The sequence below is a fragment of the Odoribacter sp. genome (genome assembly GCF_985060555.1).
Genome location: NZ_CFKYFN010000090.1, coordinates 1 through 115,343 on the forward strand (window position 1 = coordinate 1; position 115,343 = coordinate 115,343).

Annotated in this window: 93 protein-coding genes and 1 pseudogene (1 of these 94 running past the window's edge); 49 read left to right on the forward strand and 45 right to left on the reverse strand. The window is 42.8% G+C overall.

From position 1 onward, the window contains the following. Positions 1-273: 273 nt before the first annotated feature. Together lipB and lipA are read right to left on the reverse strand one after the other, a co-directional pair. Positions 274-960, reverse strand: a complete 687-nt coding sequence (lipB, locus tag AC5RDS_RS11585; protein WP_013611155.1) for a lipoyl(octanoyl) transferase LipB — start codon at positions 958-960, stop codon at positions 274-276. Between the two features lie 14 nt (positions 961-974). Then, positions 975-1,826, reverse strand: a complete 852-nt coding sequence (gene lipA / locus AC5RDS_RS11590) for a lipoyl synthase (RefSeq protein ID WP_087382616.1) — start codon at positions 1,824-1,826, stop codon at positions 975-977. A 167-nt stretch (positions 1,827-1,993) separates the two neighbouring features. Between lipA and AC5RDS_RS11595 the strand changes: the two genes are divergently transcribed. Beyond that, positions 1,994-2,281: a hypothetical protein gene (locus AC5RDS_RS11595; RefSeq protein WP_095074647.1), complete on the forward strand. Its 288-nt coding sequence runs from the start codon at positions 1,994-1,996 to the stop codon at positions 2,279-2,281. Positions 2,282-2,358: 77 nt separating this feature from the next. After that, the gene (locus tag AC5RDS_RS11600) at positions 2,359-2,697 is read left to right on the forward strand and encodes a hypothetical protein (protein ID WP_022159953.1); all 339 of its coding nucleotides are present in this window, start codon (positions 2,359-2,361) and stop codon (positions 2,695-2,697) included. Positions 2,698-2,718: 21 nt separating this feature from the next. Here AC5RDS_RS11600 and AC5RDS_RS11605 read toward each other — a convergent pair whose 3' ends face one another. Both AC5RDS_RS11605 and AC5RDS_RS11610 read right to left on the reverse strand, forming a co-directional pair. After that, positions 2,719-3,432: a phosphatase PAP2 family protein gene (locus AC5RDS_RS11605; protein WP_022159954.1), complete on the reverse strand. Its 714-nt coding sequence runs from the start codon at positions 3,430-3,432 to the stop codon at positions 2,719-2,721. Between the two features lie 379 nt (positions 3,433-3,811). After that, positions 3,812-6,649, reverse strand: coding sequence for an ATP-binding protein (locus AC5RDS_RS11610; protein WP_013611152.1), 2,838 nt, complete (start codon positions 6,647-6,649; stop codon positions 3,812-3,814). Between the two features lie 683 nt (positions 6,650-7,332). Between AC5RDS_RS11610 and uvrA the strand changes: the two genes are divergently transcribed. Continuing rightward, a complete protein-coding gene (gene uvrA, locus AC5RDS_RS11615; protein WP_494222352.1) occupies positions 7,333-10,179 on the forward strand; it encodes an excinuclease ABC subunit UvrA in 2,847 nt (948 codons plus the stop codon). A 128-nt stretch (positions 10,180-10,307) separates the two neighbouring features. Here the strand turns inward: uvrA and AC5RDS_RS11620 are convergent, their stop codons facing one another. The 8 genes from AC5RDS_RS11620 to nadB all read right to left on the reverse strand — a co-directional run bounded on the left by AC5RDS_RS11620 (position 10,308) and on the right by nadB (position 22,136). Continuing rightward, positions 10,308-11,660, reverse strand: a complete 1,353-nt coding sequence (locus AC5RDS_RS11620) for a sodium-dependent transporter (protein ID WP_118103107.1) — start codon at positions 11,658-11,660, stop codon at positions 10,308-10,310. A 328-nt stretch (positions 11,661-11,988) separates the two neighbouring features. Next, on the reverse strand, positions 11,989-13,743 hold the full coding sequence (locus tag AC5RDS_RS11625) for a DUF3857 domain-containing protein (RefSeq protein WP_118108164.1): 1,755 nt from the start codon (positions 13,741-13,743) through the stop codon (positions 11,989-11,991). A gap of 17 nt (positions 13,744-13,760) precedes the next feature. Beyond that, positions 13,761-15,710: a DUF3857 domain-containing protein gene (locus AC5RDS_RS11630; protein ID WP_494222353.1), complete on the reverse strand. Its 1,950-nt coding sequence runs from the start codon at positions 15,708-15,710 to the stop codon at positions 13,761-13,763. Positions 15,711-15,899: 189 nt separating this feature from the next. Then, positions 15,900-18,347, reverse strand: coding sequence for a phenylalanine--tRNA ligase subunit beta (pheT, locus tag AC5RDS_RS11635; RefSeq protein WP_217778178.1), 2,448 nt, complete (start codon positions 18,345-18,347; stop codon positions 15,900-15,902). 51 nt (positions 18,348-18,398) lie between these two features. Further along, positions 18,399-19,325 carry a quinolinate synthase NadA gene (gene nadA, locus AC5RDS_RS11640; RefSeq protein WP_118112869.1) on the reverse strand — a complete coding sequence of 309 codons (927 nt, stop codon included), beginning with the start codon at positions 19,323-19,325 and terminating at the stop codon, positions 18,399-18,401. A 52-nt stretch (positions 19,326-19,377) separates the two neighbouring features. Then, positions 19,378-19,698, reverse strand: a complete 321-nt coding sequence (locus AC5RDS_RS11645; RefSeq protein ID WP_013611140.1) for a DUF6565 domain-containing protein — start codon at positions 19,696-19,698, stop codon at positions 19,378-19,380. Between the two features lie 4 nt (positions 19,699-19,702). After that, positions 19,703-20,545, reverse strand: coding sequence for a carboxylating nicotinate-nucleotide diphosphorylase (nadC, locus tag AC5RDS_RS11650; RefSeq protein WP_118103103.1), 843 nt, complete (start codon positions 20,543-20,545; stop codon positions 19,703-19,705). A gap of 13 nt (positions 20,546-20,558) precedes the next feature. Continuing rightward, positions 20,559-22,136, reverse strand: a complete 1,578-nt coding sequence (gene nadB / locus AC5RDS_RS11655; RefSeq protein ID WP_118103101.1) for an L-aspartate oxidase — start codon at positions 22,134-22,136, stop codon at positions 20,559-20,561. A gap of 107 nt (positions 22,137-22,243) precedes the next feature. On the opposite strand from nadB, the gene AC5RDS_RS11660 reads away from it, so the two are divergent. The 18 genes and pseudogenes from AC5RDS_RS11660 to AC5RDS_RS11745 all read left to right on the forward strand — a co-directional run bounded on the left by AC5RDS_RS11660 (position 22,244) and on the right by AC5RDS_RS11745 (position 41,361). Continuing rightward, positions 22,244-22,795, forward strand: coding sequence for an FKBP-type peptidyl-prolyl cis-trans isomerase (locus AC5RDS_RS11660; protein ID WP_022159899.1), 552 nt, complete (start codon positions 22,244-22,246; stop codon positions 22,793-22,795). Between the two features lie 27 nt (positions 22,796-22,822). After that, the gene (aroC, locus tag AC5RDS_RS11665; protein WP_013611136.1) at positions 22,823-23,905 is read left to right on the forward strand and encodes a chorismate synthase; all 1,083 of its coding nucleotides are present in this window, start codon (positions 22,823-22,825) and stop codon (positions 23,903-23,905) included. Between the two features lie 272 nt (positions 23,906-24,177). After that, a complete protein-coding gene (trpB, locus tag AC5RDS_RS11670) occupies positions 24,178-25,371 on the forward strand; it encodes a tryptophan synthase subunit beta (RefSeq protein ID WP_046402469.1) in 1,194 nt (397 codons plus the stop codon). Then, positions 25,368-26,771 (forward strand): anthranilate synthase component I family protein, encoded by a 1,404-nt coding sequence (locus AC5RDS_RS11675; RefSeq protein ID WP_118108162.1) that lies wholly within the window; start codon positions 25,368-25,370, stop codon positions 26,769-26,771. Before trpB ends, AC5RDS_RS11675 begins: the two co-directional genes overlap by 4 nt. 4 nt (positions 26,772-26,775) lie before the next feature. Then, on the forward strand, positions 26,776-27,342 hold the full coding sequence (locus AC5RDS_RS11680) for an anthranilate synthase component II (protein WP_118103097.1): 567 nt from the start codon (positions 26,776-26,778) through the stop codon (positions 27,340-27,342). Positions 27,343-27,375: 33 nt separating this feature from the next. After that, on the forward strand, positions 27,376-28,374 hold the full coding sequence (gene trpD / locus AC5RDS_RS11685) for an anthranilate phosphoribosyltransferase (RefSeq protein WP_118121878.1): 999 nt from the start codon (positions 27,376-27,378) through the stop codon (positions 28,372-28,374). 1 nt (position 28,375) lies between these two features. Next, positions 28,376-29,155 (forward strand): indole-3-glycerol phosphate synthase TrpC, encoded by a 780-nt coding sequence (trpC, locus tag AC5RDS_RS11690; RefSeq protein ID WP_022159893.1) that lies wholly within the window; start codon positions 28,376-28,378, stop codon positions 29,153-29,155. 10 nt (positions 29,156-29,165) lie between these two features. Further along, positions 29,166-29,761 (forward strand): annotated as a pseudogene (locus tag AC5RDS_RS11695) (phosphoribosylanthranilate isomerase). An 11-nt stretch (positions 29,762-29,772) separates the two neighbouring features. Continuing rightward, the gene (gene trpA / locus AC5RDS_RS11700) at positions 29,773-30,555 is read left to right on the forward strand and encodes a tryptophan synthase subunit alpha (protein WP_217778184.1); all 783 of its coding nucleotides are present in this window, start codon (positions 29,773-29,775) and stop codon (positions 30,553-30,555) included. A 107-nt stretch (positions 30,556-30,662) separates the two neighbouring features. Then, positions 30,663-30,944, forward strand: coding sequence for a hypothetical protein (locus AC5RDS_RS11705; RefSeq protein WP_013611106.1), 282 nt, complete (start codon positions 30,663-30,665; stop codon positions 30,942-30,944). Positions 30,945-31,031: 87 nt separating this feature from the next. After that, a complete protein-coding gene (locus tag AC5RDS_RS11710) occupies positions 31,032-31,739 on the forward strand; it encodes a M48 family metallopeptidase (RefSeq protein ID WP_013611105.1) in 708 nt (235 codons plus the stop codon). Positions 31,740-31,824: 85 nt separating this feature from the next. Then, entirely contained in the window at positions 31,825-32,907 is a 1,083-nt protein-coding gene (locus tag AC5RDS_RS11715) for an Mrp/NBP35 family ATP-binding protein (protein WP_370751995.1), read from the forward strand. A 44-nt stretch (positions 32,908-32,951) separates the two neighbouring features. Further along, positions 32,952-36,416 (forward strand): type IX secretion system periplasmic lipoprotein PorW/SprE, encoded by a 3,465-nt coding sequence (gene porW, locus AC5RDS_RS11720; protein WP_237982961.1) that lies wholly within the window; start codon positions 32,952-32,954, stop codon positions 36,414-36,416. 15 nt (positions 36,417-36,431) lie between these two features. After that, the gene (gene tsaE, locus AC5RDS_RS11725) at positions 36,432-36,848 is read left to right on the forward strand and encodes a tRNA (adenosine(37)-N6)-threonylcarbamoyltransferase complex ATPase subunit type 1 TsaE (RefSeq protein WP_013611102.1); all 417 of its coding nucleotides are present in this window, start codon (positions 36,432-36,434) and stop codon (positions 36,846-36,848) included. 11 nt (positions 36,849-36,859) lie between these two features. Next, entirely contained in the window at positions 36,860-38,077 is a 1,218-nt protein-coding gene (locus AC5RDS_RS11730; protein ID WP_013611101.1) for an alanine dehydrogenase, read from the forward strand. A 34-nt stretch (positions 38,078-38,111) separates the two neighbouring features. After that, positions 38,112-38,456, forward strand: coding sequence for a tetratricopeptide repeat protein (locus tag AC5RDS_RS11735; RefSeq protein WP_118103083.1), 345 nt, complete (start codon positions 38,112-38,114; stop codon positions 38,454-38,456). Continuing rightward, entirely contained in the window at positions 38,416-40,461 is a 2,046-nt protein-coding gene (locus tag AC5RDS_RS11740; protein WP_368323555.1) for an OmpA family protein, read from the forward strand. Before AC5RDS_RS11735 ends, AC5RDS_RS11740 begins: the two co-directional genes overlap by 41 nt. 732 nt (positions 40,462-41,193) lie before the next feature. After that, positions 41,194-41,361: a hypothetical protein gene (locus AC5RDS_RS11745; protein WP_157741825.1), complete on the forward strand. Its 168-nt coding sequence runs from the start codon at positions 41,194-41,196 to the stop codon at positions 41,359-41,361. Here AC5RDS_RS11745 and AC5RDS_RS11750 read toward each other — a convergent pair. Beyond that, a complete protein-coding gene (locus tag AC5RDS_RS11750; protein WP_013611099.1) occupies positions 41,351-41,926 on the reverse strand; it encodes a Fic/DOC family protein in 576 nt (191 codons plus the stop codon). The genes AC5RDS_RS11745 and AC5RDS_RS11750 overlap by 11 nt on opposite strands. Before the next feature lie 244 nt (positions 41,927-42,170). Here AC5RDS_RS11750 and AC5RDS_RS11755 point away from each other — a divergent pair, with 244 nt between their 5' ends. After that, entirely contained in the window at positions 42,171-42,467 is a 297-nt protein-coding gene (locus AC5RDS_RS11755) for a RyR domain-containing protein (protein WP_493592500.1), read from the forward strand. Here AC5RDS_RS11755 and AC5RDS_RS11760 read toward each other — a convergent pair. The 3 genes from AC5RDS_RS11760 to AC5RDS_RS11770 all read right to left on the reverse strand — a co-directional run bounded on the left by AC5RDS_RS11760 (position 42,464) and on the right by AC5RDS_RS11770 (position 46,641). Then, positions 42,464-43,918 carry a TlpA family protein disulfide reductase gene (locus AC5RDS_RS11760; RefSeq protein ID WP_175315389.1) on the reverse strand — a complete coding sequence of 485 codons (1,455 nt, stop codon included), beginning with the start codon at positions 43,916-43,918 and terminating at the stop codon, positions 42,464-42,466. The two genes, AC5RDS_RS11755 and AC5RDS_RS11760, sit on opposite strands and share 4 nt — an antisense overlap. A 45-nt stretch (positions 43,919-43,963) precedes the next feature. Then, positions 43,964-44,710 (reverse strand): tetratricopeptide repeat protein, encoded by a 747-nt coding sequence (locus AC5RDS_RS11765; protein ID WP_013611096.1) that lies wholly within the window; start codon positions 44,708-44,710, stop codon positions 43,964-43,966. Positions 44,711-44,799: 89 nt separating this feature from the next. Continuing rightward, entirely contained in the window at positions 44,800-46,641 is a 1,842-nt protein-coding gene (locus AC5RDS_RS11770; protein WP_013611095.1) for a YgiQ family radical SAM protein, read from the reverse strand. 113 nt (positions 46,642-46,754) lie between these two features. On the opposite strand from AC5RDS_RS11770, the gene rimO reads away from it, so the two are divergent. The 4 genes from rimO (at position 46,755) to AC5RDS_RS11790 (ending at position 52,304) form a co-directional block, all read left to right on the forward strand. Beyond that, positions 46,755-48,053, forward strand: coding sequence for a 30S ribosomal protein S12 methylthiotransferase RimO (rimO, locus tag AC5RDS_RS11775; RefSeq protein ID WP_041557175.1), 1,299 nt, complete (start codon positions 46,755-46,757; stop codon positions 48,051-48,053). Between the two features lie 36 nt (positions 48,054-48,089). Further along, positions 48,090-48,860: an META domain-containing protein gene (locus AC5RDS_RS11780; RefSeq protein ID WP_087382646.1), complete on the forward strand. Its 771-nt coding sequence runs from the start codon at positions 48,090-48,092 to the stop codon at positions 48,858-48,860. A gap of 707 nt (positions 48,861-49,567) precedes the next feature. Continuing rightward, positions 49,568-50,023, forward strand: coding sequence for a ferritin-like domain-containing protein (locus AC5RDS_RS11785; protein ID WP_228026183.1), 456 nt, complete (start codon positions 49,568-49,570; stop codon positions 50,021-50,023). A 97-nt stretch (positions 50,024-50,120) separates the two neighbouring features. Further along, positions 50,121-52,304, forward strand: a complete 2,184-nt coding sequence (locus AC5RDS_RS11790; RefSeq protein WP_013611092.1) for a sodium-translocating pyrophosphatase — start codon at positions 50,121-50,123, stop codon at positions 52,302-52,304. Positions 52,305-52,987: 683 nt separating this feature from the next. On the opposite strand, the gene AC5RDS_RS11795 is transcribed toward AC5RDS_RS11790, so the two are convergent. Continuing rightward, positions 52,988-54,574 (reverse strand): O-antigen ligase family protein, encoded by a 1,587-nt coding sequence (locus tag AC5RDS_RS11795; RefSeq protein ID WP_175315391.1) that lies wholly within the window; start codon positions 54,572-54,574, stop codon positions 52,988-52,990. A gap of 236 nt (positions 54,575-54,810) precedes the next feature. After that, positions 54,811-56,727 carry a B12-binding domain-containing radical SAM protein gene (locus tag AC5RDS_RS11800; protein WP_147347665.1) on the reverse strand — a complete coding sequence of 639 codons (1,917 nt, stop codon included), beginning with the start codon at positions 56,725-56,727 and terminating at the stop codon, positions 54,811-54,813. A 511-nt stretch (positions 56,728-57,238) separates the two neighbouring features. Here AC5RDS_RS11800 and AC5RDS_RS11805 point away from each other — a divergent pair. From AC5RDS_RS11805 to AC5RDS_RS11825, 5 genes are all read left to right on the forward strand, one after another. Beyond that, positions 57,239-58,276, forward strand: a complete 1,038-nt coding sequence (locus AC5RDS_RS11805; RefSeq protein WP_118103069.1) for a radical SAM protein — start codon at positions 57,239-57,241, stop codon at positions 58,274-58,276. Positions 58,277-58,288: 12 nt separating this feature from the next. Continuing rightward, positions 58,289-59,227, forward strand: a complete 939-nt coding sequence (locus AC5RDS_RS11810) for a hypothetical protein (protein ID WP_118103067.1) — start codon at positions 58,289-58,291, stop codon at positions 59,225-59,227. Next, positions 59,211-59,729, forward strand: coding sequence for a PH domain-containing protein (locus AC5RDS_RS11815; RefSeq protein ID WP_118103065.1), 519 nt, complete (start codon positions 59,211-59,213; stop codon positions 59,727-59,729). The genes AC5RDS_RS11810 and AC5RDS_RS11815 overlap by 17 nt, the downstream gene beginning before the upstream one ends. A gap of 109 nt (positions 59,730-59,838) precedes the next feature. Further along, on the forward strand, positions 59,839-61,803 hold the full coding sequence (gene gyrB, locus AC5RDS_RS11820) for a DNA topoisomerase (ATP-hydrolyzing) subunit B (RefSeq protein WP_118112862.1): 1,965 nt from the start codon (positions 59,839-59,841) through the stop codon (positions 61,801-61,803). 134 nt (positions 61,804-61,937) lie between these two features. Continuing rightward, complete coding sequence (locus AC5RDS_RS11825; RefSeq protein WP_046402383.1) at positions 61,938-62,501, forward strand: LOG family protein; 564 nt, start codon at positions 61,938-61,940, stop codon at positions 62,499-62,501. Between the two features lie 163 nt (positions 62,502-62,664). On the opposite strand, the gene AC5RDS_RS11830 is transcribed toward AC5RDS_RS11825, so the two are convergent. Beyond that, the gene (locus tag AC5RDS_RS11830) at positions 62,665-63,627 is read right to left on the reverse strand and encodes a transcription antitermination protein NusB (protein WP_013611088.1); all 963 of its coding nucleotides are present in this window, start codon (positions 63,625-63,627) and stop codon (positions 62,665-62,667) included. A gap of 139 nt (positions 63,628-63,766) precedes the next feature. Between AC5RDS_RS11830 and porD the strand changes: the two genes are divergently transcribed. The 7 genes from porD (at position 63,767) to AC5RDS_RS11865 (ending at position 72,668) form a co-directional block, all read left to right on the forward strand. Continuing rightward, positions 63,767-64,678, forward strand: a complete 912-nt coding sequence (gene porD / locus AC5RDS_RS11835; protein WP_013611087.1) for a type IX secretion system protein PorD — start codon at positions 63,767-63,769, stop codon at positions 64,676-64,678. 16 nt (positions 64,679-64,694) lie between these two features. Then, positions 64,695-66,362, forward strand: a complete 1,668-nt coding sequence (recN, locus tag AC5RDS_RS11840; protein WP_013611086.1) for a DNA repair protein RecN — start codon at positions 64,695-64,697, stop codon at positions 66,360-66,362. A 116-nt stretch (positions 66,363-66,478) separates the two neighbouring features. After that, positions 66,479-67,315 carry an enoyl-ACP reductase FabI gene (locus AC5RDS_RS11845; RefSeq protein WP_013611085.1) on the forward strand — a complete coding sequence of 279 codons (837 nt, stop codon included), beginning with the start codon at positions 66,479-66,481 and terminating at the stop codon, positions 67,313-67,315. A gap of 65 nt (positions 67,316-67,380) precedes the next feature. Next, the gene (locus AC5RDS_RS11850; protein WP_013611084.1) at positions 67,381-67,953 is read left to right on the forward strand and encodes a 3'-5' exonuclease; all 573 of its coding nucleotides are present in this window, start codon (positions 67,381-67,383) and stop codon (positions 67,951-67,953) included. Positions 67,954-68,011: 58 nt separating this feature from the next. Beyond that, a complete protein-coding gene (gene dnaB / locus AC5RDS_RS11855; protein WP_013611083.1) occupies positions 68,012-69,541 on the forward strand; it encodes a replicative DNA helicase in 1,530 nt (509 codons plus the stop codon). A gap of 8 nt (positions 69,542-69,549) precedes the next feature. Further along, positions 69,550-70,806, forward strand: coding sequence for a hypothetical protein (locus AC5RDS_RS11860; RefSeq protein WP_013611082.1), 1,257 nt, complete (start codon positions 69,550-69,552; stop codon positions 70,804-70,806). 29 nt (positions 70,807-70,835) lie between these two features. Continuing rightward, positions 70,836-72,668: an LTA synthase family protein gene (locus tag AC5RDS_RS11865; RefSeq protein ID WP_013611081.1), complete on the forward strand. Its 1,833-nt coding sequence runs from the start codon at positions 70,836-70,838 to the stop codon at positions 72,666-72,668. 1 nt (position 72,669) lies between these two features. Here the strand turns inward: AC5RDS_RS11865 and AC5RDS_RS11870 are convergent, their stop codons facing one another. From AC5RDS_RS11870 to AC5RDS_RS11885, 4 genes are all read right to left on the reverse strand, one after another. Then, on the reverse strand, positions 72,670-74,562 hold the full coding sequence (locus AC5RDS_RS11870) for a SpoIIE family protein phosphatase (protein WP_172721165.1): 1,893 nt from the start codon (positions 74,560-74,562) through the stop codon (positions 72,670-72,672). Between the two features lie 32 nt (positions 74,563-74,594). Beyond that, on the reverse strand, positions 74,595-75,785 hold the full coding sequence (locus tag AC5RDS_RS11875) for a metallophosphoesterase (RefSeq protein WP_118103059.1): 1,191 nt from the start codon (positions 75,783-75,785) through the stop codon (positions 74,595-74,597). A 115-nt stretch (positions 75,786-75,900) separates the two neighbouring features. Continuing rightward, positions 75,901-77,568, reverse strand: coding sequence for a formate--tetrahydrofolate ligase (locus tag AC5RDS_RS11880; RefSeq protein WP_013611077.1), 1,668 nt, complete (start codon positions 77,566-77,568; stop codon positions 75,901-75,903). 37 nt (positions 77,569-77,605) lie between these two features. Beyond that, positions 77,606-78,493: a coiled-coil domain-containing protein gene (locus AC5RDS_RS11885; protein ID WP_013611076.1), complete on the reverse strand. Its 888-nt coding sequence runs from the start codon at positions 78,491-78,493 to the stop codon at positions 77,606-77,608. Positions 78,494-78,665: 172 nt separating this feature from the next. Here AC5RDS_RS11885 and AC5RDS_RS11890 point away from each other — a divergent pair, with 172 nt between their 5' ends. After that, entirely contained in the window at positions 78,666-79,934 is a 1,269-nt protein-coding gene (locus AC5RDS_RS11890; RefSeq protein ID WP_013611075.1) for a DUF2851 family protein, read from the forward strand. Positions 79,935-79,946: 12 nt separating this feature from the next. On the opposite strand, the gene AC5RDS_RS11895 is transcribed toward AC5RDS_RS11890, so the two are convergent. Both AC5RDS_RS11895 and AC5RDS_RS11900 read right to left on the reverse strand, forming a co-directional pair. Beyond that, positions 79,947-80,321 (reverse strand): hypothetical protein, encoded by a 375-nt coding sequence (locus AC5RDS_RS11895; protein WP_013611074.1) that lies wholly within the window; start codon positions 80,319-80,321, stop codon positions 79,947-79,949. Between the two features lie 12 nt (positions 80,322-80,333). Further along, positions 80,334-80,984: a hypothetical protein gene (locus tag AC5RDS_RS11900; protein ID WP_013611073.1), complete on the reverse strand. Its 651-nt coding sequence runs from the start codon at positions 80,982-80,984 to the stop codon at positions 80,334-80,336. Positions 80,985-81,117: 133 nt separating this feature from the next. On the opposite strand from AC5RDS_RS11900, the gene AC5RDS_RS11905 reads away from it, so the two are divergent. Beyond that, on the forward strand, positions 81,118-82,293 hold the full coding sequence (locus AC5RDS_RS11905) for a carboxypeptidase-like regulatory domain-containing protein (protein ID WP_041557173.1): 1,176 nt from the start codon (positions 81,118-81,120) through the stop codon (positions 82,291-82,293). 280 nt (positions 82,294-82,573) lie between these two features. Here the strand turns inward: AC5RDS_RS11905 and AC5RDS_RS11910 are convergent, their stop codons facing one another. The 4 genes from AC5RDS_RS11910 to AC5RDS_RS11925 form a co-directional block, all read right to left on the reverse strand. Next, positions 82,574-84,067 (reverse strand): OstA-like protein, encoded by a 1,494-nt coding sequence (locus tag AC5RDS_RS11910; protein WP_013611071.1) that lies wholly within the window; start codon positions 84,065-84,067, stop codon positions 82,574-82,576. 14 nt (positions 84,068-84,081) lie between these two features. After that, the gene (locus AC5RDS_RS11915; RefSeq protein WP_118107919.1) at positions 84,082-85,041 is read right to left on the reverse strand and encodes an AAA family ATPase; all 960 of its coding nucleotides are present in this window, start codon (positions 85,039-85,041) and stop codon (positions 84,082-84,084) included. 41 nt (positions 85,042-85,082) lie between these two features. Then, the gene (locus AC5RDS_RS11920) at positions 85,083-86,420 is read right to left on the reverse strand and encodes a peptidylprolyl isomerase (protein WP_022160918.1); all 1,338 of its coding nucleotides are present in this window, start codon (positions 86,418-86,420) and stop codon (positions 85,083-85,085) included. Positions 86,421-86,505: 85 nt separating this feature from the next. After that, entirely contained in the window at positions 86,506-87,342 is an 837-nt protein-coding gene (locus tag AC5RDS_RS11925; protein WP_013611068.1) for a peptidylprolyl isomerase, read from the reverse strand. 80 nt (positions 87,343-87,422) lie between these two features. Between AC5RDS_RS11925 and AC5RDS_RS11930 the strand changes: the two genes are divergently transcribed. Continuing rightward, a complete protein-coding gene (locus AC5RDS_RS11930; RefSeq protein WP_215658199.1) occupies positions 87,423-89,324 on the forward strand; it encodes a RecQ family ATP-dependent DNA helicase in 1,902 nt (633 codons plus the stop codon). Here AC5RDS_RS11930 and AC5RDS_RS11935 read toward each other — a convergent pair whose 3' ends face one another. Genes AC5RDS_RS11935 through queC form a run of 3 tightly spaced genes read right to left on the reverse strand, consistent with a single transcriptional unit; the run spans position 89,325 to position 91,338 of the window. Further along, a complete protein-coding gene (locus AC5RDS_RS11935) occupies positions 89,325-90,128 on the reverse strand; it encodes a 7-carboxy-7-deazaguanine synthase QueE (RefSeq protein WP_013611066.1) in 804 nt (267 codons plus the stop codon). 2 nt (positions 90,129-90,130) lie between these two features. Beyond that, positions 90,131-90,673, reverse strand: coding sequence for a 6-carboxytetrahydropterin synthase QueD (locus AC5RDS_RS11940; RefSeq protein ID WP_013611065.1), 543 nt, complete (start codon positions 90,671-90,673; stop codon positions 90,131-90,133). Further along, complete coding sequence (gene queC, locus AC5RDS_RS11945) at positions 90,667-91,338, reverse strand: 7-cyano-7-deazaguanine synthase QueC (protein WP_013611064.1); 672 nt, start codon at positions 91,336-91,338, stop codon at positions 90,667-90,669. Before queC ends, AC5RDS_RS11940 begins: the two co-directional genes overlap by 7 nt. A gap of 92 nt (positions 91,339-91,430) precedes the next feature. Here queC and AC5RDS_RS11950 point away from each other — a divergent pair, with 92 nt between their 5' ends. Genes AC5RDS_RS11950 through bioC form a run of 6 tightly spaced genes read left to right on the forward strand, consistent with a single transcriptional unit; the run spans position 91,431 to position 96,616 of the window. After that, the gene (locus tag AC5RDS_RS11950; protein ID WP_147348225.1) at positions 91,431-91,721 is read left to right on the forward strand and encodes a hypothetical protein; all 291 of its coding nucleotides are present in this window, start codon (positions 91,431-91,433) and stop codon (positions 91,719-91,721) included. A 54-nt stretch (positions 91,722-91,775) separates the two neighbouring features. Further along, on the forward strand, positions 91,776-92,756 hold the full coding sequence (bioB, locus tag AC5RDS_RS11955; protein ID WP_013611062.1) for a biotin synthase BioB: 981 nt from the start codon (positions 91,776-91,778) through the stop codon (positions 92,754-92,756). Further along, positions 92,753-94,030 carry an adenosylmethionine--8-amino-7-oxononanoate transaminase gene (bioA, locus tag AC5RDS_RS11960; protein WP_494222354.1) on the forward strand — a complete coding sequence of 426 codons (1,278 nt, stop codon included), beginning with the start codon at positions 92,753-92,755 and terminating at the stop codon, positions 94,028-94,030. The genes bioB and bioA overlap by 4 nt, the downstream gene beginning before the upstream one ends. A 19-nt stretch (positions 94,031-94,049) precedes the next feature. Continuing rightward, positions 94,050-95,213, forward strand: a complete 1,164-nt coding sequence (locus AC5RDS_RS11965; RefSeq protein ID WP_493711193.1) for an aminotransferase class I/II-fold pyridoxal phosphate-dependent enzyme — start codon at positions 94,050-94,052, stop codon at positions 95,211-95,213. Continuing rightward, positions 95,204-95,857: a DUF452 family protein gene (locus tag AC5RDS_RS11970; protein ID WP_118103053.1), complete on the forward strand. Its 654-nt coding sequence runs from the start codon at positions 95,204-95,206 to the stop codon at positions 95,855-95,857. The genes AC5RDS_RS11965 and AC5RDS_RS11970 overlap by 10 nt, the downstream gene beginning before the upstream one ends. A gap of 6 nt (positions 95,858-95,863) precedes the next feature. Next, positions 95,864-96,616 carry a malonyl-ACP O-methyltransferase BioC gene (bioC, locus tag AC5RDS_RS11975; protein ID WP_013611058.1) on the forward strand — a complete coding sequence of 251 codons (753 nt, stop codon included), beginning with the start codon at positions 95,864-95,866 and terminating at the stop codon, positions 96,614-96,616. 50 nt (positions 96,617-96,666) lie between these two features. Here the strand turns inward: bioC and AC5RDS_RS11980 are convergent, their stop codons facing one another. Then, the gene (locus AC5RDS_RS11980; RefSeq protein ID WP_013611057.1) at positions 96,667-97,308 is read right to left on the reverse strand and encodes an NUDIX hydrolase; all 642 of its coding nucleotides are present in this window, start codon (positions 97,306-97,308) and stop codon (positions 96,667-96,669) included. A gap of 474 nt (positions 97,309-97,782) precedes the next feature. Between AC5RDS_RS11980 and AC5RDS_RS11985 the strand changes: the two genes are divergently transcribed. Continuing rightward, a complete protein-coding gene (locus AC5RDS_RS11985; protein WP_013611056.1) occupies positions 97,783-98,673 on the forward strand; it encodes a hypothetical protein in 891 nt (296 codons plus the stop codon). 184 nt (positions 98,674-98,857) lie between these two features. Here AC5RDS_RS11985 and AC5RDS_RS11990 read toward each other — a convergent pair whose 3' ends face one another. From AC5RDS_RS11990 to AC5RDS_RS12035, 10 genes are all read right to left on the reverse strand, one after another. After that, positions 98,858-101,503, reverse strand: coding sequence for a calcium-translocating P-type ATPase, PMCA-type (locus AC5RDS_RS11990; RefSeq protein WP_013611055.1), 2,646 nt, complete (start codon positions 101,501-101,503; stop codon positions 98,858-98,860). Between the two features lie 625 nt (positions 101,504-102,128). Further along, positions 102,129-103,829 (reverse strand): glutamate formimidoyltransferase, encoded by a 1,701-nt coding sequence (gene ftcD / locus AC5RDS_RS11995; RefSeq protein ID WP_013611054.1) that lies wholly within the window; start codon positions 103,827-103,829, stop codon positions 102,129-102,131. 43 nt (positions 103,830-103,872) lie between these two features. Next, entirely contained in the window at positions 103,873-105,126 is a 1,254-nt protein-coding gene (gene hutI, locus AC5RDS_RS12000) for an imidazolonepropionase (RefSeq protein WP_118103047.1), read from the reverse strand. 121 nt (positions 105,127-105,247) lie between these two features. Further along, on the reverse strand, positions 105,248-106,669 hold the full coding sequence (gene rodA / locus AC5RDS_RS12005; RefSeq protein WP_013611052.1) for a rod shape-determining protein RodA: 1,422 nt from the start codon (positions 106,667-106,669) through the stop codon (positions 105,248-105,250). A gap of 10 nt (positions 106,670-106,679) precedes the next feature. Further along, on the reverse strand, positions 106,680-108,551 hold the full coding sequence (mrdA, locus tag AC5RDS_RS12010) for a penicillin-binding protein 2 (protein ID WP_013611051.1): 1,872 nt from the start codon (positions 108,549-108,551) through the stop codon (positions 106,680-106,682). A gap of 47 nt (positions 108,552-108,598) precedes the next feature. Then, on the reverse strand, positions 108,599-109,108 hold the full coding sequence (locus AC5RDS_RS12015; protein ID WP_013611050.1) for a hypothetical protein: 510 nt from the start codon (positions 109,106-109,108) through the stop codon (positions 108,599-108,601). Beyond that, entirely contained in the window at positions 109,101-109,934 is an 834-nt protein-coding gene (gene mreC / locus AC5RDS_RS12020; RefSeq protein ID WP_494222355.1) for a rod shape-determining protein MreC, read from the reverse strand. The genes AC5RDS_RS12015 and mreC overlap by 8 nt, the downstream gene beginning before the upstream one ends. Before the next feature lie 12 nt (positions 109,935-109,946). Then, positions 109,947-110,969 (reverse strand): rod shape-determining protein, encoded by a 1,023-nt coding sequence (locus tag AC5RDS_RS12025; RefSeq protein ID WP_013611048.1) that lies wholly within the window; start codon positions 110,967-110,969, stop codon positions 109,947-109,949. Positions 110,970-111,016: 47 nt separating this feature from the next. Further along, positions 111,017-112,552 (reverse strand): bifunctional phosphoribosylaminoimidazolecarboxamide formyltransferase/IMP cyclohydrolase, encoded by a 1,536-nt coding sequence (gene purH / locus AC5RDS_RS12030; protein WP_022160904.1) that lies wholly within the window; start codon positions 112,550-112,552, stop codon positions 111,017-111,019. Positions 112,553-112,707: 155 nt separating this feature from the next. Then, complete coding sequence (locus AC5RDS_RS12035) at positions 112,708-113,187, reverse strand: Rieske (2Fe-2S) protein (RefSeq protein ID WP_013611046.1); 480 nt, start codon at positions 113,185-113,187, stop codon at positions 112,708-112,710. A 33-nt stretch (positions 113,188-113,220) separates the two neighbouring features. Between AC5RDS_RS12035 and AC5RDS_RS12040 the strand changes: the two genes are divergently transcribed. Continuing rightward, positions 113,221-113,592 (forward strand): hypothetical protein, encoded by a 372-nt coding sequence (locus AC5RDS_RS12040; protein WP_013611045.1) that lies wholly within the window; start codon positions 113,221-113,223, stop codon positions 113,590-113,592. On the opposite strand, the gene AC5RDS_RS12045 is transcribed toward AC5RDS_RS12040, so the two are convergent. Together AC5RDS_RS12045 and AC5RDS_RS12050 are read right to left on the reverse strand one after the other, a co-directional pair. Then, positions 113,589-114,890 (reverse strand): outer membrane beta-barrel protein, encoded by a 1,302-nt coding sequence (locus tag AC5RDS_RS12045; protein WP_172720443.1) that lies wholly within the window; start codon positions 114,888-114,890, stop codon positions 113,589-113,591. The genes AC5RDS_RS12040 and AC5RDS_RS12045 overlap by 4 nt on opposite strands. Then, positions 114,880-115,343: the 3' portion of an RNA polymerase sigma factor gene (locus AC5RDS_RS12050; protein WP_022160901.1), read on the reverse strand. 73 nt of this gene lie beyond the right edge of the window; the window shows 464 of its 537 coding nt (coding positions 74-537); the start codon falls outside the window, past its right edge — the gene reads right to left on this strand; the stop codon is at positions 114,880-114,882. The genes AC5RDS_RS12045 and AC5RDS_RS12050 overlap by 11 nt, the downstream gene beginning before the upstream one ends.

A 115,343-nucleotide genomic window follows, 5' to 3' on the forward strand; every position in this document is an offset into this window, starting at 1 on the left:
CATTGGAGCGGGACGGGGGGTCGGGTTGGGGTTTCCGAACGCCCGACGGGTGGTGTCTGACGACCGCGGTGAGGAGTTCCGCCGGTCAGTGAAGGAAAGCCTTACCGGACCGGTCCTGGCGAACCGGTCTGACGGCACAAAACCCGGAATCGGAATAGAAAGAAAAAATTATACCTAGAATTATTCTGGTACTTGTTTGTCTCCCGTGACCCGGTCGCTTCCGCCGGTCAGTGAAGGAATCTTTACGGTAAATGCTCCCTTTCAGCAAAAGATTTACTCGATGATATGCATTCCCGTCAGTTCGGAAAAATGACGCAAGAGGATAACTTTTATTTCAGATAAATCGACCGGATGTCCTAATTCCTTTTCCATGGAAGTCACTCCTTTGTCGACAAATCCGCAAGGATGGATATAATTGAAATAATTCAGATCGGTATTCACATTTAAGGCAAAACCGTGCATCGTGACATATCTGGAACATTTCACACCGATGGCACAAATTTTACGGGCCCGGGGGGTATCCGGTTCGAGCCATACTCCGGTTGCTCCCGCCAAACGGAAGCCCTGAATACCGAAAGAGGCGATCGTGCGGATCACAACCTCTTCCAGCCGGTCTACATAATCTTTTACCCCTAACCCGAAACTCTCCAGATCGATCACCGGATAAACCACCAGTTGCCCAGGACCGTGAAAAGTAATATCTCCTCCCCGGTCGACTTTTATAAATTCGGCATGCTTAGCCCGAAGCTGTATCGCGCTGATCAGCATATTCGCTTCATTACCGCTTTTTCCCAAAGTATAAACAGGGTCGTGTTCTACAAAAAGCAAGTGGTTTTCGGGAATTTTATTCCCTGCCTTCTCCGCTTTCACTTTCTCCAGCAGCCGTTCCTGCAATTCCCAGACTTCCCGGTATCCTTTTTGTCCCAAATCTGCAAATACCGTCTTTTTCTTCTCTTCCATACCCTTGCCGGTTTTCACTTTTTGATATGTCTTTCCGCATGATAACTGGATCTGACCAACGGGCCGCTTTCTACAAAGGTAAATCCTTTCCTGAGCCCGATCTCTTTATACTCTTCAAACACTTCGGGCCGGATGTATTCTTTAACTTCGGTATTTTTAGCCGTAGGTTGCAGATATTGTCCGATCGTCATGACCTGACATCCAACATTTCTCAAATCATCCATGGTCTCGAGAATCTCTTCCCTGGTTTCACCTAACCCCAGCATAATTCCCGATTTAGCCACACACTGACTAGCAGCGATTTGTCCGATCACTTTCAAAGAAACTTCATAAGTTGCCCTACTCCGGACACTATCGGACAAACGTCTCACCGTCTCCAGATTATGCGATATCACTTCAGGTCCGGCATCGATAACCTGCTGTACCAAATCCGTCCGTCCCTGGAAATCAGGAATCAATACCTCCATCGTCGTATCCGGATTTTCTTTCCGGATAGCCCGGATCACCTTTACCCAATGCGAAGCACCCAAATCCTCCACATCGTCCCGATCGACCGAAGTGATCACTGCGTGCTTCAAACCGAGTAACCGAATCGACCGGGCTACATGTTCAGGTTCCTGAGGATCCAAAGGAGCAGGATGCCCTGTCGTCACATTACAAAACTTACAGGCCCGGGTACATATATTCCCCCCGATCATAAAAGTAGCCGTTCCGCACCCCCAGCACTCTCCCTGGTTAGGACACCTCCCGCTTGTACAAATCGTATTCAGATGATGCCCCCGGATCGTGTTCTGTACATCGACAGAAAGCTGTCCCATCGGCAATTTGATCTTCAACCATTCCGGTTTTCTTCTGGTATTTTCCATTTCTAAAGTAAATCGTATTCGATTGCAAAAATAAAAAAGAAAAACGTAAAAGCCGGGAGATACATAAAAAAAGAGCGCATATCCTTATGCGCTCTTCGCTAACTAACCCTTAAAACTGTGAATTAAAAATGTGGTTATTCCCGTTTAATACCACTTAGTTGTTGTCCATGATGGAATATTTTGTTGTTGTTTTCATTTATAAGATGCAACAACTAGAGATTGGTTGCGTCGGAAATATTATTTTTTTTCAAAAATATTATCGACAGCTAAAAAAGAAAGGCAGTTATATACATATTTACCGGGACGTGACTTCCTGTTATACCCGGGTGAAAGATGTCCCGGTGACACCCCTCAAACCGGTATCCGTTACCTATGGGTATTTGAGTGTATTCAATAACTTGAAATGGGAACCTGTCGCTTATGCCGGACCTCGGGAAGGACGGTTCCTTTTTTAAGATGTCGGGTATAGAGTGTTTATTACGTAACGATGGCAATAGTGTATATCCTGGCCATCGGTATGAATTGAATTATCATGACGGCTCGGGATGGTGTTGCCACCGATCTGGCTCCCTTACGCTTTACAGATCGGGTAGCGATGAAATCCTCTGCCTTGCCTGCAGTTGAATTGATTCCTGAGTGGGATAAGGCGATAGAGTCGGGGCATAGCGGTGTCCGTTTAATTGAAATGCCTCTTCAGGCGAATATTTTCAGTTTGTATGTAGAGAGCGTAATTAAGTCGGGTAAATTGCTTTATCAGAAGCGAGCCTTTATGCGCCGTCGTCTGATAGTAGCCTGTCGTTGCTGTGGAGAGACTGATGTGTTTGTGAAACATTACCCCCGTCCCTTTGTTTCCTACTACCAGGCATTATGACGATGGGACGGTTGTATCATTTTATGGGTGCAGGGTGATCAGAGGGGAGATTGTCGCTATGATTCCTGTGGTAATCAATCCGATATAGATCGTGAGGCGGGTATGGGCGATCTCTTTCGGGTGTTCGATCAGATAACGGTTGTGTTCGTCGTATTTCAATAATCCGGCGATTTTCTTTTGGCGAAGGGTATAGCGTAGTAAATAATAGAAGATCAGCGCACCACTCAGCCCGACGAACATACCTGCCAATAAGTCGCCCGGGTAATGTACACCTAAATAGATGCGGGTATAACAATTCAGGACGGCCCAACATAGAATGAAAATACTTAACCAACGTTGTCTGAAGAAAAAAAGCAGGAAGAAGGCTAACCCGAAGGAATTGGAGGCATGACAGGAAGGGAACCCATAACTGCCTCCCCGTTTCCCGTTTACGATATGAACAAATTCGGATAAAGGATTGTTGAGATTCGAAGGACGCAAACGCTCGACTGCGGGACGTATCCAGGTGGCACATAGCTGATCGGCATAGGTGATGGTTAAAGCAATGGCGACGGCCGTGAGTAAAGTCACATATACATTAAAATTTTTGCAGAGTATATAGAGAATCGTAGCGTACATCGGGATCCAGATAAATCTTCCGGTAAAAAGCCACATAAAACTATCCCAATAGGGAGAATGTAAGCCGTTCAGTGTTAACAACAGCTGTTGGTCTAATTGCTGTAAAGTTTCAAGCATAAGATTTGTTTTTTCATGTAAACGTACCCCGGAATATATAGTTCACTGAAAAAAGGAACGTTTAAATTGGTTGAAAGAATAGCTATCTCCGGCGTAAAGGTATTATTTTTCCCGAAATTTAAAGTAATAATTTTCAAAAGATTACGACTTTGACCTGCTCTCCTTATAGAAGTCGTTGAAAACCAAGTAAAAATGTTCGTTTTTGAGTTTATCAAAGTGTGTAAACTTTATGTGTTCGGTGCAGAAGATTTCATAAATAACTTACAAACTGAAAGCTTCTAAACGAAGAGTACCGTTCAACGGTTACAAAAGTTGTTGTAATTCAAGGAGATCAGAAATTGGGGTTGACTGTTTTAACTGGGAACAGTGGTTTTCCGGCCTAATCCCTGGGAATCGTGAACCAGAAAGTCGATCCTTTCTCCGGTTCCGATTCTACTCCGATTTTTCCGTTGAATTTGTCGATGATAGTAGAACAGATCGATAGGCCTAATCCTGTTCCCTGGATGAAATTGTTTAATTTGACAAAGCGACGGAAGACACTGGCTTGTTGATCTTTCGGAATACCGATTCCGGTATCTTCTACATAAAAGTAAATATCTTTTTCCCGGAGTCGGTAGCCGAAAAAAATGTGGCCTTGTCGGGTGAATTTCAACGCATTGTTCAGGAAATTAGAAATCACCTGATTGAGGCGTATACGGTCGATTTTGATTGCATACTCTTCAGCCTGTTCTGGTATGAATTTAATTTCGATACCGGTTTTGGCTTTTAGTTGAAAGACGGATTCGATTTCCTGAAAAAATTGATTCAGTTCCACTGTGTTTTCCGTAAAATCCATCACACCGGCTTCAATCTTGGAGATGTCCAAAATGTCGTTGATCAGTTGCAGCAAAAGGTCGTTGTTGACAGAGATAATCCGGGTATACTCGGCCTTATCTTCTTCGCTGAAGTCCATTTCGCTGGCCAGTAGATTTGAAAAACCGACAATGGCATTGAGCGGAGTTCTGATTTCGTGACTCATATTGGCAATAAAAGCGGATTTCAACCGATCCGATTCTTCTGCTTTGGCTTTTGCCTGAATCAAATTCGCTTCGATCTTTTTCAGATTATCGATATCTGCACTCAGAAAGACCAGTTCGACTTGTTCGCCGGAAGCATGAGGATCACGAAGAGAGGCATGATATTTATACCAATGCCATTCGTTGTTCTGGCGGATGCGGACATGTCTGCCGAAAGTATGGGCTTGCCCCTGAGCAGCTTCGTCAATAAATTGTAATAATGCTGTCCGGTCTTCCGGATGCATATATCGGTAAGTATCGATCACTTGTGTGATATCCCGGGTGGTTTCTCCTAAATTGATAAACCACTGATCGGTAGCAAATCCCTGGCGAGTAGATACGTTCCATTGAGCTACTCCGATATGGGCCTGGATCGAAGCAAAACTGAAAAGTGATTCGAGTTCCGCTACCCGTCGTTTGGATTGGGTATTTCGTTTTTCACTGCGGAAATGTTCGATGCCTATACATAAAATTTGGGCCAGGGTTTGCAAATAGATTTTATCTTGCTGGCTGCAAGGGCGGACTTGCCGGACGTAGTCGACCCCGACATATCCCCACAATTGGTTGTTCACATGAAGGGGGGCGACGAACATAGAGATAATTCCTTGCTCCAGCAGGAGGTGGCGCTCTTTTTCAAATTTGATTTTTTGTGTCACGCGCAGGTCTTCGGTGATCAATAGCTTATCTTCCTGCATCTGACTATACAACCACGGAATATCCTCGTTGGGAATATGCTGAAGATATTCGATTTGAGGGGGGACCGTATCGGCACAAATTTCATATGTATTCTTGCTGGTATTGTGTTGCATATCGAACTCGAAAATATAAGCCCGGTCTGCTTCCAGTTCTTTCAACATCCTTTGCAGAATTTTTTCCACGGACTCCTTTTCATTTTTAGCTTCCAGGAAAACCCGTAAGGCTGCGGATAAATGTTCCTGGTTATTCATGGAAGTATCGATTTCACTTTGTGTTTTGTCCAATTTTTTCCGATAAAAAACAAATCGTAATGAAGTGAAAATGACCAGATAAATGAGAATACCACCCCCCAGGCTACCACCGCACAACAACAGGAGTGTCCGGTGTTTAGTCCAAAAGGTCGGAGGCCGATTATAGAAATAGAGCCGGGAGGTGTTACAATTGCCGATGTTTAAATGATTGGCTTCCAATAGAGTTTCATTGATATGTACACCGAGGGATTGAGTATTGCTCTGGAGGGGAATAGCTTTAGCCGGTACTCCGCCGAGAACCCGGAGGGCCAGCTCCGACAATAAAACCCCGTAATCGAAACTTTCAGCATAATATCCTCCGATATAATCGATATTGTTATTCCCCCAATCCGTGACAGAGAATACGGGAGTCGGAGCCAATTGGCAAATATTATGGTGTACTTTTTCATGATCGTATAAGTACCCCTCTGCATCCTGCATCCAGCCAGTCAGTAATATACCGGTATTCGGCGAAAGATGCTGCAAACGTTCATATAGCGTGTTGGTCGAAAGGAAACGGCCGTCCAGAAAAGTGAATTTCAGATCGGAAGGATATTCCTGAAGGTATTTTTTTACCAGAAGGGTAGAATAAATCCCGAAAAACTGGCAATCTCCGATAACGGCGATTTCTTGTAAATCAGGACGTAAAGCCTGCATGAGCTGTATGTTTTGCGGGATGTATATATCTTCGGTAATTCCGGTGGCATTATAAGATCGGCATAAATCTTGGGTAAGCTGAAAGTTATGGGCAGACAATCGGGTAGGGTGAAGGTATTCACTCAGGTCTAAACTATATTTTTTTACTCCGACTAGTAGAACATCTACATTTTTCCAGGAGTCCTGACGTGTATACCGATAGGCCATCCAGGCGGCATCCGCGATGAGGATAACCATTTTGGGGGGATGTAACCGATGATTGTTCAAAATGAAACGGGTACTTTGAATCCAGATTTCCGGTGAAGCAAACAAATCGGTATTTAAATATTCGCTATATACCGGGTAGGGGCAATCGTTTTTTTTTAATTCTTGACGGAATGAGGCCTCGAGCGTTTTTGCCCAGCTTGAATTACTATTGTATGAACTGATTAATAAAATATAATCTTCCCTTTCTCCTTTTACTTGAGTAGGTAAAATTATACCTGTAATTACAATCAGAATAACCAATAGGCTTTGCATGCCGTTCGTGTGTTTTTCCTCACAAAGATAGGTTTTTATTTCGAGTCTGATTATGATTTCCCGGAACTTTACATTATAAATCAACTAAGAAATCGATACCTTATAGAAAACTGTTCCGACCGGGTAACCCAGGTATCCGTCTGCCGATAGGATGACTTGTTCTGATGACACAAAAACCGAACTCGGAATAGAAAGAAAAAAATATACCTGCCTTTTACTGGAACAATAGAGAGAAAAATAAGTGGTTGATTATTCGTATGATATGATAATGGTGAATATTTTATTTCAAAAATAATCGAAAAATGGTAACCTCGGGTTGGTTTTGCCCGTAGAAGAGGGTGTAAATGATGATTGAATTTATGATTTTATTTTAGCTGTTATTTAGATTAAGATTATTTAGCACACACCACGAGGGAGAGGAAGCTTATCAACAAGCTGATTTTCGGAAAAGTTCTTTATATTTTGGAAAGTGATCTACGGGAATAATACACCACGCACATATACACCACACAGACGCACGCACATATAATAACATCTTTTCATTAATCCCACTATTTTCCGATATAAAGAATCTACGAAAATGTCTCCCTTTTTTTATTTTATTTACCTTTTACTTAAAACCTTTTATTTCCTGTTTGTTGTTTTTTCCTTAACTTTGCAAGTTATTTGTAAGGATTGAAAAAATGAAAGAATTTCAGGAAGAAGAGGGACAGATTGTCATTTACGGTGCACGTGAGCATAATCTGAAAAATATAGATTTGACTATTCCGCGGAATAGTCTGACTGTCATTACCGGATTGAGCGGGAGTGGGAAATCGTCTCTGGCTTTCGATACGATATATGCAGAAGGACAGCGTAGGTATATGGAGACTTTTTCGGCCTATGCCCGTCAGTTTCTGGGAGGGATGGAACGTCCGGACGTCGATAAAATTACAGGATTGAGTCCGGTTATTTCTATCGAACAAAAAACGACTAATAAGAATCCCCGTTCGACAGTAGGTACGACGACCGAAGTTTATGACTTTTTGCGTTTGCTTTTCGCACGTGCCGGCGAGGCTTATTCTTATGTTACAGAGAGCCGGATGGTGAAATATACGGATGAGAAGATCATCGAATTGATTCAGAAAGATTTCGCTGGAAAAAAGATTCTGCTTTTAGCACCGGTAGTGAAAGGACGGAAAGGAAATTACAAAGAGCTTTTCGAAAATTTACGGAAGAAAGGATTCATTTCGGCACGGGTAGACGGGGAGATCCGTGAAATCGGACTCGGTATGAGTGTGGATCGGTATAAAATCCATGATATCGAGATTGTGATCGATAAGATGATTGTCGACCATATCGATTTGAAACGCCTGAAAAGCTCGGTGGCTACTGCCATGAAAAACGGTAAAGGGGTGATGATGGTTAAACCGTTGGATCGTGGGGATATTAAATACTATAGCCGGCATCTGATGTGTCCGGATACCGGGATTTCTTACCGGGATCCTGCTCCTCATTCTTTCTCTTTTAATTCCCCTCACGGAGCTTGTCCCAAATGTAAAGGGTTGGGGTATGTGAATGCGGCCGATATCGATAAGATCATTCCTAATAATGCGCTTTCGATTTATGAAGGAGGGATCGAACCGCTGGGAAAATATAAAAATAGCATTCTTTTTTGGCAAATAGAGACGGTGTTGAAAAAACATGGCTATGAATTGCATACTCCGATCCGGGAGCTTTCGGAAGAGGCTTTGACGGATATCCTGTATGGTTATCCCGGACAAATCCGGTTAGAGAATACAGCTTTGGGTGTCTCTTCCAATTCGCTTTATAATTTCGAAGGTATTATCAAGTATGTCACTATGCAGGAGGAGAATAGCACTTCGAAAAAAGCGAATAAATGGGCCGAACAGTTTATTTCGGTTGTAAAATGTGACGTATGTAACGGGCAGCGCCTGAATCAGGAAGCTTTGAATTTCCGGATTGCCGGTAAAAATATTGCTGAACTGGCTTCTATGGAACTGAGCGATTTGTATGAATGGGTATGTACCACCGAAGCACAGCTCGAAGACAAACAACGGCAGATTGCCGGAGAGATATTTAAAGAAATCCGTACCCGGTTGAAGTTCCTTTTGGATGTGGGCTTGGAATACTTGTCTTTGAATCGTCAATCTATGACTTTGTCCGGCGGGGAATCGCAGCGGATACGTTTGGCTACTCAAATCGGTTCACAGTTGGTAAATGTGTTGTATATTCTGGATGAACCGAGTATCGGCTTGCACCAAAAAGACAACCGGCGGCTGATCCATTCCCTGCAACAATTGAGGGATAATGGAAATTCGGTGATCGTAGTGGAACATGACCGGGAGATGATGGAAAGTGCGGATTATATTGTCGATATGGGCCCAAAAGCCGGTAGGAAAGGGGGAGAAGTTACCGCTATCGGTACGATCGACGATATTAAAAAGAGCGATAGTCTGACAGCTCAATATCTGAATGGTACCAAAAAAATACAGATACCCGAAAAAAGAAGGGAAGGAAACGGAAAATTCCTGACCTTGAAAGGATGTACGGGGAATAACCTGAAAAAAGTAGATGTAAGCATTCCTTTAGGGATGTTGGTATGTGTGACGGGAGTCAGTGGAAGTGGCAAGTCGTCGTTGATCAACGGGACTTTGCATCCGATCCTGACCGAAAAGTTCTATCGCGCGATTACCTCGCCTCTTCCTTATAAAGCTATCGGGGGAATCGAACATATCGATAAAGTAGTGGTGGTGGATCAAAGTCCTTTGGGCCGTACCCCCCGTTCGAATCCGGCGACCTATACCGGTATCTTTACCGATATACGTAAGATTTTCGAGAAGTTGCCGGAAGCTCAGATTCGCGGATATGGAGCCGGACGTTTTTCATTCAATATTCCCGGCGGACGTTGTGAAGAGTGTAAGGGAGCCGGAGTGAAGACGATAGAGATGAATTTCCTGCCGGATGTGTATGTGCATTGTGAAGCTTGCGATGGAAAGAGATATAATAAAGAGACCCTGGAAGTGAGGTATCGCGGAAAATCGATCGGCGATGTGCTGAATATGACGATCAATCAGGCAGTCGAGTTTTTCGAAAATGTCTCTTTCTTGCAACAAAAGCTGAAGGTGCTTCAGGATGTGGGATTAGGCTATGTGAAACTGGGCCAGCAATGTACGACTTTGAGCGGTGGAGAATCACAACGAATCAAGTTGGCGGCTGAACTGGCAAAGAAAGATACCGGAAAGACACTTTATATTCTCGACGAACCGACTACGGGATTGCATTTCGAGGATATCAATATACTGTTGGAGGTTATACAGAAACTGGTGAATAAAGGAAATTCTGTCATCGTTATCGAGCATAACCTCGATGTTATTAAAGTGGCCGATTATCTGATCGACATGGGACCTGGAGGGGGGAAAGAAGGAGGAAAGATCGTGGCTACAGGTACACCCGAAGAGGTAGCTGAATGCAAAAAATCGGAGACCGGTAAATTTCTGCGGGAAGAGTTGAAAAAGGTAAAAGGCTAAAGGCTATAAGCTAAAGGCTAAAAGCTAAAGGCTATAAGCATATATTTCGAACTGCCTATAGCTTTTAGCTTATAGCCTTTAGCTTTTAGCTTATAGCCTATAGCTTTTAGCTTATAGCCTTTTACTTTTTAAATGATTCCCAGTACGTTCAGGAGGATCAGGAATATACAGATAGGGGCTATATATTTGAGAATAAAAGTATAGAGCCGGAAGAAGCGGGTTTTCAAACTGCCGTTGTTGCTGATTTCACTGTAGAGGAGGCTTTTATCCAGGTACCATCCGGCGAAGATACAAATCAGAATACCTCCCAAAGGAAGTAATATATTCGAACACAGATAATCACAGGCATCGAAAAGGCTCATTCCGAAAATTTGTACATGGCGGAGGGGTCCGAATGAGAGAGTATTGAAACTACCGATACAAGTGATGACCAGCGTGGCGATTACCGTAGCCCAGGGGCGTTTCAGTTTCTTTTCTTCAACAAGATAGGCTACCGGCACTTCCAGTAAAGATATGGCGGAAGTCAGGGCGGCGAAAGTGAGCAGGATGAAAAAAAGGATCGCCCAAATTTCACCTGCAGGCAGTCCCTGAAATACTTTAGGGAGAGTCAGGAAAACCAATCCCGGACCGGCTTGTGGATCGATATGAAAAGAAAATACGGCCGGCAGAATAGCGATACCCGCTAAAATGGCAACCAGGGTATCGGTGATAATTACTTTCAGGGAGATACCGGTCAGATTGTCGTTTTTAGGAATATAAGAAGCATAAGTCAGCAGAATACCCATCCCCACAGAAAGTGAGAAAAAAGCCTGACCTAAAGCGGATAAAATACTATCGGCGGTGAGCTCGGACAGTTTGGGAAAGAATAAGAATCTCAAGCCTTCTGCCGAACCGCTTAAAGTCATAGAATTAATACTCAACGCAATAATGATGATAAACAGTAGGGGCATCATCAGTTTGGAATACCTTTCTATCCCTTTTTGCACCCCTCCCATGATAATCGCTCCGGTAAGGAACATAAAACCGATATGCCAAAGAAGTGCTTTGTAAGGATGGGAAATGAAATTGGTGAAAATGGAATTTATATCTTCTGCACTTTGCCCGTGAAAGGAGTTACTTATCGACAACCACACATATTCGAGCGTCCAGCCGGAAACCGTTCCATAAAACGAAAGGATCAGAGTGGCTGCAATAATCGAGAGGAGACCGAACAAAAACCACTTCGTGCCCGGTGCCAATACGCGGAAAGTACCGAGTGCATTTTGTTGGGAACGACGTCCTAAAGAAAATTCGGCCAACATCACCGGTAAGCCTATGGCTATGGTAAAGAATATATAGACGAGTAAAAAAGCTCCTCCGCCGTTTGTACCTGCCACATAGGGAAATTTCCAGATATTTCCTAAACCGACTGCCGAACCTGCTAAAGCTGCTATAGCCCCGAATTTGGATTTAAAACCGATTCTATGGTTTGAATGGTGCATATCAGATCTATTTTTGACTGTAAAAATAAAACAATTCTTGTTCCCAGTTAACTTTGCAATAAAGTTTAACAGATTGAATAATAATGTTTTTGAATTCAATTTGATTTACTTTCAATTTGAAATTGAATTTTCTTATCATGTAACGATTCTGAAGTAGAAAAGTTGATGCGAGCTACTTTTCCGGTTAATAGTTGCAATGGTTGCAAAAGTTTCAGAAATTAAGCCTAACCGTTGTAACCTTGGTCGTTCTTTCAACTTTTGTAAAAACGCAAAGGCCTGAGTTCAGTGTCATTTAGAACTCAGGCCTCGGCTTTGGGGCGTTTCGTATTTATTGTACCGTTTTGAAAAGTATCGGTTTACGGGTCCGGTCGGTCCATTCCGTTATCAAAGAACGGAAAGCCGGATATTCGGCCGGCGTTATGAGTTGCTTTTTGATTTGAAGGGCTAGCTCGATGTGGAGACTAGAACCTTCGGAAGTCAGCGTTATTTTGAAACTACCGATAGGGTTATCGATTTTCTTTTCTTGAATCGGTGTACAAAGAGTCAGATTTTCAGGAAGCTGGATATCATAAGAATAATTTTCGTCTACCGAAGCCGGTAAATATAAATTCTTTGACCGGGAAGTGTTGTAATAGGCATAGGATTTTCCCGTTATTCCTTTATAACAGACAGGAAGATAAAAAAAGTAATAATTTTCTTCCTGCTTCAATCCCGCTTTTCCTTTACCGGAAATAGTCGTCGTTTTTTCACCCGGAGTGACAGTATATTCCCGAATACCGGGTAGTAAGGTACCGGCGTAGTTGGAAGTATAGGGAATCAATAGATTATTGAGGGTAGCTTTGATGTCTATATCGGCTTCTTGTTGGGGAGTGATGACGATCGAAGCCTGATAACCGATCGAAGCGATAGGGGGATCAGGAAGCAATTTCTTCCCTTCGGCTAAATCGACAAGGAAAGTGCAGTCTGTTGCAGCCGGATCGGCATTTTGGACGCTCAACCGATAAGGTCGTCCGTCAGCCTCGGCTAATATGACAAATTCCCGGATTGCATTCAGACCGCAGTTGTCTGTTTCCGAAGGGATGGAATAAGCGGCTGCAGGTACTGCCTTTATTCCGGCAACCCGTAATAAGTTGGTCATCAAATTAACCTTTTCTATACCAGTTCCATAAGCTGTCCGGATCACTTCGGCCGAAGGACGGAATCGGAAACCGGTTTCAGAGAGGGAGAGCGGACAATCGCTCAGCTCCGTTTGAATATATTGTTGGATACGGGTTATTTTTTCTGAATTCGACTGACATCCCTCGGTTATGAGTTGTACTAACTCCTGTATCTGTGGGGTGGGAGCCGGATCGAATTGCCGGTAAAGGTTTTGTAAAGCCTGTGCAGCTGTGGGATAAGTGGTAAACAGAATTCCGGCCAGATCACCGTTCTGTAAACCGGTACCCTGTTCTCTCGATCGGGCCGGTAGATTGCGGAATGTCCATTTCAGTTGCTGCCTGTCTTGTCGTTGCGATTTTTGGGGTTGCGCTTTTAGCTGAAGAAGGGCATAATGCGGAATAACGGAGGCCGGTAAATTGAAGGTCAGGCTGTATTCCTTTATCGGTGAACTTTCTTCTAATGGTTTGCATACATCGATTGCCGGGAGATACCCTGCCTTGGAAATAACCGAATAATCCAGATAGATCGTAGCTCCTAATTCAAGTCCTGTATGTACGATGACCATTTCTTTCAACCGATTATAGGCCGGAGCATCCGCTGCACCGGCAGGCAATACTTCGACAAAGGCATTGTCCGGAGTTTGGATCGTCGTTCCATCCTTTTGTTTTACGTAGGCACTATGTATCTTTAATTCCTGAAAATCGGGATTATAAGTGATAAAAGTCTGGCCATAAGTAGAGTTCATCGCTGTATGGGTAAAGAGGGTCAGCTCTTTGTAATAACGATATTCCTGGCTACCGTCCTGATGTAAAGTCCAGGTTTCTGCTAATTTCCGGAATTCCGCTTCGGAAGGGATGGCTGACAAAGAACCGGAGAAAAGGAGGAATATCCAGAAAAACAGGTTTTTTATAGTATTTGTTTTCATATCGGATCTGATCGGATTTATTTATTAATAATCAGGTGATTGCCAAAAGCTTTGTGAGCATTTACGGCAGTACGGAAACCGTTCCAATCCCCGGCTTCATATACTCTTTTTTTCAAGGCCAGTTTTTGGTGTATATCGATTTTATTGTTTTCTTGCCGGATATAGCCTTCAAAATCGGCTGCCGGGCTCTTCCGGTTATCTTCGACGGATTGCACCAGACGATATCCCTGAGGTAACTGAATCGTCTCGTCCAGTTCCACCAAACGGGAACAGCCGTCTTTAAATCCATACTGACGTTCCGGAATATCTGTGTCGATCCGGAGGTATGAGCGAACCTGGTCGTAAAGTCCGTGCATAGTCAAAGGAACCAGCGCCATTTCGTCGTTGCCGATGATTGCATAATCGGGAATTTCATACCAGAATGTGATTTTGATCGGGGCTGCCTGATAGTCTTTGGGATTTTTACTCCAGTCTACTTTCAATAGTTTGGCTTTGGGAGAAATACTCAGCAATTGGCTTTCCATCGAATTTTTCCAGTCGCTTTGCCAGCCGGTAGTGAATATCCGGCGTATATTCAGGTCGGATTGGCCTTCGGCTGTGAGGGTGAATTGTCCGGTTAGTTTACCGTTTTTGTCCAGTTTATTATTGGCTTTGATGCGAAAATAATGGTTTTCGGGAGCGGAAACAGGCGTAATACAAAGATCCGAACCTTCCGGTACACCGGGGAGGTAGTTTTGCTGTTGTTCGGCACTGCTCCAAAGTTCCCGGCAGAAGGGCACCCAGGTCGGGTCTAAAGGCATATAGGTACCGTTGCTTAATTTTACCACTGCAACACAATGGTTGAAATGGTCGGCGGGTATACTTTCCACCCGACTTCCGGCCATAGTCATGGCCGGATAGGCTTCGAAACCTGCCATTCGCAGAAATGAAATCAGACTGCCGGCAATGTCTTTACATACACCGCAACGGTCTGTATAATTCATTTTCGTATTGTGCAGGGTAAACCCTTCTCCTTTTCCCATCGTGATTCCGGCATAGCGGATATTATCGGCAACCCAGTGGGTTAATACGGCGATTTTTTCCATTTCGGTTTTCTTGCCCCGGATGAGCTCATTCACTTTTTGCCGGGCTTCGGGGAGAGGGGCGAAGCTGCCGTAATCTTCGTTGGTTTTATGAAACCAAAGGGATTTATCTTTCCAATGTGGCGTGGAGGACATCATTAATTTGGGAGCGGCATCGTACAGATCGACCATATTGGGTTCACGACGTACGGGCATCATATTATTTTTGGCAAAAGTATAAACTTTACGATCGTTTTCATAACGCATAGAAGAAGCACATTCGCCTTGGTAGAATTGGAATTGCATCTCTTTCTCCCGGGGGAGAGTAACGGAATATACCTTGCGCATGGTCGGGTCGTCACACCAGAAAGGAACAATATCATAAAACTGCCCCCGCATAGGAGGAACGAACCGTTCTTCGTCCGGTTGATCGATCAGCAGGGCATAGGTGAACCCTTTTTTATGTATTTCGTATTCGATGATATCTCCTGGGTCAAGCCGGCCCAGTTCCAGCATGATTTGCCGGGCTCCCCAATAGATCATCCGTGCCGGAGCCGTATAATCCAGTGTTTTACCGACATCTACCGGACGAACTTCTCCGTTTGCTTTGTAAATATTCACCCGATGAAATTCGGCAAAAGCAGTCAGGGGATCGTAATCGTATTTCAGTACCCGGTTAGCCAAAGCTCCCGACCGGTTCTGCACCAGAATAACCTTGTTGATCGTAAAGGTACCTGTCCCGCTGGGAGCTACAGAAACGGCGGTACTGTCCAATAGGATGATTTGTCTGGCAGAAGCCAGCTCCCCTCGCTTTTGGGCTTGTTGTTGCAAAGCCCGCCAACTTTGTCCATGAACCGGAAACAAAGCCGGCAGGAGCAGGAGTACACTTAAAAATATTTTGTTCATAAGCTGGAAATTTGGTTAACACATTTTTCCAAAAATAGTAATCTTTTTTTGGTTTTTGAAAAAATAGTTCCGAAAGTACGATTGAAATTTGAGTTAATGCCTGCTTCTGTTTGCGATAGGGGTATAAAAAATTACCGGATGAAAAGTAATCGTTCTTTTCATCCGGTAAAATCAGGGCAGACCGGTCGTTTATCTGATCTCAGCGCTTAACTGATGTTTGTAGGTTCCCATCAGTTTATTCATGATCTTATCGATCTGTTTGTCGGTAAGTGTTTTTTCATCGTCCTGCAATGTGAAGCTGATCGCATAAGATTTTTTACCGGCTCCCAGCTTTTCACCTTCGTAAACGTCGAATAAGGTCACTGATTTCAACAGGCTTTTTTCTGTCCGGAAAGCAATGTCACGCACCTCTTTAAAACTGATTTTTTTGTCGAGTAGTAAGGCCAGGTCGCGTTTAACCGCCGGGAACTTAGGCATAGGAGTAAAGGTGATCGTATGGTTTTTAATCACTTTCAGTATATTTTCCCAGGAAAACTCGGCATAATAAACCTCCTGTTCGATATCGTTCGGTTTCAAAACTTTATGACTCAGCATGCCGATTGTGACGATGTGCTTACCGTTTTGTGTATAGCTTATCCCTTCGCGGTAAATATCGGCACTACATTCTTCTAAAGTCAGCATTTCGGTTTTGAATCCCAAACGGATCAGGATCATCTCGGCATAACTCTTGAGATTGAAGAAATCGGTCTTTTGTTCTTTACTGTTCCAGGAAGCCTGGATTTTATCACCCGTAATGAAAAGGGCCAGTTTATCTTCTTCTTTGTATTGTTTCAGGTGATTTTCGCCTTCTTTTTTGTGGAAGGTATAAGCTTTTCCGAATTCGAAGAGACGTAAATTGCTGTTTTTGCGGTTAATATTATAGGCGATCGTCTCCAGCCCTCCGAATAGCAGGCTTTGCCGCATAGCGCTCAGGTCTGAGCTGAGCGGATTGAACAACATAACCGTTTCTTCGGGACGATAAGTCTCCAGATGCTCGTAATAAGAAGCTTTGGTCAATGAGTTGTTCATGATTTCATTAAAACCGTTAGCGGCCAATAAATCTGCAATTTTATTTTTCAATTGGAAATCATCCGGTTTTTCGCTGTAACTCAGAGTAGAGTTTACTTTAGCCGGAACTTCGATATTGTTGAAGCCGTATATTCTTAAAATATCCTCGATCACGTCTGCTTCGCGGCGAACATCCACCCGATAAGGGGGGATCTGCAACGAAAGCCCTTCGGTATCTTCTTTTACAATCTTTATTTCCAGAGCATTCAGGATTTTTTTGATCGTATCTTGTCCGATTTTTTTGCCGATCAGACGATCGATGTGGGCATACTTTACTTCGACTTCGAAATCGGCTACCGGATTCGGGTAGATGTCGATGATTTCGGACGTAATCTTTCCGCCGCCCAGTTCTTTGATCAATAAGGCAGCCCGTTTGAGGGCATAAATAACGATGTTCGGATCGGTGCCTCTTTCAAAACGGAAAGAAGCGTCGGTATTCAGCCCATGACGACGTGCTGTCTTCCGTACGAATACCGGATCGAAACAGGCACTTTCGAGGAATACATTGGTCGTAGCTTCGGTGATACCGCTTTCCAATCCACCGAATACTCCGGCAATACACATCGGTTCTTCGGTATTACATACCATCAGGTCGTTCTCGTTCAGTTCACGTTCGACACCGTCGAGTGTTGTGAATCTGGTACCTGTCGGAAAGCTACGGACGATCACTTTATTTCCTTTGATTTTATCTTTATCGAAAGAGTGCAGGGGTTGTCCCAGCTCGAAAAGAATGAAATTCGTAATATCTACCACATTGTTGATCGGGTGTAAACCGATGGCTTTCAAACGCGTTTGCAACCACTCGGGAGATTCCTGAACTTTAACTCCTTCGATACATACTCCGGCATATCGGGGACAAGCTTCCGGACGCTGCACTTCGATCGAGATTCCGGCAGTATTGCTGTCGGCTGCAAAGTGAGCTACGGAAGGAAGGGTATAATGAATCTCCTGGGTTTGCTGTAAATAGGCAGCTAAATCGCGGGCTACTCCAAGGTGAGAAGCGCCGTCTACCCGGTTGGGAGTAATATCGATCTCGATGGTGTAATCGGTTGTAATGTGATAATATTCGGCAGCTGGCATACCTACCCGGGCATCCGACGGAAGTACGATAATTCCCGCATGATCATGACCGATACCGATTTCATCTTCGGCACAAATCATTCCTTCGGATTCCTGTCCTCTGATTTTTGATTTTTTGATGGTAAATTCTTTGTCTCCATCGTAAAGCACCGTCCCGATGGTGGCCACTACCACTTTTTGTCCGGCAGCTACATTAGGAGCTCCGCAAACAATGGGGGTAAGGCGGCCGTCTCCTAAATCTACCGTTGTCAGGTGTAAATGATCGGAATCCGGATGGGCTTCACAGGTTTTTACTTCACCGATCACCAGACCTCTCAAACCACCCCGGATAGATTCGAATTTTTCATATCCGCCCACTTCGAGCCCGATACTGGTCAATATTTCGCAGACTTTTTCAACACTCAAATCTATTTTCAGGTATTCTTTCAGCCAATTTAAAGATATATTCATAGTTTTTGATTTTCTGATAGTTTATACTCCTGTTTTGGGAATACAGCTGTTTTATTTGATTTGTAACATTTTCTCGATAGGGGCCCAGGCTCTCTGACGGATATCTTCAGCCACTTCAACTACATATTGCTCTTTCTCCAAAGCTTCCAGAACCGATTCCAGCGTTACTTTTTTCATTTGTCCACAAATGGTTTTAGGATGAACCGGAATAAATTCTTTGTCCGGATTATCGTTTTTCAGTTTATGGATGGTTTCTATTTCTGTGGCAATGATAAATTGCTTTTTGTCCGACCGGCTTGCATGCCTGATCATTCCTGCCGTCGAGTACATATAAGCTTGAGGAAGATTTAAAATGGCCTCGTCGTGCGAACAGTGGCTCTCGGGGTGAATGAGGATATCTGCCTGAGGATAGTCCCGGCTTTTTTCCAGGATCATGTCGGTGGTGATGCGTTCGTGTACACAACAATCTCCATGCCAGAGTTCCATTTCCCGTCCGGTAACTTTCCTGATCCAGGCTCCCAGGTTTTTGTCCGGTACAAACAAGATCTTACGATCTGGAGGAATGCTTTGTACGACTTTCAGGGCATTGGCCGAAGTGCAGCAAATATCCGTCCAGGCCTTCACTTCGGCTGTCGTGTTGACGTAACTTACAATAATCCCGTCAGGATTGGCTTTTTTCCATTCCCGCAATTCATAACCGGTAATGCTTTCAGCCAGTGAACATCCGGCTCCTGAAGCCGGAATCAGGATCTTTTTGTCCGGAGAAATGATCGCTGCGGTCTCCGCCATAAAATGCACACCGCAAAAAACGATAATCCGGGCATCCGTTTTCCCGGCTTCCTGGGATAATCCCAGTGAATCCCCCAGATAGTCTGCTATATCCTGAACCTCCGGACGAGTATAGTAATGTGCCAGAATAACGGCATTTTTTTCTTTTTTTAGTTGCCGGATTCTGTCAATAATCTCTGTATTCGTCATAATATATTAATTTTCTGCTTCAAAGATAACAAAGAAAGATAAAAAGGTGAAATTATTTAATCTTCATTTCTTCCTGAATTTTTTTACTCTCCCGTTTTAGAATGAGCGTGGAAAATTTAGATTTTAAAATACTGATGGATATTTTTTCGTTTACACTCAATTCCTCTTTAAACTGTTCGTAATATTTTTCTGTATAATCGTTGAACCGGGCCTGTATTTTTTCCCATTCAGGATCGGACAGGGTGGTACAGTTTTTTTCTGTTTGGGTGATAAACTTTTCGAAGTCTTTTAAATAGCTGTCTTTGTTCATACTACATCGACAGAAAATCAATACAAGACATCCGATGATAAATAATTTGAGTGCTGATTTCATGAAATTAGTTTTTTTGAATATTCATACTGATGTCCAAAGCCGTTACGGAGTGAGTTAAGGCACCGACGCTGATAAAGTCGACTCCGGTGGCTGCTACTTCTTTTAAACGGGGAATACTCATATTTCCGGAAGCTTCGGTTTTGGCCTGTCCGTGAATGATTTTCACCGCTTCGGCCATCTCGGCGTTACTCATATTGTCCAGCATGATAATATCGGCATGCGTAGCGAGGGCTTCGCGCACTTCGGCCAGATTGGTCGTTTCTACTTCGATTTTGATACCGGCCGGAATATGGGCTCTGACCGCATTGACCGCATTGGTAATTCCTCCGGCCACCTTAATGTGGTTGTCTTTGATCATGGCCATATCGTATAATCCCATCCGGTGGTTGGTCGCTCCTCCGTCTTTAACGGCCATTTTGTCCAATACCCGTAGGCCCGGAGCTGTTTTCCGGGTGTCCAGTAATTGGGTGTGAGTACCGGCTAATTCTTCGACGTATCTGGCCGTTTCCGTAGCGATGCCCGACATGCGTTGCAAGATGTTCAGCGAAAGCCTTTCTCCTAATAAGAGGCAACGGTAGCTGGCTTCGATACGCAGGATAATATCGCCTTTTTTTACCCGATCCCCGTCTTTTACTTTGGCGTCCCAAAGGATGTCTTTCTCGAATTTTTCATACACCCGTTTGGCTATCGCCAGTCCGGAAATTACACCGTCGGCTTTCATTTTCATTTCTGCAACGGCCCGGGAATGAGCCGGGATGATGGAGTTGGTCGTTACATCTCCGGTAGCGATGTCTTCCTCTATGGCGAGGTCGATCAGGCGGTCGATTAATTGGTCGTATTGTGTCATTTTATAGTGATTTTCAGTTTAAAGACTTTTTAGTATTGACAGGTAGGGTACGGAGGTCTTTTTCTTTCTGTTGTACGATATGGAAAAGATAGGAAGCATCGCTACAAGGATAATCTTCCCGGAAATGTCCTCCACGGCTTTCCTGACGGTAAAGGGCAGAACAGATAATCAACCTGGCAACTGTGATCAGGTTACGGCAAATCAGGGTATTATATTCGTTTATTTCCCGGGGCAGATTGTCTTCCAGACTTTCCAATTCGTTCAATCCCTGTTTCAGTTTTTCTGCATTCCGGATGATGCCGGCATAATCGGTCATTATCCGCGAAATCTCTTTTTTCAGATGGACATAAAGCGCAGCATAATTGTCATTGCAATGATAGATCGGTTTGAATACCTGGGTAGGAGAGGTTTTCAGATTTTTCCGTGAAGCCTCGATGGCCCGTTTCCCGAATACCAGACATTCGATCAACGAGTTGGAGGCGAGCCGATTGGCTCCCATGATTCCCGAAGAGGCCAGTTCGCCGCAGATAAACAGACGTTTGATGTTGGTCTGTCCATGGGTGTCCGTCCTCACTCCCCCTACCATATAATGTGCTGCCGGTGCTACGGGGATCCGGTCGCACATATCGATACCCAATTCCTGGCATTTTTCATAAATATTCGGAAAGCGGTGTTTCACCACCTGAGGATCGAGGTGTTTGAGGGACAACCAGACGTACTCCTGATCGTATTTCAGCATCTGGCGGTAAATAGATTGAGCGACGATATCCCGGGGGGCCAGTTCGGCCAATTCGTGAATCGCCGGCATAAAGCGTTCTCCGTTTTGATCGATCAGATAAGCCCCTTCGCCCCGGACTGCCTCACTGATTAGAAATGCCTCTTCCGATTCGGTATAGATGGCCGAAGGATGAAATTGAATGAATTCCATATCGGCGATTTCACAACCTGCATTAAAAGCCAGAGCAAGTCCGTCTCCGATCGTGGTATGCGGATTGGTGGTCCGTTTGTAAATAGCCGAAGTGCCTCCTAAAGTGAGGAAGGTGTTGTCGGCATAAAACAGTTCTTCGCTTTCTGTCACTAAATTCCAGGCCCGTACGCCGTAACATTCCTGATTTTCCTGAAGGATACCGATCACGGAATGATTTTCGAAAATATCTATCTTCGGATTATTGATGACTTTGCTGATCATAAAACTGGTCACCATACGTCCTGTCGCGTCACCGCCGGCATGAAGAATTCTTTTCCGGTGATGTCCGCCTTCCAACCCCAAGGCGAGGCTGCCGTCTTCCATATCGAAATGCATACCTGCCTCTATGAGTTCATGTATCCGTTGCGGACCTTCGTTCACTAAAATATCGACAGCTGGGTAATCGCAAAGCCCGCGTCCGGCAATAATTGTGTCCTCGAAGTGAAGTGCAGGAGCATCGTCTTCGTCTGTAACGGCGGCGATTCCACCCTGTGCAAAATAAGAGTTGCTCTCTGTAATACCGGATTTTGTCAGCAAAGCAACTTTTCCATAAGCGGCAGCGTGATAGGCCGTGTAAAGCCCTGCCAATCCACTCCCTGCTATAATATAATCGTAATGGCGCATCTTCAAAAAATGTAAATTAGTGCGAAAGTACCATTTTTTTGGAAATAGGGGAGAAATTTTTCAATTATTTTATCGTACTTTTGTGCAAAACCAAATCAATAAAAAGAATGATTACGAAAAATAAGATGGTATCCGTAAGTTACGAATTAAGAACGGAACAAAACGGAGAGTTACTCGAAGCAGCAGGTGCAGACCGGCCCTTGGATTTTATCTGTGGACAAGGGCAGACTTTAGAATATTTTGAAATGAACCTTCTGGATAAAAATGAAGGGGATAAATTCGATTTCAGCATTCCGGCAGCCCATGCTTATGGACTGGTGAACGAAGATATGATTGTGGATTTACCCCAGGAAATATTTAAAGATGTAGAAGCTGAAGAGATGGTGGTCGGCCATGTTTTACCGATGATGGATAGTGTCGGAAGACGTTTGCAGGGCAAGATCCTGTCTATCGGTGACGAGGAAGTACGTATCGATTTTAATCATCCCCTGGCCGGTAAAGATTTGTTTTTCAAGGGTGAGATATTAGGTGTCCGTGATGCAACGGATGAAGAACTGGAAGCTTTACATTCGCATAAATGCGGGGGGTGTAGTGGCTGTGGTTCTGAAGGAGGTTGCGGATCCCACGACGAGGGCTGCGGATGCGGAGGATGTCACTAAATATATAAGGAATACTTTCTACTTTTTATGTCCGGTAATTCTATAGGAAAATTTTTTCGGCTGATGTCGTTCGGAGAGTCACACGGTAGTGCTGTTGGAGGGGTTATCGACGGTTGTCCGGCAGGAATCGCCTTGTCTGCTGATTTTATTCAAGGTGAGTTGAACCGGCGGCGGCCCGGTCAGTCGGAGGTTTCTACCCCCCGGAAGGAAGAAGACACCGTAGAGATTCTTTCCGGAATATTTGAAGGAAAATCTACCGGCATGCCGATCGGATTTCTGGTGAGAAATCAGAATCAGAATAGTAAGGATTATAATCATCTGAAAGATTTATACCGTCCTTCTCATGCCGATTATACCTGGGAAAAGAAATACGGTATCCGGGATTATCGGGGAGGCGGACGTTCGTCGGCCCGGGAACACATTGCCCGAGTCGTTGCCGGGGCTGTTGCCAAACAGGTGTTGGCCGGTTACGGGATAAGCATTCGGGCATATACTTCACAAGTCGGACCGATTGCTGTTACCCGGCCTTATCAGGAGTTGCCCTTGGAGCGGGCAGAAGATAACATCGTACGTTGTCCTGACGCCGGGATTGCTGAAGAAATGATTGCATTGATCCGGCAGCTGCGGGATGAAGGGGATAGTGTCGGTGGAATAGTCAGTTGTGTGATTCAGGGGGTACCTGCCGGGTTAGGCGAACCGGTGTTTGACCGTTTTCAGGCAAGACTGGCGCATGCAATGATGAGTATCAACGCAACCAAAGGTTTTGAATACGGAAGCGGATTTGCAGCAGCCTCTATGCAGGGAAGCGGGCATAACGATTCTTTTGTCATGAAAGGAAGTGAAGTACACACGGCGACGAATCGCTCGGGAGGTATACAGGGGGGCGTGACGAACGGAGAAGATATCTATTTCCGGGTAGCTTTCAAGCCGGTCGCCACTATTATGAAACGTCAGGAAACGGTGACACGTGATGGGAAAGAAGTTACTCTGGAAGCACACGGACGCCATGATCCTTGTGTTATTCCCCGCGCTGTGCCTGTAGTCGAAGCTATGGCGGCTATCGTTGTTTTGGATATGCTGCTCGAGGCCCGGACCGATTGGGGCCGTTGATTTATTTTTGAAGAAAAATCTTTCCGATTGTTTGATTTTAGAAAAAAGTTTTTCATCTTTGCTCCGTTGAAAAGAACAAAATATGAATTTATTACTGACAAATAAAGCATGGTGGTGGCGCCTTTCGGGAATAAACCGGTGGGACGCACGCTTTATGATGTCTGGTCAGTAATATCAGTGAAGGAACTGTATTATCAGCATATGGAGGCTATCGGAACACCGGTAGCCTTTTTTGTTTTTTGTCCTTAATGAAAATTCCAAAAGTAAATCATATGAAAAATTTTAATGTAAACGACCAGGGGTTTTACGGTAGGTTTGGTGGTGCTTATGTTCCTGAAATTTTACATGCGAATGTAGAAAAATTACGTGAATGTTATTTGCGGGAAATGGAAGATGAGTCTTTTCAGCAGGAGTTCAGGCTATTGTTAAGGGATTATGTCGGTCGTCCCAGTCCGCTTTATTATGCCCGTCGGCTGAGTGAAAAGTACGGTACCCGGATTTATCTCAAGCGCGAGGATCTGAATCATACCGGAGCCCACAAGATCAACAATACGATCGGTCAGATTCTATTGGCCCGGCGTATGGGAAAGAAGAGGATCATTGCCGAAACCGGAGCCGGGCAGCACGGAGTAGCGACGGCTACTGTATGTGCCCTGATGAATATGGAATGTATCGTTTATATGGGAGCGACCGATGTGGTCCGGCAACAACCTAATGTTGAAAAAATGGAGATGTTGGGAGCGAAGGTGGTAGCTGTTGAAAGTGGCAATAAAACGCTGAAAGATGCCACCAACGAAGCGATCCGCGACTGGTGTTGTAACCCCGCGGATACTTATTATATCATCGGGTCGACAGTGGGACCTCACCCTTATCCGGATATGGTGGCTCGTTTTCAGTCGGTGATCAGCGAAGAGATCAGAAAGCAATTGTTGGAAAAAGAAGGAAGGGAAGAACCCGATTATGTAATAGCCTGCGTGGGAGGAGGAAGTAATGCTGCCGGGGCTTTCTACCATTTTCTGCATTCTCCCGAAGTTGGGTTGATTGCTGCCGAGGCTGCCGGAAAAGGTTTGGGAAGCGGAGAGTCGGCAGCTACGATCCATTTGGGAAAAGAAGGTATTATCCATGGAAGCCGTACGTTGGTGATGCAAACGGACGACGGACAGATTGTCGAACCCTATTCTGTTTCTGCCGGACTGGATTATCCGGGAATCGGCCCTTTACATGCATTTCTGGCAGAAGAAAAACGCGCTGAAGTATTGGCTGTTACGGACGAAGAAGCGTTGAATGCCGCTTTTTGCCTGACAGAAATGGAAGGTATCATCCCGGCTTTGGAATCGGCCCATGCCCTGGCAGTTCTGGAACAAAAAACATTCCGGCCGGAAGAGATCGTTGTCATTAATTTGTCCGGTCGGGGTGATAAAGATATGCAGACCTACAAAAGGATGAATAAATTTTTACACTTATGAAATATAGAATTAAAACAATCACCCGTATTCTTCCGGCCGACTTGCAGACTCCTGTGGGAATTTACCTGAAGGTACGCGACTTATTTCCACAATCGGCTTTGCTGGAAAGTTCGGATTATCATACGACTCAAAATAGTTTTTCTTTTATCGGCGTGGAACCGATGGCCGATTTTTCGGTAACGAAGGAACAGATCGTACGTCGTTTTCCCGATGGCCGGCAACTGACGGATGCTCTTACAGAAGGCGTGGATGTTATCGAAATCCTGAAAGATTATATCGCTTCGTTCGAGACCGAAACAAACCTGACCGGGATCAACGGTTTTTTCGGATATACGGCCTATGATGCCGTGCGTTATTTTGAAGCTGTCCGTATCCGGAAGAAAGAAGAGAAGTTTGCTGAAATACCTGATATGATATATATATTATACCGGTATATTATTGTAGTCGATCATTTTAAAAATCAGATGACGATCGTTGAAAATTTACCGGAAGGGCAGCATTCCCATATGCCGGAACTTATCGATGTCATTCAAAACAATAATATGGCTCGGTATGGTTTCGAGGCGTTGGACGATACCGGTTCTCCGATTAGCGACGAGCAGTATATGGAAATGGTGAAAAGGGGTATTCGGCATACCCAAAGGGGAGACGTATTTCAGATTGTACTCTCGCGTCGTTTCAGCCGTGGATTTCGGGGAGATGATTTTAATGTATACCGGGCCTTGCGGTGTATAAATCCTTCTCCATATCTGTATTATTTTGATTTCGGCCATTTTCGCATTTTCGGTTCCTCTCCCGAGACTCATCTGCGTGTTGCCGGAGGTAAAGCTTATATCGATCCGATAGCCGGTACTTTCCGCCGCACAGGAGACGATATCCGGGATTCGGAATTGGCCCGTAAATTATTGGAAGATGAGAAAGAAAATGCCGAACATATCATGTTGGTCGACCTGGCACGTAATGATCTGAGCCGCGGGGCTGGTCAGGTAAAGATCGAGTTCTTGCGTCAGATCCAATATTATTCGCATGTGATTCATATGGTGTCGAGAGTGAGTGCTTGCGTTTCCGAAAATACCGATGTTTTGCGGCTCTTTGCGGATACTTTTCCTGCCGGTACGCTCAGCGGTGCTCCCAAAGTCAGGGCGATGCAACTGATCGATGACATAGAACCTCATAGTCGCGGGATTTATGGGGGCTGTATCGGCTATATCGGTTTTCAGGGAGAATTGAACCAGGCCATTACGATCCGGAGCTTTCTGAGTTACGGTAACCGGCTTTATGCTCAGGCCGGAGCGGGGATTGTAGCGCACTCTTCGCCTGAAAGTGAATTGCAGGAATTGAATAATAAATTGGGGGCTTTGATGAAAGCGGTGGAAATGAGTGAAAAGGTTAAAAATTGAACTTATGGAAAAAATATTGATACTCGACAACTACGATTCGTTTACTTATAATATTGTTCATCTCTTACATGAATTGGGAACCGAAGTGGATATAGCCAGAAATGACCGGATTTCGGTGGAGGAAGCCGGCCGATACAACCGGATTATTTTGTCTCCGGGACCGGGAATTCCAAGTGAAGCCGGAATATTACCCGAAGTTGTGAAGCGTTATGCGGCTGAAAAATCAATCCTGGGGATTTGTCTGGGTGAACAGGCCATCGGGGAGTGTTTCGGCGCTGAATTGGAGAATCTGCCGGAAGTTTTTCACGGTATTTGTACACCGGTGCGGGTGATTGCCGAAGAAAAGATGTTCTCCGGTCTGGGTGAAAGTTTTGATGTAGGCAGGTATCATTCCTGGGTGGTAAGTCGGAAAAATCTGCCTCAATGTCTTACAGTTACCGCTGAGGATGCTGCAGGCAGAATTATGGCCCTGTCTCATAAAAGCTATGATGTTCGCGGACTTCAGTTTCATCCGGAATCGATTTTGACTCCTATGGGGAAAATGATGATGGCGAATTGGTTGCATGCTTGAAGTAAAGGGAATGTATATGATATATTGATTACTATGAAAGAACTGTTATATAAAATGTTCGGGCACAAAAGCCTCTCTAAAGAAGAAGCTAAACAAGTCTTGTTGAACATTTCCGACGGCCGGTATAACGACAGCCAGTTGTCGGCTTTTATGACCGTTTTTCTGATGCGTAGTATTACGACGGAAGAATTGGCCGGGTTTAGGGAAGCCATTCTCGAACGGAGGGTGGTCGTGGATTTGGATTGTCATGATGCGATCGATATTGTCGGTACGGGAGGGGATGGAAAAAATACGTTCAATATTTCTACGGCGGCTTGTTTTGTGGTGGCCGGAGCAGGCTACCGGGTTGTAAAACACGGAAATTACGGTGCCAGTTCGGTGAGTGGGGCTTCGAATGTACTGGAACAACATGGGGTGAAATTTACAGGACACTCCGGTCGGTTACAGCAATCGCTGGAAGAAAGCGGGGTCGCTTATTTGCATGCACCGTTTTTTAGCCCTGCCTTGAAAAGTGTAGGACCGGTACGACGTGCTTTAGGAGTACGTACCTTTTTCAATATGTTGGGGCCTTTGGTCAATCCGGTACTCCCACGCTACCAGTTATTGGGAGTATATAACCTGAAACTGGCCCGTTTGTATAACTATATGTATCAGCAGAGCGGAGTGAATTACACGATAGTACATTCGCTGGACGGGTATGATGAAGTTTCGCTGACCTCTCCTTTTAAAGCGCTGAATAATCGGGGTGAGGGCATTTATTTGCCGGAAGAGATCGGATTCGGTCGGGTGGCGGAAGAGGAATTGTCGGGAGGAAATACGGTGACCGAAGCTGCGGCGATTTTTGACCGGGTTTTAGCTAACGAGGCTACCCGGGGACAAGAAGACTGTGTGATTGCCAATGCTGCTTTTGCAATCCGTACCCTGAGGCCCGGAATAGCTTTGCCGGATGCTATTGCAGAAGCGAGTGAGGCGCTGGAGAGCGGGAGGGCACTGAGGGCGTTCCGTAAATTTGTAGAACTTAATGAAAAATGATATGTCAGTTTTAAACCGGATATTGAAAACAAAACAGGAAGAAGTGACTGAGCGGAAAAACAGGATTTCCGAAAGGGATCTGATGAGTACGCTTTTAGCTGGGAGACAACGGTTATCGATGCGAAAGGCCTTGGAGGAATCGGCAACAGGGATCATTGCAGAATTTAAACGGAAGTCTCCTTCCGGAGGATTTATTCATGAGGCAGCCGGAGTGCAGGAGGTGGTCGGCGGATATGTACGGAATGGTGCTGCGGCTTGTTCGGTGTTGACGGATACGGATTATTTCGGAGGATCGTTATTGGATCTCGCTATGGCCAGGAGGGTTTCGGATATTCCCTTATTGCGTAAGGATTTTATCGTCGATTTCTATCAACTGGCCGAAGCGGTGGCTTATGGAGCCGATGCCGTTTTGTTGATTGCTGCAGCTTTGTCGCCGGCACAGTGCCGGGAATTGGCCGATGCCGCTCATGGACTGGGATTGGAAATACTATTGGAAATACATCGGGAAGAAGAGTTGGAATATGTCTCCCCGGAAATGGATATGGTGGGGATCAACAATCGGAATCTGACTACTTTCGAGACGGATATTTATACTTCTTTCCGGTTAGCTTCCCAAGTCCCGGTTGCTTGTCTGAAAGTGGCCGAGAGTGGAATTCGTGCCATGGAGACAGTCGTCGCGTTACGCAGATTGGGATTCAGAGGATTTCTGATCGGTGAACATTTTATGCGGGAAGCACAACCGGCTCAGGCTTTAAAAAATTTTGTCGGATATGCTGATTAAAATTTGTGGCATGAAGGAACCCGGGAATGTGAAGGAAGTCGCTGCTTTACATCCCGATATGTTGGGTTTTATTTTTTATAAAGCCTCACCGCGTTATGCCGGTGATTTGTCTCCCCGGGCTTTGGAACGTTTACCTGCAGCTATCGGGAAAGTAGGAGTTTTTGTGAATGCAGAAACCGGGTTTATCGAAAATATAGTACGAAGGTATAAGATGGATACGATTCAACTGCATGGGGATGAACCCCCTGAAATGGGTCACTATTTTGTACGGAAAGGCTACCGGGTAATAAAAGCTTTCGGTATAGAAGAGGCCGGTGATTTTCAACGGACTTTGCCTTATGAATCGGCTTGTCAGTTGTTTTTGTTCGATACCCGGAGCAGACAGTTTGGAGGGACCGGGAAATCGTTCGACTGGAATTTATTGAACCGGTACGAGGGGAGGTACCTTTTTTCTTAAGTGGAGGAATTGCCTGGGAAAATAGAGAAGAGATCGGAAAAATCAAACATCCGAAGCTTGCCGGACTCGATTTGAACAGTCGGTTCGAAACGGCTCCCGGAATGAAAAATATCCATTTATTGTCTCGTTTTTTAGCTGAACTACCTTAATTTTTTTAGTTATGAATCGGATTACAGAGTTGTTTCAAAGAAAAGATAGAAATCTTTTGTCCGTGTATTTTACTGCCGGTTATCCGGTTTTGGAAGATACGGTCGAAATCATACAGATGTTAGAAAACCGGGGAGTCGATCTGGTGGAAATCGGGATTCCTTTTTCCGATCCTATGGCCGATGGGGTAGTCATCCAGCAAAGTAGTACACAGGCACTGAAAAATGGCATGACGTTGCCTGTATTACTCGGGCAGTTGACTAGTATACGAAGTCGGGTTGAATTGCCTTTGCTATTGATGGGATATTTGAATCCGATGTTGCGGTACGGTATGGAAAACCTTTTTCGAAAAGGGATGGAAATCGGGATCGATGGAATGATTATTCCGGATTTGCCGTTTCAGGAATACCTGGAGTCGGTTAAACCGCTTTGTGAAAAATATGATATTCCGGTGATTATGTTGATTACCCCCGAAACTTCGGATGAAAGGATCCGTCTGATAGACGAATATTGTGGCGGTTTTATCTATATGGTCTCTTCGGCTTCGACGACCGGAGTGAAAGATCGGTTTACAGCCGGACAGATTGAATATTTCCAAAGAATAGACCGTTTGAATTTGAAAAATAAACGTTTGATCGGTTTCGGCATATCTAATGGCGAGAGCTTGTCGACCGTTTGCCGTTATAGTAGCGGAGCTATTATCGGAAGCTTATTTGTAAAATTACTGGGAACGGAGCCTACGGTGGAGGAAGCTGTCGATCACTTGTTAAAAATAGCTCACGGGGACGGGCTATAGCCTGCTGCCCGCGTCCCCGTGAGCTAAGAGCTAAAAAAAAGTTGAAGAAAGGGGAGAAATCTCTGGGATTTTTCTTATTTTTGAAAAAATTTAAATTCTTGAAAATTATGGCAAGTATTAGAAGATTAAAGAAAGACATCGATTGTTTGACTTTTGCTGTTGTTGACGATAGCTTAAATTGTCTGGCTGTAGGTAAAAGTATGGATGATATCAGCGAAATAGTACAGCATATTATAGATTCCAGAAATGATTTAAGACAACGTGTAAATGCTGGAAAACAAGTGGCGAAAGCAGATAGAAAAGGATATTACAGGACTATCGGAAAGGATTTGATTGCTTCTGTAGACGGTGCATTTACAAAATTAAGCGATTTGGTAAAGCAGGCTTAAGCTGTTCGTAGAGAAAAGAATAAAAGGAGAATGCGATGAAGGCATCCTCCTTTTATTGTTCTTTAATGAAAAATAGTTTTTCAGATCATGGAGGTATTGGAACTTGCGGGTATTGGTGAAATAAAGGTCCGGCGGAGTGCGAATATCAAGTATTTGCGTATTCGGATGGCTCCGGGGCGTGGGGTTTGGGTGAGTGTTCCTTTCGGCGTGAGCCGGAAACAGGTGGAGAAATTTCTGGAAGAGAATCGGGAGTGGATTCTCAAAAACCGGAAAGATATGAAAGTTTATGAGGAAGACACCGGAGTCGGTTTGGGAATAGGGGCGGAAATTAAGACGAAGTTGCATGTGCTGAGGATTGTGGAGACCGAGGAACCGAAGCCTTCTTATCGGCTTGAACAGGAAAAAATAACCCTGTTTATTCCTAAAAAAGTCGATTTCAGTAAAGTAGAGAAAATCGTTCAGCAGTTTTTGCTGGAAATCTATACGATGGAATGCCGTCGATATTTGCCGCAGCGGATCAGAAACTATGCCGAAAAATTCGGATTTCGTTACGGACGGGTTACGTTCAGGAACAATATTTCCAATTGGGGTAGTTGTTCTTTTGACAATAATATCAGTCTCAATATCAAGTTGATGAAGCTACCGGATGAAATTATCGATTATGTGATCTTGCATGAGTTATGCCATACGGTAGAGAAGAATCATTCGGCTGCATTTTGGAAGTTGGTCGGCAAAGTATGTCCGGCTTATCCGACTTTAAGGGCCAGGCTGAGGAAATATAATACCCGGATTTAATCTGGACGGAGAGTCGTTTTGGCGAATCGGCTATTTTTACTATTTTCGTTACCCCTAAAGGGATATTAAATTTTTAAATGTTATGATGCAGGAAAAACTTAAAGAAATCAGGGATCTTCTCACAGAAGTGAAGTATCCCGGTACTTCTAAAAATATTGTGGAACTGGATATGGTGCAAAATATCCGGATCGAGGGAGAGAAAGTGTTGTTTCGGCTGGTGTTTCAGAAAGCCGGCGATCCGTTTGTCGGGTCGGTGAAGAAAAAAGCGGAAGCCCTGATAAAAGAAAAAACTTCTTATACGGAGGTAGAGATCGAAAACCTGTTTGTTCAGGATTTGGAGAGACCGTTGTCCCTGGAAAAGGTAAAAAATATAATCGCTGTTTCCTCGGGTAAAGGAGGAGTAGGAAAATCTACCGTGGCGGCCAATTTAGCGGTTGCTTTGGCTGCTGAAGGATATAAAGTGGGTTTGGTGGATGCGGATATTTTCGGTCCTTCTATTCCGAAAATGTTCGGTTGCGAAGAGGCTCAGCCCTATATGGAGCAGATCGACGGAAAGGATTTCATTGTGCCGGTAGAGAAATATGGCGTAAAATTGTTATCTATCGGTTTCTTTGTCGATCCGGCTTCTGCCACTGTCTGGCGGGGGCCGATGGCTTCCAATGCATTGAAACAGATGGTGGAGCAAGGTTTTTGGGACGAATTGGATTATATGCTGATCGACCTTCCGCCGGGAACCAGCGATATTCATTTGACTTTGGTACAAACTGTCGCCCTGACAGGAGCTATTGTAGTCAGTACACCTCAGCAGGTGGCTTTGGCCGATGCAATCAAAGGAATCAATATGTTCGAGTCGCCGGGTATACAGGTGCCCGTGCTAGGCCTGGTGGAAAATATGGCCTGGTTTACTCCGGCTGAATTGCCCGATCATAAATATTATATTTTCGGACGGGAAGGGGCGAAACAACTGGCCGAACAAAGAGGTCTCCGGTTGTTGGGCGAAATACCTGTTGTACAGAGTATTTGCGATGGAGGCGATGCAGGTAAACCTGTAGCTTTGAATGCCGATTCGATTACGGGAACAGCGTTCAGGCAGTTGGCGGATGAAGTTGTGAAAGCCGTAGAGGAAAATCACGACCCGGCAAAAAGAGTGAGAGTCACCAGACAATAGGACAGCATGTCTAAATGAAATATTCTTCTTATATATTAACGGGGATGATGGTGGTGCTGTGCGGTTGTTCGGTGAAGAGAAACAATTTCTTTTCACGTAACTATCACCAGTTGACTACCCGTTATAACGTATATTTTAACGGTGACCAGGCTTTGAAGTCCGGGATAAAGCATATGGAAAACAGGCATAAGGAGGATTATACCCACCTTTTGCCTGTTTTCGTATCTAATGACGAACAGACGCGTAGTATTTGCAGCTCCGATATGGACTACGCGATCGAAAAGGCGGCTAAAGCGATCGATAAACATTCGATCACGGCTAAACCCAGGCGGAGAAAGAATAAAGATTCCAAAAATTATCAGACCTTCCGAAAGAAAAAAGAATTTAATAACCAGTTGGATAAATGCTATCTGTTATTGGGGAAAGCTTATTTCTATAAGAAGAAATACACGATGGCCAATAACACTTTTCGTTTTATACAAAGGCAATATGCCGAAGACGAGGCCTTGATGACCGAGGTGTCGATCTGGTTATTCCGGAGCCTGACGGAAATGGGACGCTACGAAGAGGCTGCCCGGATCATGGACCGGCTCGACGGGAGCACATTAAAGCGGAAACAACGGGAGATGGTTGCTGCGGCGAGAACCGATTTCTATGTGCGTCAAGGTATGTACGAACAAGCGATTCCTGAGGCAGAAAGATTGGTCAGGACTTGTAAAAGCATAAAACGTAAACCGCGCTACAATTTTTTGTTGTCTCAATTATATGTAAAAGAAAATCAGGATGGGGCTGCTAAACTGGCATTGAAAAAAGCTACCCGGTTCAATTTCAATTATGAAATGGTCTTCAATGCCCGGATCGGTATGGCTTCAGCCTATCAGGAAGGAGATGCGGCCGTAGAAAAGAAATTGAAGAAAATGTTGCGGGATTCCCGGAACGAGGAATTTCAGGATCGGATTTATTATGCTTTGGCCAATATCGAAAATAAACGTGGAAATGAGGAAGGAGCGGCCGGTTTGTATTGGAAATCCGTGCATGCCTCTGTAGATAACGATAATCAGCAGGCTTTGTCTTTTGTAAAATTAGGGGATTATTATTTCAAAAACAAGGCCTATGTGCAGGCACAGAGTTGTTACGATTCTTGTTTGCTTGTCATGGATTCGCGTTATGAAGATTATGAAAAACTAAAATCTTTACTGACCGATCTGACCGAATTGGTTACGAATCTGAGAATTATACAAACGCAGGATAGTTTGCAGCGGATAGCGGTGTTACCGGAAGAAGAGAGAAACCGCTTGATCGACGATAAAATCACTGCGATTAAAGAGCAGGAAAATACTCGCAAAGAACAGGAACGAAGGGAGCAGGCCGAGCGTAATTTTTATCGCCGTAACGATATGCTTAGCCGGGGAGATGCTTTTTCACAGGGTAACCGCGGAGGGGATTGGTATTTTTATAATCCCGTGACGATTGCTCTGGGGAAAAATGATTTTAAGCGGAAATGGGGACGGCGTAAGCTGGAAGACAATTGGCGCAGACGAAACAAAGCAAGTATCGGTTTGGCAGACGAAACCGGCGAAGAATTAGCAGAGATGACGGGAGGAGAAAGGGAAGTGAAAGATGTAAAGAGCAGGGAGTATTATTTGCAGGATCTCCCCCTGACACCGGAAATGCTGCAGGCATCTGAAAAACAGATCGAAGAAGCTTATTATAAAGCCGGCGAAATTTATTTGTACCGTTTGAATGATCCGGAAAAGGCTTTAGAGTGTTTCGATGCTTATATTCAGCGTTTTAAAAATACCGCTAATCTGCCGATGGTCTATTATCTGGCTTCCACGACCGCTCTCAAGGCAGGTAAGGCGGCAGAGGCTGAAAGATATAAAACAGAGCTGACCGCTCTTTTCCCTGAAAGTGATTTCGCCCGGGGACTACAAGACCCGAACTATTTCCGTCAGGTCGAAGATGTGCTGAAAGTGGTAGAGAAAAAGTATCAGGAAGCTTACCGATATTACCAAAAAGTTTATTACCACGAAGCAGCACAAATTTGTGACAGAATCCTGAAAGCGTACCCGGATAATAAATTGAAAGCAAATGTGCTGTTTCTGAAAGCGATGTGTGTTGTAAATACCGGTTCTCCCCAGGAGGCGAAGAACGCTTTGGAAGAGGTAATTGCAGCCCGTCCCGGAAAAGAGATTCTGCAGGTGACTAGCGACATCCTGGCTTCTTTAGCGGTAGGAGAAAAACCTGTTCGGTATTCCGAAGCGGAAATGGCTCAGGCCCGTTCTTTACAGGCGAACCGCAATTGGCAATTCGATGAAGAAGTACTGGCTGGTCGTAGCCGGAAAGAAGAAACAACTTATAAAATCGAGAAAGAAAAAGAACAATGGGTGGTATTGTTTTTGCCACAGGAATTTACAACCGTTCAGGAAACCAGATTTAAAGCGCGTTTGAAGTTTATTCATGCTGCCGAAATGGCCGAAGGGAAAAGTTATGAAATGAAAAAAGAAGAGCTCGGGTACAAAAAAGAGGTGCTGGTTGTTCGTCGGTTCGGACAGTATTCGGAAGCTTCCGAATATTTGCATAAAATAGCTACGGATAAGTTTTTGTTGAAGATTCTGGGAAACGAAAGTTACCGGATGTTCGCTATATCGCCGGACAACTTCTCTATCCTGAAGCGATTGAATAATATCGATCAGTATGTCGATTTCTTTACCGAGAATTATTTTGAGGATCGTTACCAAGGTGAGAAAATTGTAGGGAAATGGGGGACTGCTGCCCATGTCTTTAACAATGAAGAACAAGAGAATCATCATTTTGTTTTGGCTGTTCCTTTCCGGGAAGTCAATACGAAACGCATTGTAGAAGCTTTGCAGGAAGTGGATCCTGCATTTACATTCGAAAAAGGGGATTATAACCGGGATCTGGAATTGATAGTGGTCAAGCATATCGGTAATAAGAAACAGGCGTTGGACTATATGTCGGCAGTCCTGAAAAATAAGAAATTGTTCGATTTGCTGGCCGGGGTAGATTATGAAGTATTCCTGATCACTCCCCATAATCTCAAAGCTATGCAGGAAAATGAATACCTGGAAGAATACCTGAAATTTTTCGATGATCATTATCTGAAAAGTGCGGGAGCTATCGGGGTTGAAGATGGGGATTATATTTACAATAAGAGCGTAGCACACAAGTTCGTTTTGTTCTATCCCAATACGATCGATCCCTACCGGCTGAAAACAATTTTCGAAGAATTCAATTTTGCAGGACTGACTTTGAACAATTTGAAGTTCGATGAAGAACACGATTGTATGGTGGTGTCCGGTTTCAATAACAAAGAAGAAGCGATGCGTTATTTCACGACAGTCATCGGTAACCGGAAATTATTCAAATCGCTGAGAAATGTCGATTATACGAATTTCATTATTACTGAAGTGAATTTGCAGACATTGACCGGCAAAAAGAATATAGAGGTTTATCTTGAATTTTTTAAGAAATATTATTTGAACTAATGGATTTAGAAGCCTATGAAATGGACAATCAATCATCTCGAAGATCTGAATAAAGTGGCGGCAGAATTTTTGGATTATGTCGGAGACAAAACTATTTTTGCTTTGTACGGACCGATGGGAGTAGGGAAGACTACTTTTGTAAAGGCCGTCGCAGCCTGTCTGGGGGTAACCGACGATGTGAGTTCCCCGACTTTTGCCCTGGTCAACGAGTATCAGACAAAAAATGGGAAATCCCTATATCATTTTGATTTTTATCGCGTAAACCATATAGCTGAAGCGCTTGATTTCGGTTATGAAGAGTATTTTTTCAGTGGAGACCGTTGTTTTATCGAATGGCCTGAAAAAATAGACGAGCTGCTTCCAGAAGGTATCGTCGATTGTTATTTTACTGAAAATCCGGATGGAAGTCGTGAATTGAAGGTGGAAATTTAACTTTTAAGACTATGGACAACACAGGCAGAATGTCGGGAACGATTAATAAGCAATGGTTTCTTTATCAGGAAAAAGAAGTTTTTCAGGATAAAAGGCAGAAGAAATTGATTCTGGGGATACCGAACGAGCTGGAGAAAGGGGAGAACCGGATTTGTCTCACTCCCGAATCTGTTCATATCCTGGTTTCTATGGGACATGAAGTGTTGATCCAGCGTGGGGCCGGTAATAATGCCTATTACGGTGACACGGAATATGCCGATGCCGGTGCTATGATCGTAGAGACTTTAGGTGAAGTGTATACTGCCGACGTTGTGCTTAAGGCGACTTCTGTTTCTGCCGGGGATACGGTTTATATGCACGACCGGCAAGTGATTCTTTCCCCTCTGAAACTCTGTGACATGCGGAAGGATGCCATTACCGAAATGATGCAGAAAAAAGTGACGGCAGTCGGTTTCGATATTTTGAAAGACGGAGAGGGGTATTATCCGGTGGTCCGGATTATGAGTGAGATTGCCGGTAATTCGGCCATCATGATAGCCAGTGAATATCTTAATAATTCGCGGGGAGGTAAAGGGATTGTTTTGGGAGGTATCAGTGGGATTACGCCGGCGGAAATCGTTATTCTGGGAGCAGGCACCTTGGGTGAATTCGCTGCCCGTGCAGCCTTAGGCCTGGGAGCGACCGTGAAAATCTTCGATCATTCGGTCGAGCGTCTCCGGAAGCTGAACGAGGTTTTGGGACAGCGGGTATTTACCTCTGTTTTTCATAAACCGGTATTGGATAAAGCGTTGGCTTCGGCCGATGTGCTTATCGGAGCTATGCGTTGTTTCGATAACGGAGAGAATACCGTTGTTTCGGAAGCCCAGGTGAGGTTGATGAAAAGAGGAGCGGTGATCGTGGATATGTCTATCGATCATGGCGGATGTATTGAGACAGCGGGTCCGACGACTCACGAAAAACCGGTGTATACTTATGAAGGAGTAATCCATTACTGTGTTCCGAACGTATTGTCGCGGGTAGCCCGGACTGCTTCGATCGCTTATAGTAATGTTTTCTTACCTATGCTTCAGCATATTGCCAGGCAAGGAGGATTTACCAATGCCATCCGGATGGATGCAGGGTTAAGGGAAGGGGTTTATCTTTATAACGGAATTTTGACTAAGAATGTGATTGCGGATAAGTTGGGCTTGATAGCCAGAGATATAAATTTATTGATCGCTGCTTTGTAAAATCGGGGCAGATGCCGGTTAGTTGGATGTGGTTATGAAATTTTTTCTGATTATTTGTGGTGTGCTCGTCGGAATGATGGGCTGTTCTTCAAAATATTATATGAGGAGAGGGGATCGTATGGCGGAGACCGGACGATTTTATAAGGCCGGATCGAAATACGAAAAGGCTTATCATAAAACAAAATCCAAAGATTTTCAGGCACTTGCAGCGATAAAGGCTGGGCAGGTAAATCAAAATGTAAATCGGCTGAAAGAAGCTTACAACTGGTTGAGAAAAGCCGAAAGAGCCAATCCGCAAATGCCTGAAATCTATCTGAAAGTGGCTCAAGCTTGCGGTGATGAACGACGATACCGCTACGGCGAGGGAATATTATCGTAAACAAGAAGCATTGTTCGGTGATGGAAAAGGAAACGATGGCCTTTATTATCTGGAACAAGTGGATAACGATCTGAGAGAACAAGGGCGTTACCGGATAGCTTTGAAGCGGGAGTTTAACTCCAGGTACAGCGATTTCGCTCCGGTGTATGTGCCGGGGGATACGACCCGGGTTTTATTGGCTTCTACGCGCAAACCCGATCCGAGAAAAAAGAGAATAAAGACAGACCCGGTTACCGGCGAAGGGTATAGCCATATCTACGGGACGAGGTATGTGCAGGAAATCAGATCTACGGATAAACAAGGTAAAGTGAAGGTAAAGCGTTTTAAGGAACCACGATGGTTGCAACCGGAATTGCAGAAAGATTCTATTTATTCCAACCGGAGTGAAGGAGTCATGTGCTTTGCTCCCGATGGGCGTACACTTTATTTCACCTCTTCACGTATGATCAAAGAGAGCCAGGTAGGTACCCGTATTTATAAAGTAATCCGGCAAGCCGCTAATTCCGGGGAGGAAACCGAAAAAAAAGAATGGGGTAGCGTTTCTTTAGCCGGTATTTGCGGGGATTCTGTTTCTATCGGACATCCGGCATTGACTCCTGACGGATTACGGTTGTATTTTGTCACCGATCAGCTGCCCGGAGGGTTCGGAGGAAAAGATATCTGGTATGTGGACAGGCTGGAGGAAAAATGGGGGCAACCTCAGAATGCAGGCGAATTGATCAATACGGCCGGGGACGAGATGTTTCCTTATGTGAGAGAGAATGGAGAGTTTTATTTTGCTTCTAACGGGCATTATGGTTTTGGGGGATTGGATTTGTATAAAGTGGGGAATGTAGCTGGAAAGGAGGTTATCATTCATTTGCCTGCACCCTTAAATTCTTTTGCAGATGATTTCGGTATTGCCTTTAAACCGGGAACGGAGGACGGTTTGCTTACTTCGGGACGAAGCGGTCGAAACGATCATATTTATCGTTTTAGTTTTATACCGCAACAATTGAAAATCAATTTATTGACAGTCAATACAGTGACCGAACTTCCGATAGCCAAAGTAAATGTTACGGTTACTGCCGATAATGGAGAAGTCTCTTATTTAGAGACGGATTCACTGGGAAGGGCAGAAATGGAAGTCGTTTCTGATTGTGAGTATGTATTTGTCACCGACCATCCCCGTTTCCTGAAAGGGAAGGGACTGGTATCGACTTATCGGGAAAAAGCCGACCGGCTTTATGAATTACAGATCGGGATGCAGCCGATAGAAAAACCGATCGTCATACCTAATATCTATTTTGATGTGGCTAAATGGGAGTTACGTCCGGAGGCACGACAGAATCTGGAAGAATTATTGACTATTCTGGAGGATAATCCGAATATAACGATAGAGTTGTCCGCTCATACGGATATGGTGGGAAACGACGAAGCTAATCGGATTTTATCCGAGCACCGGGCTCGGGCTGTGGTCGATTATTTGATCGGGAAAGGGGTGTATTGGGACCAGCTTGAAGCGAAAGGATACGGGGAAACTCAACCCCGCCAAATCAATGAAAAGGATGCCCGTGAATATCCGTTCTTTAAAGTCGGGGAGGTATTGAACGAAAGGTTTTTCGGCCGTTTGAGAGGAGAGCAACGGGAAACGGCCTTGCAATTGAATCGGAGAATCGAGTTTAAAGTATTGCGTACGAATTATAAGCCGGGACCGAACTCTTTATTCAATCCGAACCAGATGGCTGTTGCTGCTGAAGAAGGAACTAAAAAAATCGGAGAGACTCAGTTGAGGGAATTAAGGGCGGTAAAAGGCCGTTTTTTTACTTTGCAGTTGGGCGTATTTAAAAATGTACCTGCTGTCCTCAATCAGTTTCGGGTAGTGTTTACAGAGAAATTAAGCCATGGGGTTGTGCGTTATTGTACCGGTGTATACGATACCCGTGAAGAAGCACAACAAGCTGCTGCAGCTTTAAAACAAAAAGGGATCGGGTATCTGATTAAAGAATTCGAATTCAGCCATTGAACTATTTCAAAAAAGTCTTTCGTAACCGGTAATCGGGCTATTGCGGTTGTGTACTGTTCTTCGGAGGGCTCGGATTATTGATTGCATTTATATTGGAATATAAGTATTCCCGGAAAAAATAAATCCTTTCCTGTTTAAAGGAGCCACGTGAAAGCGTGGTTTTTTTTTTATATAGGAATAATATAGTCCAAAGTAGATAGAATAAAATTTTAGCTAAAATGAATAAATTGTATAATTCATTTGCTTTTTTATCTAAAAATAGTTATTACCTTTGTTTCGGTACAAAGAGTTGTACCCAAGTTTGTAATAACATGATGTAAAGTTTAATCTTTTTCAATAGGAAGTCGGCAAAACTTTTACGAAATAAGAAAGATGAACTGTATGTCGCGTAGAGATATGTGAGCGATACGTTTATCCTCTTATTTCTGGGACTGCCGACTCCACTATTGAGAGGTAGACTATCGGTCACTTCTATATCTTGGAGTGTGGGCATACAATGAAAAAGGTGAAACATGAAAAAAGTATTAATCTGTCTAATCTACTTGCAGAGGGATTATTGACAGTGGTGTGTGAAAAGAATGATCTGGTGTGGACAGTTCCTTTCTCAGTAGAGCTTCATGCGCAAATTGTAAAAGAATTATTGTCGAAATTTAAGATTTCGGATAGCTGAAAAATCGATAAAAAATGCTGTTTGTTTGAGGTTTTTAGGGGGATTTTTTGTATATTTGTAACATGAAAAAGATATCGAAAAACACAGTTTTTATCACTCCGGTACGTCCTACCGAACGAAAATTTATCCTTGATTCTATGATAGCTTCTTTCCGTATAGAAGGGATTTTTATTCCGGAAGCAAAAGTTCAGGCTATTTATGCCCGGGTAAATGAAAAACTCAAAAAATAGTTTCTATAATTCTTTGCATCGGGAGATAATTTTTTTCGCTGACCCGCTGTACAGCAACGACGTAGTCCCTGAAATGTATTTTATCGAACCTTAATCCTTCATAGCCTTGTTTGCGTACCATTAGATTCGCCAGGATACGGGCCGTCCGGCCATTTCCTTCCCGAAAAGGATGGATGAAAAGCAATTCTCCGTGGACGATGGCTACATCTTTGGCTAAAGAAGCCTTATCGGGATAAGTATCGGGTAATTTTTTCAGAATTTCATCTTCAAAAAATTGCATGCTCTGTGGTATAAACAGAGCAGAAGGGAAGAGGAATCCTCCTTTCGACATATTGACCGTCCGGTATCTTCCTGCAAAGGTGTAGAGTTCTTTCAGAGCCAGTTTATGTATATTGCGGATATATTGACAGTCGAAACGAGTGGCGGTAGTCAGTGTTTCGGTCAGCATGATTTCAGCTAACAGGAATCCTTCGAATTCTGCTTCTGCAATCTCCCCGGGACGGGTTAAACCGAGCCGGTTAGGCAGACATTGGCTTTCTTCTTCATTTGTCGTATACTTGCTCATGACAAAATAGCTGAATAGACTGCTGTAAATATAAGTATTTTTCAGGACTTATTTTTCAGATGCTTATCTTTATAACCGCTTATACTTTATTTCCCCGAATTTTGTTTTATCGAACTGCCGAATAGGAGATCATAGACAAAGGAGAGAAGCGGGTTATTCTAAAAATCCGTTTCAAAGACCCGGTGTTAAGACACCTCGTGTCGGAAATAAATCTGTATCTTTGTACAAATAAAACGATCGAACGATGAAATCAGATTATATTCCGGCCCCGATAGATGTCAGCGATATACAACTACCTTCGGAATTATGCGAATTGGCCGAGATCATTGCAAAAAATGTACATGAAGTATGGGCTGCAGGCCGTTTGGCCGAAGGATGGAAATATGGTCCCGAAAGAAATGATATGCTTCGTACTCATCCCGGTTTGGTGCCTTATGAGGAATTGTCCGAAACGGAAAAAGATTACGACCGCCGGACAGCCATGGAGACTTTAAAATTGATTCAGAAAATCGGCTTCGGGATAAAAAAAGTGAAAAACTAAACGTTTTTCACTTCGACACCGATTCTTTTATATTCTTTGGTTAGGATATCTGCAAATTGTTCGATATCCAGTTTCTTGGCGATGATTTTTTTTTCCTTATCCAGGAGATACATGACCGGAGTAGAATCGATGTGATAGTATACCCTGAAATTAGTTTGATTCTGAGGATCCCAACAGTTGATGAAATCGAATAGTTCATGTTCGGTAACAAAATTTTCCCATTTTTCTTTATCGTTCTGAGTGTGTACGGCAAATACTTTGAAACCATAAGGTTTGAATTTATCCAGTAATCCTGTTTTGACCTGAGGTACCTGTTTTTTACAATGTCCGCAATCGGCTTCCCAGAAAAGCAATAACGTAAAGGGGGCTTCGGTTTCATATAGACTGACCCAATCGCCGTCCATAGTCGGCAGCTTCAATTCCTGCGCTTTCAGGCCGATCAGATTATATTGCGTAAGGATCACTTCCCGTTCGATATTTTCGAGGGTCTTTTTGTCTACCCAGTCGGCCTCGCCTGTCAGGTAATATTTTTTTGCCAGATATACAAAGGCGGCGTCCATTCCCATATACTTGTTCGATAGGGCATAATTGAAACAATAGCTTACCAGATAGCGGAACATGGCTTTACAACCTCTCGATTTTTCAATGATATTCACCGATTCTTTATAGACACTATCCGGAATCATCAATACTCTGGTATTGAAGAATTCGTCGAGCTTACTTTTGAAAATAGGAGTGCGGATTAAAGTACTGTCCTGAAAATTAGTATTGTCCCAATAATGTGCCTTTGAAAAGAGGTATTCTTTTTTTTGTATTTCAAAATCCCGGTTGGGGGTATTTTCAGGTATTTCTTTTGAAAAATCAGGAGTAGGAACGGAGAGTGTAAAATTGGCGAAGGTAGCTAAAGCCGAGTTCGGAAATTGTTTGCAAAGTCCGGCGATATGATCACGGACTTCCTTATCGATCTGATCGAATCGGGCGGAATATTTCTTTTTTGCTTCGGGGCTTGTTTTTGCCGGATCTTTTTCCATGGCTTCTTTGATCTGCCGGCTTTTTTGGGTTGCCGAAGTCATTACTTTTTGAAAACCCAGAAAAGCTGTATTTTCAGGCGAACCTTCAAAACGGATTTTATCTATGACCTGGAGGGTATCGGTTGTGATGGAAAAATTTTGGTTATCCCCGATCATAATATCGAAATAATTACTGGGGGAGAAAAGGAGAATATACATTCCCCGTGCCAGTTTTTTATTGTTTTTCTGGAAATATCCCGTACCGTTGCTATTGATTTGGGCCGTATCTACAGCGTAAACTTTTCCCTCGAAATAATTGGCGAGGATAACTTGTTTATTAGACATTTGTGGAATATTCACCTGGATTTTATATCCCTGTGCAAACGAACCGACGGACTGAAAGCACAGTCCGCATACCAAAAGTAAGAATAAATTTTTCATATTCATCGAATTATACACACACCTAAATACCCTTTCGGGCTATACTTAGTTCTTGAAATAATCGGCGATCACCTTGTCGGCTGCTTCAAAGCCCAACCGGGAAGCGATCTCCAGGTCTTTTAAAGCTTCCTCGGATTGGTAGAGTGCCATTTTAGCAATGGCCCGGTTATAATAGGAACGGGCACTCGAAGGATCGATATCGATCGCTTCGGTGTAATCCCTGACCGCTGCTTCTAGTTGGCCTTGTTTCTGCAATACTACTCCCCGATTGAAATACAGAGCACTGGAATTCAAACCGAATTCTTTTGCCTTCGCAACTTCTAAATCGACATTTTTTCCGAGGCGCAGGGCTTCGTTATAATCTTTTAAAGCCCCTTCGAGATCGTTCATCCTGAACCGGGCTATTCCCCGGTAATGGTAAGCCTGGATAAAATCGGGACGCAGGCTGATCGTCTGGGAATAGTCCTGAATGGCATTGGCATAAATACCCAGATTTTCATAAAGAATACCCCGGTTAAAATAAGCATCTGCATGATCCGGATAATTGGCTATGACATAGTTGAAATCTGCTAAAGCTTCTTTGTAACGGCGGGTATTGGCATACGAAATAGCCCGGTTGTAATAAACCGGAAACCAGGTATTGTTTATACTCAGAGCGTTGTCGAACTCGGTAATCGCTTGCTCATACAGGTTTTGTTTCATATATTCCAGTCCACGCTTATTAGCCTGTTTCACTTTACTGTTACAGGCTGTCAGGAAAATTACTACTATAAGCAATAATTGATATCTCATTGGAATATGATTTTCTATACACTATTCGGGCAGATGCCCAACGATTTGACAAAGTTAACGAATCGTCCTGAATAATTAAAACATTGATTCTATTTTTCTCTCTCTTTTCCATATAATTTCGGGATTAGATCCGCCCGATGGATTCTACGGAGCAGGGTCATGATCTGTTCCCGGAATTCTCTTTTATACCAAAAGAAAAACATGTTTTGTTGTTTTTTTTCTTTTTCTGATTTTGCTGTGTCGATTTTTTGTAGCGAATAGGGGTGATAACCGGAATAGTAAATGGTGGTCGCCACAGTCATCGGCGTGGGGGTAAAGTCTTGCACCTGTTCGAGTTTAAAATCCAGAGCTTTTGTGGCTACAGCTAATTCCGCCATATCTTCGGGGCGGCAACCCGGATGAGAGGAGATAAAATAAGGAATGATTTGTTCGTTCAAACGGTGTTTTCGGTTAATCTCATCGAAAATCGATTTCAGTTGCTGGAACAAACCGAAAGCAGGTTTGCGCATCAAACCTAACACTGTAGGAGAACAATGTTCGGGAGCAACTTTGAAACGTCCGGATACGTGGTGACGAATGACAGTCTCAAGATATCGTCTATTCGTTTTATCAACTTCTTTATTTCCTGTATCACTTAAACACAAATCATACCGGATCCCGGAACCGATAAAGCAATGTTTGATGCCGGGAACCTGACGGGCCTCTTCGTAAATTCGTAATAAGGGTCCGTGGTCTGTATTCAGGTTTTTACATACGGTCGGATAGGCGCAGGAAGCCCGTTTACACAACCGGCAAATTTCCTCATTTTTACCTTTCATGTGATACATATTGGCCGAGGGGCCTCCCAGGTCGGTAACGGTACCTTTAAAGTCGGGCATGGCGGTGATTTGTTCCAACTCTTGCCGTATCGATTCAGGAGAGCGCGAAACAATGAATTTTCCTTGATGGGCAGAGATGGTGCAAAAAGCACATCCCCCGAAGCATCCCCGGTGCAAAGTCACGGAATGCCGGATCATATTATAGGCCGGAATTTCTTTCCCTTTGTAACGGGGGTGAGGCAGACGGGTGAACGGTAAAGCATAGACGGCATCGAGTTCCCGGGTAGTCGGCGGAGGATAAGGAGGATTGACAATCACTTGCCGGTTATCTACGGGCTGAATCAGACGGGCCGCTTCGATACTGTTCGATTCTTCTTCGATATACCGGAAATTTTCGGCATGGTGTTTTTTATTACTCAGACAAGATTCGTGGGAGTGTAGAATGATCGTTCGCCACTTTTTATTGGTCGCGACAGTTTCATCACCGGCTCTCAGGACGGCGGTCTGTGGTATGTTGGTCAGATTGCGGAAGGGAATTCCTTTTTGCATCAACCGGCAAATATCGGTCAACGGTTTTTCTCCCATACCGTAGATCAGCATATCGGCTCCACTATCGATCAGGATAGAGGGTTGTAAGGTATCCTTCCAGTAATCGTAATGGCTGAGACGGCGTAAAGAAGCTTCGATTCCTCCGATAATCACCGGGGTATCGGGATATAGTTTTTTCAGGATACGGGTATAAACGATCGAAGGCATATCGGGACGTGCACCTGCCCGTCCATCCGGGGTATAGGCATCGTCCGACCTCCGGCGTCTGGCAGCAGTATAATGGTTGACCATCGAATCCATACTTCCGGCACTGACACCGAAGAACAGACGGGGAGTACCTAGTTTTCGGAAATCCCTTAAATCATCCTGCCAGTTGGGTTGAGGCACCAAAGCGACTTTCAGTCCCAGAGATTCCAGTAATCTTCCTACGACAGCTCCTCCGAAAGAAGGATGGTCGACATAGGCATCTCCTGAGAACAGGATGACATCCGGAACATCCCAGCCTCGTTCCTTTACTTCTCTGACAGAAGTTGGAAGCCATTGTAATGTTTGCGTCGTATTCATTCATTTGAGATATTGCGCAAAGATAACTAATTTTTGTACCTTTGCCCTCCCCAAAGTTGAAAACCTCGGTGACCGAAGAGCGTCTTTGGGTATTTTTAGATGTTTTTGACGATATGAAAAAAGTAAATATTATCAGTCTGGGGTGTTCGAAGAATCTGGTCGATACCGAAATGCTGTTGAAACAACTGGATCAGGCAGGCTATGATACTGAAACCGATGTAGAAAATTCGGATGCAGAGGTGGTTATTGTGAATACCTGTGGATTTATCGGGGATGCGAAAGAAGAATCGGTAAATACCATTTTGGAACAAGTGGAACGGAAGAAAGAAGGGATTGTAGAACAAGTATATGTGATCGGTTGTTTATCACAACGTTATGGAGCAGAACTTCAAGAAGAAATTCCAGAGGTTGATGCTTTTTTCGGTAAGTTCGATTGGAAAGGGGTATTGGAGCGGATGGGTGAACATTTCGACGAGCGGATCCGTAATCAACGGGTTTTAACTACACCGGACCATTATGCTTATCTGAAAATTTCGGAAGGATGTAACCGCACTTGCTCTTATTGTGCTATACCGATCATGACCGGAAAACACAAGTCCAGGGATTTTGAAGAATTGCTGGAAGAATGCCGGGCATTGGTAAAGGGGGGAGTCAAGGAAATTTTGGTGGTCGCTCAGGACTTGACTTATTACGGTATAGATTTGTATGGAAAAAATCGGTTGGCAGAACTGATCGGGCGGATTGCAGATATAGAGGGCCTGGAATGGATTAAGCTGCATTATGCTTACCCGGCCGGATTTCCGTTAGAATTGTTAACGGTGATGCGTGAACGTCCTAATGTATGCAAATACCTGGATATCGCCCTGCAACATTGTAGTGATCATATGCTGCAACAGATGCGAAGAGGCATATCTAAGAAACAAACCATAGAACTGATACGTAAAATCCGGCAGGAAGTACCCGGGATATTTATCCGTACGACTCTAATGACCGGACATCCCGGGGAGACTGCCGAAGACTTTGAGGAACTTTGTGAATTTGTCCGGGAAATGAGGTTCGAACGCTTGGGAGTATTCCCTTATTCACATGAAGACGACACCTGGTGTGACCGGCATTATCAGGATGATGTTCCCGAAGAAATCAAGAGGGAACGGGCCGGGCGAATCATGCAGATACAAGCCGGTATAGCCGAAGAGATCGGGCGTTCACAAATCGGACAGGTTGTGAAGGTACTTATCGACCGGCAGGAAGAGGAGTATTATGTCGGGCGTACCGAACACGATTCTCCTGAAGTAGACCCCGAGGTTTTGATTCCTGGTGAGAGAACTTTGCAAGTCGGTGAATTTTACCGGATGGTGATTACCGGGGCAGACGAATACGATTTATTTGCTGAAATCAGGGAAGAAGAATAGTTTGCACTGTATAATTATAATAAAAAACGGAAAACAATGAAAGAAATGAAATTAATGTTGTTGGTGCTGCTGGTTGCGGTAACCGGATGTAAAAGTAGTGACAATTCACTGACTTTGTTAAGAGCCAAAGAATGGCAATTGAAGTCGATGACTGAAAATGGAAAGGAAGTAAAGAATCCTCAGCAAATTCCGACTCTGGTATTTAGCGATAGTAGTGCGGTATATGGTTCTGCAGGATGTAATCGTTTCTTCGGAACTTATGAAGTTGGGGAAAAAGGGAAAATGACCTTTAAGACCGGAGGGGCTACCATGATGTTTTGCCCGGATATGCCTTTCGAAGATGCTTATTTAAAGGCATTGAACAAGGTAGAGCAGTATACGGTAACGGATCAGGAGTTGCAGCTTAAAGGAAAAGATCAACTGCTCATCGTGTATGTACCTGTCGATACCACCCAACGCATCGGAGTGGCCGAGGACGATCACGGATGTAATGCAGCTGCAGGTTATACCTGGTCGGAAGTAAAACAGAATTGTATCCGTTTGTTCGAAGACGGCGTGCAGTTGGTGTCTGAAACGGATAAATCCAGTTCTTCGGCTGCTTATGTCGTTTTTGCTGCCGATTCGTTAAAAGCAGAAGTATATGTTCCCGGGCATGATAATCATCCGGTGCTCGACCGCCGTACTCTTCCTGCAGGAGGATATGTCTGGAACCAGGAAGATGACGACACTTACAATGTACGCCGGCTCGACGGGAAATGGGTGATCGAACAACGGGGGAAGGTACTGTATAAACAAGCTGACAAATAATATCGATAACTTAAAAGAGTCCTCATTGCCGGGGACTCTTTTTTTGGGAACTTATGAAGTTATTTAAATCTAGGTTTATTTCGTTAATAATTCGTCTTCGGTGATCGGAATTGTCGAACCGGTCGCTTCTGTCGGTCGTCTAACTTTTTCTATCACTGACCGGCGGAACTCCTCACTTCGCAAAAAACTTTACGTTACGTTTCCGTCAGACACCACCGGTCGGGTGTTCAGAAAAAGCAAGACGACACTCGCCAGAGTTCCAATGGTCTCCAATCCCGATCACCTCCGACTAACGTTATCACTGAATTGCAGCCCAGTCTTAATTTAAGAAAGATTATTCTCACTGGAAATAATCCGGATGGTCCGTCTTCCTGCTGCTGCAAATTTCCGGTTGTATTTTCTTTGCCGGTTAGCTCTGATGTCAGATGAAGGGGGGATACCGGAAGCTCGTGGGAGTAGTGAGTAATTACACTGACGACGGTATTGACAGGAGCTTATTCATTTACTGCGATTCGGATCGGTTTTTACAAAGGGAATCAAAACTTATTGAAAAAATGGCTTAAAAATAAATAACAGATAATTTAAAAATAGTTTGCTAAATTTTGTGGAAATGCTATTTTTGTATCAGTCATATTTTCAATTATAAAAAATAAGTCATATGAGTAAGAAAGAGAAAAGTATTGAACTGTTGAATAAAGCAGTAAACGATGAGTTATTGGCTGTACACCAAATATATGTATTTTCATTTCCGGTGTGATGATATGGGATTCGATCTGGTTTCCAATTTATTCAAACGGATCGCTATCCAGGAGATGATGCACGTTGAACAATTGGCCGAACGTATTTTATTCCTCAAGGGAGAAGTAGAAATGAAAGTGGCCGGAGAAGTGAGAAAGCTGACCGAGGTAAAAGATATGTTGGAACAGGCGGTGAAGATGGAAATGAATAGTGTAGACGATTACAACAAATGGGCCAACGAATGTGCCGCCAATGCAGATTCTGTATCTAAAAAATTATTCGAGACACTGACTGCCGAAGAAGAAGTTCATCAGGATCAGTTTGAAACCGAGCTGGATAATCTGGAGAAATTCGGAGATCATTATTTGGCCTTACAATCTATAGAACGTAGTAAGAGCGTAGCTACCGGTACTCCGGCAGAATAACGTCCCCAGACGTTTGATAACGAACGATAAATAACAAATCGGGATTGTAAGTATTTGTTATTTATCGTTTTTTTATTCACTATAATCTATTTTACTTATGTTAAATCAATTATTTTGGATTGTACCGATTTGTTCGGTAATCGCCTTGTTATTTGCCTGGTTTTTCTTCAAAGGGATGATGAAGGAATCGGAAGGCAATGAGACCATGAAACGGATTGCCGGCCATGTCCGCAAAGGGGCGATGGCTTATCTGAGACAGCAGTATAAGATTGTTGGGCTCGTATTCCTGGTCTTGTGTCTGTTTTTTGCCTGGATGGCTTATGGTCCGGGATTGCAGAACGGTTGGGTATGGTTTGCCTTTTTGACCGGTGGTTTTTTTTCCGGATTGGCCGGTTTTATCGGAATGAAAACAGCCACTTATGCTTCGGCCCGAACGGCGAATGCGGCCAGCCGGAGCATGAACGACGGTTTGAAAGTGGCTTTCCGTTCGGGAGCTGTAATGGGTTTGGTGGTAGTCGGACTGGCTTTGCTGGATATTTCTTTGTGGTGGCTGGTACTGGATTGCTTTGTCGAAGAAGCCAGTGCTACCCACAAAGCAGTGATGATTACGACTACCATGCTGACTTTCGGTATGGGGGCTTCTACCCAAGCCTTATTTGCCCGTGTCGGGGGCGGTATTTTTACTAAAGCGGCTGATGTCGGAGCCGATCTGGTCGGGAAAGTAGAAGCCGGAATTCCCGAAGACGATCCCCGTAATCCTGCAACTATTGCAGACAACGTCGGAGATAATGTGGGAGATGTCGCCGGTATGGGAGCCGATTTGTATGAGTCCTATTGTGGTTCGGTGTTGGCTACTGCTGCGCTGGGGGCTGCTGCTTTTATCACTGTGCCGGAATTACAATTCAATGCAATCCTGGCTCCGATGTTGATTGCCGCTTTCGGCGTGATCCTTTCGTTGTTGGGTATATTTATGGTAAAAACCAAGGAAGGGGCATCTCAGTTGCAATTGCTGAGGGCATTGGACCGGGGAATCAATACCAGTTCCGTGCTGATTGTGGCTGCCAGTTTTCTGGTGATTCATCTGCTGGGCCTGAGTTATTGGATTTGCGGCTCGGTGATTACAGGCTTGCTGACCGGTATCGTAATCGGAAAGGCGACGGAATATTACACTTCACATGCTTACAAACCGACTCAGGATATAGCTAAAAGTTCGGAGACGGGTCCTGCTACCGTGATTATCAAAGGGATCGGAACCGGAATGATTTCGACGGCAATACCCGTAATTACGATTGTGGTCGGTATCATATTGGCTTATTTATTTGCTGCACAATTCGATATGACCGATATGTCGATGGGATTGTATGGGGTAGGAATTGCTGCTGTGGGGATGCTTTCGACTTTGGGCATCACTTTAGCGACGGATGCTTACGGTCCTATAGCCGATAATGCCGGTGGAAATGCTGAAATGAGCGAACTGGGAGCCGAAGTCCGGCAGCGGACAGATGCATTGGATGCCTTGGGAAATACGACCGCAGCGACCGGAAAAGGGTTTGCTATCGGTTCGGCTGCATTGACGGGTTTGGCTTTACTGGCTTCGTATATTGAAGAAATCAAAATCGGTTTGATCCGTTTAGGGCATACGACACTCGAGGTCGGAGGGAAAGTGGTCGATACAGCTTCGGCAGGTTTGAAAGATATGATGACTTATTACGATGTGAATCTGATGAACCCGAAAGTGTTGGCCGGCGTATTTATCGGTTCGATGATGGCCTTTTTATTTTGTGGGCTGACGATGAATGCGGTAGGGCGTGCGGCACAGAAAATGGTCAACGAAGTAAGACGGCAATTCCGCGAAATTAAAGGGATTATGGAAGGAAAAGCCGAGCCCGATTATGCCCGTTGTGTAGAGATCTCTACCCGTGGAGCACAGCGTGAAATGATCTTTCCGTCTTTGCTGGCTATTATTATTCCGATTATTGTCGGATTGATTTTTGGTGTAGCCGGTGTAATGGGACTTTTAGCCGGAGGATTGGGTTCCGGATTCGTTTTGGCGGTTTTCATGGCTAATTCCGGGGGAGCTTGGGACAATGCCAAGAAATATGTCGAAGAAGGTCATCTGGGAGGTAAAGGTTCCGAATGTCATAAGGCAACGGTAATCGGGGATACGGTCGGAGATCCGTTCAAAGATACTTCCGGGCCGAGCCTGAATATCCTGATTAAACTTATGAGCATGGTTGCCATTGTAATGGCAGGTGTAACTTGTATGTTCAGTCTGTTGTAGATGCAGAAAGATACGATACTTTCAAGCATTGAAAATTTTCTATATATTATCTGCTTAATATTTTTATGGGATAGAAAACTCTTTAGAACTACTTTGGGTAAAATAGGGATTATTGCTAATGTCTGCTTGAAGAATTAAAATGATAAGTCGAGATAGTCATCCCTTAAAAAGTATATTTCAGCGAGGCCGTTTTCTCTCTAAGTGTCTCGCTGATTTTTTCTATAAACCAACAAGTCTCCCTCATGTTTTTTTGAAGTTATATACTATGTCTAACAAGTTTTGACATGCACCCCAAAAGTTTTGTGTCCAACTTTTAGGGTGCATGTCAGATATGTCTGACAGGGGTATTTGTATGTTGGAATCAAGGGAGCTGGTTTATTTTGGTACAAAGGAGAAGATTCGCTTGTTTTTTGGGGGTGCAGCTTATGTTAGATTTTCCAAGATGAGATTGAGATTTACGTTTGCCATTATAAAGCATAATTTTGATATACTACCTATTCAATATATGGAAACTTGCATGCTATATATTCTATAAATCAGTAAAGAAATGCTATTTAAGTAATGACTAATTAGAAAAGACTAAAGAATGGATAATGATAATACAAAACAATAAATTTAAAGTTCAATCTTTTCAGCTTACATGTAACCACCCATGAGTATTTGCATTGCTTATTATTTTACACCTATAATAATGATTTATCCTCGTTCAATATATCTAACATATCAATTATATCCTTTTTCATTTTATCAGTATGAACAGATCTAATTTTAGGGCAAAAATTGGTAATACGGTTAGCTAGACATCGAAATTTTGCGTATTGTTTATTATCATAATAGAAAATAGCCAATAAATACAAAGGAGTGAGTCTGCTAGGAACCATTGCAAATGCTTTTTTATAATATTGTTCTGCTTTGTATGCATTACCCAGACTTGCATAGAGCTCTGCCAACAATAGTGCAAAATCAGGGTTATTGCTAATTGTATGTCCTTTTTTTAATATCTCAATGCTTCTTATATAATTCATCTTATTTTTTAAAAAAATGGCATAATCAAGCAAAAACCTGTCATTGTTTGCAAGACGATCATAGTTATCCAGAAAGTCACTTTCTTTTCTTATCTCGAATATGCACATTTCGGAACGATGTTTGCTTTTCTCCCATCTCATTGTGGTATTCACTGTAGCGAGATAATCAGGTAATCGTAATGTCGTAAAAATGAACATAGATGATAACATCAATAACGTAAATTTACACGGTATAACACCTCTATCTGAATTCTCTCTTAAAGACATTAAAACTACCAATACAATTATAATGGGAATCAAATGTAGTGGATAAGAAGTACATGAAATTATTAATATAGAGATAATACCATAAGCAAATATTCGATTATTGCCAGATAGCTGTTTTTTAATTATAAAAAACAAAATGAAAATGAAAAAAAGTAATCCGATAATACCTGTTTCATAAATGATATTTAAATATTCATTGAAAGCGTAATAAGGAGTATCTGCATATTTAACCCAATTTGACTCAAAACCATGTTTTGCATAGAATTTTTCTTGTGCTATGATATATTGTTTGGAAAATGTACCAATACCAGTACCAGTAACCATTGGGCTGTCCAATTCACACAAGGATACTTGCCAAATGTGGAATCTGCCGTTAACTGACTCTGGTCGAATATAATAGCCTGTTGCCATAATAATTAAGATGGCTAATACCCCTATAGCAAGTAAAGCTTTTTTGTGTCTTAAATAATTAATTCTGTTCCTAATACGCCTTGTCGTTAAAATGAATATTGCAATGGGAATGCCGAATCCCAACAAAGCACTTCGACTCCCAGATAATACTAGCATAATAATGATAAAAATTGATGCTATCAGACTTAAGTAATAGGATGCTTGAAAAAGCATTGCTGTTTTGTCGTATTGAGTATCTTGCTTTCGATATACGGCAAATAAAGAATAATTGGAGATAATATGCAAAACCATAATAACTCCAAGTACAGCGAGAAAAATTCCAAAAGGACCCGGATTAAGAAAAGTACCTGTTACCGAAAATGAAGTGTGCCTTGAATCTAATATACCTAAGAATTGTCCTGTTCCAACTAGTGACTGGAAGATTTCAGTAACAGCCAACAAACAGATCAAAATATACTTTACATGGAAACAATGTAATATAATGCGAAATGCAAAATATAGAACGAAAAATAACTGTACGGAATATATATCAGATTTGTCGGATAGTGCATTATTATATTCATTCATAAAAATGAAATATAGATAAGCAACAAATATGGATACGTCGATTATATCGAACTTATGTTTTCTAACATATGCAATTAATAAAGCCTCGCATAGTAAGGTTGTGCTAGCTATACCTAGTAGAAAATGCTGATGATTCAATTCTTCTCCTTGATAAGTAAACATTATACAATATAATGTCACACTTCCATAAGTTGAAAGGATATTCAAAAGCCCTTTGATGCCACATGTCTTCATCTTTAATTTGTAGTTTCTGGGTAGAAGATAACAATGACAGAAACAATATTTTCGAAATAATTCTCTCCATTGCTCGCGTCAAAGCTCTTGTCGTAATAGACAAGCCCTTCATTATATAAAAACTCCAGACTTTTCTTCAGGCTGATTTCGTCTGGAATTGACTTGTTACGATTGATTGCAGATGCTACTAACTCTGAATGCAGTTTTTTGAAAGAACGTGGCTTATCATTGGTCCTATACAATATTTCCACTTCCAAAGAGTCTGTACTCCAAGATAAAGATTTGATATTCTTGTTATTGATATATTCTTTGTATGATATTTTATTTTGGTCGCGTTCGATTCTGTATGTGTGTTTATTTGTCAAATAATATTTTTCGATTTGATGAAAACTATTCCATTGAATATTGTTGATTAGACGAACGAATTCAAATATTTTCCATTGGTCTTTCCGGTTAAAAGTATTACGTAAAATAATATGTGACAATTTGTATAAGTTCCATATAGGATCATCTTCATTAATTTCTTTATAATACACGCTGGAGGAGTTGACGGTTAGCGGTATAGTAACGTGTCGAAACATCTTGTAATCTAAGAAAAATCTTAAAAATCGCAAATTGGAACAAGCCTCGATTATATCTTCCGTGGTTTCCTCTGGGAGACCTGTCAAAACATTAACCCCACCTAATATTACTTTATGGAAATTTGCGAATTTTACATATAATAAATTACTCGAAAATGTATTTTTTTTGTTGATTTTTTTTAATAAAATACTACTTGCGCTTTCATAGCCTATTTGGGCATATATAATGCCAGCATCGAACATTTTTTTAATTGTTACATAATCCAGATCTTTAGTTATTATTTCAGCTAATACTATTTGAAAACGTGGAAATTCATTTTTAATCTCAATAAAGCTATCTAAAAGAAGATGAAAACGTTCCATATCTTTCCCGATTAGATCATTGTCCAGGAATTGAAATTCGAAAATTTCATATGTATTGATCATATATTTGATCTCTTGTGTTATTTTGTCTATCGCTTTTAAACGGTATTTGTAATCCGTATTGAGATAACAAAAGTGACATTTGTTCCAATGACAGCCACGACTTCCTTCTATGGTTATATAAACAGGACTATCGACATTCAGTTTTTTCCTTGTCTCAAAAAAATCAGAATAATCAGGGAACAATACCAAATCAGTCATATTTAAATATTGATTATTCCGTTTATTCGATACTAAAATCTCATTATTACTTTTATATGCGATGTTGCTTACCTGCTGAAGAGTGGTAATATCATTTGTTCGTTCGAGATAACGTAACAATTCGAGTAAAGGAGTTTCACCTTCTCCCCAAATAGCATAATCGAACTGAGTAAATTTATTTAAATATGTTATTGCGTTATCTTTGGTATTAATTCCACCCACAATAATAGGGATAGTTGGATCGATTTTTTTGATTTTTTCGGCGATAATTGACGCAAATAACCATTGATCCATTTTCATGGCAAATCCCCAGCACAGCACTTCAGAAAAATCTATTGAGGACAACAAATCATCTATTGTTTTTTCCATTTGCTTGTATGCAGACTCCATATAGCGGGCGTAAAAATCCGGTTCTGATGTTAAATGTCTCGGGTTGATACTTTGTAAAATTACTTTAATTTCATTATATATATGTTGATCATTATTTCGGAAGGCTATATAGTTTAAATACAAGAGCATATTGTACATTTCGTCACACGCTTTTAAATTGGAGAATAAAAAATCGTGCTGAAGAGTAAAAAAATATAGATTCCAGTATAATATTGAAACTTTGTAGTCGTGCTTCTCAAGCCATGCTTTCAGTATAGAATGAGCAGGCGAAGGAATATTGATTTGAACAGGCGGAGACCAATTAAGTATAATTCTTTTTGGCATAGCAAATAATATTAGTTCGTAAAATGAGGATAATATCAGTAAAGTAACATCTATGTTTGATGCAATACTACAAAATGTAAATGATGGATGCAAGTGTAATCATGAATTATTTTATTTTAGACAAAATTTCATAAAAATATTTATGTGGCTTACGAATAGGATCACATCCTGAAAACTAATTGAATACTATGCAGATAAACTGATTCTGGGTGCTGTAGCCATTATAATGTTTGTCCGAACCGGATTTTTTCGCGATTTCCTAATGTTTTTTGGGAAATTTGGGCAGTTATTTGAGTGAAAGAAGTTGAATTTGCTATGTGAAATAGGCGAGTTGTTACCTTAGCTTTTTTAGTTTATACTTCCTATTTTGTTTTTTTCGAATTTATTTAAGACAATATTGCGTCAGTTCTGATAAATAGTTACTATATATTTTGTAAATTTAAAAATATTGTATAACTTTGAATATATTTGAATATATTTGATTATTTTTTGGTCTTTAAAGAATTAAACTATGATAGATTTGAAAAATTATGTGAATTGTGCTCCGAGTGTTTTAACGATTGCACCGACTTATAGATGTACTGCAGCCTGTAAAGAGTGTTGTTTTAGATGTACGCCCCAAGTTAAACAAATTTTAGAAACTGATAAAATTTTGCAATATATAGATGAAGCTGTGGAAGCCTTTCCCTCTCTGAAAATTATGGTTTTGACGGGTGGAGAGTGTTTTTTGGTTGCGGATGATATTCCTCGAATGATATTACGTGCGAAATCTCATGAGCTGATGTCTCGTGTTGTGTCTAATGGGTTTTGGGCGACTTCTTATGAGGCTGCCATAAAAAAATTGGCTCCTCTTGTGAATGCAGGTTTAACAGAATTAAATATTAGTACAGGAGACAATCATCAGGTGTATGTACCTTTTGAGAATGTAGTGAATGGATTGAGGGCGGCTTATGAACTTGGGATTAGGTCAATGGCTGTTTCCGTTGAGTCTCCGCCGAATGCCAAATTTACTTCTGACATTATTAAGAATCACCCTTTTTTATCTTCGTTGATAAATAAAGGTGTGTTATTTGTGATAGATGCTTCTTGGATGAGATTTAGCACTGAAGAGAGTGTGTACAATGGAGCAAAATCATTTTTCTTGGAGAATTTCGAGACACACAAGCCTTGTAAATATATTTACGATAACATTGTTATTAATCCTTATTCTCAGATGCTTGCTTGTTGTGGACTTACAGTGGAATATAATAAATATCTTAAATTAGGAGAGATCGGTAACGGAAATTCTATTTCGGATTTATATTATAATCAATTTTCGGATTTGTTTAAATTTTGGTTGCATGTTGATGGCCCTGCCGTTATTTATGACAAGGTTGCTAATATTCGTAAAATGGAGAAAAAAATATTCCCGCATGAATGTGAATATTGTATTGAGTTAATGCGGGACGAAAGTAATCACGAGGTTATGAGAACACTTTTGAAAACCGAATTGCCAGGAATTCTTTTTAGGCATTTGATAAGAAATGCTTCATTGAAAATTAATAATTAAAATTTGACTCTTATGAAAACACCTAAACCAATTGTTGTAAAATCTGTTTCGGGAGCTGTTGCCGCAAGTATTTTAGTTTCGTCGTGTTTGCCTGGTTACGATTTTGATGATAGTTATTACGGTCCGCATGCAGATAATCTCACTCATGGGGAATCATTTTTTGAACTTAGTGAGAGTAATCTGTCCGAAGAGTTTTTTCACAAATTAAAAGCCATACAACAAATTGTTGAAACTGTTCTTATTGACAAAAAAGAGGCGAGACAATTCGCAAATAACCCTACTGAGTATGTTGCGTCCAAAGAAATACACTTTAATGTGGTGCTTCATGAAGCTGAACGTAGATTGTTGTTTGCGTTTGCTGATGACGATATCTTGAAGGCTGTTAAAATGAAAAATATTGAGACATTTTTAGCTTTGTGCTCAGAGAAAGGATATATCGGTGTTATTAATGAAGAGAACAAACCTGAGAATATTCGAGCGATGTTTAAGACCGATGAAGATTATGAGGAATTTATGCATCTAATTGAAAATCTTGATGGGTATAATCCTACAACGCGAGCTGTAGCTGGAGTTCCTGTCGTAGTAGTAGCTGGTGCGCTAATTTTTGTTGGAGCTGCTGTAATATATGCAGCTGCAGCTGGGATTACAGTTGGAGCTGGTACTGTTGCTGCGTATGAAACAGGAGTTGCTGTAAATCAGGCCGTATATGTTAATTCCGAGACAAGTGTGCGAAGTTCAGCGATGGAAGTCAATGAACCGGTGTTGAGAATATGGACAGAGAACAATGGTTTAATAAGTAGCGATGCTTTCTACACGGAGATGATTGATAAGCAAGTGAACTTGCTTATGGAGTTGATCGAAAAGGAGTTTCCTATTTCTGTTTCTGCATTGGATGCTGTTAGGGATATACTGAAAATTCAATTGGAGGGTTATTATGGGCTTCGAAAGTAATAGTATTTCCATTCCGTTTCATTGGAGCGGCGGGATATTGGCAATAACGATTGTCGTTTCGATTATTTTGGTCGGTACAGGATTTTATATAGCATCGTTAAATTGGCCGACTGTGATGCTGTGGTTGAAGTATTTATTGATAATTGTTTTCTTTATTGCTATTATTGTCGGTGTAGGCTATATGCCGATACGCTTAAAAGCGGATAATGGAAAAATAATGGTAAAAAACTTATTCGGTTCGCCCCAAATACTGTTGAGCGAGGTGGTAGAGGTAGTCCGGATTTCGAAGTCCGATATAAACGGTTCTATAAAAACTTTCGGGAGTGATGGTTTTTTTGGATATATAGGGCGGTTTAGGAATAATAAATTAGGCAATTATTCAATGTATGTAACGGATATGAATAACTTGATTCTGGTTCGTACTGGTAATAAGAAATATGTTTTCAGTTGTTCGCGTCCCCAGGAGTTTGTCGAATTCGTCAATTTGCAATTAAAACGGTGATACGCCGTTTTAATTGTTTGTGCCTTCTTTTCTATCAAAAATTCTAAGGTTATTCGTTGGAAAATGATTATATTTGCATGTTTTGTGAAAAAATCAATTAAACTATAATATGAGCGAAGAGATAGAGAAAAACGAAAGAGAGTATTCCGCCGATAGTATTCAGGTACTGGAAGGTTTGGAGGCAGTGAGGATGCGTCCCTCCATGTATATCGGAGACGTTAATGTCAAAGGGTTGCACCATTTGGTTTATGAGGTCGTAGATAACTCTATAGACGAAGCTTTGGCTGGATTTTGTGATCATATTCAGGTAACTATAAACGAAGATAACTCGATCTCTGTGAGAGATAACGGTCGGGGTATTCCGACAGCACGCCATTCCAAAGAGAATAAATCGGCTCTGGAAGTGGTTATGACCGTATTGCATGCCGGAGGTAAGTTCGATAAAGATTCTTATAAAGTGTCCGGTGGTTTGCACGGGGTAGGTGTTTCCTGCGTCAATGCGCTTTCTACAACTTTAATTGCAGAAATTCACCGGGAAGGAAAAATCTGGAGACAGGAATATCACAAAGGGATTCCTGCCGGAGATGTACAGGTGGTGGGAGATACCGATCGCACCGGGACTACGATTACTTTCTTGCCGGATGATACGATTTTTTATGTTACCGAGTATAAATACGATATCTTGTCGGCCCGGTTGCGGGAGTTGGCTTATTTGAACAAAGGGATTCGTTTATCGTTGACCGATAAACGGGAGATCGATCCGGAGACCAATGCTCCCCGGCATGAAGTGTTCTTTTCTCAACACGGTTTGAGTGAATTTGTCGAATACCTCGATAATACCCGGGAAAAACTGATCGAAGATACGATCGATATCGCGACAGAAAAGAATGGAATCCCTGTGGAGGTCGCTTTGCATTATAATACGGGTTTTACAGAAAATGTATTTTCTTATGTCAATAATATCAATACGATAGAAGGGGGTACTCACCTGACCGGTTTCAAACGGGGATTGACGACGACCCTGAAAGCTTATGCCGAGAGTCACGGAATGCTTTCAAAACTGAAATTCGATATCAATAGCGATGATTTCCGCGAAGGATTGACGGCTGTGATTTCGGTGAAAGTGGCAGAACCACAGTTTGAAGGTCAAACTAAAACGAAATTGGGGAATACAGAAGTCGGTACCGCTGTTTCACAAGCAGTATCTACTGCCTTGGAAAACTATCTCGAAGAAAATCCGAGAGAAGCTAAGGCAATTGTGGATAAGGTCATTTTGGCGGCCACTGCCCGTCATGCAGCCCGTAAAGCCCGTGAGCTCGTACAGCGTAAAACTGTATTGAGTGGCTCCGGTTTGCCCGGTAAACTGGCCGACTGTTCGGATAATGATCCGGCAAAATGTGAAATCTTCCTGGTCGAGGGAGATTCAGCAGGGGGTACGGCAAAACAGGGACGTGACCGTCGTTATCAGGCTATTTTACCCTTGCGGGGAAAAATCCTGAATGTAGAGAAGGCCATGATGCACCGGGTATATGAAAGCGATGAAATAAAAATAATTTTCCAGGCACTGGGGATTACGATCGGTACCCAGGAAGACTCTAAAGCCGTTAACCTGGAAAAGTTGCGTTACCATAAGATTGTGATCATGGCCGATGCCGATGTCGATGGTGCACATATCGCTACTTTGATTATGACTTTGTTCTTCCGTTTTATGCGTCCGGTGATCGAGAACGGATATCTGTATATCGCAACGCCTCCTTTATATTCTGTGAAGAAAGGAAATAAAGAACAACGGTATTGCTGGACAGATAAAGAACTGGAACAGTTGGTAAATGAAATGAGCAACGGTAAAGGGGATGCCGGGTTGCATATCCAGCGTTACAAAGGTTTGGGTGAGATGAGTAAAGAGCAGTTGTGGGAAACGACCATGTCACCGGAGAACCGGATATTGCGTCAGGTATCTATCGAAAATGCTGCCGATGCCGACCGGATCTTCTCGATGTTGATGGGAGACGATGTGCCGCCCAGACGGCAATTTATCGAACAAAATGCAACCTATGCAACTATCGATGCTTAAAGCAGAAAGAAGTCAGAACGAATTGTTATTACTTCGGTAGAGATGAGCGGACCTTCGGTACTGATGGAAAATGCAGTCAGCACCGAAGGTCCGCTAAGTTTAGTGTAAGATAAAATAGTTCCCAATAAATTAAAATGAGAGTAGCTGTATTTTGTGCTTCTGCCAATGAGGTGGAGCCGTGTTATTTTAGAGAAGCCGGCCGATTAGGAAAAAGGATCGGAGAATTAGGGTGGCAATTGATTTATGGAGGCACGAACATCGGGTTGATGCGGGAAGTTGCCGATGCTACGATTCGGCAAGGAGGCGAAGTAACCGGGATTATACCGGAGTGTATCCGTGACCGTGGTGTCGCTGCCGGCGGATTGAAACAATTGATCGTCGCTCCCGATATGAAGGAACGTAAACACCTGCTGCGGGAACATGCGGATGCTTTTATCGCTCTGCCCGGTGGTTGGGGGACTTTAGAAGAAATAACCGAAGTCATTACCCTGAAACAATTGGGTCAGCACAATAAACCGATCGTTTTTTTAAATACCGCCGGATATTATAAGCTGTTTTTCGAATTTATCGAGCACAGCCGTAAAGCAAAATTTATTTCCTCTGCTTACGATCACCTTTATTATATAGCCGATGCTGTAGAGCCGGCCTTAGATTATATTCAAAAATACCAGCCTATCCCACAGGTAAAAAAATATTAGATGTTTAATAATTTGGAAAGAACTGATATTTTATATAATTTTAGTGCATTATAGTTGCGTGGGAATAAAAAGTTTTCAAAATAAACCATTGTAGGGATTACAACGGTATTTTAATTCGTTTAGTTTAGTTTAGTTTAGCTAAAAGGGGGATATACCCCCTTTTTTATCGGGCTTCTGTTTCGTCCAGTAATCCCCGTCCGGCTTTTACAATTTCATTCGTGTCTTTGAGTAAAGCCACTGCTTTGTCCAATACTCCGTTGATAAATGCTCCGCTCTTCGGCGAGCTATAGGTTTTAGAGATTTCGATATATTCATCCAAAGTCACTTTCACCGGAATGGAAGGAAAATGTTTTAATTCGGAAATCGCACATGACATGATCAGTTTGTCCATTTCCGAGATACGGTCCAACTCCCAATTATAGGTAAACTTATCGATGATCTCCATATTGGCGTTATATTCATAAAATGCTTTACGCATCAATGTCCTTGCATATTCGAAATCTTCGTCTTTTTTATAAATCGGGTATAAAATATCGTCTTCTTCTCTCATTTTTTCCTGAAGATGCCAGAGTGTTTTATATACAATGCTGAGTACCAGTTCAAAATCATCGTTCCAGAAGATACTCTTTTCTTCCATCGTTTGATAAAACATCTCGTCCTGTATGATCAGTTCTGAAAATAAATCGAGTACGATCTGTTTGTGCTGCTCGAAAGAGGGCGATTTCTGGTGCATGTATTTCTGATATTTGGACCACTCGATCAGTTTATTGTAGAAATACAATACCGTTTCCTGATTATCGTTCCAACTAATCAGGTTGTTTGTAATATAGTACTGGAATTTTTTGTTATTTTCCAAGATATTGAAAACCGGATTATCGATGAAGCGGGTATTCGGATTCAGATCGACATTAGAAGCGAACCGGCGGTTACGTGCTGTATCTATTTTTTGAAAAGCTTTTCGGCGGACTTCAGTGATTAGTAACAAAGTTTCGTAGTACAAATCTGTACTTTTAGACATACTTTTCAGTAGATCGCGTTCAATCTCGGCGAGAGTAGCACTTTCTTTTTTGCTGTAAGCGTAGAGCAGTTGCAATACTTTTATTCGGATCAATCTTCTGCTTGTCATTTTTATGAAGAACTATAAATATTATGTCGATTTTGACGGCGCAAAAGTATGAAATAAAATGAAGAATGAAAAATCGGGAATGAAAAATTATTAGTATCGGGAGAAAACTTTATATTTGTACTATGATATCATTCTATTTATGTTAAAACAACGTCTCTTCTATTTCTGTTTATTTATTCTTATGAGCTATTTTGTTACGGCTCAAGAGTTAAGATGTAATATTTCCGTTTCTTCGCAAAAAATACAAGGGACGAACCGGGAGCTTTTTACCAATATGCAGCGGGATATGTACGAATTCCTGAATAATAAACGTTGGTCGGAAAATATTTTTCAATACGATGAACGAATCGAATGCAGTATACAGATCACCCTGGATGAACAGATAGGGAGCGACCAGTTCCGGGGATCGATGCAAGTACGGGTGAGCCGGCCGGTGTACAACTCTTCCTATAGTACGGTGTTATTGAATTTCAGGGATAACGACATCGATTACATATACCGGGAATTCGAGCCACTGGAGTATAGTGAGACCGGACAAAATTCCAATCTGGTGAACCTGCTGGCTTTTTATGCCAATATCATTTTGGGGATTGACTATGATAGTTTTTCGCTGATGGGAGGAAACGACTTTTTTAACCGGGCAGAGACCATTGTCGCCCGCTGTCAGAATGCCAAGGAATCCGGCTGGAAGTCTTTTGAAAACCGTCGCAATCGCTATTGGTTGATCAATAATTTGCAGGACCGCAGTTATGCTTCTGTCCGGGAATGTATTTATAAGTATCATCGGTTGGGGCTGGATGTGATGTCGGATAACCTGACCGACGGACGTTTGGCTATTCTGGAAGCTCTGGGTTTGTTACAGAAGGCCCATCGGATAAAACCCAATTCCTACTTGATGCAGGTGTTTTTCGATGCCAAAGCCGATGAAATCGTGCATATTTTCAAGCCTGCTTTTACCGATGAGAGGAAAAGAATTTTTAATATTGTCTCAGAAGTAAATCCTGCAAATAGTTCGAAGTATAATGCTTTGATTCAGGAAAAAACGAATTGATAGTAAATAAAAAACGATGATTGAAAATATCAGTATAAATAATTATGCCCTGATCGATCACACGCATATCGAATTGGAAAAAGGATTTTCGGTGATCACCGGTGAGACTGGTGCCGGAAAGTCTATTCTATTGGGAGCAATCGGTCTGACCTTGGGGCAGAGGGCCGATTCGTCGGCTATCATGGATAAAACCAAAAAGTGTATTGTAGAGATAGAATACAATATTGCCGGATATGCTTTAAAAGAATGGTTCGACGAGAACGACCTCGACTATTCAGAACAGGTTATGGTCAGGAGGGAGTTGACTGCAGAAGGAAAATCACGTTGTTTTATCAACGATACCCCGGTAAATAATAAGTTGTTGAAAGATTTCGGTACTTATATGATAGATATCCATTCCCAACATCAGTCTTTGTTGTTGGGACATCCTGAATATCAGACCGATATATTGGATGCATTTTGTGGTAATCGTGAACTGTCGGAACTTTACCAGGCAGACTTCAGGGAGCGTCAACAATTGAAATCTGCTTTGAAGCAGTTGAAAGACAGGGCTGCCGATGCCGAAAAGGAAAGTGATTATCTGCAATTTCAGTTTAATCAGTTGGAGAGTGCACGCTTACAGCTAGGGGAGAAGGAAGCACTTGAAGAAGAGTTGGAATTACTGACTCATGCAGAAAATATCAAATCGGCCTTAAGTGGGTTATCCTGGAATCTGCGGGATACCGAGCAGTCTGTCATTCAAGTATTGAAAGGAAGCCGCAATGCCATCTCCGCACTAGAGAATGCTTTTAAGGAAGCCGGCGAATACCGGGAGCGGCTGGATTCTGTGATTATCGAGTTGAACGATCTGGCCGACGAGGCCGAACGCAGAGCAGAAAGTGTGGAATATAATGCCGGGCGTATCGAGAAAATCAATCAGCGTTTGAATACCATTTACGATTTGTTGTTCAAATATAAAGCCGAGTCGGTAGAAGAGCTCGTAACATTGAGGGAACAAATCCGGGAAAAATTGAAAAAGGTAGAAGGAGGGTCGGAAGAAATAGAGCGACAGGAAAAGAAACTACAGGAGACTGAAAAACGAATGTTGCAGCTGGCCGGTAAAATCCACGAAATGCGGGTGAGTATGGAGGGGAAGTTGTGTGCGACTATGAAAAAACTACTGGTCGGACTGGGAATCAAACATGCCGAGTTTCAGGTCGGGATCACGGCGGTAGATGAGTTTACCCGGACAGGCCGGGATGAAGTAAAGTTTTTGTTCTCGGCCAATAAGAACCAACAGCCGGGAGAAATTGCCCGGGTCGCTTCCGGAGGAGAAATTTCCAGGGTAATGCTGGCATTGAAATATGTGCTTTCCGGAGCAAAACAATTACCGGTGATTATTCTGGATGAAATAGATACCGGATTGTCCGGGGAAGTAGCCCACCGGATGTCGTTGATTATGCGTGAGATGGCCGGGCGAATGCAGGTGATCAGTATTTCCCATCTGCCTCAGATCGCGGCTGCCGGCAATTGTCATTTTAAAGTATATAAAGAAGATCGCGGTGAAACGACGATCTCTGGAATCAGGAAATTGACACCAGAGGAACGGGTACAGGAGATTGCCGGCATGATCAGCGGGCAGGAAATTACACCGGCAGCCATAGAAACAGCTAAAATTCTGCTCTCGGCAAAAGCAGGCAATTGAGCTTCGGAAATTTTTTGTATTTTTGCAGGCCGGTTCTGAACGTATTTTATATGTTCGGAGTTTACTATTTATGAAGAATATCGTAAATAGGAAGATTATTCATTAAAATAAAAAGAATGGCTTACAATTTATTAAAAGGAAAGAAGGGAATTATTTTCGGTGCCCTGAATGAGATGTCTATTGCCTGGCAAGTGGCGGAGAAATGTATAGAAGAAGGGGCTGAAATCGTATTGACGAATACTCCGCTATCGATTCGGATGGGAGATATACAGGATTTTGCGGCGAAACATCAGATCCCGCTCATTCCGGCGGATGCTACGAGCGTGGAGGATTTGACCCATCTTTTTCAGGAATCGATGACACATTTCGGTGGGAAGGTGGATTTTATCTTACATTCGATCGGTATGTCTTTGAATGTAAGAAAAAAACGTCCTTATGACGATCTGGATTACGATTTTTTGCAAAAGACGTTGGATATATCCGCAATTTCTTTCCATAAAGTGCTGCAAACGGCCAAAAAACTGGACGCCATCAATGAGTGGGGATCGGTGGTCGCTTTGTCTTATGTGGCAGCTCAGCGTACGATGTTCGAATACAACGACATGGCCGATGCAAAAGCTATGCTGGAATCGATAGCCCGTAGCTTCGGATATATTTATGGACGGGAAAAACGCATCCGGGTGAATACGATTTCCCAGTCACCGACAATGACTACAGCGGGGAGCGGAATCAAAGGTTTCGATTCGCTGGTAGACTTTGCCGACCGGATGTCGCCCCTTGGAAATGCTACTGCAGAAGAATGTGCCAATTATTGCGTTTGCCTGTTTTCCGACCTTACCCGGAAGATTACGATGCAGAATCTTTACCACGATGGAGGATTTTCGAGTATGGGTATGAGTTATAGGGCTATGCACCAGTATAATAAGAGTTTTGATAACGAAGATAAAAAATAGGGGAACTTTTTGCAGTTTGTCTTAAAAAAGGGTAATTTTCCGTCTTCAATTTAAAAATCCGGAATATGTATTTATTCTTTGACACAGAGACGACAGGATTACCTAAACGGTGGAATGCACCTGTAACAGACTTGGAAAATTGGCCCAGATTAGTACAATTGGCCTGGATCATGTACGATGACCGGGGAAACATGCTCGAGAGCCGGGATGTCATAGTAAAGCCCGAAGGATTTACTATTCCTCCGGAAGCTTCGCGGGTGCATGGGATCACGACTTTGGTGGCACGTGAAAAGGGGGAACCTTTACAAGAAGTGATGGAGCAATTTGCCCGAAAGATCGATGAAGCGACAGCTTTGGTTGGGCATAATATCAGCTTCGACGAATGTATTGTCGGGGCTGAATTCGAGCGTTTGCGAATGATGACGACCCTGTTCCTGAAGCCGAAATATTGTACGATGAAACTTTCTACAGATTATTGTAAGCTTCCCGGGAAAAAAGGATTCAAATCTCCCCGGTTGGCGGAATTACACCAAGTATTGTTCGGCAGTGGTTTTGACAATGCGCATAATGCATTGGCAGATGTGGAGGCTACAGCCCGTTGCTTTTGGGAACTGAAAAATAGAAAAGTCATCAAGTAGACAGAACCGGAAAAATGAAGCGGTCAGTAAAAGGGAGATAGAGGTTGAATTATTGATTATGGCAAAAAAATCGGATTTTAATACGAGTAGAAGCGTAAAAGATTTGCAGGCGGAATATGGGAAAATGCCCCCACAGGCCGTCGATTTGGAAGAAGCAGTATTGGGAGCCCTGATGTTGGAACGGGATGCTTTTTCTATCGTCGGGGATTTATTGGAACCGGATGCTTTTTATAAGGATGCGCATCAAAAGATATTCCGGGCCATTCATAAGTTGTTCCTGAACGATGACCCGGTGGATTTGCTCACGGTGAGCGAGGCATTGAAGCAAAGTGGGGAACTGGAACAGGTCGGGGGGTATTATTATTTGTCCCAGCTGACGACCCGGGTAGCTTCGGCCGCCCACATCGAATTCCATGCAAAGATCATTGTTCAGAAATATTTGCAGCGTAAACTGATCGGGGTCTGTACAGAATTGCAGGAGATGGCCTATGATGAAGCGACCGATGTTTCTGATTTGATGGATAAGGCTCAGAAAGCTGTATTCGATATTGCCGACGGTAATATTAAAAAAGATACGGCCGAGATAGCTCCGATCATCGACGAAGCGATAAAAGGTATTCAGGCTGCTGCCGAAAAGCCGGACGGGATCAGTGGACTTCCTTCGGGCTTTAATGCTTTGGATGCGGTGACTTCCGGTTGGCAGCCTTCGGATTTAGTGATCATTGCCGCCCGTCCTGCTATGGGTAAGACGGCTTTTGTGCTTTCTATGGCCCGGAATATGGCGGTGAAACACCACCAGGCTGTCGCTATTTTCTCTTTGGAAATGTCGGCCGTGCAGTTGGTGAATCGTTTGATCGCCAGTGAGACCGAATTGAGTGCCGAGAAATTGAAAACAGGGCGTCTCACCGACGAAGAATGGCAGCAATTGCACAGCCGGATCAAGGCTTTGGTGGAGGCTCCCATCCTGGTGGACGATACCCCGGCTTTGTCTATCTTCGAATTGCGGGCCAAGTGCCGGCGATTGAAACAGAAATATGGAATAAAAGTATTGATTATCGACTATCTGCAGTTGATGACCGCCGGTGCCGATATGCGGGGAAACCGGGAACAGGAAGTGAGTTTGATTTCAAGGCAGCTGAAAATTATTGCCAAGGAATTGAGTATTCCTGTTATGGCTTTGTCCCAGTTGAACCGTGGGGTAGAATCCCGGCCGGATAAAAAACCGATGTTGTCCGATCTGCGTGAATCCGGATCTATCGAGCAGGATGCGGATATGGTTATGTTTATCCATCGTCCTGAAAAATATGGGATAACCGTCGATAATGAAGGAAACTCTCTGTTGGGGATTGCGACGATTATTATTGCCAAGCACCGTAGTGGTGCTGTCGGCGAGGTGAATTTGCGTTTCCGGGCCGAATTGACACAATTCTGTGACCTCGATACGACTTCGCCTTTTGCTTCAAGTACTTCGACCGGAGAGATCGTTACCCAAACGTTCAGTTCGAAGATGAACGATGAACCTGTGCCTGCATTGGATCAGGGATTCGAAGGTATGAGGGATAGTTTCGATAATAATGCTCCTTTTTAAATCGGATCATGAAGAGGCTGCTGCTTATCGGTTGTTTTTGCCTGATGGGATGGATCAGTCTGGCGAATCATATTCTGATTCCGATGGATAATACACAGAGCAATCATTTGAAAGCTTATGGAGTTGTTTATCATACGCTGAAAAAAGGATTGGAAGTGCAGTGGTTGCTCAATTACCGGGGAGGAAGTTTTATACTGCCTTTTGATGCGGACGGACGAACGGAATGTCTGTTGAAAGGAGTGGGCTTCGAAGTGATTCCTCCGGCAAGGCTGAATGCGATCCTGGCTGAGATAGCTTCACCGGAGGTAAATGCAGATGCGGTTAAACTGGAGAAAGCGCCGAAGATTGCCGTTTACTCCCCGAAGGAAAAGAAACCCTGGGATGATGCGGTGACTTTGGCTTTAACCTATGCAGAAATTCCTTATGATGTCGTTTATGATTCGGAAATACTGGACGGATGTCTGAAAGAGTACGATTGGTTGCACCTGCATCATGAAGATTTTACAGGGCAGATGGGAAAATTCTACCGGAATTATCGGCATATGGATTGGTATAAAGCCGAAGAAACAACTAATAAACAAACGGCCCGTAAATATGGTTTTTCAAAAATTTCCGAATTGAAGAAAGCGGTTGTCCGGACGATCCGCGATTATGTGTCTGCCGGAGGGTTTATGTTTGCGATGTGTTCGGCTACCGATACTTTCGATATTGCTTTGGCTGCGATGGAGGTAGATATTTGTGATGTCATGTTCGACGGTGATCCGGTAGAGCCCGGCGCACAGGAAAAGCTCGATTATTCGAAGACATTTGCCTTCAAAGATTTTAAATTGCAGTTGAATCCGAATATTTATGAATACTCGGATATCGATGTCACAGACACCCGAAAAGTAACCGAACGGGATGATTATTTCCTGTTGTTTGAATTTTCTGCCAAGTGGGATCCTGTGCCGACGATGTTGTGCCAAAATCATATGAACATGATTAAAGGGTTTATGGGACAGACTACCGCATATAACCGGAAACTGATCAAATCGAATGTCCTGATTATGGGAGAAAATAAGGCTGCCGGAGAAGTCAGGTATATCCATGGGGAATACGGGAAAGGTACCTGGTCATTTTTGGGCGGACATGATCCCGAAGATTATCAACACTTTGTAGGTGATCCTGTAACCGAATTGGATTTACATCGACAGTCTGCCGGATATCGGTTGATTTTGAATAATATATTGTTTCCCGCTGCCCGTAAAAAACAACATAAGACATAAGAGCGGGTAACCGTTTAAGAAATAACGAGATGATGAAAGCAAAATTGATTTTTTTACTGAAGTATTACTTGTTTTGGGTCGTTATATCCATTGTGGCAAAAATCATGTTTTTATTCTATCAATGGTCCGATACGACTCATTTGTCCGCTGCTGACTTTTGGCATATTTTAGCCGGAGGAATCCGTTTGGATTTATCTTTGAGCGGTTATATCCTGATGCTTTCTTCAGTAATCCTGATTTGTTCGGTCTTCGTCGGGGAAAAGATTATCCGGGCCGTATTTGCCGGTTTGACGCTGTCGTTACTTCTCTTTTTTTGGGGAGTTGTTGTGGTCGATCTGGAATTATTTAAGAACTGGGGATTCCACATCGATACGACTCCGCTGATGTATCTGAAAACCCCGAAAGAAGCGATGGCTTCTACGCCTTTGTGGCTGAACTTATGTCTTACCTTGCTTATGCTGGGATGTGTCGTTTTATCCTTTTGGGTATTCCGTCGTTATGTTTTGAAAGGGTTGCGATATAAAAGGGGAAATTATTGGGGGATTCCCGTATTTCTGCTGATCGGTGGTGCTATGATTTTACCGGTAAGAGGGGGAGTGAACCTGGCTCCGTTGAATAGTAGTGCTGTGTTTTATCATGCTGAGAATATGTATGCCAATCAGGCTGCTGTAAATGCGGTTTGGAATTTTATTTACGAGCTGATGCACATGAAAAATCTGGATAAAAAATATAATTATTTGCCGGAACAGGAGGTGGCACAAGTGGTAGATAGCCTGATGCATACAGGAACCGATTATCCTCGTTTGCTGAAAACAGAACGTCCGAATATCGTATTTTTACTTTTGGAGAGTTTTACGGCGAATGCAGTCGAAGTTTTAGGGGGGATTCCCGGAGTGACGCCGAATTTGAATCAGCTGGCCAAAGAGGGAGTACTGTTTACGAATATTTATGCTACGGGGTCGCGTTCCGACCGCGGAATGGTCGCTGCAATCAGTGCCGTTCCTTCACATCCTGCCGTTGCTATGATCAAGTATCCCAATAAAATCATGGAACGTCCGAGGTTTCCGAAAGATCTCGAAGAAGCCGGGTATTCGACCCGTTATTATTATGCCGGGGATATCGATTTCGGTAGTTTCCGTTCTTTAGTCACCATGAGCTTTCAGGGGATGGTGACCGAAGATGACTTTTCCGGTGAAGCTATGGCCAATCGTTTCAAATGGGGGGTACACGATCAATATATGTTCGAACGACTTTATGAGGATATTGCCAAGGCCCGGCAACCTTTCATGTACATGGCTTTTAATATGAGCAGCCACGAACCTTTCAATGTCCCCGGCGAAGTTGCGATACCCGGCGACGACACAGAGCATAAATTCCTCAATGCCATTCATTATAGCGATGCTTGCATCGGAGAATTTATCCGGAAATGTAAAGCTTCGGGGTTATGGGACAATACGCTTTTCATCCTGATGGCAGACCATGGGACACGTCATATCCGGCATGTGGATCCTTCTACTCCGGCAGCTTATCACATCCCCCTGATATTGTCAGGAGGGGCATTGAATGTGCAGGATACCGTGGTGACGACCATCGGGTCACAAACAGATATGGTGGCTACGGTTTTGGCCCAATTGGGTATGGATCATTCCGGATACAAGTTCAGCCGTAATTTATTGGCCGATCAGGTGATTCCTTTTGCTTTCTTTTCTTATCCCAATGGAGCCGGTGTAGTGACCGAAAAAGGGTCTACTTATTTCAGTTTACAGAGCCAGACTTTTGTCGAGAAAGACAGTGTAAAAGAAGATGGCCGCTTGCTGAAAGCCTATCTGCAAGCGATCAATGAGGATTTTAACCGCCAGTAGATCATTTGCTTCCCGGAATCCCTTTGTATTTGATCGCCAGTAAGGTGAGGTCGTCCGATTGATTGCCCTGACCGATGTGGCTATGGATATCCTCGAGAAGTGCCTGAATGATAAAAGCAGGTGTTTTCACTGTTTGTGCTTCCACACATCTGATCATTTTATCCTGACCGTAGAACTGTCCCGACTGATTTTCCGTATCGGTGATGCCATCGGTATAAAATAACAAGGTTGTATTTTTATTGAAAGTATAGATATGTTCTGAAAATTCATGTTCCTCGAGTACACCGATCGGAACATCGGGGTATTTATTCAGAAAACTGGTCTGTCCATTGTGATGTATGATCAATGGATAAGGATGACCGGCATTGGTAAATGTCATGATTCCGGTATTGATATCTATAATCCCGATAAAGATCGTGGTGTATATATCGTCGTCGGCATCGTCACACATATGTTTGTTGATCAGATTGCAGATTTGTGCTGTAGAAGTGTTATTGCTGGCGATATAGCGGAATAGTTTACTGATGGAGGCCATGTATAAGGCGGCCGGAGTGCCTTTGCCCGCTACATCTCCGATGGCAAAGTAAAGTTGGTTGCCCAGCTGAAAATATTCGTAAAAGTCTCCGCCTACTTCACGGCATTGCCGTAAGTCTGCTGCCAATTCGATATTAGGAGGAAGAAGGATAGGGCGGGGAAGAAAACGTTGTTGAATACGGCGGGCCAGACGCATCTCAGAATTGTACTGTTCTTTCTCGGCCGTAGTGATTTTCAGCCGTTCTATATAGTTCACCAGGTTTTGTTGCAGATAATGAAAAGAATCGTATAAGTCATAAATTTCTTTACAAGATTTCGGGATAGGAAGTACGATATCGAACTGTCCTTCCGCAACACGACGGGTGGAATAAGCCAACTCGAGTAAAGGAGAGGATAAACGCTTGACAATGTTAACGATACCGATAAACAGGCAGAGTAAGCCCAACCCCATAGAAAGGAATAACATGAAATAAAGTTTACCGGATGAATATAAGATCTCGTTATAGGGACAGATGATACCTATTTGCCAATCCATAGGAGAAAAAGGGGTGTAATAGAGGTAGTGTTTTTGTTTGTCCAATTCCACGGTGGTCGCACAGGTTTCCCCTCTCGATATACTCCGGTGGATAAAGCTGGCTTTGGGACCTGTGAGGTGGCTGATCAGATTTTGTTTCCCACTCGGCGATGGAGCCGGATGAGCAATGTAATTTCCTTCCCGATCGACGACAAATAAATTTCCGGATCTGAACAACTTATAGCTGCCGATCAGAGCATTCAGATTCTTCAAGGGAAAGTCTACTTTCAAAATACCACAGGGCTGATGCTGGCTGTTGTGGATCAGATGGCATAAAGCGATGGTCTTGCAGTGGTTTACTTCGGAATAAATCCAATATCCGTTATTGGGTGCCGACTTGATGATTTTAGCTGAGTCCGGATGACAATAGTTGCAACAAGGATCGGGTTGAGTGAAATGGATTTTCTCATCTGCTGTACGGTAAGCATTGATATGAATGAAATCGGCTACTTCCGGATTTTTCAGATCGTAATGGACCGAACTTCCGATGAGTGTCTTATAACTTCTCAGAATTCGGATGGGTAAATCAGGGATATTTTTATAATTCAGTTCTCCCTGCATATCGGTTACATTTTGCGGAATGCTTTCGATTCTTGCAATTTCACGTTCGAAGATGATCAAGGCATTATTGGCGATTGCTTTTGCCTGGCTGTAAGCATTGTTGTTGATAAATTGTTCCAGTGAATTGACCAGAGCCAGAGAGATTAAGAAAAATACGACGAATAAAACAAGGATTAAGTAAATAATCAATTGTTTTGAAAAACTGATGTTCTGACTTATTTTCATAGATGATAAAGAGGCACTTAGGGAGAAGTTAGCTAGCGGTTTGGGTGCAGGATGAATTCGGTGATCACAGGTCTCAAACCGATTCTACCGGGAAACCCAAGATAACCTTGTCCGCGACTGACATATAAATATTGATTTTGATGCCGGTATAATCCGTCGTATTCCGGATAAATATATTGTGCCGGACTCCATTCGTTTTTTCCGATCTTGATTCCGAATTGCATAGCATGGGTATGACCGGAAAGGGTCAGGGCTATCCGGGGTACTTGTAATACTTCACCTCTCCAGTGTGACGGGTCATGGGATAAAAGGATGATGCAAGCTTGCCCGGGGAGAGAATCTATAGCGACATCCAATTTCCCGTAACGGGGAAAAGGGGGATTGCCCCAATTCTCGACCCCCACAAGCCAAAGCGTGTCCCTGCCTTCGACGATGGGAATACGGTCATTGTTCAACATATGAAATCCCATCGACTTCATATTTTCAAAAAATTGGTTCAGGTTGTTCCGTTTGTCCGTTTCAGTAGGCCAACGGGTATAATCGCCGTAATCATGATTCCCGGTAATGGCATATTTACCGTAAGAAGCTTTCATTTCTTGAAATAGAGTGATCCAGGGGGACATTTCTGCTGCGAAATTATTGACCATATCTCCTGTAAATACAATGATGTCCGGTTGTAAACGATTGACTTCCCCGACTAATTTCCGCATACCGGGGTAACTTTCTCCGAAACTTCCCAAGTGGATATCCGAAAGTTGTACAATCTTGAAATGATCGAATTCGGCCGGCAAATTTTCCAAAGTCAGATTTACGGTTTCAATTTTATAATTATAACGCCCTAGAGTAAGACTATATAGTAGAATCAGGAAAAGTGCTCCTGCCAGGATACCCGAAAATAAACGGATCAGTTTGGATATCCTCTGACAACATCTCCGTAATAACAGACCGATTCCGTTGAAAACGGTATAAATGAGTTTCGGTGTATAGAATAAAAATAACAGACCGATCAGTTTTTCTATCCAAAAATAACTGTCGGGACCTTTTAAGCGGGATACGCTGTACTGAAAAAGAATTAAGGTACAGGTGAAAAAGAGAGTATGTAATCCATATAATAGAATTTGCCACTTTTTATTCAAATATTGTTTCAATTGAATCCAGAATATGGTATCTGTCAATAGAATAAAAATGAGGCCTGCTATAAATATTAAATTACTACTCCGCATATAATTTTTAAATTATAATATCATAAATATGATATAATGTTTAATGGCTAAGACATACATTTATGTCAGGAATGATTATACGCATTCCTGACAAAATAGTAAACCTTAGAAGTTTTTAAAATAAACCGGTGATATGACCTTGTTCGTCGATATCGATATTCTCGGCAGCCGGTTTCTCGGGAAGTCCCGGCATTCGCATGATTTCCCCTGTAATCGGTATGACAAAACCTGCTCCGGCGGCAATTTCTATTTGGCGGACGGTAACGACAAAATCTTTCGGCCGACCTAGTAATTTAGGATTATCGGACAGTGATTTTTGTGTTTTGGCTATACAAACCGGGAGTTTATCCAATCCCAGAGCGATGATTTTTTTCAAATCGCTTTTGGCTTGTGCTGTATAATCGATAGCTGCAGCTCCATAGATTTCTTTGGCGATGGTTTCTATTTTCTTTTCGATATCCCAGCTCCATTCGTAGAGCGGTTTTAGTTTGCATACGCATTGTTCGGCTACTTTGGCTGCCAGGATTGCCAGTTTCTCAGCTCCTTCACCTCCCTTGGCCCAAACTTCCGCTACTTCCATGGGCACGCCCAGTTCTTTGCATTTGTCTGCAACAATTTGTATCTCAGCATCTGTATCGGTGACAAATTTGTTCAAAGCAACGATGGGGCAAATATTGAATTTCTTCATATTTTCAACATGCTTTTCCAAATTTTCGATTCCTTTTCTCAATGCTGCCGTATTCTCTTCTTTCAGATTTTCGACTTTCACGCCTCCATGGTATTTCAGCGCCCGGATCGTGGCGACCAGAACGACGGCGCTCGGATTCAGACCGGCTTTGACACACTTGATATCGAAGAATTTTTCTGCACCCAGGTCAAAACCGAAACCAGCCTCCGTGACGACAAAATCTGAAAGCGAAAGTCCCATCTTCGTTGCCAGTACGGAATTCGTTCCCTGAGCAATATTGGCAAACGGACCTCCATGAATGATGGCGGGATTCCCTTCGATGGTTTGCACCAGATTGGGTTTGATCGCGTCTTTCAATAAAGCGGCCATCGCTCCATGAGCTTTCAGGTCACGGGCATATAAAGGACGTTTATCATAGGTATAACCGATGAAAATATTTCCCAACCGTTCTTTCAGATCCATGAAACTTTCCGATAAGCAAAGGATCGCCATAATCTCTGACGCTGCCGTAATATCGAAACCGGTCTCCCGTGGGATACCGGATGATGTACCTCCCAAACCGACGATAATGTGCCGCAGAGAACGATCGTTCATATCCATTACCCGTTTCCAGGTCACAGTCCGGGGATCTAACCCCAGGGAAGAAGTTTTACTTTGGATGTTATTATCGATCAGGGCTGCCAACAAGTTATGGGCTTTCTCGATGGCATTGAAGTCACCTGTAAAATGGAGATTGATATCTTCCATCGGTAACACCTGTGAGTAACCGCCTCCTGTTGCACCACCTTTGATACCGAATACAGGTCCTAAAGAAGGTTCACGCAAAACAACCGTTGTCTTTTTACCGATCCGGTTCAGCCCTTCGGTCAATCCGATCGATATGGTCGTTTTCCCCTCGCCGGCCGGAGTCGGGGAGATGGCCGATACCAAAATCAGATGCTTGCCTTGCATCCGGGCGGGCTGAATCAGGTCGAGGGGGAGTTTGGCTTTATATTTACCATATAGTTCTATCACTTCCGGATCTATGCCTAATTTTTTTGCAGTTTCCGTGATCGGTTTCAGTTTTACGGTACTTGCAATCTCTATGTCTGTCATGTTTTTAATTGTTTGTTGGTTATTGGTTGGTTTTATATTAGTTAAGCGTAAATTCTGTACTCCCTATCAGTTCGTTGTCGCTGAATAATTCTGCAACGTATTTTCCTTTGACCAGACTTCCGTCGTTAGGCCAGTATATCGCCATTTCGAGCCGGTCACCTTCATAATTGATTTCCCGTTTGGCGGAGTAGGTCAGAGAAACATTCTGATATTTAAAGAATGATTTTTCGCTAAAGGCGATCACTTTGTCATCCGGACGTTTCAGACGCAGATAAATCACCCGGTCGCCCCGTTTGGCCGTTACATTTTTCGTGATCACAAATTCCGCTTTCAGGTTGTAACATTTTTTCCAGTTCGTTTCCTTATCTCTTTTATTTACGGGATATACGACGAAGTTTTCTGTCCGGAGGGCACTGGCCTGGGCGATCACTTCTTTCATGTCCTTTTGCTGATTTTCAAGTTTCTGATTCCGTTCCCTGACCCAATTCATTTGTTTGCGTACTTCCGTATTTTCTTTTGCCAGTTTTTGATTCAGCTGATTGAGAGAATCTATCTGTACCACATAACTTCTCAATACATTTTTTAATGTACCGATTTCTTTTTTATAACGATTGATTTCTGCATAAGAGTTATCGCGGAATTTCTTCATCTGATCCATTAAGGTAAGGATCTTTTCCTGTTCTAATTGCAGTTTTTCATTCAGGGTATCGTTACTGGTTTTCAGATCATCGTAATTATGGCTCAGATCGGTAAGCTCCTGTTCCAATAATTGCTTTTCCTCATGAATGGCGGCGATATGTTTTTTATTTTCGGATCTTTCAACTAAAAAGAAAATGAATAATAAAATAAGAACTACCGACAAACAACCGATAACGATCATTAACATTTTGTCTTTCTTGTCCTTGATGATAGAATTTTCTTCCATAATTTAATACATTATTGTTTTTATTCGTTTTTATCTCCTGACTTCCGCAAAGGTAGGAAAAATAAAAGTAAAAGGAGAAATGTTAAAACTAAAAGCATGGCGATAAGGAGAGCATAAATTTGGATTTTACAATTTTTTAACGTATTATTGTATAGTCCTAAATCATCAGCATATGCGAGAAGAATTTTTACATTATCTCTGGGCGAATGCTTTGTTCAGAAGTAATGAGTTTGTAACCATTTCCGGTCATGCTGTGGAGGTATTGAAAGTCGGGCTGTTGAACCGGGATGCAGGGCCGGATTTTTTCAATGCCAGAATCCGGTTGGATGGAGTAGAGTGGGGCGGTAATGTCGAGGTACATTTGCGTAATAGCGATTGGAACAGGCATGGTCATCAAGTGGACGCAGCTTACGACAACGTGATTCTGTCTGTTGTCCTGGAGGCCGATGTCCGTATTTATAACAGCAAGGGACGCGAAATCGATACGATAGTTCTGGATTATGCCGATCGATTGTATGAGGAGTATCTTTATATGCTGGGCGGACAACTGAAACCCGGCTGCCGGCGGAAAATAGAAAAAATCGACAAGAGTAGCTTTTATCTGATGTTGCCGGCACTGGCTATCGAGCGGTTGATGAGAAAATGCCGGGAAATCGAGGGAATACTTGAATTGACCCGGAATGATTGGGAAGAATGCCTCTTTCGCCTGATCTGTAAGTATTGGACCGGTAATGTCAATGCAGAGCCCTTTTATCAATTGTCGCTTCGCTTGCCTTATCGGATATTACTCAGGTATGCGGATAAACAAACCGTTTTAGAGGCTTTATTGTTGGGATGTGCCGGGCTGTTGGAAGATGGTGCGGAAGATGAATATGTGGCTGTATTGAAAAAGGAATTCCTGTATTACCGGAATAAACACGATTTACAATCCATGCCTTCCGGACAATGGAAGTTTATGCGGATCCGGCCGGATGTTTTTCCGACTGTCCGTTTAGCTTTGCTGGCTTCGTTGATCCGTGATTACAGGACTTTGGCCTCCCGTATTTTAGATGCGACTTCATTGAAGGAACTGATGGGGCTATTCGAAGTAAATGTTTCTGCTTACTGGAACCGGCATTATCGTCCGGGTATTATCGCTCCCGAACGACCTAAAAAATTGGGAGAACAGGTGCGGAAAACACTGGTTATTAATGCAGTGATCCCTTTTGTTTTTTGGTATGGAAAACAAAGAGAGGAAAGAAAATATACCGAAAAAGCGCTGAGATGGCTGGAAGAATGTTCCCCTGAAAACAATTATATCGTGAGGGCCTGGCAAGAATTGGGATTTCGCTTCGATTCAGCTTTACAAACACAGGCCATTATAGAACTAACCCGGGAATATTGCGAGTGCCATCGTTGTCTGCAATGCAAATTAGGGCGGGAAATTTTAAAGATATGCTGATCTGAAATCCTGTCAGGGGATTAACTCGATCGCTTCCTGACGCAGGATTAAGGGGAGATTGATTTCTCTTTTTTCCAGGCTGATCAGCCATTCTTCTACTTCTTCCGGACGAAGGGTGTAAAGAATATCCCTGAATACTTCGATCTGTTCGTCGGTATAGGCTTCCGGAGCAATTTGCCGGTAAACATCCAGTTCTTCATCATCGAAGTAATCTATTTGGGGACTGGCTTTTTTCAATCCTTTTTCACATATCGCATGAGCTCCGCAGCAATCTGCCGGAGGAGCGACAATGGTCTCCGGGTCTTCACTATGGCGGCGTTTATGAATAAAAGTAAACAGGGCGACTAAAATCAGCAGCCCTGTTAATCCCGATAGAATATAGATCATTGTGTAGATCTGTTATTTTAATAGTTCTTTTTTTAATAAGTTCACCTGATTGGTCAGTTTTTTGATTTCTGCGTCGGCGTCGGCTTTTGTTTTTCTGATCCAATTCAGTTTTTTTGTCATTTCCTCGTTGTCTGCTTTCAGTTTTTCAACTTCTCCGTTTTGAGCTTGCAGGTTATTGGTAGCACTTTCCAGCTGTGCTTTGATTTTCTGATTCTCAAATTCCAGATTGGTTTGTACTTCGGTCAGCTGACGACGCAACTGATCCCGTTCATTGCTCACTTTTTGCAGACTGCTTTCCAATGACGATATTTGCTCGCTGGTAGATTGAGTAGTAGTTTTGATCTGATCGGCAACATTACTCAATTCGGATTTCAACTCCACTTGTTTGCTTTCCAAAGAGCGTAATTTGGTATACAGTTGGTCGATCGTTTTATCTTTTACAGCATTATTTTCAGTCAGTTTGTACCGAATGGTATTGAAATCGTCCTTTGCTAGTTGCAATTGATCTTCCAACTGTTTTTTATCGCGCTTCAGATCGAGCAGATTCCGATCGACTTCTCTTTTTGCTCTGGCTAATTCTTCGAATTTCTTCTTAGAGACGCAAGACACGGATAAAGATGAAATAATCATAAATCCACTCAGGTATAAAATCGTTTTTCTCATATGAAGTGACTCTAATTATTTATTGACACATTTTGGTTTTAAGCATTATAATTGCTTACTTTGGGGCAAATATATAAAATAAAATAGAAACGTAACGTAAAATAAGCTTGAATTACTAAATGTACTGATGATTATGGCCAGGAAATTTCTTTTATTATTGCTATTGATATGTGGAGGCTTGTGTATGGGGCAGGCTCAGGAAGATGGAAAAATTGTATTGAAGGGAGTGGTACAGGATGCCCGGACTAACGAACCTATACCTTTTGTCAACATCGGTTTGTTGGGAACGGTAGCAGGGGTTGCTTCGGATGTAGACGGACGATTCGAATTGGTCATCCCGGATCGGTATGCAACCCATGTCCTGCGTCTCTCGGCTATCGGTTATGCTTCAAAGGATATCAAAGTATATGAAATACAAAATAAACCCGACCTCAAAATCCTGTTGCAGCCGAAAACTTATGGGATCGGGGAGGTAGATGTATACGGACAATTGCTGATTTATAAGAAAATGCTGCAAAATGTCGTTTCCAACATCAACAAGAATTATATTTCTAAACCTTATAATTACGAAGGTTACTTTAAATATAGCCGGCAGGTCGACGGACAGGAAAAAGTAAAAGAGGCGACGGTAACGATCTATGATGCTCAGGGATACCATCGGGAAGATGTTGCCTCGGCTTTTAAAGAATTGAATTATAAATTCAATCAGGTCCGTAGAAATTCCGAAGTGACTTCGGTGTGGGACGGCCTGACCTATTTCGATGATATTCTGACAGCAGATATCGTCAGGAATACCCGTAATGTATTGGATATCGTCAATTCCCGTGATTATAAACTGAAAAGTAAAGGTAAGCTGGTCTATGAAGGTGATTCGGTTCAGGTGATCAGCTACCAGGCTACTCATCCTTCTATTTCAACAACCGGTGATCCGGCAGTGCAGACCTATAGCGGAGAGATTTATGTCAATCTGAAAGATCTGGCGGTCTTAAAGAATGTCGTCAACCTGACTTCCCGCGATTTTAATGGATTAGGCCGGAATCTGGTTACGATCAATGAAAAACCGAAAAGCGACGTGAAAATGACAATCACCACAACCTATAAGAAATTGAAATCGGTTTACTTTCTAAGTGGTGTTCAGGTGGAATATTCCTATAAAGAAGAGGGGAAAGAGGTGAAAGGGACGATGGAGTATATCACTACCCGTGTAAACAGGACTTCTCCTACAGTTATTGAAGGCCGGATTTATTACGAGGATATCGAGGCTAACGAAGAATTTTGGAATCGCTATTCGGTCTATTTTGAAGAATAAAATGGAGAGAAAATAAAACGTGCCTTCGTGTTCGGGGGCCCGGTCGCTTCTGTCGGTCGTCTGGCTTTTTCTGAACGACCGATCGGTGGTGTCTGACGGAAACGTAGCGTAAAGTTTTTTGCGCTACGAGGAGTTCCGCCGGTCAGTGAAGGAAAACCTTACCGGACCGGTCTGACGGTACAAAACCCGGAATCGGAATAGAAATAGAAAGAAAAAATAAAATCTACGTTAAAGCCAGACTGATCTTTTTAATCGGAATTTTTTATTCGGATCCACAACTTTATTTGTTAAAGATATCTTCTTTGCTGCGGGGTTGTTTGTCTTGATGCCATTCAAAATCTTTGAGAAAGCGATCTTTCGGATCGACAATGATCAGCGGATTCAAAGTTCCTTCGGGTTTGGTAATAAAAACAATCCGGTTTACCCTTTTTTCTTTTAAATGAATTTTAATAGCGGAACTGATAGTCTTATTCAAACCGATAATTACTCCTTTGTCATCCGGGTAGTATATCGATTCGCCGTTCCCATCGACCTCCACCAGATAAAGTTCATTGTGCCGGATATAACCGGTCATATTCCGTCCTTTGATTTGATTGAACTTGGCCGTATCCAGCTGGTTGACGATAAATGCTTTGTTATTTAAATGGAACAGGTCGACTTCATTGTTCTTGAGGTGCATATCGATCGTTGTCCCCGTTAGCTGATTACCACTGGCCCAGACAATAGGAGTACCGAAAAGATATACGGTAGAATCCGCTACCGGGAAAATCATTGAATCGCATATTCCTTGCAGATCGGGATTGAAAAATTTCGTGTTGTAATAGGCCTTCAGGACGTTGTTACCTAACGAATCTTTACTACTTGAAAGGGTATCTCCATGGACAAAGAGGGAATCGGTTTTACCGACCAGAATCAATTGAGCACGCTCGGTTACATAAGCATAATCGTTGTTTTTCGTGACCTCGCCATAGTTTCCCTCTACAATCACATTATTTACTGTATCGTACAAATGGATGTTTTGATGCATGATAGCCTTACCGGACAGGCTGTCTACAATTAAAGTATCGGCCCTTCCTAAATATTCGTTGTAGGTAAGGTGATTGTTTTTATATAATTCGGCATGTGAAGTCAGTGAGTTATACCAGCCGTTCTCCGAATAGAGGGTTCGGTTGTCGCCATAGATATTGGTCGGTCCCAATATCGTAATGACTTTTGTTTCCGTTTGATATTTCAAAGTATCCGAATACATCGTATATTCGGGAGTGTATACCTTGACACTATCCTTAAAAAACATTTCATTAATCGGGAGGTAATAGTAGCCGATGTCGCTGATCAGGGTGTTGATACTGTCTTTTATCGTCCCTTTATTGAAGTAATAGCCGACCCGGTTGGCCGCATCGTAATCCAGAAAATCGGTGGTCAGGGTAATTTTCGGGTCTTTCATGATCACGTTATCCCTGACTTTGGCAAATTCCGTATTGCCATTGTATAGCATAAAATCTCCCCACAGATTCAAGGTATCGTTCTGAATCACGTGGACATTACCGAAAGCTTCCACATAATTACTATCCCGATGGTTGTATAATTTATCGCAAAACATCAGCATATTTTTATGCTTCAGCCTGACATTTCCAAGTAAGCTATCGATATTACTCTTCATATTCACGGCATAGGTGTCGGCATGAAGAATATCGATAACATCTTTTTGCTGGGCAAATGAGGGGCATATTGTGCCGGCAAAACATATAGACAATAGGAGGATTTTCAAGTACATTTTATATCGACCGTTTATTTTATAAATTCCCGGATCAGATCTTCGACCCGGATATGTTCAGCCTCTGCTTTATAGTTTTTAAAGATCCGATGCCGCAAAATAGCTTCCGCTACATATTTTACGTCTTCTATATCCGGAGCATATTTCCCTTGTAAAGCTGCATGTGTTTTAGCTCCTGAAATTAAAAATTGAGAAGCTCGCGGTCCGGCGCCCCAGTTGAGGTATTGCTCTGCCAGCGGATGTGCCCCAGAACGTCCGGGACGAGTCCGGGCAACTAGTTTTACGGCATATTCGGTGATATGTTTCGATACCGGCATCAGGCGGATTGCAGATTGGAATTTCAGAATTTCTTCCCCTGTAACGATACGGTTCAATTTTTCCGTTTTCTGTCCGGTAGTGCTTTCTACGATAGCGATTTCTTCTTCCAGAGTCGGATAATCGAGTATCAAACTGAACATGAACCGGTCTAATTGAGCTTCCGGCAGCGGATAGGTTCCTTCCTGTTCTATCGGGTTCTGAGTAGCCAGCACAAAAAAAGGCTGTTCCAATTTCCGGGTTGTACCGGCCGCAGTGATTTCTTGCTCTTGCATCGCCCCCAGTAAAGCACTCTGTGTCTTGGGAGGAGTACGGTTGATCTCGTCAGCCAGGATAATATTGGCAAATAGAGGCCCCTCGATAAATCTGAATTCCTTCTGATTGTCTAAGATTTCAGTACCGATAATATCGGAAGGCATTAAATCCGGCGTAAACTGTATCCGCTTGTATTTTAAGTCTAAGGTTTCGGATATAGCGGTTACCATCAAGGTCTTGGCCAAACCGGGGACACCGATGAGCAGGCAATGTCCGTTACTGAAAATAGCTACCAGTATTTTATCGATGATTTCTTCCTGACCGACAATTTTGCGGGCGATCTCTTTTTTTAATGTTTCATATTTAATCTTCAACTGATCGATCCTTTTTACCAAATCTTCCATGATCATTTGCTTTTAGCACGACTTTCAATCCCTGTTTCTGTTTATTTAATCCATCCGTCGTACCGGAATTTGGTATCTTTAAAACTTTCATCGATATGAATATAGGTATCCGCTTGTTTTTCTTTGATCCATTTTTCCAATTTCTCCATTTGTTTTTCCCGTTTCAGCATCAATTCGAAATTTTGCCAGTCATCATCCAAATTCGCTTTATGACGGGGATAAAATTCTTTAATCTTCACGATCTTGTATTCTTCTTGGCCGTTGGTATGACTGATGAACGGCTGAGAGATTTCGCCGGGTTTCATTTTATTTACTTCTCGAGCCATATCGCCGGGAATATCAGGACGGGCAATGCGGGCTTCCGAAGTCTGGGGATCGGCGAACAACCCACCGTTGTTCCGGGTTTTCTTATCGGTAGAGAAATAATAGGCAGCTTCTTCGAAAGTCATTTTCCCATCGGTGATGTATTGCCGGATGGTATCCAGACGATTTAAAGCTTCCTGTTTTTCCGTATCGGAAACCTTCGGTTGAAGGATAATGTGACGGACATTGATTTTTTCTCCCTGACGGTCGATCAGCTGAATAATATGGAAACCGTATTCCGATTCTATGATTTTAGAAATTTTTCCGGGTTTTAAGCTGAAAGCTGCTTCTGCAAAAGCCGGATCCAGTTCTTTCTTGGATTTATAACCCAGTTCTCCGCCACGGGGAGCAGAAGCATCTTCTGAATACAATACGGCTAAAGTATTGAACGTCTTTTCCCCTTTCAGGATCTGGTCCCGGAAAGAGCGCAATTGTTCCCGTATCCGTTCTTTCTCGGCTTCACTGACATCCGGTTTTAAAACGATCTGTTGTAATTCGTAACGGTCGGGCATATCCGGAAGGCTGTCTTTGGGGATCTTTTTGAAATAACTTCTTACTTCCGAAGGAGTAATACGTATTTTTTCAACGATCTTTTGCTGCATTTGCTCCGTAATCAATTGCTCCTTAATCGGATTTCTCATGTCGTCTTTGATTTCCTGGATGGATTTACCGAAATATTTCTCCAGACGTTCCTGAGAACCGATATTACTGATAAAAAATTCGATCTGACTGGAAACGGCATTTTCAACTTCTTCGTCCGATACGATGATACTATCTATTTGAGCTTGGGCCATAAGTAGTTTCTGTACCAATTGTTGTTCCAGAATTTCTGCTTTATAATCAGGTGACGAGGAGATGATCCCCTGGCCCTGTTGTTGTAAAAAGGCATTTTCAATATCGGATTGCAAAATTATTTCATCTCCTACAATAGCGACTATTTTATCTATAACATTTTTTTGTGCAAAAATAAAGCTGAAAGAGAAAGATAAAACAAGTAATAATAAAACCTTTTTCATGTGTATTAATTTGTTATTATATAGTCAAAATTTGAGACCTCTAAACTACTATTTTTATTCAAAACAGCGAAGAACAGTAGAAAGTTTAGTAAATTTTTACATACTTTTTACGAACTCCTTCTTCATTGATCTGTTTTTCCAGGTCGTTTTCGAATTGAAGTTTCTTCTTATTTTTCAGAATAAGGGTAATTTCATCTCTGACATAATCTAAGGGAGCTAACGTTTGTTCATGACGCATCTCATTGATTTTTAGAAAATAGTAGTTGTCGTCATCTTCTTTTTCGATATTTTTAACTACCAGAATTTCTTTTTCTAATGTGTTGAAATCTCCGGGAATCAGATTTAATATATATTTCACTTCAATCCATTTGTTGTTGAATTTATCGTATTTTTTAGCATGGGTCAGGCAATAATCTTCCAGACTTTCCTGATCGTTTGCTTTATCCGATTTGAACCATTTCTTCACTTCTTTTAAATTAGGTGCATTTTTAGGAAGAATAAAGAATACCGCTTTAATGATCGGAGTGGGCAGAATAAAGTTTTTTTCGTTTTTATTATAATAGGTTTCGATGTCTTCTTCGCTGATCTCGTCCATAAGGCGTTGGGCGATCAGTTTTTGTTTGTATTGGTAAATCAACAAAGAAGTGCGGTAATCTTCAACCTGTTTTTGTATATTCATTTCTTCGTTGGATAGGTTCTCGATCGCTTTATGTAAAAGTAATTTTTGCGTCACCCAATTGCGGATATAGTTCTGAGCCATGAGCAGACTATCTTCACTGGAGGTGCCGTTCGGAATAAAATCGATGATCTCGGAGCGGGATAAGGTACTCTCGAACACTTGTGCCACAGGTGGCTCCTGCGTTCTTTGGGGCTCACAGGAACAAATGATCAGGACCAGCATAAACAATAGGGTGAATCTCATTTTTAGCTTCTTGTTTTAAGACACGGGCGAAAGTAGTAAATAATTTTCAATTTTCCCTATCTTTGTCCGAAAGAAGAGAGATGCATAACAGGATTCGCGAAATATTGAAACAATACTGGGGATACGATGAATTCCGTAGTCTGCAGGAGGAGATTATTCTCTCGGTATTGGAGGGGAAGGATACGCTGGCTTTGATGCCGACCGGTGGAGGAAAGTCGATTACCTACCAGGTACCTGCCTTGGTGTTGGAGGGGATATGCCTGGTGGTGACGCCCTTGATCGCTTTAATGAAAGATCAGGTTGAAGAATTGCAAAAGCGGGGAATTGTGGCGGAGGCGATTTATACCGGTATGGGGAAAGAACAGATAGAATCGACCCTGAATAAAGCGATTGCCGGAAAAATCAAATTCCTGTATGTTTCTCCCGAACGATTAGCTTCGGAACAGTTTCGCGCACGTCTGAAACAAATGCATTTGTCCATGCTGGCAGTCGACGAAGCCCATTGTATTTCGCAATGGGGCTATGATTTCCGGCCTTCATATCTGCGGATCGCTGAAATCCGGGAGAATTTCCGGCAGATTCCGGTATTGGCATTGACAGCTACCGCTACTCCCCGGGTAGCCGAAGATATCCAGCAACAGTTAAAATTTGAGATTCCCCATGTTTTATCGAAAAGTTTCCGGAGGGATAATATCGCTTATGTAGTCCGGAAAGCGAACGATAAGTTGGGAGAATTATTGCATATTTTATCCAGTCTGAAAGCCAGCGCAATCGTGTATGTGCGCAAAAGAGCGGGAGCGGAAGAGTTGGCCCGTTTTTTGAAAGCGAAGGGAATAGAAGCTGATTTTTATCATGCCGGACTGACTTCTTTTCAAAGAGAACAAAAACAGGAGGCGTGGAAAAAAGGTGAAGTCCCGGTGATTGTCGCAACGAATGCTTTCGGTATGGGAATCGACAAACCGGATGTTCGGATTGTCGTTCATTTCGATATTCCGGATAGTCCCGAGGCCTATTTCCAGGAAGCCGGGAGAGCAGGACGGGACGGTAAGAAGGCTTATGCGGTATTGTTATACAACGAAGCTGCTTTGACAGCCCTGAAAAAAAGAGTCACTCAGGGATTTCCCGATAAAAATTATATCCGTCAGGTGTATCGCCTGTTGGGGGATTTTTTCGGATTGGAGGAAGGGTTAGGGCATGGACTGGCTTTTGAGTTCGATCCTGAACATTTTGTGAAGACTTATAAGCTGGAGCTGACCACTACCTTGTCGGCGATAAAAGTATTGCAGGTAGCCGGTTATTTGGAATGTACCACCGAAGTACATGCCCGTTCGCGTATCAGTTTCCTGGTTTTGAGAGATCAATTGTATAAAATAGAGTTGGGGGACCTTTTATTGGAACGATTGGTGGAATATATACTTCGGAATTATCCGGGGATTTTTGTGCAATATGCTTATATCGATGAAGAAATACTGGCCGGGAAGTTAGGGGTGAAAAGACAACAGGTCTATGAAAGTCTGTTGTTATTAGCCCGTCGCAGGATCATCGGTTATATTCCCGGTAATGACCGGCCTTATATCGTTTATCACCAGCCCCGGGTTCCGGCTCATTACCTGCATATCGGTCCCGAGGCCTATGAGGACAGGAAACAAGCTTATGCTGTAAAAGTCGGGCATATGGCCGGATACATCGAATTAACCGATTCCTGTCGTCAATTGTATTTGATGGCTTATTTCGGACAACGGGAAAAAGAGGTTTGCGGTATTTGTGACCTTTGTCTCGAACAGAAGAAACGACCGGGAAATACCAACCGGAAAACCGAGGAGAAGATCCTTGAGCTGCTGAAACAAAAAGATTATGAGATCAGGGAACTGATCTATGAATCGGCGGGTTCCCGACAGCAAGCGACGGCTTGTATCCGCAAACTTTTGGATGCAGGTGAAATTTATTATAAAACTCCGACACTACTGGCTTTACGTCATTAATCATACTCCTGCCTTATCCCCGAATAACGAGATATGCAATCTGTCACAATATCGCCAACCGTTCCGAATACAATACTCTAAAGTTTTTCGCATATTCCTTCGCATGATTTCCGGTGTCCCTCCTAAAGGCATTAACAGGATGTCGTCATTTTTCCAGGCTTGAAGAACAGATAAAAGTTGCTGGATTTCGTCTATATCTTCATCGCAAGCATATACGAATTTCAATTGGAAATCTTTCTGGTATTGCCGGGCAGAGGATATATATTGCTGTATGCATTCCGGATTCAACCGTTGAATGGAAAGCGGACTCGCTCCGGTATAGGAACTGCTTAGCTTGGGAGATAAACTGAATAAATCGATGTATCGGGCCAATTCAGGATCGAATAAGGTGGCATTGGTTTCTAAAGTCAAATGGAATCGATAGTCGGACTTTAACTTTTGACATAAGGCTTTTAATTCCTTTACCTGAAGTAAAGGTTCACCACCGGTAAGGACGATATGCCGGATGGGACCGGCATTTTGCAAGAGGGTTGTATAAATGGCTTCCACAGATACTTGCCGGGTATCTTTTAATTGATATGCAGCATAAGCAGAGTCACAAGGTGACGACAGACCGTCGGAGGTTTGCCAGTGACATTGCAGATTACATCCGGCCAATCTGACAAATAGAGAAGGGATACCGCACAATTTTCCTTCTCCCTGAACGGTACCTGCAAACTGAAAACCGGATGCCGGCAAATCCGGGAGCAAATGTCCGTCTTTATCTTTAACGATCGGAAAGATTCCGTCTTTGGCTAATCGCATATTTACGCCTCTAACAGTTTATCCCACCAGTCGGTAGATTTCCACTCTGCAACGATCCCTTCGGAGAAATGGATGTCTTTCAGTTGGAATCTGGCCAGTTTTAAATCTTCCTGAAAAGCTTCGGCATAACCTGTAGCCGTTTCATGTACCCGGACAGCATGAAGCTGAATATTTCCTTCCCCGTTGACACGTTCCGTATGCCGGAGGATTTTGTCGATGACATAGGTAAACAGTAAGGCATAACCTTCGGCAGAAGGAGAGACCGGGATTTCTGCAACTCTCCGGTTATAACGGTATACGAATGTTTTTAAATCGGGCGATTCATTTTGCCACAGGGAGTAAGAGTGATCGAAACTTTCGATAAATTCTTTCACTTTATCCAAACGGCAGAAATCCATAACCATATAACCGTCGTCGAGTTTGTCCGAGGTGATAAAAACTTCGACGATATAGGAATGTCCGTGAATATTTTCCCGGCACCGTTGAGAGGAACAATTACGGACAATATGCGCCCCTTCGAATTTGAATTGTTTTCTAATCAGCATACTAAAGGATCTATTTCGTTTGCTTCGGCAAAAGCCTTGGCTCTCAATAAACAACTGTCACAAACGCCACACGGATGTTCACCTCCCCGGTAACAGGTCCAGGTCAGTCCGAAATCGACCCCCAGACTGACGCCTAATTTGACCTCTTCGGCTTTGGTTAGATGCATGAAAGGAGCGTGGATGGTAATTCTCTGTTTCTTTTCGGCTCCCAATACGGTTCCCAGGTTGATCGCGTTTTCCATCGCTTTTATAAATTCTTCCCGGCAATCGACATAACCGGAATAGTCGACTTCACTCACTCCGATAAAGATGTCCGTGATATCTAATGCATCGGCCCACGAAGCGGCTACCGACAGAAATACCATATTCCGGGCAGGTACGTAAGTGGAAGGAATATCCTGGCGTTCGATATGGCCGTCTTCTACCTCCATGTCCGGATCGGTAAGTGCGCATCCGCTCCATTGGTTCAAAAGTAAATTAACTATTTTATGTTCTTTTACGCCGGCTGCTTTTGCAATGGCTATAGCACTTTTTAATTCTTTGTCGTGCTTCTGACCGTATTCGAAAGTGATGGCATAAATCTCATCGAATCCCTGGCTTTGGGCCAGATAAAGAGCTGTTGAAGAATCCAGCCCGCCGGATAATAAAACAATGGCCTTTTTCATAACTGTTTATTCTTATTTTCGGGTGCGAAGTTACAATTATTACCCATAAATTGGGTGTGGTATCCCGAATTTTGATTACCTTGCGGCCGAATATGAAAATAAATACCTGTATACCGGAAGCCGTACTTTACTTTTCCCAGTGGAGCGGGAAAGGATATGCTGTTTTTGCTGCTTTGGGCCGGCAAGTACAGATTGCAGGATTAGCTTTGCATATTTGTTTGTGTGCTATGCTCAAATCTGCCCGGAAAGGCTTAATTGTAAGTGGGGTTTTAGCCTGGGAGGAAAATGAGGGAGAAATAGCGGAACAATTGAAACGGGAAATGGAAGGGGGCTGTTTACATGAGGGAGAAGTATGCCCCGGTCTGAAAGTGATGTTAAAGTAAATAAGGAAAGGGTGTGCTGTAAGCATGCCCTTTTTATTTTGAATAAAGAGAAGTATGATTACACAATTAAAAGAAAAAGTGTTGAACGGTGGACAGATCACCCGCGAAGAGGCGATCTTATTGAGTAATGCGGTGGATAAGCAAGCTTTATACCGGGCCGCAGGCGAAATCAGAGATAAACGGGTGGGCCGTCGGTTCGATACTTGCTCGATTATAAATGCCCGTTCCGGAAGATGTTCGGAGAATTGTAAATGGTGTGCCCAATCGGCTTTGTTTAAAACGAATATAGAAGAGTACGAACTGGTAGATGAGAAGACTTGTCTCGATTTAGCCCGTTCGAATGCCGATTATGGAGTGGATAAATTTTCGTTTGTGACCAGCGGTAGGGCCTTGTCCGATAAAAATATAGACCGGATCTGTACTTTTGCCGTTAAAATCAAATCCCAGTCGGACCTTCAATTGTGTGCTTCCATGGGATTACTGAAAAAGGCGCAGTTACAAAAATTGATGGATGCCGGTATTACACGTTATCATTGTAATCTGGAATCTTCGGCCGATTACTTCGGTACCTTATGTACCTCGCATACCCCTGCCGATAAAATAGAGACTATCCGTGCAGCTCAGGAAATCGGTATGGAAGTGTGCTCCGGAGGAATTATCGGAATGGGAGAGAGCATGGAGGATCGGATCGATCTGGCCTTGATGTTAAGGGAATTGGGAATAAAATCTATTCCGATAAATATTCTGAATCCGATCCCCGGTACTCCTCTCGAAGGTACAGCTCGGTTGGAAGATGAAGAGATCCTGACTACCATTGCGCTCTTTCGTTTTATTCAGCCCGATGCCTACCTGCGTTTTGCCGGAGGGAGAATGCTGATATCCCATTTAGAGACAGAGGCGATCCAGGCCGGGATAAATGCTGCGATAGTAGGTGATTTATTGACCACTTTGGGATCGAAAGTAAAAGAAGATATGGAAAAGGTGAAGGCGCTGGGTTTCGAAACAGAAGGAAAATCTAAAAATCTAAAAATATGAATACAGCAGAATTACTTCAATACGACAGGGAGCACATCTGGCATCCCTATACTTCGACGATAGATCCACTGCCGGTATATCCTGTAAAGAGGGCGGAAGGGGTATATATCGAACTCGAAGACGGACGCAGATTGATCGACGGTATGTCTTCCTGGTGGTGTGAAGTACACGGTTATAATCATCCGGTATTGAATGCCGCCCTTGAAAAACAAATGAAAGAAATGTCCCATGTGATGTTCGGGGGATTTACCCATCGGCCTGCCGTTGAACTGGCAGAACGGCTTCTTTCTATTGCTCCCGGGGGATTGGATAAAATTTTCTTTTGTGATTCGGGATCGGTATCTGTAGAGGTGGCTATGAAGATGGCTTTACAATACTGGTATGCAGCTGAACGCACAGAAAAAAGACATTTTCTGACTATCACCAAAGGATATCACGGCGATACCTGGAATGCCATGTCTGTATGTGATCCGGTAACGGGTATGCACGGTATTTTTCATGGTACCCTCCCTATACAGTATTTTATTCATCGTCCGGAATGTCGTTTCGGAGCTCCTTGCCGGGAGGAAGATATCCGGGAACTGAAAGACTGCCTGGAAGAACATCATGCCGGTATAGCTGCTGTTATTCTTGAACCTATTGTTCAGGGAGCAGGTGGAATGTGGTTTTATTCAGCAGATTACCTGAAACAGGTCAGGGAATTGTGTGATCGGTACGAAGTGTTGTTGATCTGTGATGAAATAGCAACAGGATTCGGACGTACCGGGAAGTTATGGGCGGTTGAACATGCGGGGATTTCTCCGGATATTATGTGTATCGGAAAAGCGATTACCGGAGGTTACATGAGCTTTGCCGCAACGATGGCTACCGAACGGGTAGCGACTCGGATCTGCTCCCGGGATCCTTTTGTATTTATGCACGGGCCCACCTTTATGGGAAATCCCCTGGCTTGTGCTGTCGCCAATGCTTCGGTCGGATTGATTCAGAAGTATGATCTGGAAAAGACGGTAGGGGCTATCGAACGCCAATTGAAACAGGAATTGCAGCCTGCTGCATTATTTCCGAATGTGGCGGATGTCCGGGTATTGGGGGCCATCGGGGTAATCGAAATGAAAGAACCGGTGAATATGGCTGTCCTTCAAGCCAAGTTCGTTGAAGAAGGTATATGGGTGAGACCGTTCGGTAAACTGGTATACATTATGCCGCCATTCATCATCCGGCCCGAAGAACTGAGCCGTTTGACTCAAGGTTTATTGAAAGTGATCGCTCAATAATCGGTTAAAAGCATACAAAATGAATAAAGAGCGTTATTATCACAAATTAGAAACCATAAAAGAATCCGGTAATTACCGGATCCTGAGGGAAATCGAACACAACGGTTTTCTGATCCACGACGACGGACGTGAGATGCTGAATCTGTCTTCGAACGATTATCTGGGCTTATCGTCTAATCCACGCCTGATTGAAGAATTCCGTGAAGAGACAGATGTTATGGCTTTACCATACAGTGCTGTATCTTCCAGATTATTATCCGGAAATCATCCTTATTACAAAATGCTCGAGGACGATTTAGCCGATCTTTACGATAAAGAGGCAGCCTTGGTATTCAATTCGGGTTATCATGCCAATATCGGAATTTTGCCTGCTTTAACCAATAAGCGGGATCTGATCGTTGCAGATAAATTGGTGCATGCCAGTATTATCGACGGATTGCGGTTGAGTGAGGCTCAGATGATCAGATACAAACATTTGGATTACGAACATTTGCGAAGTATACTGACCCAGCACCGGGAGGAATATGATAATGTATTCATCGTTACGGAGTCTATTTTTAGTATGGATGGAGATACGTCGGATTTACAACAATTGTGTGAAATAAAGAAGGAATTCGACGCCTTTTTGTATGTAGACGAGGCACATGCCGTAGGAGTAAGGGGGACGAATGGGTTAGGTTGTTGTGAAGAACAAGCTTGTATGGAAGATATCGATTTTATCGTCGGTACTTTTGGAAAAGCTTTTGCTTCGATGGGAGCTTTTGTCGTGTGTGAACAAGTATTTCGCGATTATTTGATCAATACGCAAAGAAGCCTGATTTTTACAACGGCTTTGCCTCCTGTAAATGTGGCGTGGACGCGGTTTATTCTCAACCGGATGCCCGATTTTTACGATCTTCGGATCAAATTGGCCGAAATTGCTTCGAAGTTACGGCAGGTATTGGTCGAAAAAGGATTCGAAACCCGGGGCGACTCTCATATCGTACCTATGGTATGTGGTTCTAATGAGAGTAGTATAGAAATGTCGGAATTACTTCGGGATAACGGATTTTTTGTTTTGCCGGTGCGGTATCCGACCGTACCCAAAAATGAAGCCCGTATCCGTTTCTCCCTGAATGCTTCTATTCCAATTGAAGACTACGGCTGTTTATTTGAATTTTTGGAGTGTCTGGTATGCGAATAGAGTGGTTGAACAAAAAAGGTTCCGATCGGGTGATCGTTTTCTTCCATGGTTGGGGAATGGATGCTGCCGGTGTATCTCATCTGCAAATGGAAGATGATGTGCTGATGTGTTATGATTACCGTTCGTTAGATTTTGCTTTTCCGGATTTAGGGTATTACCGCTGCATTTATGTGGTCGCCTGGTCGATGGGAGTGTGGGCCGCAGATCGGGTAATCTCCAGGCTTGAAATGAAACCGGAGCGATGTGTCGCATTGAATGGAACTACACGTCCGGTCGACGATGAATATGGAATTCCGGTCAAAATTTATGAGCTTACAGAAAAAGGAATGAATGAGAGAGGACGGGAAAAGTTCTTTCTGAGGATGCTCGATGGGGCTGACGAATGCCGGAAATTCAGCGGACAAAAACCGAATCGTGGAATCGAAGAAGTATGCGAAGAGTTGTGTCGTATACGGGAGTTATGCTCTGGTGTAAAAGGAAAACTGAATTGGGATAAAAGTTACATTTCGGAAAAAGACTCGGTATTTCCTGCACAGAATCAATTGAACTGGTGTAAGAAAGAAGGGATTCCTGCCGTTTCTTTACCCGGCGGACATTATCCGTTTTATCGGTTTCGGAGTTGGAGAGAAATTTTAGAAAAATAGCAAAGTATGATCGATAAGACTGAAATAGAATGCCGTTTCCGACGGAGCGTCGATAGCTATGAAGATAATGCAACCGTTCAGAAATGGATTGTACAGCGCCTGGTAGAATTATTACAGGAATATGTACCTTATTCTTCCCGGACCTTGGAAATCGGGTGTGGCACCGGACTCTTATCCGAAAAAATCAACCGGCTTTGGGAGGATCAGCAATTTTGGGTGAATGATTTGGTCGAGCAGATGTGCCGGAAAACGATAGACAGATGCCAGTTGCCTGTCTCACACGGGCTGAACGGGGATATCGAACAAATACCTTTGACCGGGAAATTCGATTTGATCGTTTCTGCTTCGACTTTTCAATGGCTGGCTCATCCCCGGGCTACTTTTGCTAAATTAGCAGCTCATCTTAATACAAACGGATGGTTGATTTTCAGTACTTTCGGGAAGAATAATTTTAAAGAATTGAAAGCTGTAACCGGACAAGGACTGGAATATCGTTCTATAGGGGAATTAAGTGCCTGGTTGTCTTCAGAATACGATATATTGTATACCGAAGAGCAGATACATACGCTAAAATTTTCCGATCCCCTGGATATTCTTCGGCATGTAAAGAAAACCGGAGTGAATGCAACCAGTCTACCGACAGCCTGGACCAAAGGACGTCTTCACGAGTTTTGTGAAGACTACAAAATCCGTTTCCTGACAGACGGGTATTGTCCGCTGAGCTATCATCCCCTTTATCTGGTATGCCGGAAAAAATAAATCTGGCATTGCAATTCGGCTACAGCCCCAATTGCAATGCTAAAATAGCCTTACAGCTTTCCTAAATGATTGAAAGTATTGGTTTTCATTAATTGCTCTAATTCTGCAATAATCATTGCAGTGGCTCCCCAAATAAAATTCTCTCCGATCTTATATCCCGGTGCAATAATTTTATGATCGTGTCGTACAAAAGAGTGTGTGGTTTTATTCCGGTCATCGAAAAGATCCCTTAATTTTACTAAAATGACTTTTTCCACTTCATCCTGGGATAAGATAAAATCAGGTAATTGTAATGTTGTCCCGACAATCGGAGTAATATTGAAATTGCTCAAAGGAATATAGATATCGCTCAATACTCCCAGGATAGACACTTTTTCTTCGGGTACTCCTATTTCTTCGTGACATTCCCGTAAAGCTGTCTGTAAAGCATCGGCATCTTCTTTTTCCATCTTTCCACCGGGAAAAGCAATTTGTCCGCCATGATATTTTCCCCGGTTTACCCGTTTGATGAGAGGAAGGGCCAATTCGTTTTCAAAAGGAACGATTAAGGCAAGGATGGCACTATTGACAGGAGGACAGGGATGTACGCCTTCGATTCCTTCGATATACTTCGGGCGAGGAGCCATGAGAGCATGTGCTTTTTCTCCGGGAAGGACATTATATAAAGCAGTTCTGATTTTTCTGGTTTTCATATTTCTATTACTGATTTGACAAAGATAAGAAATAAAGATATAAGATAAGAAACATGTGTTTTAAATTGGACAAACTATCCGAAAATACAAAATTATAAATAAAAATAATGGCGATTTAAATAAAAAAGACTTATCTTTAACCTGTTAAACGATAGCTTGGTGAAATAAATATGAAAATTATTCCAATTTTATATGGATATAATGAAAAATTGTCCTATCTTTGTAATGCCAATATATTTTACAAAGCAGTTTAGGACTGTTGATTAACGTAGCAGGCATTCGGTTGCCTGCTGCTTTAAATATTCGGTTCTTGGCTGATGGGGCAGGTGAAAAACCTGGTAATTTTTTGTAAAATATTATTGGCACCCCATCAGTTCAAGGGCCGATTTTTTATGTGTATATATTCCGGATTTGGATGATATAGAGATTTGACGGGGTAATTGTAAAATTTCTCTAATTAAAAACTTAACGGTTATGAAGACAATTCCAATGGTACCAGCTTGTCAGAACATGGAAGAACTCCACAAGCTAACAGATCTTATTTGTGAGTATATTCATCCTCAGATGGTTATTTTGTTCGGTTATTATGCAGGTATGGACTTTCATAACGCTTTGAAAGGGTATGAAATGCTTGTTATCATGGAGGAAAAACCGACGCTGACGGTTAGGGAGTTGGTCGGATATTTAAAGACTCATTATCCGCTTGATAACCGGAAGGAGAAGAATCTGTCCCTTCATATTTTTACAGCTGAATTTATTCATCATCGCACTTCTTTAAGTTATTTTTTCTATGCAATTAGAAAAGAGGGGATCTTGTTGTATGAGAGTGAAAATTGTATTTTAAAAGAGTCTGTCGCTTATAAACCGACCCGTTCTTATCAGCAAATTGTCGGCCTTTCCGATCAGTGTCTGGCCTTAGGAAGAGCTTTTCTGCAAGATGCACAGCGACATATCGACGGTGGTATTCCCCGTTTAGCCGCTTATTATTTGTATCAGGCTGTCGTCCAATTTCTTCGGGCCGGAAATATGGTACATTATGGCTTTCTGGCCGAAGGGAGAGAAGATCTGGTGACGACTTACCTGAAAATCAGATACTGTACGAAAGAAATTGCTGCCTTGTGGTATGGAGACGGACAATTGACCGAATGGACTTTATTCGGACGCTTGCAATCTTTTAGTTATAAAACCCGCTTCAGCTATCCGTATACCGTCAACTCCGATCTGTTGACCCGCTGTCTGACTTTTACCTGCAAAACAGAGAAAGTAATCAAAAAATTTTGTAAGGAAAGGATCAAATTCTTAGAGACCTTATCGAAATCCCGCGAGAATTCCCAGGAAGAGAAAAGTGACTTATCGAAGGAGTGAAGACTTGATCGGGACGATAAGATTTAGTTTATAAATCATTTGAACTGAGGTCCTGGCGGATTGGCGGATTTTCGGTTCTGACTTTCAATCCTGAACCTGGTTCCGCCAATCAGCAAGGCACTCGTCGGTTAACCGAAGGTTAGCCTTATCTTTTTCTGGCTTTGCCAGAAAATGGACTTATGACTCATTGTTTCTTCATCAATCTGAGGATTTCACCGATCCACAGTACCAGCGAAGTCAAACCGACAATGATCCCCCAGTCTTTCCAACTTAAAGGAACGGTACGGAATACCTCTCCTCCGAATTGTACAATCAAATACTGCCCGATGGGAATGATAAACATAACGATCAGGAAACCGGTACTGTCCTTTAAATTCTTGAATGCAGAGCCATGAGAAAGAAAAGCTTTCGCATTGAACATATTCCAGAACTGTAGCATCACAAAAGTTGTGAAAAATACAGACAGATCGTGTCGGGACATGACTCCGTCGTTTATGGTAAACCAATACATCAGGCCGAGCAGCAATACCGTAAACGAAAGTCCTATCCCCAGGATGTAATTCCGCATCTTGGGACTGATGATAAAATCTGTCGATTTGCGGGGCATTTCATTCATTACTTTGGGGTTGGGAGGGAGAGAAGCCAGGGCAGCTGCTGCGAATGTATCAATGATCATGTTCACCCATAACATTTGAGTTACAGTCAAGGGTAATTCCCGGCCGAACATCGAACCGATCAGTACAATCAGCAAAGCCGATAAGTTGATCGTCAGCTGAAACAGTATAAAACGTTGGATATTGTGATAAAGCGAACGTCCCCACATTACGGCTGTAGCAATACTGTTGAACGAATCATCCAATAAAGTAATATCACTGGCTTCCTTAGCCACCGAGGTTCCGGAGCCCATGGAAAGTCCCACATCGGCATGATTCAATGCCGGTGCATCGTTTGTACCGTCCCCGGTTACAGCTACGACTGCTCCCGATTGTTTCAGCAGTTCGACCAGACGTTGTTTGTCGGTAGGGCGGGCACGACACATTATTTTGAGTTTCAAAACCCGTTTCGCCGCTTCTTCGTCCGGCAATTTTTCAAAGTCGACTCCGGTGATAATCTGTTCCTCCGAATCTTCGGATTTCCAAATACCGATCTGCCGTCCGATTTCCCGGGCGGTTGCCGGAGTATCTCCGGTGACAATCTTTACATCGATTCCCGCATTCAAACATTTGGCTACTGCAGCGGGGACATCCGGACGTACCGGATCGGAAATCGCCGCAATTCCTAAAAAGATAAAATCTTCCTGAGCGATAGCTTCGATCTCGCCTTCTGAAGCAGAATCTACTAGCTTATAGGCAAATCCCAATGTACGCATCGCCTGATTCTGAAAGTCCAGCAATTCTTTTTCTACAGTAGCATGATATTCTTGTGCAGGAACTAAACCTGCGGGGGTTTCTACCTGTTTACATTTGGCGAATACAATTTCGGGAGCTCCCTTCAGATAGAGAATAAGCTTTCCCTCCAGCACGGAGCGGACCAGGGTTGCCATGTATTTCCGTTCGGTAGAAAAGGTCAATTGTTCCAAAATTTCAGTATTATCCCGGTAATCCATATAATTGATCTTCTGCTGATGCAGCCAAAGTAATAAAGCGGCTTCGGTCGGATTTCCCAAGGTCTTGATCTGATCGTTACCGTATTCCAGATAGGCCGTTGAATTGATGGAAATCCCTTCCTTGATCAATACCTGAAGGCGATTATCCTGTTGCAGTTCTTGGTCCGGCAAACCGTAAAACCGGGTTTGATAAACCTGCATTTGATTTTGAGTCAGGGTTCCTGTCTTATCTGTACAGATAACGGTTGTGGCTCCCATCGTTTCGCAGGCATGCATCTTACGTACCAAATTGTTCGTCTTTAGCATTTTACGCATGCTTAATGCAAGACTTAGTGTAACACTCATCGGTAAGCCTTCCGGGACGGATACAACGATAAGAGTGACTGCAACCATGAAATATTTCAAAATCCTTCCTGCCGTTTCTAAAGTGAAGATCGTATCGGCAGTGAAAATTCCGGCTATAATATCTTTTGTAAGTAATCCGACAAAAGTAACCCCGGCAACTGTAAAACCGATAATACTGATAAACTTGGCCAGGCCTTCCAGTTGTTTGCTGAGCGGAGTTTTATCGTGATTGATCTCTGTAGATTTTTGGGCCACTTTTCCGAATTCTGTAGCGTCACCTACTTTTTCTACTTTGTAGACACAATGCCCGTTGACTATAGTGGTACCCCTCATGATTTTGTTGGAAGGGTAGGTAGCCTCCGGATCGAAATCGGCAGGATCGGTAGTCTTATCGATGACCGGTTCGCCCGTTAGGGTAGATTCGTTCACTTGCAAAGAAATAGCTTCGATCAATTCTCCGTCAGCGGGAATTTCTTCTCCGGTCTCGAGTACGACAATATCGCCGACTACAATTTCACGTTTAGGTATTTCGTGTATGTTTCCATTGCGAAGAACCTTTATGTGTATATCATCATTGACCTGGTTCAATAATTCGAATTTTTTATTGGCATCCATTTCGAACCAGAAACCGACTCCGGTAGCCAGAAATATAGCGAAGAAAATACCGATCGTCTCTGCATATTCATTGTGCATGATAGAAATAATCAGCGACAAGACGGCTGCTACCAACAATATACGGATAATCGGATCTTTAAATTTCTCAAGGAAAAGTTTCCACAAAGGAGTATGCGGAGGTGGAGTGATGATATTTTCTCCAAATTGTTTGCGGCTTTGCTGCACTTCTGAATCGTTCAAGCCGGAATAATGTTTTGTTTCCATTTTAGCTGTGTGTAGTATATTTTAATTCTTCCATTCGTAAATAATCTTTTTGATTGCATTGGCTGACTTCAAATTCTATAAACGCATAAAAAAGAACGCAATATGGGAATAGGGCAGAAACGTGTAAAAACTATTTTCCTTTCTCCCGCAGGAGAAAAGCAAGTTGAAAAATGATATTTTTCAGCAACAGAGTGTAATAGATTTTTCCGGTTGCGCGAACTGGATGGACAGATACAATTTTCGTCGTCCTCCCCATACAGGGTATAATCTGCAATAAATTCAGTCTCGATTCCGGGATACTGGCCGGCAAAAGAGATCGGTTCCTGATCGGCTCCTTGCTGGAAAACAGTAAGGATAACGACCAGTATCCCCCCAAAGAAGTACCTTTTCCAATGACAACAGTCACAACGGTTAATTTCTGAAACCCTTGTTATCCCTGAAATCTCTCTAACTATTAAATTCTGCTTTGTCATACGTACGCAAAGATAAAGCAAAACCCCCGATATTTTATCCTGCTATCCGGAAAAATCGATCGAAAGTAAGAAAGTCTGTGATAAAAAAAGCAAATCGTTTAACCGGTGGCCCGGCTAAACGATTTTATATAACATAGCAATAGATCGGGAACTTAGATTTTTGAATTTACAATCTTCAAAATTTCAGCTTCCAGTTCATTGGCTTTTTCCACGATAGCTTCACCTTCGCGTATGATTTGAGCTGCAAATTCCTTATCTTCCAATCCGGCTGCATTGATTTTTACATTCAGAAATGCTCCCATGACTCCGGCGCGTGCTGCCAATGCACCTACGCCGGCATCCGTTACGGAATTCGGGTTACCTATTTCAGCCATAGCTTTGGCTACAGACATACATTCGTAACATTGTTTCATCGTTTTGAACGGTACTTCGGTAGCATAGCGGGTGGCATCCTGAACAGCTTTCTGCCGGGCAGCTTTTTCTTCTTCGGATTTTTTAGGCAAACTGAAAGCATCCATGATCTTATTGAAAGCATTGGTGTCTTCGTCCACCAGTTTGATCAATTCAGTCTGATATACTTTTCCTTTTTCAGCCCAATCGCTAAATTCTTCCCAACGGTCGTCCCATCCCCGTTTGTGTGAGGAGAGGTTGGCGACCATCGAACCGAGAGCGGCACCCAAGGCCCCCATATAGGCAGAGATCGACCCCCCACCGGGAGCCGGAGATTCAGAAGCCGTTTCGTCGGCAAAATCGGTTAAAGTCATGTCTACCAGTTTTTTCTTACCTTTCGAAGCTTCTTCCTCGAGAATATATTCGATGATCTTCTTTTTCGGATCGAAAGGATATAATTCGTCCAATCCCAATGATTTGACGGCTATTTTGATCAGCTCTTTGTCGGATACCCCCGTAGAACGTTGTTGTTTACGCAGGAAATACCGACCGGCGTCCAACATCGCTTTTAACGGAAGTACACCGACAAGTTCGGAACCGGTAACCCGAATGCCCCGGTCGGCAGCCTTACGGCAAACTTCGTCGAAGGCTTCATGCATGGAAGTCACGGAAATATCCGTCAGGTTCATAGAGATCTGAGCTATTCCATATTCTTCTATAAACCAGCCGATCGCTTTTACAGATTTCAGGCTCCCCGGAATCATCACCGGCTTTCCTTTTTCATCCAATACTTTTTTACCGGTGATCGGGTTGCCTTCCCGTTTCACCCTTCCGCGTTCGCGTACATCGAAAGCGATCGAGTTGGCCCGGCGAGTAGAGGTGGTATTCAGGTTAACATTATAAGCGACCAGAAAATTACGGGCACCGACTGCTGTAGCTCCGGTCTTGGCAGTCCAGCTATTCAGTTCACGGGGACCGAAATCCGGATGCCACTGTTCACTGGAAAGACGTTCTCCCAAAGCTTCATATTCTCCGGCCCGGCAAGTAGCTAAATTTCTCCGTTCCGGAACAAAAGCAGCACTTTCGTAACAATATACCGGGATATTCAGCTCTTTGCCGATACGCTCGGCTAATTTCCGGGCGTATTCCACGGTTTCTTCCATCGTGATATTGGAAACCGGCACCAATGGACATACATCGGTTGCTCCGAAGCGGGGATGAGCTCCCTTGTGTTTGGTCATATCGATTAATTCGGCGGCTTTCTTGACTGCCCGGAAAGCTGCTTCACAAATCGGTTCGGGTTCTCCAACCATAGTCACCACAGTACGATTGGTCGCCTTACCGGGATCGACATCGATAACACTGATTCCTTCAACGGTTTTCATGGCATCGGTGATCTGATCGATGATATGCATGTCGTTTCCTTCGCTAAAATTAGGCACGCATTCAATTAATTTTTTCATGGTATATAAACTTTAATTTTAAGTATGTTTCAGTCGATTTCAATTAATATTGTTCTCCTTTTAAGAAAATCGCTTCTATTAAATCAGCCGTATAGGCATAGGGTAAGTATTCGATGCCCGAAATAGGAGTCGTTATATAAAAGTTGGCAAGTTTACCGACAGCGATACTCCCTGCTTCTTCTTCAACTCCCATCGCATAGGCCGAATTTAAAGTCGTCGCATTGATCACTTCTTCAGGTAACATTTTGTAATTGATACATCCTAAGGACATAATGAATTTCATATTACCGGAAGGAGAAGAACCCGGATTATAATCGGAAGCCAAAGCTACCGGTAAACCGGCCTGAATCATCTTACGGACGGGAGAATAAGGCATATTCAGGAAAAAAGCGGCTCCGGGCAATACGGTCGGCATAGTTTCGCTTTCCAATAAACAGGCGATTTCTTCTTCTCCCATACATTCCAGGTGGTCGACAGAAATTGCATTGTATTTCACACCGACTTGCACACCACCCGAGTAGTCGAGTTCATTGGCATGTATCTTCGCACGTAATCCGTATTTCATTCCGGCATTCAGCATCCGGTCGGTATCTTCGACAGTGAAGAAACCTTTGTCACAAAATACGTCGATGTAATCGGCCAATTCTTCGGCAGCGACCATTGGGATCATTTCGTTGATAATAAGATCTACATATTCTGTTTGTCTGCCCTTATATTCCAAAGGTACGGCATGTGCCCCTAAAAAAGTCGATTTAATCAATAGGGGAGTTTCGGCTTTCAAACGGCGGATCACCCTCAACATTTTTAATTCGCTTTCGGTATCCAGCCCATAACCACTTTTTATTTCGACTGCACCTGTACCGAAACCGGCGATTTCCTGAATCCGGTCATAGGCTGCATCGAAAAGCTCTTCTTCAGAAGCTTTACGTATCCTTTCGCATGAATTGAGAATACCGCCTCCGCGTTTGGCTATTTCTTCGTAAGAAAGACCACGGATTTTATCGATATACTCGATTTCACGGCTTCCGGCATAAACCAGATGAGTATGAGAGTCACAATAAGAGGGCATGACCAAACGGCCGGTTGCATCGATTTCCTTGACGATATCCCCGCCGGCATAGACAGCCTCCCGGTTTAAATCCTCCATTTTTCCGAATCCGGCAATTTTATCTTCTTCAACAAGTAAATAAGCATTTTCCAGGATACCTAACCGGGCCATATCTTTACCTGCAACCCATTTGCGGGGAGATAGTTCCGTTTGTACCAGCTGTTTTATGTTCAGAATGAGTGTTTTCATCTTTCGTACTTTTTAATGTTTATAGCCGCACGAAAATATTAAAAAAAACGAATAAAAACGCGCTTTAAGATATATTTAAAACGTTTGTGCCCGAAGATTTTACCCGGCAGATGTTCGCCGCTTAACTGAATACCTGAAGGCGGTTGGCATCCAGACGTAAAAAGATAAAGATCAAAATAGTAAATGCCCAAAGGGAAGAACCTCCGTAGCTGAAAAAAGGCAGGGGGATGCCGATGACGGGAGCCATTCCGATCGTCATTCCTATATTGATCGCCACATGAAAGAATAAAATGCTGGCTACCCCGTATCCATAGATGCGGGAAAAATCCGAACGCTGACGTTCCGCCAGGTAAATAATTCTTAAAATAAAGGCCATAAGTAGTCCGATCAGTATGGCCGAACCGACAAAACCCCATTCTTCGCCGACTGTACAGAATATAAAATCGGTACTTTGTTCGGGAACAAAATTGAATTTGGTCTGGGTACCCTGTAGAAATCCTTTTCCTAATAAGCCTCCTGAACCTATTGCAATTTTAGATTGATTGACGTTATAACCGGCTCCGGTCAAATCGGTTTCTATCCCCAATAAATTATTGATCCGGTCTTTCTGGTGGGGCTGTAATTTTTCGAAAGCATAGTCGACACCTACCGTCGCTCCGATACAAACCCAGGAAGCCAGTAAAACGAGCAGTATATGCTTCATCTTACGCTTATATATAAAATAAATACCGATCAAACCGGTCGATAAATAAGCGTACAATAATAATCTTTCATTTCCGATATTGAATTCAAATAACCACTTCAAAAATAATAAAAATAGGAAGCAGCTTACCAGGAAAATAATGATCCGATAAAATTCCTGTTTATTCTGACGGTAATACAGGAAGGCTATCAACGTCCCTGCAATAATCAGAGATAATACGACGATGGGGGGATAGATCAGGGTGAATATAAAAATAGCTATAGCTATAAAACATAATAATAGAAGTGAACCATGTAAACCTTCTCTATACATTACAAGGATAAACGAACTGTATACCAGTGCAGAACCGGTATCGTTCTGCAAGACAATCAAACCGGCCGGAATAGCCAATAACAAACCGATCAATGCCAGGCTTGAAAAGCGCATGATTTTAAAACCATGCCTGCTCATTACATTCGCAATAGCCAGACAAGTAGCGAATTTTCCGAATTCGGCCGGTTGTATCCGGATACCTCCGATTTCAAACCACGAACGGGCTCCATGGGATTCTACCCCGAAGACCAGTACGGCGGCCAAAAGTCCGACCGTCAGTCCATAGATCACAAAAGAAAAAGCGGTAAAAAATTTACTGTCGGTAAGTAAGATAAAAATACCCAATACGAAGGCAGCCCCGATCCACAACAATTGTTTTCCGTATTTCAGGTCGATATCCAAAATATTGCTGTGGCTTTCATCGTATACAGCCGCATAGATATTCAGCCATCCCATAAAAACCAGGAGGGTATATAAGAAAATGGAGAGCCAGTCTATATTTTTCAAAAGTTCTGATTGCCTGTTCATAATTCCAAGATTAATCTTCTTCGTTTTGCTTTTCTTCTGCTGTCTTCAAATGCTGTTCTTTCTTCGGAGTTTCCGGGATAATCAGATTAGAGTTCAACATTCTTTCCTCAATTGCTTTTTTGCGGGGAGCGATCTTGCCCTTGAGGTATTTCTCCATAATCAGTCCTCCGATAGGTACTGCATATTGGGCACCGAATCCTCCGTTTTCAATATAGATAGCGATCACAATTTTAGGGTTGTCTTTAGGAGCGAAGGCCATGAAAATGGAGTGATCCTCTCCATGCGGATTCTGAGCTGTCCCGGTTTTACCGCATATGACTACCGAATCGATAGAAGCCCCGCGGGCCGTTCCGCTGCTGGCTGCCATCGCCATACCTTCTACGACGATATCGAAGTATTTCCGGTCACAGTCGACCGTATGTTTCTCGACCTGATTGTTCGCCCCTTCGATCGGACGTACGATATGAGGAGTCATATAATACCCCCGGTTAGCCAATACACAGGCCATATTGGCTATCTGCAAAGGAGTAAGCTCCAACTCTCCCTGTCCGATAGAAAGAGACATAATATAACTCCAGCGCCAATCCTGAGTCCGGAATTTGCGATCGAATAGCGGAGGAGTGGGAATTGAACCACTGATCTCATTGGAGAAATCAGGACATATCTTCGCACCTAAACCGAAGGAACAAATAAAATCTCTCCATTCGATGTAAGCATCCCGAACACTATCGTATTTCCGATTTTCCAGTATCCTTCGCCACACATTTACAAAATAGGGATTACAAGACTGCTGAATAGCCTGGTACAGATTCAGGGGAGAATTGTGATTGTGGCATCCCATCCGGATCCCTCCGATAGCTGTCTTAGCTTTCCCGTAACATTCGAAACAAGTTTCAGGGGTAATGACTTCTTCCTTTAAACCATACAGTGCTTGCAGTGTTTTAAAAGTAGAACCGGGAGGATAAGCTCCTGAAACGGTACGGTCGAACAGAGGCTTATTGGGATCCTGATTCAATTTTTTATAATTTTTACCTCTTTCCAGGCCGATCATCAGTTGGGGATCGTAGCCGGGGCTGGAAACTTTCAGTAGGATTTCACCTGTCGAGGGTTCCATAGCGATGATTCCGCCTCTCTTATTTCGCATGAGCTGGTAAGCATATTCCTGTAAGTCGATGTCCAGCGTTGTCGTGAGATTTTGTCCTACGATAGCGGGTTTATCATATAGACCGTTTTGGTAAGAGCCTTTTACACGATTATAATTGTCAACCAGTAGGATTTGTTCCCCTTTCGTACCTCTCAGCAGATTTTCATAACTTTTTTCGAGTCCGTTGACTCCGATATAGTCACCGGGAGCGTAGGTGCTGTCCTGTTCGACCAAAGTTTGGCTGACTTCTCCGATATATCCGAAGACATCGGCAGAATGGGAAACGTTATACTTTCGTAATGTTCGGGTCTGCATGAAAAATCCCGGATATTTGTGTAATTTTTCCTGCAATACGGCATATTTGTTGGCCGTGATCTGAGAGATCAGGACAGAAGCCTTGAAAGGAGAGTATTTCCGGCATTTGACCATATTTTTAATCAGCATATCTTTATCTATACCCAAAATAGTGATCAGCTCGGTTGTATCGAAATCTTTCACCTGACGGGGAATCACCATGAGGTCGTATGCCGGCTGGTTTTCTACCAATAATTTACCGTTCCGGTCAAAAATCAATCCTCTGGCCGGATATTGAGTCGCAATTCGTTGAGAGTTCATCATGGCTTTTATCTGGAATGAATCGTCTATCACCTGCATATAAAATAAGCGGATGATATAAATACAACAAACACAGATAATGATAGCCGAGATAACTGTTTTCCGATGTGTGTATTTGTTCATAACAATCTAACCGGGAATTTGAAAATTCAATATGCTCGAATTCAATTCTATTGGTTCTGTTTTTTCTTCAAAGCTATAAAATAATATAGCAAGATGAAAAAAGTAGAAGCTAAAGTGCTGAATAAAATACGCAGGCCGGTGATCACGAAATTGTGGACACTGAACGTTTCACAAAGGATCAGCACGGTGTTGAAAATCGCAGTACTGATAAAGACATATTTGAAAAACCAACCGAAATCACTGATTTTCTGTTTTCCCTGAATATCGTCGATCTGTTCCCGGTTTGAAGTCAGCATCAACAAACGGGGACGAATATAGGCCAATAAAGTCGTTGCCGCAGCATGAATACCCATGGTGTGGTTGGCCAGATCGACAAATAAACCTAAAAAGAAACCGAAAAACAAAATCGTTGCATTACGTAAACGGTAAGGCAGAATGTATATGGCCAGAATATAAATGTTGATATAGACGTAGGAGTGAAGCTGAATATTATCCAATATGGTCAATTGGAGTAATAGCAACACGAAGAGATGTATAACAAATTTGATATTACTCATGATTTTCCCTCCCTAAAGCCTGTTGTTCTTCTTTTCTGGTATTAGCGATAATGTATACATCCGAGATGCGTTTAAAATCAGTTGCAAGTTTTACTTTTATCGTCAGAAAATTAGCCGTTTCCTTATTTACCGATTCTACGAAGCCGATCATCTCACCTTCCGGGAAAATACTGGAAAATCCTGAAGTCACAATCGTATCGCCCACTTCTGTATCTACATGAAAGGGTATGTCGTTCAGATAAGAATACCGATAATCGTCTCCGTCCCATTGAAGTGAACCGTAGTAACCGTTTTTTTTGATTTTCGCTGAGATCCGAAGATTGGTATTGATCAAGGGTAATACCCGCGCATAACGATTGCTTACTTTCTCGATAATACCGACCACTCCTTCACTCGAACAAACGGCCATTTCGGGTTTGCTCCCCTCAGTTGCGCCTTTGTCGATAACAATATAATTTTTAGTCTTGTTAAAACTGGAATTGATCATTTCAGCTGTTTTGTATACATAATCGACATCGGCAGAATCGGTAGGGGCCCATAATGTATCCGCATTACTGATCCGATTGAGAAGTTTCAGTTTTTCAATCTCATTTCTCAATTCGGTATTCTCTGCAACTAATTTTTCGTTGGTTACTTTCAGATAGAAATAATCGTCTACCCGGGTAACCACGGAAGATATGGTTCCGAAAAATGATGCTGTATAGCCTGAAAACACAGTTCTCTGATAGTTATTGTGTAAAACTATCAGAGAAAAGGAGAGGACTTCCAACAAAATAAAAATTATAGTAAAATGATATTTTAATATCAGTTTTATAATTTCTTTCACAGCCTAATGGGTTTACCTGATCAGGAAAGAGAACTTATCGACATTCTTTAAAGCAATACCTGTTCCCCGGGCAACAGCTCTCAACGGATCTTCTGCAATATGGAAAGGGATATTGAGCTTATCGGTCAGACGTTTGTCCAAACCTCTCAATAAAGCACCACCTCCTGCCAAATAAATTCCTTTATTGACGATATCTGCATATAGTTCGGGGGGAGTTTGTTCCAAAGCTCCTAGAATAGCGATTTCAATTTTTGATATAGATTTCTCCAGACAGTGAGCGATCTCCTGATAGGATACCGGTACTTCGACAGGTAACGAAGTCATCTGATTCGGTCCCTGTACGATAAAATCGGCAGGCGGTTCATCCAGTTCGGACAGCGCAGAACCTACATGTATTTTGATTTGCTCGGCAGTTCTTTCCCCGATCCGAATATTGTGCTGATGACGCATATACTCCTGAATGTCGTCGGTCAAATCGTCACCGGCAATCCGGATAGATTTGTTGCTAACTATACCACCTAAAGAAATAACGGCAATTTCGGTTGTACCACCACCTATATCTACGATCATATTTCCTTCGGGAGCTTCTACATCCAAGCCGATCCCCAAAGCAGCCGCCATCGGCTCATAAATCATATATACATCTCTTCCTCCTGCATGTTCTGAAGAGTCACGGACAGCCCGGACTTCAACTTCCGTACTTCCCGACGGGATACAAACGACGATCCGCAAAGAGGGAGAGAAGAACTTACTATTTACACTTGCCATTTTAATCATACCGCGCAACATTTGTTCGGCAGCGTTAAAGTCGGCAATAACCCCATCCCGTAAAGGCCGGATGGTTTTGATGTTATCATGTGTCTTTCCCTGCATCTGCCGGGCTTTTTCTCCGATAGCGATAACCTTTTCGGTCTTCCGGTCGATAGCGACAATGGAGGGTTCGTTTACCACCATTTTATCGTTACAGATGATAATCGTATTCGCTGTTCCTAAATCGACAGCTATATCTTGTGTTAGAAATGAAAATAATCCCATTTTAAATGAACGTTAATAATTTATGAGCGTCAACCTCAATGGATTGTTTAATGTTTAAAATGTCTCATGCCGGTGAAAATCATAGCGATACCGTATTTGTTCGCAGCATCGATAGACTCCTGGTCTCTGACCGATCCTCCAGGCTGTATGATAGCTGTAATACCTGCTTGGTGAGCAGCTTCTACACAATCGGAGAAAGGGAAAAAGGCATCCGATGCCATCACACTTCCCGCAATACGATCGCTTCCCTGACGGATAGCGTTTTCTAAGGCCCAAATCCGGCTGACCTGTCCCGGGCCGACACCCGTTGTACACAAATCTTTAGCGATAGCGATACCGTTCGATTTGGTATGTTTCACTACTTTCCAGGCGAAGAGCAGATCTCTCATTTCAGCTTCGGTCGGTTGCCGTTTTGTGACGACTTTCAATTCCGATTCATGAAGTAGCTGGGTATCCGAATCCTGAATCAATAAGCCGCCAAGCACTGTTTTCGCTTTGCTGGCTTTCCGGTTTTTCTGATCGATATGGTCGAGTTGTAATAAACGTAAATTTTTCTTTTTAGTCAATATTTCCAATGCCTCTTTAGAGAAAGAAGGAGCTACGATCACTTCCAGGAAAATCTTGGCCATTTCGGTTGCCGTGGCTGCATCTATTTCCCGGTTTGCCGCCACGATTCCACCGAAGATAGAAACCGGATCGGCTTCATAGGCTCTCCGGTAGGCTTCTGCCAATGTTTCTGCACTCCCGACCCCACATGGATTAGCGTGTTTGGCTGCAACTATAGTCGGTTCGTCGAATTCTTTTAAGGTTTCGAGTGCTCCGTCGGTATCTCCGATATTGTTGTAAGAAAGCTCTTTACCATGCAATTGGACAGCTCCGGTAAGTGTGCCTTGCGTCCCTAGTACAGAAGCATAAAAAGCAGCACTTTGATGGGGATTTTCGCCGTACCGAAGATCTTGCTTTTTCTCGTAGGTGAGAGTCAGTGTTTTCGGGTATTTGATATTCAGACGTTCGGAAAAATATCCTGCAATCAGAGCATCGTAGTGGGCGGTGTGGATAAATACTTTCGCTGCCAGCATTTCTTTGGTTTCGGCTGTCGTATCTCCGTTGTTTTTCAACTCATCGATTACCAGTCGATAGTCTTCGGGATCGGTGATGACCGTAACGAATTTGTAGTTTTTAGCAGCGGCCCGGATCATAGTGGGCCCGCCGATATCTATATTTTCAATGATTTCTGCATGGGATACCCCTTCTTTCAGAATGGTTTGTTTAAAAGGGTAAAGGTTACAAACCACAATATCGATCGGTTCTACTCCCAGTTCTGCCATCTGTTTCCGATGCTTTTCGTTGTCACGGATCGCCAGAATACCACCTTCTACATTGGGATGCAGGGTCTTCACTCTGCCGTCAAAACATTCGGGGAACTTAGTCAGATCTGAAATATCCTGAACTTTAATGCCTTCTTCTTTCAGTTTTTTAGAGGTCCCGCCGGTTGAAATGATCTCCCAGCCCATAGAATCCAGTGATTTAGCGAACTCAACAATACCTGTCTTATCAAATACACTAATTAATGCTCTCTTCATCCGGATTATATTTTTTTAGTTATCATCCGAGCTATCGGATTTTATTCATTTTATACAAATCGTATTTCGTTGCAAAGGTAAAAAAAAAGAAGATTATTTTTATATAAAATCGCAGATAGTGCATTTTTTTTATGGATACACCTATTCGCTGTGTTTTAATAATTGACAATGAGTTTATTACCTACTTTTGAAATGGGATATCCTTTCAAGGGGTAAATTTCATAAGTCAGATTGAAAGGGGTTCCGTAACGAAGTGAAAATTGAGTGTGACAAACCGGACAAACAGCCAGTTCTCCGTCCAAATCTTCTTTCGTAAAATGGGAAGTCAGTTCCTGGCAGTTGGTACAGGTGGCATCCCAGCAAGCATATTCGGTATCGTTCAAACGGATGACGACGATTCCTTGGCCATTATATCCCAATGATTTGGCGTCCGGCTGGGAACTGGTCAGGTAAATAGGCTGGCCGGGAACCTGAAGATTACTTTCGCCTCCTATTCCTAAATTAATCTGTGTATATACCGGGACATAAGGAATGAGGTGTTTATCCCTGAGTTTTTCGTTGAATTTATCCCCGCAACCGATATTTATTCCCAAAGTGATGGAAACTAATAAAAAAAATACTATTTTTGATTTCATGAATAAGAAATTTGCGACACAAATATAATAAATATGAATATCTCTACAGCAGAATTCGATTGGATTTCCCTGATATTGGTCATAGGGGCTGGACTTATCGGTTGGATAAAAAGTAATAATGCAAAGAAAACCCAAGTCCCGCCTGTTTTTGAACAACCCGGTCAGATCGGGGAAGAAGAAGAGATTCTGCCCAATGTAGAAGAGTATACAATAACTGAAAATAAAGATGTTTCAGATGGACCGGTTATACAGGAAATCGTTGCTGATTATTACAGAGATCCGAAAGTCATGATTGACGACAGGGATGAATTACCGGCCGAAGAAAATGAAGAGGAAGAACACGTACAGTTCGACATCCGGCAGGCTATTATCAGCAGTGAAATTTTAAAACGGCCTCAATATTAAAACCGGATACCGATACCTGTAGAGAAGGTGAATAAATAAGGTTTGAAATCGATGTCGTCATTCCGACTTAAAGATTGCAGAAAATATTTGAAGCCCGGCTCGATCATAATTCTGATGTTAGACGTGACCGGATATTCCATCCCCAATCCGATATCCGTACTTATATTGAAATTACGGATATCTTCTGTACTTCCGATATATTCTTTGTCTCTTCCATTCCTTAAGAATACCTTGTTATTTACGATAAAATTGCCGCTTACTCCTCCCGATACGGCAAACAATACTTTATTATTATTCAGTAAATACCGCACATGAAGAGGAATTTCGAGCGTACCGAAAGTTTGTTCGATGGTTTCACTGCTGCTACTGTTCAAACTACTGAGCAAAATAGCTTCCGGACTACGGTAGGCGACACCTTGGGTACGGGTTTTAATATTTCCCAACGGAGTGGCGATCATCCGGTCACTATGTTGGAGCGAAGGGAGCATCATCGCCCGGACTCCCGAGCCTGCTCCGGAAGTTTTCTGTCCCATACGGGAATAGAATAATCCTGTTTGTACGGAAAATCTTTTATTGGCAGAGACAGATAATTTTAATCCACCTCCGACATTCATCAAGCCGTCCATCTGGTTACTGGAATAACTCACTCCCCTGGAATTTTTTAACGAAGAGGAATAACTACCGGATGAATAGGCCGGAACAAAGTGGCCGCTGACCATCACTTTGATTTTTCTTTTTTCATCCGTTGTCAAGGAAGTGGGCGTATTCAGTAATTTCTGATATTCTTTTTGATTTTGATAGGCTTCTTTACTGGTTAAAGGAATAAAATTGCGTTGAAGCTTCCGGGTAGAAATTGCATAGTCCGGTGCTGTCTGCTCGATAAATCCGGCTTCACCGGCTCGATGCATTTGAATCGGTTCTAATTCAGTCCTCTTGTTTTGTGCTATCAAAACCGGTACTTCCGTCACCGTCTCCTTCGTTACATATTGAACGGTCTTTTCTTCTTGTATAGAATCGGAGAAGGTATCCGGCAAATTCGTGGAATCTTTTGTTTTTAATATTTCTGTACCGGTAATACCGGCAACTTCTATTTCGGGTGATTCGACGGAATAGAACAACCAAATTCCGATAAAAGCGGCGACCACTGCTGCTGCAGCTGCAGTGCGCCACCACCACAACGCCACTTTGTGTTTGTTTTTGTTCAGCTGTCGTTCTATATTTCCCCAGATATAGGGAGGAGGCTCATAACTTTTATCCTGAAGGGCCTTTTTAAAAAGATGATCTAAATTATTGTTCATGGTCTAAATATTCCTTCACTTTTCTTTTTAATATTTCCCTGGCTCTGGCCAGATTGGATTTCGACGTACCCTCGTTAATACCGAGTAAGGCTGCGATATCCTTATGGGACATTTCTTCGATCACATAGAGGTTGAAAACCATTTTGTACCGTTCCGGAAGTTGATTTACAAAATCAGCCAACACTTCTTCCGGAATGCTGACCTCTTCGTCTATGTCCTCGTTATCTTCGATTTCAGGTAACTCCTCTACAATTTGCAATGGGGAATTTTTCCTGAATTTCTCCATTGCCGTATTGATCATGATCCGTTTCATCCATCCCTCAAATGAACCTTTTCCGGTATATTGCCCGATAGAAGTGAAAATTTTGATAAATCCATCCTGCAACGTATCTTCGGCATCTGCCCGGTCTTTGGAAAAACGGAGACATAATGCAAACATTTTTGCAGAAAATA

Coding starts and splice junctions, on each gene's coding strand:
- AC5RDS_RS11790 (WP_013611092.1), top strand. CDS start 50,121: ATGTTAAATCAATTATTTTGGATTGTACCGATTTGTTCGGTAATCGCC.
- trpB (WP_046402469.1), top strand. CDS start 24,178: ATGAAAAATTTTAATGTAAACGACCAGGGGTTTTACGGTAGGTTTGGT.
- AC5RDS_RS12040 (WP_013611045.1), top strand. CDS start 113,221: ATGAATATCTCTACAGCAGAATTCGATTGGATTTCCCTGATATTGGTC.
- bioC (WP_013611058.1), top strand. CDS start 95,864: ATGATCGATAAGACTGAAATAGAATGCCGTTTCCGACGGAGCGTCGAT.
- AC5RDS_RS11605 (WP_022159954.1), bottom strand. CDS start 3,432: ATGCTTGAAACTTTACAGCAATTAGACCAACAGCTGTTGTTAACACTG.
- AC5RDS_RS11885 (WP_013611076.1), bottom strand. CDS start 78,493: ATGGAAGAAAATTCTATCATCAAGGACAAGAAAGACAAAATGTTAATG.
- AC5RDS_RS11895 (WP_013611074.1), bottom strand. CDS start 80,321: ATGATCTATATTCTATCGGGATTAACAGGGCTGCTGATTTTAGTCGCC.
- AC5RDS_RS11785 (WP_228026183.1), top strand. CDS start 49,568: ATGAGTTATTGGCTGTACACCAAATATATGTATTTTCATTTCCGGTGT.
- mrdA (WP_013611051.1), bottom strand. CDS start 108,551: ATGAACAAATACACACATCGGAAAACAGTTATCTCGGCTATCATTATC.
- dnaB (WP_013611083.1), top strand. CDS start 68,012: ATGGCAAAAAAATCGGATTTTAATACGAGTAGAAGCGTAAAAGATTTG.
- AC5RDS_RS11760 (WP_175315389.1), bottom strand. CDS start 43,918: ATGAAAAATTTATTCTTACTTTTGGTATGCGGACTGTGCTTTCAGTCC.
- lipB (WP_013611155.1), bottom strand. CDS start 960: ATGGAAGAGAAGAAAAAGACGGTATTTGCAGATTTGGGACAAAAAGGA.
- pheT (WP_217778178.1), bottom strand. CDS start 18,347: ATGAATATATCTTTAAATTGGCTGAAAGAATACCTGAAAATAGATTTG.
- porW (WP_237982961.1), top strand. CDS start 32,952: ATGATGGTGGTGCTGTGCGGTTGTTCGGTGAAGAGAAACAATTTCTTT.
- nadA (WP_118112869.1), bottom strand. CDS start 19,325: ATGACGAATACAGAGATTATTGACAGAATCCGGCAACTAAAAAAAGAA.
- AC5RDS_RS11735 (WP_118103083.1), top strand. CDS start 38,112: ATGAAATTTTTTCTGATTATTTGTGGTGTGCTCGTCGGAATGATGGGC.
- AC5RDS_RS11935 (WP_013611066.1), bottom strand. CDS start 90,128: ATGCGATTAGCCAAAGACGGAATCTTTCCGATCGTTAAAGATAAAGAC.
- AC5RDS_RS11645 (WP_013611140.1), bottom strand. CDS start 19,698: ATGAAATCAGCACTCAAATTATTTATCATCGGATGTCTTGTATTGATT.
- AC5RDS_RS11880 (WP_013611077.1), bottom strand. CDS start 77,568: ATGACAGACATAGAGATTGCAAGTACCGTAAAACTGAAACCGATCACG.
- ftcD (WP_013611054.1), bottom strand. CDS start 103,829: ATGAAAAAATTAATTGAATGCGTGCCTAATTTTAGCGAAGGAAACGAC.
- nadC (WP_118103103.1), bottom strand. CDS start 20,545: ATGACACAATACGACCAATTAATCGACCGCCTGATCGACCTCGCCATA.
- lipA (WP_087382616.1), bottom strand. CDS start 1,826: ATGGAAAATACCAGAAGAAAACCGGAATGGTTGAAGATCAAATTGCCG.
- queC (WP_013611064.1), bottom strand. CDS start 91,338: ATGAAAAAGGCCATTGTTTTATTATCCGGCGGGCTGGATTCTTCAACA.
- AC5RDS_RS11595 (WP_095074647.1), top strand. CDS start 1,994: ATGATGGAATATTTTGTTGTTGTTTTCATTTATAAGATGCAACAACTA.
- AC5RDS_RS11850 (WP_013611084.1), top strand. CDS start 67,381: ATGTATTTATTCTTTGACACAGAGACGACAGGATTACCTAAACGGTGG.
- uvrA (WP_494222352.1), top strand. CDS start 7,333: ATGAAAGAATTTCAGGAAGAAGAGGGACAGATTGTCATTTACGGTGCA.
- AC5RDS_RS11920 (WP_022160918.1), bottom strand. CDS start 86,420: ATGAAAAAGGTTTTATTATTACTTGTTTTATCTTTCTCTTTCAGCTTT.
- rimO (WP_041557175.1), top strand. CDS start 46,755: ATGAAAAAAGTAAATATTATCAGTCTGGGGTGTTCGAAGAATCTGGTC.
- AC5RDS_RS11750 (WP_013611099.1), bottom strand. CDS start 41,926: ATGAGCAAGTATACGACAAATGAAGAAGAAAGCCAATGTCTGCCTAAC.
- AC5RDS_RS11810 (WP_118103067.1), top strand. CDS start 58,289: ATGAAAACACCTAAACCAATTGTTGTAAAATCTGTTTCGGGAGCTGTT.
- purH (WP_022160904.1), bottom strand. CDS start 112,552: ATGAAGAGAGCATTAATTAGTGTATTTGATAAGACAGGTATTGTTGAG.
- AC5RDS_RS11730 (WP_013611101.1), top strand. CDS start 36,860: ATGGACAACACAGGCAGAATGTCGGGAACGATTAATAAGCAATGGTTT.
- AC5RDS_RS11825 (WP_046402383.1), top strand. CDS start 61,938: ATGAGAGTAGCTGTATTTTGTGCTTCTGCCAATGAGGTGGAGCCGTGT.
- trpA (WP_217778184.1), top strand. CDS start 29,773: ATGAATCGGATTACAGAGTTGTTTCAAAGAAAAGATAGAAATCTTTTG.
- AC5RDS_RS12015 (WP_013611050.1), bottom strand. CDS start 109,108: ATGAGTAATATCAAATTTGTTATACATCTCTTCGTGTTGCTATTACTC.
- AC5RDS_RS11795 (WP_175315391.1), bottom strand. CDS start 54,574: ATGAATGAATATAATAATGCACTATCCGACAAATCTGATATATATTCC.
- AC5RDS_RS11875 (WP_118103059.1), bottom strand. CDS start 75,785: ATGCGGAGTAGTAATTTAATATTTATAGCAGGCCTCATTTTTATTCTA.
- trpC (WP_022159893.1), top strand. CDS start 28,376: ATGTCAGTTTTAAACCGGATATTGAAAACAAAACAGGAAGAAGTGACT.
- AC5RDS_RS11845 (WP_013611085.1), top strand. CDS start 66,479: ATGGCTTACAATTTATTAAAAGGAAAGAAGGGAATTATTTTCGGTGCC.
- AC5RDS_RS12035 (WP_013611046.1), bottom strand. CDS start 113,187: ATGAAATCAAAAATAGTATTTTTTTTATTAGTTTCCATCACTTTGGGA.
- AC5RDS_RS11755 (WP_493592500.1), top strand. CDS start 42,171: ATGAAATCAGATTATATTCCGGCCCCGATAGATGTCAGCGATATACAA.
- AC5RDS_RS11705 (WP_013611106.1), top strand. CDS start 30,663: ATGGCAAGTATTAGAAGATTAAAGAAAGACATCGATTGTTTGACTTTT.
- AC5RDS_RS11675 (WP_118108162.1), top strand. CDS start 25,368: ATGAAATATAGAATTAAAACAATCACCCGTATTCTTCCGGCCGACTTG.
- AC5RDS_RS11620 (WP_118103107.1), bottom strand. CDS start 11,660: ATGCACCATTCAAACCATAGAATCGGTTTTAAATCCAAATTCGGGGCT.
- AC5RDS_RS11900 (WP_013611073.1), bottom strand. CDS start 80,984: ATGAGAAAAACGATTTTATACCTGAGTGGATTTATGATTATTTCATCT.
- AC5RDS_RS11925 (WP_013611068.1), bottom strand. CDS start 87,342: ATGAGATTCACCCTATTGTTTATGCTGGTCCTGATCATTTGTTCCTGT.
- porD (WP_013611087.1), top strand. CDS start 63,767: ATGTTAAAACAACGTCTCTTCTATTTCTGTTTATTTATTCTTATGAGC.
- AC5RDS_RS11600 (WP_022159953.1), top strand. CDS start 2,359: ATGACGGCTCGGGATGGTGTTGCCACCGATCTGGCTCCCTTACGCTTT.
- AC5RDS_RS12025 (WP_013611048.1), bottom strand. CDS start 110,969: ATGGGATTATTTTCATTTCTAACACAAGATATAGCTGTCGATTTAGGA.
- AC5RDS_RS11970 (WP_118103053.1), top strand. CDS start 95,204: ATGCGAATAGAGTGGTTGAACAAAAAAGGTTCCGATCGGGTGATCGTT.
- AC5RDS_RS11815 (WP_118103065.1), top strand. CDS start 59,211: ATGGGCTTCGAAAGTAATAGTATTTCCATTCCGTTTCATTGGAGCGGC.
- gyrB (WP_118112862.1), top strand. CDS start 59,839: ATGAGCGAAGAGATAGAGAAAAACGAAAGAGAGTATTCCGCCGATAGT.
- AC5RDS_RS11860 (WP_013611082.1), top strand. CDS start 69,550: ATGAAGAGGCTGCTGCTTATCGGTTGTTTTTGCCTGATGGGATGGATC.
- AC5RDS_RS11830 (WP_013611088.1), bottom strand. CDS start 63,627: ATGACAAGCAGAAGATTGATCCGAATAAAAGTATTGCAACTGCTCTAC.
- AC5RDS_RS11870 (WP_172721165.1), bottom strand. CDS start 74,562: ATGAAAATAAGTCAGAACATCAGTTTTTCAAAACAATTGATTATTTAC.
- AC5RDS_RS11910 (WP_013611071.1), bottom strand. CDS start 84,067: ATGTACTTGAAAATCCTCCTATTGTCTATATGTTTTGCCGGCACAATA.
- hutI (WP_118103047.1), bottom strand. CDS start 105,126: ATGAAAACACTCATTCTGAACATAAAACAGCTGGTACAAACGGAACTA.
- tsaE (WP_013611102.1), top strand. CDS start 36,432: ATGAAATGGACAATCAATCATCTCGAAGATCTGAATAAAGTGGCGGCA.
- AC5RDS_RS11930 (WP_215658199.1), top strand. CDS start 87,423: ATGCATAACAGGATTCGCGAAATATTGAAACAATACTGGGGATACGAT.
- recN (WP_013611086.1), top strand. CDS start 64,695: ATGATTGAAAATATCAGTATAAATAATTATGCCCTGATCGATCACACG.
- AC5RDS_RS11990 (WP_013611055.1), bottom strand. CDS start 101,503: ATGGAAACAAAACATTATTCCGGCTTGAACGATTCAGAAGTGCAGCAA.
- AC5RDS_RS11980 (WP_013611057.1), bottom strand. CDS start 97,308: ATGAAAACCAGAAAAATCAGAACTGCTTTATATAATGTCCTTCCCGGA.
- trpD (WP_118121878.1), top strand. CDS start 27,376: ATGAAAGAACTGTTATATAAAATGTTCGGGCACAAAAGCCTCTCTAAA.
- AC5RDS_RS12045 (WP_172720443.1), bottom strand. CDS start 114,890: ATGAACAATAATTTAGATCATCTTTTTAAAAAGGCCCTTCAGGATAAA.
- AC5RDS_RS11965 (WP_493711193.1), top strand. CDS start 94,050: ATGAATAAAGAGCGTTATTATCACAAATTAGAAACCATAAAAGAATCC.
- rodA (WP_013611052.1), bottom strand. CDS start 106,669: ATGAACAGGCAATCAGAACTTTTGAAAAATATAGACTGGCTCTCCATT.
- AC5RDS_RS11770 (WP_013611095.1), bottom strand. CDS start 46,641: ATGAATACGACGCAAACATTACAATGGCTTCCAACTTCTGTCAGAGAA.
- AC5RDS_RS11780 (WP_087382646.1), top strand. CDS start 48,090: ATGAAAGAAATGAAATTAATGTTGTTGGTGCTGCTGGTTGCGGTAACC.
- bioB (WP_013611062.1), top strand. CDS start 91,776: ATGATTACACAATTAAAAGAAAAAGTGTTGAACGGTGGACAGATCACC.
- AC5RDS_RS11745 (WP_157741825.1), top strand. CDS start 41,194: ATGAAAAAGATATCGAAAAACACAGTTTTTATCACTCCGGTACGTCCT.
- AC5RDS_RS11915 (WP_118107919.1), bottom strand. CDS start 85,041: ATGGAAGATTTGGTAAAAAGGATCGATCAGTTGAAGATTAAATATGAA.
- AC5RDS_RS11740 (WP_368323555.1), top strand. CDS start 38,416: ATGAACGACGATACCGCTACGGCGAGGGAATATTATCGTAAACAAGAA.
- AC5RDS_RS11805 (WP_118103069.1), top strand. CDS start 57,239: ATGATAGATTTGAAAAATTATGTGAATTGTGCTCCGAGTGTTTTAACG.
- AC5RDS_RS11940 (WP_013611065.1), bottom strand. CDS start 90,673: ATGCTGATTAGAAAACAATTCAAATTCGAAGGGGCGCATATTGTCCGT.
- AC5RDS_RS11905 (WP_041557173.1), top strand. CDS start 81,118: ATGGCCAGGAAATTTCTTTTATTATTGCTATTGATATGTGGAGGCTTG.
- AC5RDS_RS11630 (WP_494222353.1), bottom strand. CDS start 15,710: ATGAACAAAATATTTTTAAGTGTACTCCTGCTCCTGCCGGCTTTGTTT.
- AC5RDS_RS11680 (WP_118103097.1), top strand. CDS start 26,776: ATGGAAAAAATATTGATACTCGACAACTACGATTCGTTTACTTATAAT.
- AC5RDS_RS11985 (WP_013611056.1), top strand. CDS start 97,783: ATGAAGACAATTCCAATGGTACCAGCTTGTCAGAACATGGAAGAACTC.
- aroC (WP_013611136.1), top strand. CDS start 22,823: ATGTCCGGTAATTCTATAGGAAAATTTTTTCGGCTGATGTCGTTCGGA.
- AC5RDS_RS11950 (WP_147348225.1), top strand. CDS start 91,431: ATGAAAATAAATACCTGTATACCGGAAGCCGTACTTTACTTTTCCCAG.
- AC5RDS_RS11610 (WP_013611152.1), bottom strand. CDS start 6,649: ATGCAAAGCCTATTGGTTATTCTGATTGTAATTACAGGTATAATTTTA.
- AC5RDS_RS11865 (WP_013611081.1), top strand. CDS start 70,836: ATGATGAAAGCAAAATTGATTTTTTTACTGAAGTATTACTTGTTTTGG.
- AC5RDS_RS11625 (WP_118108164.1), bottom strand. CDS start 13,743: ATGAAAACAAATACTATAAAAAACCTGTTTTTCTGGATATTCCTCCTT.
- AC5RDS_RS11710 (WP_013611105.1), top strand. CDS start 31,032: ATGGAGGTATTGGAACTTGCGGGTATTGGTGAAATAAAGGTCCGGCGG.
- nadB (WP_118103101.1), bottom strand. CDS start 22,136: ATGCGCCATTACGATTATATTATAGCAGGGAGTGGATTGGCAGGGCTT.
- AC5RDS_RS11715 (WP_370751995.1), top strand. CDS start 31,825: ATGCAGGAAAAACTTAAAGAAATCAGGGATCTTCTCACAGAAGTGAAG.
- AC5RDS_RS11800 (WP_147347665.1), bottom strand. CDS start 56,727: ATGCCAAAAAGAATTATACTTAATTGGTCTCCGCCTGTTCAAATCAAT.
- AC5RDS_RS11765 (WP_013611096.1), bottom strand. CDS start 44,710: ATGAGATATCAATTATTGCTTATAGTAGTAATTTTCCTGACAGCCTGT.
- AC5RDS_RS11660 (WP_022159899.1), top strand. CDS start 22,244: ATGATTACGAAAAATAAGATGGTATCCGTAAGTTACGAATTAAGAACG.
- bioA (WP_494222354.1), top strand. CDS start 92,753: ATGAATACAGCAGAATTACTTCAATACGACAGGGAGCACATCTGGCAT.
- AC5RDS_RS11890 (WP_013611075.1), top strand. CDS start 78,666: ATGCGAGAAGAATTTTTACATTATCTCTGGGCGAATGCTTTGTTCAGA.